Origin of the sequence: Alteromonas stellipolaris (genome assembly GCF_001562115.1) — a bacterium.
Lineage (GTDB): Bacteria > Pseudomonadota > Gammaproteobacteria > Enterobacterales > Alteromonadaceae > Alteromonas > Alteromonas stellipolaris.
Map to the genome: position 1 here is coordinate 3,690,978 of NZ_CP013926.1, position 115,343 is coordinate 3,806,320.

The 115,343-nt window shown below is 43.1% G+C and carries 89 protein-coding genes and 1 tRNA gene (2 of these 90 cut by a window edge); 44 read left to right on the forward strand and 46 right to left on the reverse strand.

Annotation, left to right across the window (positions count from 1 at the left end; all coding sequences use genetic code 11):
- Together AVL57_RS15750 and AVL57_RS15755 are read left to right on the forward strand one after the other, a co-directional pair.
- On the forward strand, positions 1 to 422 hold the end of the coding sequence (locus AVL57_RS15750; RefSeq protein WP_057789743.1) for an OapA family protein. Its footprint begins 904 nt before the window's first position; 422 of the gene's 1,326 nt are visible here — the last part of the coding sequence; its start codon lies beyond the left edge, outside the window; its stop codon occupies positions 420 to 422.
- 7 nt (positions 423 to 429) lie between these two features.
- Positions 430 to 1,584 (forward strand): anhydro-N-acetylmuramic acid kinase, encoded by a 1,155-nt coding sequence (locus AVL57_RS15755; protein WP_057789741.1) that lies wholly within the window; start codon positions 430 to 432, stop codon positions 1,582 to 1,584.
- Between the two features lie 15 nt (positions 1,585 to 1,599).
- Here the strand turns inward: AVL57_RS15755 and AVL57_RS15760 are convergent, their stop codons facing one another.
- Both AVL57_RS15760 and fucP read right to left on the reverse strand, forming a co-directional pair.
- Positions 1,600 to 3,675 carry an extracellular solute-binding protein gene (locus AVL57_RS15760; protein ID WP_057789739.1) on the reverse strand — a complete coding sequence of 692 codons (2,076 nt, stop codon included), beginning with the start codon at positions 3,673 to 3,675 and terminating at the stop codon, positions 1,600 to 1,602.
- Positions 3,676 to 3,960: 285 nt separating this feature from the next.
- Positions 3,961 to 5,292 carry an L-fucose:H+ symporter permease gene (gene fucP / locus AVL57_RS15765; RefSeq protein ID WP_057789737.1) on the reverse strand — a complete coding sequence of 444 codons (1,332 nt, stop codon included), beginning with the start codon at positions 5,290 to 5,292 and terminating at the stop codon, positions 3,961 to 3,963.
- 489 nt (positions 5,293 to 5,781) lie between these two features.
- Between fucP and AVL57_RS15770 the strand changes: the two genes are divergently transcribed.
- Together AVL57_RS15770 and AVL57_RS15775 are read left to right on the forward strand one after the other, a co-directional pair.
- A complete protein-coding gene (locus AVL57_RS15770; protein WP_082604826.1) occupies positions 5,782 to 7,101 on the forward strand; it encodes a carbohydrate porin in 1,320 nt (439 codons plus the stop codon).
- Between the two features lie 267 nt (positions 7,102 to 7,368).
- Positions 7,369 to 8,490, forward strand: coding sequence for an alkene reductase (locus AVL57_RS15775; RefSeq protein WP_057789736.1), 1,122 nt, complete (start codon positions 7,369 to 7,371; stop codon positions 8,488 to 8,490).
- Between the two features lie 150 nt (positions 8,491 to 8,640).
- Here AVL57_RS15775 and AVL57_RS15780 read toward each other — a convergent pair whose 3' ends face one another.
- Positions 8,641 to 9,087, reverse strand: coding sequence for an SRPBCC family protein (locus AVL57_RS15780; RefSeq protein ID WP_057789734.1), 447 nt, complete (start codon positions 9,085 to 9,087; stop codon positions 8,641 to 8,643).
- A gap of 239 nt (positions 9,088 to 9,326) precedes the next feature.
- Between AVL57_RS15780 and AVL57_RS15785 the strand changes: the two genes are divergently transcribed.
- The gene (locus tag AVL57_RS15785; RefSeq protein WP_057789732.1) at positions 9,327 to 10,289 is read left to right on the forward strand and encodes a D-2-hydroxyacid dehydrogenase; all 963 of its coding nucleotides are present in this window, start codon (positions 9,327 to 9,329) and stop codon (positions 10,287 to 10,289) included.
- Here AVL57_RS15785 and AVL57_RS15790 read toward each other — a convergent pair.
- Both AVL57_RS15790 and erpA read right to left on the reverse strand, forming a co-directional pair.
- Positions 10,283 to 10,855 (reverse strand): glutathione S-transferase family protein, encoded by a 573-nt coding sequence (locus tag AVL57_RS15790; RefSeq protein WP_057789730.1) that lies wholly within the window; start codon positions 10,853 to 10,855, stop codon positions 10,283 to 10,285. The two genes, AVL57_RS15785 and AVL57_RS15790, sit on opposite strands and share 7 nt — an antisense overlap.
- 124 nt (positions 10,856 to 10,979) lie before the next feature.
- Positions 10,980 to 11,324, reverse strand: a complete 345-nt coding sequence (erpA, locus tag AVL57_RS15795) for an iron-sulfur cluster insertion protein ErpA (protein ID WP_013782811.1) — start codon at positions 11,322 to 11,324, stop codon at positions 10,980 to 10,982.
- 210 nt (positions 11,325 to 11,534) lie between these two features.
- Here erpA and AVL57_RS15800 point away from each other — a divergent pair, with 210 nt between their 5' ends.
- Positions 11,535 to 12,368, forward strand: a complete 834-nt coding sequence (locus tag AVL57_RS15800) for a polyphosphate kinase 2 family protein (protein ID WP_057789729.1) — start codon at positions 11,535 to 11,537, stop codon at positions 12,366 to 12,368.
- Between the two features lie 88 nt (positions 12,369 to 12,456).
- Here AVL57_RS15800 and minE read toward each other — a convergent pair whose 3' ends face one another.
- The 4 genes from minE to AVL57_RS15820 form a co-directional block, all read right to left on the reverse strand.
- On the reverse strand, positions 12,457 to 12,714 hold the full coding sequence (gene minE / locus AVL57_RS15805; protein ID WP_057789728.1) for a cell division topological specificity factor MinE: 258 nt from the start codon (positions 12,712 to 12,714) through the stop codon (positions 12,457 to 12,459).
- Positions 12,714 to 13,523 carry a septum site-determining protein MinD gene (gene minD, locus AVL57_RS15810; protein ID WP_013782808.1) on the reverse strand — a complete coding sequence of 270 codons (810 nt, stop codon included), beginning with the start codon at positions 13,521 to 13,523 and terminating at the stop codon, positions 12,714 to 12,716. Before minD ends, minE begins: the two co-directional genes overlap by 1 nt.
- A gap of 29 nt (positions 13,524 to 13,552) precedes the next feature.
- Complete coding sequence (minC, locus tag AVL57_RS15815; protein ID WP_057789727.1) at positions 13,553 to 14,308, reverse strand: septum site-determining protein MinC; 756 nt, start codon at positions 14,306 to 14,308, stop codon at positions 13,553 to 13,555.
- Between the two features lie 297 nt (positions 14,309 to 14,605).
- Positions 14,606 to 15,997, reverse strand: a complete 1,392-nt coding sequence (locus AVL57_RS15820; RefSeq protein WP_057789725.1) for a class II fumarate hydratase — start codon at positions 15,995 to 15,997, stop codon at positions 14,606 to 14,608.
- A gap of 441 nt (positions 15,998 to 16,438) precedes the next feature.
- On the opposite strand from AVL57_RS15820, the gene AVL57_RS15825 reads away from it, so the two are divergent.
- Positions 16,439 to 17,599, forward strand: coding sequence for a putative manganese transporter (locus AVL57_RS15825; RefSeq protein WP_063456791.1), 1,161 nt, complete (start codon positions 16,439 to 16,441; stop codon positions 17,597 to 17,599).
- Between the two features lie 64 nt (positions 17,600 to 17,663).
- On the opposite strand, the gene AVL57_RS15830 is transcribed toward AVL57_RS15825, so the two are convergent.
- Positions 17,664 to 18,389 (reverse strand): DUF6776 family protein, encoded by a 726-nt coding sequence (locus AVL57_RS15830; protein ID WP_057789720.1) that lies wholly within the window; start codon positions 18,387 to 18,389, stop codon positions 17,664 to 17,666.
- A 116-nt stretch (positions 18,390 to 18,505) separates the two neighbouring features.
- On the opposite strand from AVL57_RS15830, the gene AVL57_RS15835 reads away from it, so the two are divergent.
- The 3 genes from AVL57_RS15835 to AVL57_RS15845 all read left to right on the forward strand — a co-directional run bounded on the left by AVL57_RS15835 (position 18,506) and on the right by AVL57_RS15845 (position 20,879).
- Positions 18,506 to 20,182: a chloride channel protein gene (locus AVL57_RS15835; RefSeq protein WP_057789718.1), complete on the forward strand. Its 1,677-nt coding sequence runs from the start codon at positions 18,506 to 18,508 to the stop codon at positions 20,180 to 20,182.
- A 2-nt stretch (positions 20,183 to 20,184) separates the two neighbouring features.
- Positions 20,185 to 20,613, forward strand: coding sequence for a protoporphyrinogen oxidase HemJ (gene hemJ, locus AVL57_RS15840; RefSeq protein ID WP_057789716.1), 429 nt, complete (start codon positions 20,185 to 20,187; stop codon positions 20,611 to 20,613).
- A 68-nt stretch (positions 20,614 to 20,681) separates the two neighbouring features.
- The gene (locus tag AVL57_RS15845; RefSeq protein ID WP_057789713.1) at positions 20,682 to 20,879 is read left to right on the forward strand and encodes a hypothetical protein; all 198 of its coding nucleotides are present in this window, start codon (positions 20,682 to 20,684) and stop codon (positions 20,877 to 20,879) included.
- Here the strand turns inward: AVL57_RS15845 and AVL57_RS15850 are convergent.
- Positions 20,876 to 21,553, reverse strand: coding sequence for a UPF0149 family protein (locus tag AVL57_RS15850; RefSeq protein ID WP_057789711.1), 678 nt, complete (start codon positions 21,551 to 21,553; stop codon positions 20,876 to 20,878). The genes AVL57_RS15845 and AVL57_RS15850 overlap by 4 nt on opposite strands.
- Before the next feature lie 218 nt (positions 21,554 to 21,771).
- Here AVL57_RS15850 and AVL57_RS15855 point away from each other — a divergent pair, with 218 nt between their 5' ends.
- On the forward strand, positions 21,772 to 23,028 hold the full coding sequence (locus AVL57_RS15855; RefSeq protein ID WP_057789709.1) for an Nramp family divalent metal transporter: 1,257 nt from the start codon (positions 21,772 to 21,774) through the stop codon (positions 23,026 to 23,028).
- Between the two features lie 127 nt (positions 23,029 to 23,155).
- Here the strand turns inward: AVL57_RS15855 and AVL57_RS15860 are convergent, their stop codons facing one another.
- From AVL57_RS15860 to typA, 3 genes are all read right to left on the reverse strand, one after another.
- Positions 23,156 to 24,301: a MalY/PatB family protein gene (locus tag AVL57_RS15860; RefSeq protein ID WP_057789707.1), complete on the reverse strand. Its 1,146-nt coding sequence runs from the start codon at positions 24,299 to 24,301 to the stop codon at positions 23,156 to 23,158.
- Positions 24,302 to 24,442: 141 nt separating this feature from the next.
- Positions 24,443 to 24,835: a response regulator gene (locus tag AVL57_RS15865; RefSeq protein ID WP_057789705.1), complete on the reverse strand. Its 393-nt coding sequence runs from the start codon at positions 24,833 to 24,835 to the stop codon at positions 24,443 to 24,445.
- Positions 24,836 to 25,044: 209 nt separating this feature from the next.
- Positions 25,045 to 26,874 (reverse strand): translational GTPase TypA, encoded by a 1,830-nt coding sequence (typA, locus tag AVL57_RS15875; protein ID WP_057789703.1) that lies wholly within the window; start codon positions 26,872 to 26,874, stop codon positions 25,045 to 25,047.
- A gap of 430 nt (positions 26,875 to 27,304) precedes the next feature.
- Here typA and glnA point away from each other — a divergent pair, with 430 nt between their 5' ends.
- The 4 genes from glnA to glnG all read left to right on the forward strand — a co-directional run bounded on the left by glnA (position 27,305) and on the right by glnG (position 32,000).
- A complete protein-coding gene (gene glnA / locus AVL57_RS15880) occupies positions 27,305 to 28,714 on the forward strand; it encodes a glutamate--ammonia ligase (RefSeq protein WP_057789700.1) in 1,410 nt (469 codons plus the stop codon).
- A gap of 105 nt (positions 28,715 to 28,819) precedes the next feature.
- A complete protein-coding gene (locus AVL57_RS15885; protein ID WP_057789698.1) occupies positions 28,820 to 29,389 on the forward strand; it encodes a hypothetical protein in 570 nt (189 codons plus the stop codon).
- Positions 29,390 to 29,515: 126 nt separating this feature from the next.
- Positions 29,516 to 30,601: a nitrogen regulation protein NR(II) gene (gene glnL, locus AVL57_RS15890; RefSeq protein WP_057789696.1), complete on the forward strand. Its 1,086-nt coding sequence runs from the start codon at positions 29,516 to 29,518 to the stop codon at positions 30,599 to 30,601.
- Entirely contained in the window at positions 30,591 to 32,000 is a 1,410-nt protein-coding gene (glnG, locus tag AVL57_RS15895; protein ID WP_057789694.1) for a nitrogen regulation protein NR(I), read from the forward strand. Before glnL ends, glnG begins: the two co-directional genes overlap by 11 nt.
- Before the next feature lie 115 nt (positions 32,001 to 32,115).
- On the opposite strand, the gene AVL57_RS15900 is transcribed toward glnG, so the two are convergent.
- Positions 32,116 to 33,255: an HD domain-containing phosphohydrolase gene (locus tag AVL57_RS15900; protein ID WP_057789692.1), complete on the reverse strand. Its 1,140-nt coding sequence runs from the start codon at positions 33,253 to 33,255 to the stop codon at positions 32,116 to 32,118.
- A gap of 226 nt (positions 33,256 to 33,481) precedes the next feature.
- On the opposite strand from AVL57_RS15900, the gene AVL57_RS15905 reads away from it, so the two are divergent.
- The 6 genes from AVL57_RS15905 (at position 33,482) to AVL57_RS15930 (ending at position 41,306) form a co-directional block, all read left to right on the forward strand.
- Positions 33,482 to 34,207 carry a 1-acylglycerol-3-phosphate O-acyltransferase gene (locus AVL57_RS15905; RefSeq protein WP_057789690.1) on the forward strand — a complete coding sequence of 242 codons (726 nt, stop codon included), beginning with the start codon at positions 33,482 to 33,484 and terminating at the stop codon, positions 34,205 to 34,207.
- Positions 34,208 to 34,237: 30 nt separating this feature from the next.
- Positions 34,238 to 34,636, forward strand: coding sequence for a ribonuclease E inhibitor RraB (rraB, locus tag AVL57_RS15910; RefSeq protein ID WP_057789688.1), 399 nt, complete (start codon positions 34,238 to 34,240; stop codon positions 34,634 to 34,636).
- A gap of 113 nt (positions 34,637 to 34,749) precedes the next feature.
- Positions 34,750 to 35,589 (forward strand): choice-of-anchor H family protein, encoded by an 840-nt coding sequence (locus tag AVL57_RS15915; RefSeq protein WP_057789686.1) that lies wholly within the window; start codon positions 34,750 to 34,752, stop codon positions 35,587 to 35,589.
- 183 nt (positions 35,590 to 35,772) lie between these two features.
- Positions 35,773 to 37,179, forward strand: a complete 1,407-nt coding sequence (locus AVL57_RS15920) for a sensor domain-containing diguanylate cyclase (RefSeq protein WP_057789684.1) — start codon at positions 35,773 to 35,775, stop codon at positions 37,177 to 37,179.
- Between the two features lie 142 nt (positions 37,180 to 37,321).
- Positions 37,322 to 38,608: an ABC transporter substrate-binding protein gene (locus tag AVL57_RS15925; RefSeq protein ID WP_057789682.1), complete on the forward strand. Its 1,287-nt coding sequence runs from the start codon at positions 37,322 to 37,324 to the stop codon at positions 38,606 to 38,608.
- Between the two features lie 34 nt (positions 38,609 to 38,642).
- Positions 38,643 to 41,306: an ATP-binding protein gene (locus AVL57_RS15930; RefSeq protein ID WP_057789680.1), complete on the forward strand. Its 2,664-nt coding sequence runs from the start codon at positions 38,643 to 38,645 to the stop codon at positions 41,304 to 41,306.
- A gap of 159 nt (positions 41,307 to 41,465) precedes the next feature.
- Here the strand turns inward: AVL57_RS15930 and AVL57_RS15935 are convergent, their stop codons facing one another.
- The 3 genes from AVL57_RS15935 to pepA are packed head-to-tail and all read right to left on the reverse strand — an operon-like array spanning position 41,466 to position 46,217.
- A complete protein-coding gene (locus AVL57_RS15935) occupies positions 41,466 to 44,240 on the reverse strand; it encodes a valine--tRNA ligase (protein ID WP_057789678.1) in 2,775 nt (924 codons plus the stop codon).
- A 39-nt stretch (positions 44,241 to 44,279) separates the two neighbouring features.
- The gene (locus AVL57_RS15940; RefSeq protein ID WP_013782780.1) at positions 44,280 to 44,705 is read right to left on the reverse strand and encodes a DNA polymerase III subunit chi; all 426 of its coding nucleotides are present in this window, start codon (positions 44,703 to 44,705) and stop codon (positions 44,280 to 44,282) included.
- A 6-nt stretch (positions 44,706 to 44,711) separates the two neighbouring features.
- Entirely contained in the window at positions 44,712 to 46,217 is a 1,506-nt protein-coding gene (gene pepA, locus AVL57_RS15945) for a leucyl aminopeptidase (protein ID WP_057795927.1), read from the reverse strand.
- 262 nt (positions 46,218 to 46,479) lie between these two features.
- On the opposite strand from pepA, the gene lptF reads away from it, so the two are divergent.
- Together lptF and lptG are read left to right on the forward strand one after the other, a co-directional pair.
- Positions 46,480 to 47,580 carry an LPS export ABC transporter permease LptF gene (lptF, locus tag AVL57_RS15950; RefSeq protein ID WP_057789675.1) on the forward strand — a complete coding sequence of 367 codons (1,101 nt, stop codon included), beginning with the start codon at positions 46,480 to 46,482 and terminating at the stop codon, positions 47,578 to 47,580.
- Entirely contained in the window at positions 47,581 to 48,642 is a 1,062-nt protein-coding gene (lptG, locus tag AVL57_RS15955; RefSeq protein ID WP_057789673.1) for an LPS export ABC transporter permease LptG, read from the forward strand. It begins immediately after the preceding gene.
- A gap of 151 nt (positions 48,643 to 48,793) precedes the next feature.
- Here lptG and AVL57_RS15960 read toward each other — a convergent pair whose 3' ends face one another.
- A complete protein-coding gene (locus AVL57_RS15960) occupies positions 48,794 to 49,237 on the reverse strand; it encodes an RDD family protein (RefSeq protein WP_057795925.1) in 444 nt (147 codons plus the stop codon).
- Between the two features lie 463 nt (positions 49,238 to 49,700).
- Between AVL57_RS15960 and AVL57_RS15965 the strand changes: the two genes are divergently transcribed.
- From AVL57_RS15965 to AVL57_RS16030, 14 genes are all read left to right on the forward strand, one after another.
- Positions 49,701 to 50,234 carry a sigma-70 family RNA polymerase sigma factor gene (locus AVL57_RS15965; protein ID WP_057789671.1) on the forward strand — a complete coding sequence of 178 codons (534 nt, stop codon included), beginning with the start codon at positions 49,701 to 49,703 and terminating at the stop codon, positions 50,232 to 50,234.
- The gene (locus tag AVL57_RS15970) at positions 50,231 to 50,932 is read left to right on the forward strand and encodes an anti-sigma factor (RefSeq protein WP_057789669.1); all 702 of its coding nucleotides are present in this window, start codon (positions 50,231 to 50,233) and stop codon (positions 50,930 to 50,932) included. The genes AVL57_RS15965 and AVL57_RS15970 overlap by 4 nt, the downstream gene beginning before the upstream one ends.
- Before the next feature lie 156 nt (positions 50,933 to 51,088).
- On the forward strand, positions 51,089 to 52,669 hold the full coding sequence (locus tag AVL57_RS15975; protein ID WP_057789667.1) for a DUF4331 domain-containing protein: 1,581 nt from the start codon (positions 51,089 to 51,091) through the stop codon (positions 52,667 to 52,669).
- Between the two features lie 12 nt (positions 52,670 to 52,681).
- Positions 52,682 to 53,182 (forward strand): Ig-like domain-containing protein, encoded by a 501-nt coding sequence (locus AVL57_RS15980; RefSeq protein WP_057789665.1) that lies wholly within the window; start codon positions 52,682 to 52,684, stop codon positions 53,180 to 53,182.
- 75 nt (positions 53,183 to 53,257) lie between these two features.
- Positions 53,258 to 54,397, forward strand: a complete 1,140-nt coding sequence (locus AVL57_RS15985; protein WP_057789663.1) for a hypothetical protein — start codon at positions 53,258 to 53,260, stop codon at positions 54,395 to 54,397.
- Positions 54,398 to 54,406: 9 nt separating this feature from the next.
- Positions 54,407 to 55,549, forward strand: coding sequence for a HupE/UreJ family protein (locus AVL57_RS15990; RefSeq protein WP_057789661.1), 1,143 nt, complete (start codon positions 54,407 to 54,409; stop codon positions 55,547 to 55,549).
- 204 nt (positions 55,550 to 55,753) lie between these two features.
- Complete coding sequence (locus AVL57_RS15995) at positions 55,754 to 57,127, forward strand: MATE family efflux transporter (RefSeq protein WP_057789659.1); 1,374 nt, start codon at positions 55,754 to 55,756, stop codon at positions 57,125 to 57,127.
- Between the two features lie 86 nt (positions 57,128 to 57,213).
- Entirely contained in the window at positions 57,214 to 59,079 is a 1,866-nt protein-coding gene (locus AVL57_RS16000; protein ID WP_057789657.1) for an IucA/IucC family protein, read from the forward strand.
- Positions 59,066 to 60,832 carry an IucA/IucC family protein gene (locus tag AVL57_RS16005; RefSeq protein WP_057789655.1) on the forward strand — a complete coding sequence of 589 codons (1,767 nt, stop codon included), beginning with the start codon at positions 59,066 to 59,068 and terminating at the stop codon, positions 60,830 to 60,832. Before AVL57_RS16000 ends, AVL57_RS16005 begins: the two co-directional genes overlap by 14 nt.
- A 16-nt stretch (positions 60,833 to 60,848) precedes the next feature.
- Complete coding sequence (locus tag AVL57_RS16010) at positions 60,849 to 62,156, forward strand: AMP-binding protein (protein ID WP_057789653.1); 1,308 nt, start codon at positions 60,849 to 60,851, stop codon at positions 62,154 to 62,156.
- Positions 62,157 to 62,158: 2 nt separating this feature from the next.
- Positions 62,159 to 63,490, forward strand: a complete 1,332-nt coding sequence (locus AVL57_RS16015) for a DUF6005 family protein (RefSeq protein WP_057789651.1) — start codon at positions 62,159 to 62,161, stop codon at positions 63,488 to 63,490.
- A complete protein-coding gene (locus tag AVL57_RS16020) occupies positions 63,487 to 64,329 on the forward strand; it encodes a sugar phosphate isomerase/epimerase family protein (RefSeq protein WP_057789649.1) in 843 nt (280 codons plus the stop codon). Before AVL57_RS16015 ends, AVL57_RS16020 begins: the two co-directional genes overlap by 4 nt.
- A 29-nt stretch (positions 64,330 to 64,358) precedes the next feature.
- Positions 64,359 to 65,453, forward strand: coding sequence for a heparan-alpha-glucosaminide N-acetyltransferase domain-containing protein (locus AVL57_RS16025; protein WP_057789646.1), 1,095 nt, complete (start codon positions 64,359 to 64,361; stop codon positions 65,451 to 65,453).
- A 165-nt stretch (positions 65,454 to 65,618) separates the two neighbouring features.
- Positions 65,619 to 65,705 (forward strand) — tRNA-Leu (locus AVL57_RS16030).
- A 308-nt stretch (positions 65,706 to 66,013) separates the two neighbouring features.
- Here the strand turns inward: AVL57_RS16030 and AVL57_RS16035 are convergent.
- Positions 66,014 to 67,111 carry a Gfo/Idh/MocA family protein gene (locus tag AVL57_RS16035; protein WP_057789644.1) on the reverse strand — a complete coding sequence of 366 codons (1,098 nt, stop codon included), beginning with the start codon at positions 67,109 to 67,111 and terminating at the stop codon, positions 66,014 to 66,016.
- 367 nt (positions 67,112 to 67,478) lie between these two features.
- Between AVL57_RS16035 and AVL57_RS16040 the strand changes: the two genes are divergently transcribed.
- The 3 genes from AVL57_RS16040 to AVL57_RS16050 all read left to right on the forward strand — a co-directional run bounded on the left by AVL57_RS16040 (position 67,479) and on the right by AVL57_RS16050 (position 74,377).
- Entirely contained in the window at positions 67,479 to 68,267 is a 789-nt protein-coding gene (locus tag AVL57_RS16040; protein WP_057789642.1) for a lipase family protein, read from the forward strand.
- A 405-nt stretch (positions 68,268 to 68,672) separates the two neighbouring features.
- Complete coding sequence (locus AVL57_RS16045; RefSeq protein WP_061093596.1) at positions 68,673 to 72,281, forward strand: FG-GAP-like repeat-containing protein; 3,609 nt, start codon at positions 68,673 to 68,675, stop codon at positions 72,279 to 72,281.
- On the forward strand, positions 72,278 to 74,377 hold the full coding sequence (locus AVL57_RS16050; RefSeq protein WP_082604822.1) for a multiheme c-type cytochrome: 2,100 nt from the start codon (positions 72,278 to 72,280) through the stop codon (positions 74,375 to 74,377). Before AVL57_RS16045 ends, AVL57_RS16050 begins: the two co-directional genes overlap by 4 nt.
- A 35-nt stretch (positions 74,378 to 74,412) precedes the next feature.
- On the opposite strand, the gene AVL57_RS16055 is transcribed toward AVL57_RS16050, so the two are convergent.
- From AVL57_RS16055 to AVL57_RS16090, 8 genes are all read right to left on the reverse strand, one after another.
- Positions 74,413 to 75,276: a thioredoxin domain-containing protein gene (locus AVL57_RS16055; protein ID WP_057789636.1), complete on the reverse strand. Its 864-nt coding sequence runs from the start codon at positions 75,274 to 75,276 to the stop codon at positions 74,413 to 74,415.
- Between the two features lies 1 nt (position 75,277).
- The gene (locus tag AVL57_RS16060) at positions 75,278 to 75,751 is read right to left on the reverse strand and encodes a hypothetical protein (protein WP_057789634.1); all 474 of its coding nucleotides are present in this window, start codon (positions 75,749 to 75,751) and stop codon (positions 75,278 to 75,280) included.
- 20 nt (positions 75,752 to 75,771) lie between these two features.
- Positions 75,772 to 77,052 carry an Ig-like domain-containing domain gene (locus AVL57_RS16065; protein WP_082746066.1) on the reverse strand — a complete coding sequence of 427 codons (1,281 nt, stop codon included), beginning with the start codon at positions 77,050 to 77,052 and terminating at the stop codon, positions 75,772 to 75,774.
- A gap of 10 nt (positions 77,053 to 77,062) precedes the next feature.
- Positions 77,063 to 80,878 carry an Ig-like domain-containing protein gene (locus tag AVL57_RS16070; RefSeq protein ID WP_061093598.1) on the reverse strand — a complete coding sequence of 1,272 codons (3,816 nt, stop codon included), beginning with the start codon at positions 80,876 to 80,878 and terminating at the stop codon, positions 77,063 to 77,065.
- A 154-nt stretch (positions 80,879 to 81,032) separates the two neighbouring features.
- Complete coding sequence (locus AVL57_RS16075) at positions 81,033 to 82,166, reverse strand: hypothetical protein (RefSeq protein WP_057789630.1); 1,134 nt, start codon at positions 82,164 to 82,166, stop codon at positions 81,033 to 81,035.
- 16 nt (positions 82,167 to 82,182) lie between these two features.
- On the reverse strand, positions 82,183 to 85,851 hold the full coding sequence (locus AVL57_RS16080; RefSeq protein WP_057789629.1) for a carboxypeptidase regulatory-like domain-containing protein: 3,669 nt from the start codon (positions 85,849 to 85,851) through the stop codon (positions 82,183 to 82,185).
- 101 nt (positions 85,852 to 85,952) lie between these two features.
- On the reverse strand, positions 85,953 to 86,555 hold the full coding sequence (locus tag AVL57_RS16085) for a PEP-CTERM sorting domain-containing protein (protein WP_057789626.1): 603 nt from the start codon (positions 86,553 to 86,555) through the stop codon (positions 85,953 to 85,955).
- Between the two features lie 687 nt (positions 86,556 to 87,242).
- Positions 87,243 to 90,386, reverse strand: coding sequence for a WD40/YVTN/BNR-like repeat-containing protein (locus tag AVL57_RS16090; RefSeq protein WP_057789624.1), 3,144 nt, complete (start codon positions 90,384 to 90,386; stop codon positions 87,243 to 87,245).
- A 272-nt stretch (positions 90,387 to 90,658) separates the two neighbouring features.
- On the opposite strand from AVL57_RS16090, the gene AVL57_RS16095 reads away from it, so the two are divergent.
- Positions 90,659 to 90,916, forward strand: a complete 258-nt coding sequence (locus AVL57_RS16095; protein ID WP_057789622.1) for a hypothetical protein — start codon at positions 90,659 to 90,661, stop codon at positions 90,914 to 90,916.
- Between the two features lie 11 nt (positions 90,917 to 90,927).
- On the opposite strand, the gene AVL57_RS16100 is transcribed toward AVL57_RS16095, so the two are convergent.
- The 3 genes from AVL57_RS16100 to AVL57_RS16110 form a co-directional block, all read right to left on the reverse strand.
- Positions 90,928 to 92,193 (reverse strand): GGDEF domain-containing protein, encoded by a 1,266-nt coding sequence (locus tag AVL57_RS16100; protein WP_057789620.1) that lies wholly within the window; start codon positions 92,191 to 92,193, stop codon positions 90,928 to 90,930.
- Positions 92,194 to 92,524: 331 nt separating this feature from the next.
- Positions 92,525 to 93,643, reverse strand: coding sequence for an adenosylhomocysteinase (locus AVL57_RS16105; RefSeq protein WP_057789618.1), 1,119 nt, complete (start codon positions 93,641 to 93,643; stop codon positions 92,525 to 92,527).
- A 237-nt stretch (positions 93,644 to 93,880) separates the two neighbouring features.
- Positions 93,881 to 94,924, reverse strand: a complete 1,044-nt coding sequence (locus AVL57_RS16110) for a CDP-glycerol glycerophosphotransferase family protein (RefSeq protein WP_057789617.1) — start codon at positions 94,922 to 94,924, stop codon at positions 93,881 to 93,883.
- Between the two features lie 224 nt (positions 94,925 to 95,148).
- On the opposite strand from AVL57_RS16110, the gene AVL57_RS16115 reads away from it, so the two are divergent.
- The gene (locus tag AVL57_RS16115; protein WP_061093599.1) at positions 95,149 to 96,231 is read left to right on the forward strand and encodes an ADP-ribosylglycohydrolase family protein; all 1,083 of its coding nucleotides are present in this window, start codon (positions 95,149 to 95,151) and stop codon (positions 96,229 to 96,231) included.
- Positions 96,232 to 96,272: 41 nt separating this feature from the next.
- Positions 96,273 to 96,629, forward strand: a complete 357-nt coding sequence (locus AVL57_RS16120) for a RidA family protein (RefSeq protein WP_057789615.1) — start codon at positions 96,273 to 96,275, stop codon at positions 96,627 to 96,629.
- A gap of 133 nt (positions 96,630 to 96,762) precedes the next feature.
- Here the strand turns inward: AVL57_RS16120 and AVL57_RS16125 are convergent, their stop codons facing one another.
- From AVL57_RS16125 to AVL57_RS16165, 9 genes are all read right to left on the reverse strand, one after another.
- Positions 96,763 to 97,914 carry a hypothetical protein gene (locus AVL57_RS16125; protein WP_057789613.1) on the reverse strand — a complete coding sequence of 384 codons (1,152 nt, stop codon included), beginning with the start codon at positions 97,912 to 97,914 and terminating at the stop codon, positions 96,763 to 96,765.
- 8 nt (positions 97,915 to 97,922) lie between these two features.
- On the reverse strand, positions 97,923 to 98,639 hold the full coding sequence (locus AVL57_RS16130; protein WP_057789611.1) for a hypothetical protein: 717 nt from the start codon (positions 98,637 to 98,639) through the stop codon (positions 97,923 to 97,925).
- Positions 98,636 to 100,813 carry a hypothetical protein gene (locus AVL57_RS16135; protein ID WP_057789609.1) on the reverse strand — a complete coding sequence of 726 codons (2,178 nt, stop codon included), beginning with the start codon at positions 100,811 to 100,813 and terminating at the stop codon, positions 98,636 to 98,638. Before AVL57_RS16135 ends, AVL57_RS16130 begins: the two co-directional genes overlap by 4 nt.
- A 205-nt stretch (positions 100,814 to 101,018) precedes the next feature.
- Positions 101,019 to 101,690 (reverse strand): hypothetical protein, encoded by a 672-nt coding sequence (locus AVL57_RS16140; protein WP_057789607.1) that lies wholly within the window; start codon positions 101,688 to 101,690, stop codon positions 101,019 to 101,021.
- Between the two features lie 23 nt (positions 101,691 to 101,713).
- Positions 101,714 to 102,340: a hypothetical protein gene (locus AVL57_RS16145; RefSeq protein ID WP_057789605.1), complete on the reverse strand. Its 627-nt coding sequence runs from the start codon at positions 102,338 to 102,340 to the stop codon at positions 101,714 to 101,716.
- 113 nt (positions 102,341 to 102,453) lie between these two features.
- Entirely contained in the window at positions 102,454 to 103,038 is a 585-nt protein-coding gene (locus tag AVL57_RS16150) for an RNA polymerase sigma factor (protein WP_057789603.1), read from the reverse strand.
- Positions 103,035 to 106,214, reverse strand: a complete 3,180-nt coding sequence (locus AVL57_RS16155; RefSeq protein WP_158443224.1) for a CHAT domain-containing protein — start codon at positions 106,212 to 106,214, stop codon at positions 103,035 to 103,037. Before AVL57_RS16155 ends, AVL57_RS16150 begins: the two co-directional genes overlap by 4 nt.
- A gap of 233 nt (positions 106,215 to 106,447) precedes the next feature.
- Entirely contained in the window at positions 106,448 to 107,656 is a 1,209-nt protein-coding gene (locus AVL57_RS16160; protein WP_057789598.1) for a M24 family metallopeptidase, read from the reverse strand.
- Between the two features lie 85 nt (positions 107,657 to 107,741).
- Positions 107,742 to 109,541: a sensor histidine kinase gene (locus tag AVL57_RS16165; RefSeq protein WP_057789596.1), complete on the reverse strand. Its 1,800-nt coding sequence runs from the start codon at positions 109,539 to 109,541 to the stop codon at positions 107,742 to 107,744.
- Positions 109,542 to 109,625: 84 nt separating this feature from the next.
- On the opposite strand from AVL57_RS16165, the gene AVL57_RS16170 reads away from it, so the two are divergent.
- Entirely contained in the window at positions 109,626 to 110,045 is a 420-nt protein-coding gene (locus AVL57_RS16170) for a BLUF domain-containing protein (protein ID WP_057789594.1), read from the forward strand.
- A gap of 71 nt (positions 110,046 to 110,116) precedes the next feature.
- On the opposite strand, the gene AVL57_RS16175 is transcribed toward AVL57_RS16170, so the two are convergent.
- From AVL57_RS16175 to AVL57_RS16200, 6 genes are all read right to left on the reverse strand, one after another.
- Complete coding sequence (locus AVL57_RS16175) at positions 110,117 to 110,842, reverse strand: HAD family hydrolase (protein ID WP_057789593.1); 726 nt, start codon at positions 110,840 to 110,842, stop codon at positions 110,117 to 110,119.
- A gap of 80 nt (positions 110,843 to 110,922) precedes the next feature.
- On the reverse strand, positions 110,923 to 111,954 hold the full coding sequence (locus tag AVL57_RS16180) for an ABC transporter ATP-binding protein (RefSeq protein ID WP_057789591.1): 1,032 nt from the start codon (positions 111,952 to 111,954) through the stop codon (positions 110,923 to 110,925).
- Between the two features lie 10 nt (positions 111,955 to 111,964).
- Positions 111,965 to 112,789, reverse strand: coding sequence for a carbohydrate ABC transporter permease (locus tag AVL57_RS16185; protein WP_057789589.1), 825 nt, complete (start codon positions 112,787 to 112,789; stop codon positions 111,965 to 111,967).
- 3 nt (positions 112,790 to 112,792) lie between these two features.
- Positions 112,793 to 113,665, reverse strand: coding sequence for a carbohydrate ABC transporter permease (locus tag AVL57_RS16190; RefSeq protein ID WP_013782745.1), 873 nt, complete (start codon positions 113,663 to 113,665; stop codon positions 112,793 to 112,795).
- Between the two features lie 68 nt (positions 113,666 to 113,733).
- Entirely contained in the window at positions 113,734 to 115,041 is a 1,308-nt protein-coding gene (locus AVL57_RS16195; protein WP_057789587.1) for an ABC transporter substrate-binding protein, read from the reverse strand.
- A 160-nt stretch (positions 115,042 to 115,201) separates the two neighbouring features.
- On the reverse strand, positions 115,202 to 115,343 hold the 3' end of the coding sequence (locus tag AVL57_RS16200; protein WP_057789585.1) for a hypothetical protein. 1,274 nt of this gene lie beyond the right edge of the window; the window shows 142 of its 1,416 coding nt (coding positions 1,275-1,416); the start codon falls outside the window, past its right edge — the gene reads right to left on this strand; its stop codon occupies positions 115,202 to 115,204.

The following is a 115,343-nucleotide window of genomic DNA, read 5'->3' on the forward strand; positions in this document are numbered from 1 at the left end:
AACGCTGGAAAGCACACCGTGGTACCGATTATGTTGCTGCCGTTGGTACGCCAGTTATGGCGGCGGGCGATGGTAAAGTCATTAAGTCAGCGTACGACAAGTACAATGGTCACCATGTATTTGTGCAACACGGTGAAAAATATACCACTAAGTATCTGCACTTTAAAAAACGTGCAGTGAAAGTAGGCGACACGGTAAAACAGGGTCAAACTATTGGTTATTTAGGTAGCACAGGCTTGGCGTCTGGCCCGCATGTTCACTATGAATTCTTGGTAGACGGCGTACACCGTAACCCTCGTACTGTTTCGCTGCCAAAAGCATTACCTATTGCCGCTGAAGAGCGTGAAGCATTCATGGACATTGCCCATGTACGTCAACAGCAGCTTAATAACAACAAACGCATAATGCTTGCAATGAAATAGCCTTCTTATGGCAAAGTATATTGGCCTTATGTCAGGAACTAGCATGGACGGCGTTGACGCCGTCCTTTGCGATATCACTGCCAATAAGTGCCAAACCTTACATGCGGTATCTATTTCTTATCCAGCTAATCTACTTTCTTTACTTCATTCACTTTGCACACCTACTCCTAACGAGCTCAATGCTATGGCAACAGCCGATAGGTTGGTGGCAGAAAGCTTTGCACATGCCGTAAGCGTGTTGCTATTAGAAACTCAGCTTTCATCAAGCGATATCACCGCAGTTGGCTCTCATGGACAAACCATTAGGCACTTCCCGCAGGGAGTTGAGCTTCACAACGACGTTGAGCAAAAAGGTTTTACGTGTCAGATTGGCGACCCAAATACACTTGCCGTACTCACAAATATTGATGTTGTTGCTGACTTTAGGCGCAAAGATATTGCCCTAGGCGGCCAAGGTGCGCCCTTAGTTCCAGCCTACCATAATGCTATCTTCGCGCACGATACCCAGCCAAGAGTGTTGGTTAACATTGGCGGTATTGCGAACATTTCAGTTTTAGCAGCAAAACAAAATACTATTGCTCCTCTTGGCTATGATACTGGCCCAGGCAATACCCTAATGGATGCGTGGGTTAAGCTGCATTTGAATAAGCCCTATGATGACAAGGGGCTATGGGCTAATACCGGTGTAGTAAGTGATGACTTATTAACAACGTTACTTTCCGATAGCTATTTTCATCAAACCGCGCCGAAGAGCACTGGCAGAGAATATTTCAATATAGCATGGTTAACGTCTTATCTTGATACGCTCGCCAATTCACAAGCCTGCACACTTCCCCCTCAAGATGTGCAAGCGACGCTACTAGCGCTAACAGCAACAAGCATTGCCGATGAGATTAACAAGCAAAAAATGCCTATAGGTGCACAAGTCATCGTTTGTGGGGGCGGTGCCTTTAACCCTGTGCTGATGCAACGCATAGCCAACTTATTGCCAAGTTATCAAGTGAGCGACAGCCACAGTATCAATATTCACCCCCAACACGTTGAAGGGGCTGCATTCGCGTGGCTAGCTTTTGCACACAACAATAATATTCCAGGCAACGTACCTGCTGTTACCGGCGCTTCGCGAGAGGCTGTATTGGGTATTTTTTGCCCTGCAAACTAAATGTAAGTGGGAATTTCAGTTGTTATAATAACCAGCGCGCCTCATTACGGCTTCAGATTGGTGTTGCGCTGTTTTTAATGCCTCTTGAATAGTAACTTGCTGCTTCACTGCTAAATTTATCTGAACTCCCACAAGGTAACCGAGCGCCGTAAATTCTGGGATTGGAACAAACTGGCTTCCAGTCGTGGGGACATTAATATTATCAAGCTCAGTTGCTAGCAGTGCGTTGTATTCATAGCTAGCATAAGGAATAGCGTTTATATAGCTGTCACTGTAGGTTGAATGACGAGTGCCAGCTGGCGCTGCGTAATAACCATACTTACCTTTAACCGAAGTAATAAACGCTTTAGAAGTTAACCAATAAGCTAATTGCTGTGCTATTTCTTTATTGTGAGCTAAATGAGGTATCGCGAAATTCCACGACCAAAACCATTGTGCCCCTTTTGGTGTTGTTCCTATTGGCGCATAAGTCACCCCGACATTCTCCGAAACTTTCGAAGAAGAAGGATCTAAGATGTAGCCACCTAATGATGATGCATCAACAAAGAATGCTAATTTTCCGTCAGCAAAGAGTTGCTGGTTATCTTTCCACCCTAAATCGTATTCACCTGGGGGACCGTTGTTTACCGCGATTGAAACATAGTCCTTGATTGCTCGCTCCCACGACCTAGAAGTAAGCAGCGGCTTCATATCTTCATCAAACCAGCTTCCACCGTACGTATTTACCATGGTGCCAATTAATGCCATATTTTGCCCCCAACCTACTTTTGTGCGCAGCCCTACACCATACAGTTGCGATTTGGGATCTTGAATTTCCATAGCAATGGCGCTTAGGTTTCTATAAGTCATCTGCTTGGGCAAACTAATATCAGCGTTCTGCAACAGATCTTTTCGGTAGAAGGTTAGCGTTGTTTCTCCTACAAACGGTAAACCATAGACCTCACCTTCGTATGTATTTGAATGCTTTGCGATGGGTATAATATCTTTCATATCGTAGTTCGAGGGCGGCTCGGGAAAAGGTAACAACCAACCATTTCTGGCCCAAATAGGCACCTCGAAATTACCTAGCATTACTAAGTCAAACTGTGTTTCGTTAACTGCAAAATCTCCCTGTATGTGCTTTCTGAGTATACTCTCCTCCATGACACGCCACTGAATATCTTGCTCTGGGAAAGTCGTACCGCTGTCATTCAAGTATCTAATAGCGGTTTCAATACCATTAATATTAGGCGCACCAACTATTAATTTTCTCTCTGTAACGACATTTTCCGGCTCGATGAAAATACCGTATCGCTTTAATATTGTATCGATGCTTCCATCAGCTTCTAGAGAAGCCAATGCTTGATTGAAACGCGCAATAATTTGGGGGGCGTCGGGCAAGTTTTTCGATATCCCTAAGAAATGGGGATTGCTTTTTCTAAGCGATTTAATGAATTTAAATTTCTGTGATAAGTGGGGACGATGATTAGTTATTGTTTGTTTTGCGCTGTATTCATCTATATAAATAAAGTCAACTCGCCCCCTATCTAACATATCTAACAATGTCGGTAATGATTTGGCTAAGAGTACATCGATATTTTCAGCCTCACGAAGACTCAACGGCAACTGTGCACCGCGTAAAACCCCAAGACGGGAAAGGCCTAAGTTGTTGAATTGTGATATCGAATCGCCTAATTCGGTGTTTAATAAGCTATGAATGTTTCGACTGTTATGGACAAGATAGTTGATGCTCCCACCACGGATAGCATCGGAATATATCATCCCCTCAACACGTACTGTGCTATCGCGAAGTGGAAAAACACCTTCAACTTTTCCGCCGTCGGCGAGATATATCGCTCTAGCATGTGGAAAGAATTCAATTTTGGGGATGTAGCCCATTTTTTCAAATGTAAGGTGAATGACCTCGTTTACGTACCCTTGTTTAGGGTTGTGCGCGCTACTGAATGGACTCGCTTCTGAGGTGGCTAAAGTAATTGTGTTTCGTTGCTCGGCGTAAACGCCAAGTGAAAACGTATAGCTTCCAAGTAGAACCAAAAATACCGAAAAATGGCTGATGATATTTGAGTTAATAGAGCCAGACCAATTATTCATAATCCCAATAGTAGTTGAAAACCATTAAGTTAGTATTGGCATGAACGACAGAAATTACCAGTTAATCTAGTTTTCTGCGCTACTCGAATTTTATGTAATTGGCTTTTTGATATTGAGGCTGCAATCTTATCTACTAGTATTTTTAGTCCACCCAACGTTACCTGCAACTATTAGATCCTTGCTTCTTGTGCCAATCTACTTCGCCGTTCATCTCACATAAAAAAATGCCAGCAAAGGCTGGCATTTTTTTAAATCATGATGAGCATCACTACAGTAAAGTAAGTATTACTTCGCCATGCTTGTCTTCAAATTGTTGGTCTTCAAATCGTCAATGGATACTTTCTGAGGACTTTTAACTGCTTTAATGTCAAACAGTCCATAGCAAGCCACAAATATAAAGCATATAGCAGGAACAATATAAGAAACGACAATACCTGCTGAATCGATAATTGCAGCTTGGAAGAGTGGCATAATTGCACCACCTAAAATAGCCATTACTAAGCCCGCCGCGCCAAGTTTAGTATCTTTCCCTAGCCCTTCTAATGCGATGCCGTAGATAGTAGGAAACATTAGCGATAGACATGCAGATATTGAAATTAGTGCCACCACACCAACGATATTTGGCGATTGTGTCATAACAATACACAAACCTACTGCCACCAGTGACATCACCATAAGCAGTCGTGCTGGGTAGAGATACTGCATTACCCACGTCATCACAAATCGTGAAATAAGAAACACTATCATGCTGTATTGAAGTACATCGCCACCTTGCACCTCGTTACCCCCAATCGCTTTCATGACGTATTGGATAGTAAAAGTCCACACACAGGTTTGCGCGCCTACATTGAAAAACTGCGCCATTACACCAAAGCGATAATGCTTATTCGCCACTAGGCGCTTCAATGATGCTGCGATATCGATATCGTCAGCTTTAGACTCAGTGGCTTCATCCACAGGGGTTTTAATCAAAGCTACGGCAACCCAAACCACTAGAAGTACACACGCCATAGCGACATAGGGGATCATCACTGCATCCAGTTCAGCACCTATAACAGATTTTAGCTCAGTCATAGACATAGCACTTCGCTCTTCAGCTGACGCCTGATTCAGATTAGGTAGTATGAGCGTAGCGGCTAAGAATACGCCAAAGTTTGTCCCTACAGGGTTGAATGCCTGTGCTAGGTTCAATCTTCTGGTGGCGCTTTGCTCGTTGCCCATCGCCATGACATAAGGATTAGCGGACGTTTCCAAAATAGACAACCCACCGGCCATCACAAACAAGGCCATCAGGAAAAAGCCATATGTCATTGTCTGACTTGCTGGGTAAAATAGAAAGGCACCGGCTGCAGCACATCCTAGCCCTACTAGCACACCCGTTTTATAAGAGTATCGTTTATTAATAAAGGCTGCGGGTATCGCTAAACAGAAATAAGCACCGTAGTAAGCGAACTGAACTAAGGCCGATTGTAGTGACGACATAGTAAATATCTTACTAAAGACTTTCACTAGTGGATCTGTCATGTTGGCGGCAACACCCCATGCAGCAAAACACACCGTCAATAGAATAAACGGCAATAGCATATCTCTGGAAACTATAGGCGTTTTAGTTTGCATCACCCCAACCTCATCTTGTAAACAATTTGTTGAGCAATTTAAACAACAAAAAATGTCCATGTCAATAAATCAACAAGACTTATTTAATAACGAACCAGACTACAAAAGTCACAACAAATTCACATCAATGCGATCACTTCAATTATCCATATCATTCCAAATCTTATTAATTCTTTATAATAAACAAGGTTTAAACTGCATTAAAACCTGCAAAAGATACTACAAAAGTCTATAAAAATTGTATGTCCGCACTAACAAAACATCATACTGCCTCACTTCAACCATTAACACCTTTGTAAAATAAAAATAAATAAACATGATTGATTTATTCCTTTAACTGCATTAAATTGCGTTTCCCATACGAAACTGTTAACACGATGTAACTTGAGCTCACTTTGTTCTAGGCGTTGGAAACAAATAGAAACATCGTGATGAGCACAAAGATAAGTGCAAGTTATAAGCACGTTCAATCAACTCTAAGGGTAAGATATGAAGCATACTTTTCATTGGTTAAAGCAAAAAACTTTGGCTTTAAAGCCACTTACACTTACTTCCTGCTATTTATTAGTCAGTTTTTCTTATCCTGCATTTTCTGCTCAAGATACATCGGAATACATAGAATGGCTGGCTAGCTACACGGGAGAAGCCGCTGCTAATGTTGATGGGGGTAAGCGTGAAGGGAGTGCTTATGCTGGTCAATTATTTTTGGGCGCAGAAATAGACTTAGAAAAATTTGCAGGTTGGGAAAATACTAAAGTCCATGTGGCATTTACTAATCGTCACGGACAAAACCTAGCGGCTACACATATTGGAAGCAGTACGTCTGTTCAAGAAATCTATGGCGGCCAAAACTCCCGTTTAGCCAGGCTTACCGTAGAGAAAAGCTTTTTTGACGACCAGCTACAAGTAGAGGTTGGCAGAACCGTGGCAAACATCAGCTTTCTTGGTTCAGAGCTATGTCAGTACTTTCAAACGAATTCTGCCTGCGGTAACCCCACCTTTGTATTTAAAACCAGTAACTTTACATGGTGGCCTGTTTCAAGTTGGGGAGGTCACGCGAAGTACTGGCTTTCGCCTGAAATCTACTTTCATACTGGAGTGTATGAAGAGAACACTCCTCACCAAGATTTGAGTGATCATGGCTTTGATTGGTCAACGGATGAATCTACTGGCGTAGTCGTACCTGTGACATTGGGCTATCAAACTACATGGGAAAATGACGCCTACCCAAAACGCTATGAAATTGGCGGTTGGTATGATGGCGCGGACTATACCGATCCAGCTAAAGATGAGAATGGTAATTTTGCTGCTGTCACCGGTAATGACTATGCAACACAAAATGGGCGCTCTGGTATTTTCGCCCGATTCGAGCAAACCATTTTACGTCCAAATTTAAATTCTAAACGCAGTGTTACTATTTTTGGTGCCGTGTTAGCGGGCACATCTGGTGAGCTCATAGAAGATGAATATATTAAAGCAGGCTTTGTTAAACGCGGTACCTTCACAGGAAGAGATGAAGACACTATAGGCTTTGTCGTCACTCAACAGTTTTACAATAAAGATGCCATTGAAGACCAACGTATATTGCGCGAAGCAAAAGGTGGTTTAGGTCGCCCTGAAAGCAGTCAAACAATGATGGAGTTAAGTTATGGCATTCATATTAATGACAACATACGGGTTCAACCTAACGTGCATTATATAATCAATCCTGACCAGTTTAGCGAGCGTGACCGCCTTCAATCGTTAGATGATGTATGGGTGGTGGGCGTACGATTTGACGTGAACCTTGCAGGGTTACTACTGCGCTAGTTAAAGCCCCCCCTCTCATTTCCACCGCATGGGTCGTCATTTTGATGGCCTTTTTTCTTTTTAGTTTTAGCACTTTTTCATTAGTTAACGCCTCTTTCGGATTACGCTATTAACATCTGCATTACTAACTTCGCAGGGTACCCCTCGCCTTCCTCGCACTCATTTTGCTATTTGTTAGTGCCAATCGGCATATCCTTTCATCTTGAATCAATCCAAGTCGCGTCCATTTCTGTAATCACTAACACACAGTTTTAAAAGGAACGACAAATGTCAGAGTTATCTCTGTTTAAGCCTCTAGAGTGGGCAGACAATACGCTTCAAAACCGCATGGTATTAGCACCAATGACACGTGGCCGTGCAGGTAGTGACCGCATACCTAACAAAATCATGGGCGACCAATACGTACAGCGCGCCGATGCGGGCCTTATTATTACCGAAGCGACAGCTATATCAGAAGAAGGTATTGGCTGGGTAGACACCCCCGGCATCTATACGGATGAAATGGTAGAAGGATGGCGCTCTATTAACGAAAGAGTGCATGAAGCTGGCGGCAAGATTATCCTTCAATTATGGCATACAGGCCGTGCCTCTCACAGTGACTTTCATGACGGCGACCTCCCTTTCTCTGCTTCCGCTATTGCCATTGAGGGTGATGAAATTCACACACCAAAAGGTAAGAAACCTTACGAAGTGCCACGAGCAATGACACAAGATGACATTCGTAGGACGGTTGCTGATTTCAAACATGCAGCGGTTAATGCTAAAGCTGCAGGCTTTGATGGTATAGAAGTTCATGCAGCTAATGGTTACCTGCTGAATCAGTTTTTAGACAGTCGCAGCAATCAACGTAGTGATGAATATGGCGGCAGCGTAGATAATCGATATCGCTTCCTTAGTGAAGTGATGGACGCTGTACTAGAGATTTGGCCTGCAGAGCAAGTCGGTGTGCGTTTATCGCCTAACGGCGTATTTAATGACATGGGTGCAGATGATTTTCGCGATACATTCACTTATGTCGCCCAAGCACTTAATAAGCTTAACCTTGGCTATTTACATGTGATGGATGGCCTAGCGTTTGGTTTCCATGAACGCGGTGAGCCGATGACACTTGCTGAGTTTCGTGCATTGTTCGACGGCATGTTAATAGGTAACTGTGGTTACACCCAAGAAGAGGCAGAGAAACGTATTAGCGACGGTGATGCCGACATGATTGCTTTCGGGCGACCTTGGATCACTAACCCAGATTTACCGACACGGTTTAAAAACAACTACCCGCTGGCGGCGTTTGATGACCCATCTACATGGTACGGTGGCGGTGAAGAAGGTTATACTGACTACAATACTTACCGCGAAGAAAGCGGCAAAGCAGCCATGGAGTCTTTAACCTAAATAATAGAGTTAACCTAAATAAGGGTAACCTAATTTATAAGGTTAACCTCACTACTGGTGCAAATATCTTGTAATCAGTTAATAAAAAGCAGTCATTTCATGACTGCTTTTTTTATATCTTTAGTAATACTGTTCGCTAGTAATAGCGCACTAGTTAAACGCCACTTGTTTATCGGCTAATACTGCAAGCTTTTCTAGGCAAGACATCCATGCATATTGATGCTGGTCGCATTCTTCTTGGTTATTGAAACCACTATGAATTAACGTTAACGCCACTTCTCCTTCGCGCGTTTCTTCAAATAAAATTTCCACTGAGCTCATGACGGTTTCTTCTACGCCATCTTCCCACGCCCAAGAAAACACAAGCTTCTCGTTAGCTAAAATAGTCACGTATTCGCCAGTTAGTGCGATTTCTACCCCGTTGGGTTCAAGCAATTTTATGCGATACCTTCCGCCTTCTTTAAAGCTACTCATTATTTGCGATACCTTACAATTACCCGGCGCAAACCATTCAGATAAGTATTCAGGTTCGTGGAATGCTGCAAACAAAAAAGAGATGGGCGCATGAAGGGATACATTCAGGGTAAATTGAAACATGTTACGTCGCCTGTAAAAAAACCTAGAGCCTTGGTAAGTTTAGGCCCTAGAAGAAAAGGATTCTAGGTTGTTATCGGCTATGTTCGACATTTTCTTTAGTTCGAGCGGTAGCGTTGCCTTATGTGAATGATTATCTTAGGGTATCCTCACTAGCAGTATCTATTCTGCGTTAACTATTTAAGCTATGTATTCGTGTGCTAATTGTAAAAGCCACCAATAAAGATTCTTAAGGCTCACTTATGTCAACTCAATCGCCTACACTCAACGTCTCTATTCTCAGTGAAGATGCCAATGCACTAGCAGAGGAAATAGCAAATGCATGGCCCACGCCTAATACTTTGCATATCTGCCAAGCCGTTACGACTTCTGAACAAATTAACCCTGACGAGGTTGAGGTATTACTTGCCGCTCCTAATTTGGCGGCTAAAGTTATCGACCAATGCTCGGGCTTGAAATGGTGTCAATCCACGTGGGCTGGCAATGCACCGCTGCTTAATTTGGACAAAAGCGATTATATACTCACTGGCGTAAAAGGTGTGTTTGGAAAACTAATGCGCGAATATGTGTTTGCCTACCTTTTGCAATACGCTCGCAATATTCCAGCGTTCGCGCATAACCAAAATCACCAACCCCCAATTTGGGAAGAAAGTCCTCGCGCGCCTCTTACGGGTAAAACCCTTGGCATTTTAGGTGCAGGTTCAATAGCCCAAGCACTTATTCCCGTGGCCAAAAGCTTTGAAATGAAAGTAATTGGCTTAACGAGAAGCGGTCAAGCGATAGAGGGATTCGATAACGTCTATGCAGCAACTGACTTGCTCAAGTTTACTCAGAAAGTCGATCATGTAGTAAACCTGATGCCAGATACCCCCGCGACTACAGGGGTATTAGACCAAGCTTTCTTTGAAGCACTAAAGCCACACAGTGTGTTTATCAACGCAGGGCGTGGAAGTGCGATTGTCGATGATGCGCTTCTAAACGCATTAGATAGCGGGCAACTGCGAGCCGCCGTTCTTGATGTATTCACCCAAGAGCCCCTGCCAGAGCAGCACCCGTTCTGGAGCCACCCCAAGGTGGTGATTACTGCACATACTGCGGCAGTATCATCACCTGAGGATGTAGCTGGCGTGTTTGTTACAAACGCAACACGCTATATGGCCAACGAACCGCTTCTATATCAATTTGATTTTAACAAAGGCTACTGACGGGGATCGGTAGCGGTTAACTCTATACGGTCGCGGTGTTTTTCATGGAATTCCAGTAACAAAGGATAGTCTTTAAAACTGTGCAATTCTCTGAATAGCACCCAATCTACCATTGAGTACAAACATATTTCAGGATACGTCCAGCCACTAAAACCACCCGCTTCGAGCTGCTTAGACAGTGATGAAAAAACCGATTCGATACGTTCTTTTTGCAAACGAATGATGAGCTTATCTTGATTGATATCGATATCAGAGCGCTTAAGTAGCATCAATTGCACGAATGAATCGTTAGCTGCGTCTATCAGAGTAAGCAGGTTTTCTTCCTCCCATGACAGAGAGTCATGGTCGAGTTTGCTCGCCAAATAGCTATAAATAACTCTAGAATCAAAAATGAGTTGCCCATCGTCTTCTAGGCAAGGCACTTTCAAGGTGGGGTTTCGTGATGCGAGTAGCGCTCTGTCTTCCCCAGAGAATATTTGTAAATCGAGGAATTCATGGGGCGTGTTGGAAAGTACTACGCGAATTCGACGTACAAATGGAGATGTTACCGAACCATACAGTTTCATAGCTTCAACCTGAGTGAATTTATTTACACACTTAGTTTAGCCATAAAATTAACGAGGAGAAAAGCACTATACTGTAAAGGCGAGACAAGCATACACCAAGATGCGGTGTACGCCCGATAATCATTTACACGCTGAAACTAGCGCCGCATCCACAGGTAGTGGTTGCATTTGGATTTTGTACTAAAAAGCGTGACCCTTCTAAACCTTCAACATAATCAACAACGCCGCCCACTAAATATTGCAAGCTCATAGGGTCTACCACTAAGGTAACGTCATCTTTATCAATTGTCATATCGCCGTCGTTCACCTTCTCATCAAAAGTGAAACCATACTGAAAGCCTGAGCAACCGCCTCCAGTAACATAAACCCGCAGTTTTAACGCAGGATTTTCTTCTTCCGTGATGAGCGCTTTTACTTTTGTCGCCGCTGCATCAGAGAACTCAATTGGCAACGCCATTTCTACAGACATACTCACCTCTTCATTAACCATGTGCACCTGCACGCATTAGCGTACACGCATCGATAACCCAATTATCTAATACTTGAGTAACGCTATCAACTATTGGGGTGAAACTAACTGAAACAATAGCTAGTGCCTTTCATTTAGCATGAAAATAAGTGGCGACATGGACACTCATGGCCTTAAGGCATACTCTAAAAAGAAACCGACGGGACTAACATGACTTATTCAGTATCTTCTATTTCCCCTCAAAATCGTAAGCTTAGGCTGCCAGAAGGAGCACAAGCACCCGCTATTGATGAACATGAACACTACAAACAGGCATTGAAGAGCTGGCAAAAAAAGTTACTCCATGCTCAACAGGCTTACTACCACCAAGGCCGACGCGCAATTATTGTATTTGAAGGATGGGATGCCTCAGGAAAAGGCGGCGCGATTAGAAGGGTGACCGAAAAACTCGATCCTCGCGGTTTTCGAGTTCACCCCTTTGCCAAACCTACACCAGAAGAGCAAGGTCGCCATTACCTTTACCGGTTTCAAACTCGGCTCCCCACACCTGGCAGGCTTGCCATTTTCGATCGCTCTTACTACGGTCGAGTCATGGTCGAACGCATTGAAGGCTTCACACCACAACCTGCATGGGAAAGAGCCTTTCAGGAGATTAACGAGTTCGAGCGACTATTAATTGACGACGGCGTGACAATTATAAAACTCTTTATGCATATTTCAGCAGCCGAGCAATTAGAGCGCTTTGAAGAACGCTTAAGTAACCCTTACAAACGCTGGAAGCTTACCGAAGAAGATATACGAAATCGTGGCCGACGGGATGACTACATTACTGCCATAGAAGAGATGTTTGATAAAACCGATACTCAAATGGCGCCGTGGCATGTGATACAGGCTGAGCATAAATGGTTTGCTCGTATTAGCGTGTTAAAAACCATTGTTGAGGCGCTGAGTGAAGGCGTGACAGTAGAACCACCGCCAATCGACCCTACCGTGGTGCATTTAGCGAAGCAGCAACTTGGTATAACGTTAGACCAAAGCAAATAAACGACAGCAGTTTACCCATGTCTTGTTACCAAAACATGGGTAGCATTATTTATGGCAAGTCGTTGGCTCTGGGAAGCTTAGATGAGCTCTAGTTTTCAGGCAAGGTAACGTTTAGTTCTAGCACGCTACAATCGTCACTGCTTTCCAACTGTACCGATACTTGGTCATCTGCAATGCTCACATACTTGCGTATCACCTGAATGATTTCTTGCTGCATCATTGGCAGATAATCAGGCTCAGTACGTTTGCGTCTTTCATGCGCAACAATAATTTGTAACCGCTCTTTGGCCACGGCCGCAGTGCGCGGCTTTTCCTTTTTCTTGAGTAGGTAATCGAAAATACTCATTACTTGCCTCCTAGCAGGCGTTTAAAGAACCCTTTCTTCTCTGCTTCTAGAAATCTATGTTCAATGGTTTCACCTAACAAACGGCGAACGGCGTCTGAATATGCCTGACCTGCGTTAGCTTCTAAATCTAGAATAACTGGCTGACCTTGGTTAGACGCCTTAAGTACCGCTTCTGATTCAGGAATAACACCCAATAATGGTATGGCTAAGATTTCTTCAACGTCAGCAACGCTCAGCATTTCTGCACTTTCTACTCGCTGAGGGTTGTAGCGGGTAAGCAATAAATGCTCTTTTACCGGCTTTCCTTGTTCAGCGCGCAAAGACTTACTTTGCAAAATACCTAAAATACGATCTGAATCACGTACCGAAGATACTTCTGGGTTAGTAACCACGATAGCTTCATCGGCAAAATACAATGCCATTTGGGCGCCTTGTTCTATACCCGCTGGCGAATCACAAATAATAAAGTCGAAATCTTCTTTCAACTCGTTAAGTACGGCTTGAACACCATCGATGGTAAGCGCGTCTTTATCACGGGTTTGCGATGCTGGCAGAATAAACAAGTTGTCGGTACGCTTATCTTTAATAAGCGCTTGTTTCAGTGTAGCTTCTTTATTTATCACGTTAACGAAGTCGTAAACCACTCGGCGTTCACAGCCCATGATCAAATCAAGGTTACGCAAACCCACATCAAAGTCGATCACGACGGTTTTATGACCCGCTAAGGCTAAACCTGTACTGATAGCCGCACTTGAGGTGGTTTTACCAACCCCACCTTTACCCGATGTTACTACGATAATCTTTGCCATTTTTAATTCCTTGTAGAATACGTTAACACTTAGGCGATAGGCTCAATGCGTAACGTGTCCTCTTCTAAATAGATTTGTGCGGGCTGTTTCCAGCATGATGCTTTTACGGTTTCATGCATAATGAATTGCCCAGCGATTGAAATAAGTTCTGCATCTAACGACTGACAAAAAACGCGGGCATGCACGTTGCCTTTTACGCCCGCCAGAGCTCGGCCTCTAAGTGTGCCGTAAACGTGAATATTTCCATCTGCAAGTACTTCTGCCCCTTCACTTACTGCCGCGGTAATGACCAAATCACCACCTTCAGCATATACTTGCTGCCCTGAGCGTACCGGGCGGCTAATAACCTTTACTGGTTTAGTGGCAGGTGCTGGTGTTGGCACTGGTGAAGAAACTGGAGTGGATGCTGCAGGCTCATTCGCGGCCTGCTCTTTTAACGTGGTGCTTTCAGGTTTTGTGGTTTTCAACGAGCTTTCTGTAAATTTACTTTGGCTAACATCCGCTAAGCCCAAGTCGTTGATGATACTTCTCAGAGGCCCTACTTCACCGCGTACAGCCATAGGTTGAAGTTTAAAGCGTCGACACAATGCAACGAGCAACTCGAACTCGGTTGCATTCAGTGATTTGACTAAATGCAAAATTAGCGATGAACGAGTGAAAAACTGGGGTGCACTATTTACCTTTTCAGCAAGCTGAGATTCAAAGGTATCTGGATCAAAATCGATCACTTCTAACACGATGCTGGTTAGTGTGGTGCCCTTCATGCGAAAGCATGTATCTGTCATTAATTATTCCTGAGTAATTTTTATTGCTCAACTGCCCAACCATGAGGGCTTAAAGCGAGTATGCACTCTATCAAATTCCGCTTCATCGGCAATAGGCAAGCGCTTAACAAGCGCACAACTGCTCACAAAACAATCACAATCTAGCATTCCTTTGCACTAGGCATCTAGTATCGACCAAAAATAACATTCGAAACCCATAAAAAAAGCGTGGAGCGCCACGCTTTGTAAATCAACATTTTGTCCATAGAGCGTTTCAACCGGCGTATCAAAGCCAGTTTCAACACCCTATTAACAGCCTTAACGCTGAATTTCAGTCAGTTTTTTAGGATCTAACAACGATTCCAATTCAGACCTTGGCAAGTCAGTCATCGCTTCAGCAACATCGATAACAGGCATTTTATCTTTGTAAGCTTTTTTCGCTATTTCTGCGGCTTTCGCATATCCAATGATAGGGTTAAGCGCAGTCACTAAAATAGGATTTTTCGCCAATGCTTTCTCAAGGTTTTCTTGGTTGACTGTAAATCCTTCAATGGCCTGTTCGCCCAACAGCACACAGCTATTCGACATTAGCTTAATACTCGACAGCAAATTATCGGCAATCATAGGTAGCATAACGTTAAGCTCGAAATTACCCGACTGCCCCCCTATTGTTATGGCTGCATCGTTCCCTATCACCTGCGCCGAAGCCATTGCCACCGCTTCGGGTATTACTGGGTTCACTTTGCCCGGCATAATAGATGACCCTGGTTGTAATGCGGGTAGCGATACTTCACCTAAACCGGCAAGTGGCCCTGAATTCATCCAGCGTAAGTCATTTGAAACTTTCATTAAGGTAACCGCGAGAGATTTTATTGCGCCAGATAAGGTTACCGCAGTGTCTTGCGAACTAATTAATGCAAAGCAATTCTCAGCAGGGGTAAATGCGATGCCAGTAAGCTCAGATAGCTTACTAGCAAAGGTTTCAGCAAAGTCAGGATGTGCATTTACACCTGTGCCCACTGCTGTTCCACCTTGCGCTAACGTTTGAATGGCGGGTTGAAGCATTTTTACTGTTTCTAACTGCTGGCTAAGCTGCGCAGACCATGCCCGTAAACTTTGATCCATCCTAACCGGCATAGCATCCATTAAATGTGTACGGCCCGTTTTGCAATAGTCAGACACTGAATTCGCTTTGGTATCTATAATATCAATTAGCCTAGTAATAGCAGGGATAAGCGACTCTGACACTTCAATGGCGGCACTTGCATGAATAGTTGTGGGAATAACATCGTTTGAGCTTTGCCCGTTGTTCACATGATCGTTAGGGTGAACCACTCCCCCTTCACGTTTACCCTGTCGTTGATTCGCCAAGTTAGCGATAACCTCATTGGCATTCATATTTGTGCTAGTCCCCGAGCCTGTTTGAAATATATCTACAGGGAAATGCTGCTGTAACTCAGGGTCACTCAGTAATGTGTCACAGGCTTGTTCGATAGCGTCGGCAATGTCAGCATCAAGTGTATCGAGTTTTCTATTCGCAATTGCAGCGGCTTTTTTAATTGTCACTAGGGTGCGAATGAAAGTAAGCGGCATTCGCTCACCACTTACTGGAAAGTTATTGATTGCGCGTTGTGTTTGGGCGCCATATAACGCATCGCTAGGGACTTCTAACTCCCCCATGCTGTCACTTTCTGTTCGGGTATTTGTCATAACTATCCCCTTAATCTGAAGAAATCAATCTTACTACTACTCTTGCCTACTTCGCCCTGCACGGTTTGGATCCTTATTTTACCTTTCAACAACAGTGCTTCTATCAATGTAATCATCAAAGTCCACATGGATGCATTTATAGAAGCGCTGCCCAATACATGTAATTTATAAGCGCTGAAGATGAAGATTGACAGATTACTATTGAATGATAATAATTACCATTATCATTATTGGCGTTTGCAGCATGATCTGATCACGCGAGAATTCGTAGGAATTAGTACAGGTCGCTAACGAAAAACGTTGTAAGTGTCCTCGGTAAAACTTGTATTTTTTACCATATCGGGTGGGTTAACCACATATTGCTATCATTTGGAATCGAGAGTGTCTTCCCTAACCTCAACTGAAAAAGTCAGTAAATTCAGCATTAGGCAAAAAACACTAATGTTAAACAAGCGCCTCTTCTTACCGGCGTTTGTTGTTGTGCTCCTTGTTTACTCATTCACTCAGGAAGCGACCATCGCGGTTCTGTCTGATGCCTATTTCCAAGTAGCGGCATTTGTTTACGCATCACTCTCTATTTACTACATTGCCACGTTAAAAGTATCCGCTGAAGCCATCGGCGACTTTATGCGCAAGCATCCATTTTATGAAGTAGGCTTAGCCTCTTTCCTTGGTGCCCTTCCCGGCTGCGGGGGCGCGATCATAGTCGTCACGCAATACACGCGAGGTGTCACAAGCTTCGGTGCGGTAGTTGCTGTACTAACAAGTACCATGGGTGACGCCGCGTTCTTATTATTGGCACAAGCGCCGCTTGACGGTTTAACGGTCATGGGTGTTGGAATGGTGGTGGGTACCCTAACCGGCGTTATTGTGAACCGTTTCCACAATTACCAACCACCGTCCTCGACCAATGCTCTTGCTAGTACAGGTGGCAACGAAGGACATAATACCGACGACAGTGAGCAAGCACAAAGTACGGCTTCTTCTTCTATTGATAAACTTTCAACATACTTTTGGCTGATTGTAGCGTTACCGTCACTTGCCATCGCACTGGCCTTGTCGTTTCAATCGCCAGTTCATGAATATTTAGGTATTACGGAACCAACGTTGCAACTTATGGGTGCTGTATTGTGCTTATCGGCAATTACACTGTGGTCGTTAAATGGTGGCAGTGACGGTTACGCCTCGCTTACCAAAGAAGATGCTATTACGCCTCCACCACGCTGGCAGAGTAAAGCCGCGTTAGACACCCAATTTGTATTAGCTTGGGTTGTCGTCGCTTTTTTATTGTTTGAATTATCGATACTGTGGTTTGGACTAGATATAGGTGCCACGCTGACATCGATGGGCGCAAGCGTTGTAGGCTTAGCAATTTTAGTTGGCTTTTTACCTGGGTGTGGCCCACAAATTTTAATTACCAGTCTGTATTTGAATGGTGCAGTGCCATTTTCAGCTCAGCTTGGTAATGCTATTAGTAACGACGGTGATGCATTGTTTCCAGCCATTGCCCTATCGCCAAAAGCGGCCATTCTAGCCACTGTTTATTCCGCTTTTCCTGCTATAGCAGTAGGTTACGGGTATTATTTTCTATTTGAGAGATAGCGATGCAAGTAACGCTAACCACTGCATAACACTGTCGGTTTACATTTAACGTATCGACGAGGTGCTACTGAGTATCTTCTAACATACTGCCACTATTCAATGCGTCTTCCCACTTAACCGTTTTAGCTAAGTCTCCGCGCTTTGCATTATATTGGTATACAGTAGTTTCTAGGGTAATTGATGTAGGCTGAAATCCATCGGGTAGCGTAAAGCTTGTATTAATGGCTTGAAAATATTTAAACCTGTACTCAATTTCTTGCTGAATAAACTCTGGCTCACCAATAGTAACCGTGTACTCCTTCCCTTCCCGCTCACCTACTAAGGTGACAGCAAGTTTGCCCTTAACTAACGCTTTGTTTTGTCGCTGCTGAAGCACGACAAAACGCATTTGAAATTGATTAGGCTCTGGCAGTGAGACAACCTCTACACCTTCAATGACAAAACCATCTTGGGTGGTTTCAGGTGCCATAATTCGCTGATAAAAAGCTAATTGCTGTTGAAGCTCAGCCTGCTCGACTTGAACGTTATTGAGTTGCTCAGTAATCGATTTTTTTTCAAGTTCTGTTAACTGTAATGCGACTTCCAGTTGATTAACCTGAGTCACATATTGATTATTTTCACTGACTAATATCGCAATGGTTTTATCTTGAGCGGCTACCTTCACGCTATCGCCCTCATCCACTATTCGCGCTAACTTGTAGCCAAACGCTATCATCACCAGTAACAAAGCAGCGACAAGCAATGACCACTTATAATCGCCTAGGAGTTGTTTCAATTTATCAGTTGTCATGAATAGTTTTGGTTCTTAATTTACTTGAGCCAGACACATTAAAATTCTTAACATTATGAATTTCAAGTGTTTGTGGTAAGCTGCTTATATCTACGATTTCTCTACTGTATCACAACATGCGTTTGCAGGCTTTACGACAAGAAGTGGCTCACCCGAGGACGTCTATACAACTTTGCCTCTTGGGTATTGTGGGCGGCGTAAGTGCTGCATCGCTGATCATCATGTTTCGTCTTTGCGTTGAATGGCTTCAAGCGTCAGGTTTTGGCGCACTGCGGGAGTGGTTCAATGATGAATGGCCGGTTTGGTTTCTCATGCCCTTACTTAGCGTGCTGTGTATTTTGCTTATTGCCTATATCACTGGTTTTAAGCACTATCGAATGGGTATTCCCTTTGTTATCCATCGAGTAAAATATTACTACGGCCATATTCCCTTTCGCACCACTATTAATCAGTTTTTCGGCGGTATGCTGGCCTTAGCCGGCGGCTTCGTGGTAGGTCGAGAAGGCCCTTGCGTTCATTTAGGTGCATCGGCCAGCAGCTTCTTAGGTCAATGGCTACGACTTCCCTATAACAGCATTCGTATTTTAGCGGGATGTGGTATTGCTGCGGGTATATCCGCCTCATTTAACACCCCGTTTGCGGCAGTTATCTTCGTTATGGAAGTGGTGCTGAGAGAATATAAAATTCATATATTTGTGCCCGTAATGCTTGCCGCCGCCTGTGGCTCGGTGCTAACCCGTATCGTATTTGGGCAAGTAAATGAACTGTCGTTTTTGTCTTTTACTGCGTTCAGTCAATGGATGTACCTATACCTCGTTTTATTAGGCGTATTACTCGGTATGCTCGCTACATTATTTAATAATCAACTTATGCGGGTAATGACCTGGTTTAGACCTGTCCCTATGGTGTGGCGTCTCATGCTGGCGGCGCTAATAACGGGAACCGTGGGTATGTTGTTGCCCGAGGCACTAGGGGCCAACTTTGTTGATGTTGAAACGCTGTTTGCCAGTAACCCAGAAACCCTTTTACTGTGTGCTATTTTAGTGAGCAAGGTCGTGCTGGCTGTATTTGCTATTGGGCTGGGTATTCCCGGCGGCATTATTGGGCCTGTCATGGTTATCGGCATGCTTGCTGGCGCTGTACTATTGGTGCCCTTGTCATATTTTATTGACGTGCCTGAATTTACTAACAGCTTTGCCTTATTAGGCATTGCTGGCATGCTTACCGCCGTGCTTCATGCGCCGTTAGCGGCCTTATCTGCGGTAATGGAGTTATCTTACAGCCCTGAAATTATCCTGCCCGCTATGCTAGTCATCGTGCCTGCTTATGTGACATCAACACAGTTTTTCGGCAACCGGTCTATTTTTATTCGCCAATTAGACTATCAAAACTTACCCTATGCTATCTCTTCCATTCGCGAAGCCCTTGAAAAAACCGGTGTACTAGCTGCATTAAGCAAAGACTATAAGCTTTTTCATGATGCGCCAGATAAAGCGCTAGAAGACTATTTATCGAAAAATCCGACAAAAATTGTAATTCAGCAGTCAAAATTTGAAATAGATGTACAGTATCGTCTGGTCCAATATAATGTGAGCTTAGAACATGATGCTAATGCACTCAGTTATCACGAGATGGAAGGCTTAAATGCCCAAAGCACTCTGCATGAAGTGTATGAACATCTTAAAAATACGCGTTCTGGCGCAGTCTATATTTACGATCAGGAACACAACGACATCATTGGCGTTATTACCTGGAATATTTTGCAAAGCTTTTTACAAAAGGCACAGTATTAACAATGTACATTTTATGGTTTAAAGCACTTCACATTTTCTTCATGCTTGCGTGGATGGCAGGTATTTTCTATCTTCCTCGGCTTTTTGTTTACCACGCTGAAGCCACATCGCAAGACGTGAAAGATCAGTTTAAAGTGATGGAGAGAAGGCTATGGTTTTTTGTCACCCCTTTCGCTTTTTTAACCTTAGCGTTTGGCGTCGCACTTATTGTAAGTTACGGCAGTACGTGGTTTAAAATGTCAGGTTGGCTGCACATTAAATTCATGCTTTTGCTTGCGCTTTATAGCTATCACTTCTATTTGTTTAAGCTAGTAAAACAATTCTCCCGTGATGAAAACCGTCACAGTGCCAAATTTTACCGCATTATTAATGAAGCTCCGGTACTGCTTATATTGGCTATTGTTTGTTTAGCAGTAGTAAAACCGCTATAAATTGAACAGGCCGTATTACCACGGACTGATGTTATGGAATAACCGTTAAATAATCTAAAGGAAACTACATGGATGATAGTAACCAGCATTTAAAAGACTTGTTGTCGCAAACTGATTTGGCGTTTAAAGCGCTGATGCGCCAACCTGGCTCTAGTGAGCTGAGTAACGCTTACGACAGCGCTAAGGCTGAGTTAGACGCCTATATGAAGTCGTTGCGAAATACCCTTTCTCAGCGCAAACACCTGCAACGCCAGAAAGCCCGTTAAGAGGTTTTCGTAAAGGTTTCAAATTGGTTAGGTAATGCTGCGCTCAGCTCTCCAGCCAGAGCAATATAATCTTGGATCATCGCAGGAAGCTGCTTCCACAATAAGGGTAAGTTTTCTTTTAGCTGTTGAGCTTGGCCGGGGTTACGATACTGCAACGCCAGTTCAACATTCGCTAGGGTAGTAAATAACTTCAAGCAACGAGACAGCCTTTTCTCTGGGGTATCTGAGGCATTGATATCTTCACGCAAGGCCTCTTTTGCACTTAGCTTTTCCCACGCCTGTTGCCAGACGTCTTCAAGTTGCTGGTGCACATAAAGTAACCCTTCAAGCCATTGGGCTACTTCAGCTGGTATTTCAGGCGCAGTATCAACCTCACCATCTGAATACTCACAGCGCGTGGGCATTAAGGGGCTGTCGTCTGTCATACACTGCAGGTGAGCCCTTAAGTTATTCATTAGTACATCCGCTAAAGCATCTACATCTTTGTCTACTAGGGCACTTGAAGAGCTTTGAATCAACCATGGCATCCACTGCTCTGGCATAGGAATTTCTGGTGATGCCGCAACGGCGAATATCATACCGTCGGCTTTGTAAGCGCTAGGTAGTACATGCGTTAATTTGCCCTTTTCAAACACAGGCAAAAGAATATCGATGGGACGCGCCGTTTCTGACATTAAAATTTCCTACTAGCCGTTGAAATGACCTATTTATAACCTGTACCCTTCGCGCCCGTTTACAATGTTGGATTAAAAACGTTGGCTAAAAACGTATTTTTTCAATTGTATCGAAAGCACAAGAACACTGTGAGCGAATAGCAATAGCGTTTGTTTGCGTAGTTGCGCAATAGCTAACCTATTGTCATGATAGCAAAACTAAACTAAGAGTGACTGCAATGGCAAAAGATAAATCAGGATATATTATCGCGGCAGCCTTCATTGGCCCAGGTACAGTAACAACGGCAAGTCTAGCAGGCGCTAACTTCGGTTTTCATTTGGTGTGGGCATTATTGTTTTCAATTTTTGCCACCATCGTATTACAAGATATGGCTGCTCGCTTAGGGGTGGCAACGGGCAAAGGCTTGGCATCAGCGATGAAAGACATGGTGTCTACACCATGGCTGAAAATGCTTTTTATTGCGTTAATTGTTAGCGCAATTGGTATTGGGAACGCCGCCTATGAATCAGGCAACCTTACCGGCGCCGCCATTGGTCTGGATGCGTTTTGGGAAATTGGCACAGGCACTTGGGCATTTATTCTTGGTGCGCTAGCTATCGCACTGCTTTGGACGGGTAGCTATTCGTGGATAGAAAGCGTACTGGTGTACCTCGTGTTTATTATGGCTGGGGTGTTTTTCGTTACCCTTGTTGTGGCTAAGCCTGATATATCATTAATGTTTAGCCAGTTACTGCAACCCCGTTTAGCCGCCGATTCTATTACTACCATACTTGCGTTAATAGGCACCACCATTGTGCCTTACAACTTATTTCTTCATGCAAGCCTTGTGGCGAAGTCTTCCCCAAACACGGACAAAACGACTTCGGAAAACCCAAATACGGAAAATCAAAGCACGATTAAAAAGAATTCTGATAAAAGCGATGCGATTAAAGCGTGCAGAAAACAATCGGCAACGGCTATTAGCATGGGCGGCTTAATTACCCTTGTGGTGATGGCGACGGCCATGATGGCCTTTTTCAATCAAGCCGCCACTATGGACGCCGGAAACATGGGCGAACAGTTAAAGCCAGTGTTAGGCGACAAAGCCCAGTGGTTCTTTGCACTAGGTTTATTTGCGGCAGGGCTAACCAGTGCCATCACCGCCCCGCTTGCCGCTGCATATGCGGTTTGTGGAGCACTGGGGCTTTCTGACGACATGAAAAGTAAAGGATTTCGCACGGTATGGCTGGCAATAATTGTGTGCGGAGTTGCCGTTGCTGCATTAGGGTTTAAACCTTTGCCGGCTATCTTATTTGCTCAGGCTACCAACGGCTTATTGCTGCCTATTATTGCTATCTTTTTGTTGGTAGTCATGAATAAAAGCAAAGCCCTCGGTGATTTCAAAAATACCCTATGGAGTAACATCGCAGGCGTTTTAGTGGTATCGGTTGTGGTGGGGTTAGGTCTTTATAAACTGACTAGCCTATTCATCTAATCCGCTAATTTTAGCCACTAAAAAGCCCGTTATGCGTTAAGCAAACGGGCTTTTTAATATGCTAGTGTTTAATTAATAGTTAGCGCGTAAATAGGGGCTAGCGTGTAATTAGTTGCTAACTGGCCGGCTACTTAGCTAAACGTTGTAGCACATCATTAAGCATCGACTGACTGCAGCCGAAGTTTATTCGGAAGTGATCAGCTTTATGAAAGTCTGCGCCAGGAGAAGGCCCTACGCCTTTCTCTTCTGCCCATGTTTGCACGTTTTCTACGCCTAAACCACTTGCGTCCACCCAGGCTAAAAAGGTAGCGTCAGGTTTCAACATTGATAACCCGTCGATACCGTTTATCGTTTCATACACGGCATCACGGTTCGCACGTAAATAGTCAATTTGAGCACTGTGCCAATCATCACACAACGTAAATGCGGCTTCGGTAGCGGCTAATCCCAGCACGGTAACCCAAGGCATAATGCCCGCGGCTGCGCTGGTAAATTGCTGCCTAAGTTTAGGATCTGGAATAATCGCAAAAGACGTGCCTAAACCAGCTACGTTAAAGGTTTTGCTAGCTGCCATTAAGGTAACGCTGTTGTCGGCTAAGTTAGCCTCACGTCCTGCCGGAATATGCTTAACGCCTGGCTCTAAAATTAAGTCACAGTGGATTTCATCTGAACATAAACGCACGTCATTCGCGTTACAGATATCAGCAACCCGATCAAGCTCTGCTTTAGTTAACACCGAACCAACTGGGTTCATCGGATTACAAAGAATGAATAGCTTACATTTGGGGTCGGCAGCATTGGCTTCTAATGCTTCAAAATCCAACGTATAACGCTTTCCTTCTGATACTGGGTCAATCACAGTGCCAATATCGATGCGCTCTAGTTCATTTAATTTTGGCGCCGCTAGCAATGGGGGGTAGTTAGGCGTTTGAATAAGCACCTTATCGCCAGGTTCACAATACGCTTTACAGGCAACGTTAAACGCTGGTACTACACCTGGTGTCCACACAATCCATTCTGATTTTACATCCCAATCATGTTTTTGTTTCAACCAGCGCTGAATTGCGCTTATAGCGCCTTGATGCTGACCAGGTAATACATAACCTAAGTTGCCGTGCTCTACTTGTGCTGAAATTGCATCCAAAATAGGCTGTGCGCAACGAAATTCAGTGTCTGCAACCCAAGCAGGAATAATGTCCTTACCTTTGTATTTCTGCCACTTAAACGAATAGGTATCTTTACGAGGTGGGGTTTGGTCAAAATTAAACGTCACACTTTCATCCTGTTGCCATTACATTATGAGCACCAGTGTAATAATTCGTAAGCATATAAACTAGCGCTGCTTAGATCATTTAGGACTTTTTTATTTGTTTGCTAACACCATTGCATACTTTTGCTGACGAGTAGCTCGTTACTAACTAACGCGACTTTTTGTTTTTGCTAGCACTACGGATTTCGCCTTTGCGGCCAAGGCGTCCATTTCTAGGGGTTTCGCTAAAAATCCAGATACACCTAATTTGCGTGCTTCCATAACGAGTTCTTTATTAGGATCGCCAGTGATAAGTAAAAAAGGAACGGATAAATTCGCCGACCGGCATGCTTTTAATAAGCTTATGCCATCATACTCTTTCATGACTTGGTCGCTAATAATAAGTTGTAGTGTGTCTGGCGTTTGTTGAAGTAAAAATTCACGAGCAATTTTACTTCGGCTAAATGGGTAAACCGTAGCCGACAAGCGGGTTTCTAATGCATCGGTAATAAGATCGAGCGTGATAACATCGTCTTCAATAACTGCTACAGAGAACACGGGCTTAGCCTTTTTAGTTTCATTAACTTGATGATAGAGGCCAAACTCGATGTTGCCAACTCATCTTTCGTCGAAATTTCAGCAAAATGCTTTAGCAAAAAGCGCCAGCAAAAATACGTTGGCAAAAAAAACGCCGGCTTTAGGGCCGGCGTTTCTTGAATCATCTTTACTGCTTTTAATTACCTACAAGGCTATCAAAGCAAAAGTGATTACTTTTTCTCGCGTGAAGAACGCTTACGTTCGTTTTCAGTAAGAAGTTTCTTACGAATACGAATAGACACAGGCGTTACTTCTACTAGTTCGTCTTCATCGATGAACTCAAGCGCTTGCTCAAGAGACATCTTGATAGGCGGAACCAAAGTTTGCGCTTCATCAGTACCAGATGCACGAACGTTCGTTAACTGCTTACCTTTAAGGGCGTTAACGGTAAGGTCATTGTCGCGGCTGTGAATACCGATAACCATACCTTCGTAAACTTCTACACCGTGACCGATAAACAAACGACCACGCTCTTGAAGGTTAAACAAGGCGTTAGTTAGGGCTTTACCGTTAGCGTTGGCAATAAGAACACCGTTTTTACGCTTACCTATAACACCGCCTTTGTACGGACCATAATGATCGAATGTATGGTAAAGCAAACCAGAACCAGACGTCATCGTCATGAATTCAGTTTGGAAACCAATCAAACCACGGCTAGGAATAACGAAGTCGATACGTACACGGCCTTTACCATCTGGTGACATGTTGGTCATTTCAGCTTTACGCAGACCAAGTTGTTCCATGATAGAGCCCTGATGCGCTTCTTCACAGTCTACCGTAAGTGTTTCAAACGGTTCTTGTGTTTCGCCATTCTCTTCTTTAAGAATAACTTCTGGACGTGATACTGCTAGCTCGTAGCCTTCACGACGCATGTTTTCAATCAAGATACCCAAGTGAAGCTCACCACGACCTGATACGCGGAATTTATCCGGATCTGGCGTTTCTTCAACACGTAGTGCAACGTTATGTACTAGTTCGTCGTTCAAACGTTCTAGAATGTTACGTGAAGTAACGTATTTACCTTCTTTACCAGAAAACGGTGAAGTGTTTACTTGGAAAGTCATGGTTACTGTTGGTTCATCAACAGATAACGGAGTCATTGCTTCTACTTGGTTAACATCACAAATAGTGTCAGAAATTTTAAGCGAACCTAAACCTGTGATTGCGATGATATCGCCTGCGCTTGCACCTTCAACTTCGTGACGTGCTAGACCAAGATAACCATATACTAGACCAACTTTACCGTTACGCTTTTCGCCTTCAGCAGTAACAACAGTTACTTGTTGGTTTGGCTTAACAGTACCGCGCTTAATACGACCAACACCAATTACACCTACATATGAGTTGTAATCAAGTTGAGAAATCTGCATTTGGAATGCACCAGAAGCATCAGCGTCTGGAGGAGATACTTGGTCAACAATAGTTTGGAACAAAGCATTCATGTCATCTTCAGGTTTGTCGGCATCTAATGAAGCCCAACCGTTCAATGCTGAAGCATAAACTACTTGGAAATCTAACTGGTCGTCAGTTGCACCAAGGTTGTCGAACAAATCGAATACTTGATCCATAACCCAATCAGGACGTGCACCTGGCTTGTCAATTTTGTTGATAACAACAATTGGCTTCAAGCCTTGAGCAAATGCTTTTTGTGTTACGAAACGCGTTTGAGGCATAGGGCCTTCTTGCGCATCAACTAGAAGCAACACTGAATCAGCCATTGACATTACACGCTCTACTTCACCACCGAAATCGGCGTGTCCTGGAGTATCTACGATGTTGATACGGTAGTCGTTCCAGTTAATAGCAGTGTTTTTCGCTAAGATTGTGATGCCGCGTTCTTTCTCGATGTCATTCGAGTCCATCACGCGCTCTTCTTGCTCTCCGCGAGTTTCAAGAGTGCCTGACTGTTGTAACAGTTTATCAACCAAAGTTGTTTTACCGTGGTCAACGTGAGCAATAATAGCAATGTTACGTAATTTATTAATATCAGTGGTAGTCATCTAGGGAGCCTGTGTAAATCATTACATGTTTTTAAGCATGCATAAGATTTGTTGCAAAAAATGCAGATAGAAAAATTTGCGCGGATTGTACAGAAAAACCACGGTGTTTGCGCACTTTTTTTTATACGGACGCATGTTTTTCATTATTATAGTCTCTGATTAACGAATTTATTACTTTTGCGCCCTGTTTTCGGTGGTAAGTGAAGACGAGTTACTCTAGGCTAGCTAAAGCTACCCAAACTTAATTTGCACCAAAATAGAGCGACCAAGCACCATTTGCGTGCAGCACCATTGATCATTCAGTTATCCTCTTGCTGCTAAGCCAGCAAAATTGGAACCACGATAGATGGCATGAAAATCGCTTTTAGTTTTTCCACTGTTGGGATGAAGCTGATCATTCCGCATTTTTACATTAAACCTGGAGGACACGATGTCAGTAGAAAAGGCATTAGAGCTGATTAAAGAAAGTGAAGCGAAATTTGTTGATTTGCGTTTTACTGATACTAAAGGCAAGGAACAACACGTATCGATTCCTGCTGCTACGGTAGACGAAGAGACATTTGAAGAAGGTAAAATGTTCGATGGCTCTTCAATTGCTGGCTGGAAAGGCATTAACGAATCAGACATGGTTCTTATGCCAGACCCTACGAGTGCGGTAATCGACCCATTCGCAGAAGAAACACAAGTTAACATTCGTTGTGACATCTTAGAGCCTTCAACAATGGAAGGTTACGAGCGCGATCCACGCTCTGTTGCGCGTCGTGCAGAAGAATACCTAAAATCTACCGGCATTGGCGACACTGTTTTCTTCGGTCCAGAGCCAGAATTTTTCTTATTCGACGATGTGAAATTCCACACCGATATGGCCGGTTCTTTCTATAAGATTGATGCTGCTGAAGCGAAATGGAACTCAGGCGCTGATTTTGAAGGCGGAAACATGGGTCACCGTCCTGGTGTTAAAGGCGGTTACTTCCCAGTTCCTCCAGTAGATTCAGCACACGACATTCGTGCTGCAATGTGTTTAGTTATGGAAGAAATGGGCTTAGTTATTGAAGCGCATCACCATGAAGTTGCTACAGCTGGTCAAAACGAAATCGCGTGCGAATTCAACACACTAGTAACGAAAGCAGATGAAATCCAAGTATACAAGTATGTAGTTCACAACGTAGCACACGCTTACGGTCAAACGGCTACGTTCATGCCTAAGCCTCTTGTAGGTGATAACGGTTCTGGTATGCACTGCCACCAATCAATCGCAAAAGATGGCGTAAACATCTTTGCAGGTGATAAGTATGCGGGTCTGTCTGAAGAAGCACTTTTCTACATTGGCGGTATTATTAAACACGCTCGTGCAATTAACGCTTTTGCAAACGCATCAACAAACTCTTACAAGCGTTTGGTTCCAGGGTTTGAAGCACCAGTAATGCTTGCATACTCTGCACGTAACCGTTCTGCATCTATCCGTATTCCATACGTAACTAGCGATAAAGCGCGTCGTATCGAAGTACGTTTCCCTGACCCAACAGCTAACCCATACCTTGCTTTCTCAGCAATGCTTATGGCTGGCCTTGACGGTATTAAGAACAAGATCCATCCTGGCGACTCTATGGATAAAGACTTGTACGACCTACCACCAGAAGAAGCAGCAGAAATTCCAACAGTTGCTAGCTCGCTAGAAATGGCACTAGAAGCATTGGATAACGACCGTGAATTCCTTAAAGCGGGTGGCGTTATGACTGACGACATGATTGATGCATACATCGATCTTAAGTCTGAAGAAGTGACTACGCTTGCTATGACAACTCACCCAGTTGAGTTCGATATGTACTACAGCGTTTAATTAACGTTTAAGTGCGTAAATATACAAAAGCCCGCTTATGCGGGCTTTTTTTTATGCTAAAGCTTTTCTACTATATAAGTAAGAAAAGATGAGCAGGTCTATCTATTGAAAATTTATCCTTATATTGCGTTACTTACCGCGATTGCGTTAACCCCTTATGAAAGCCATGGGCAAAGCACATCAAAGGATTCTAATCCATCTAACAGCACAAGCGCTCCTGTATACAAAGTAAAGCAGGCCGATGGTACTGTGCTTTATACCGACACCCCTTCACCAGAAAGTGATACCGTTGAGTTTGATACGAAAACACAGAATGTAGTGTCCAGCCCCTCAACGCCAAAATCCACACTGGCTCAAACGGCTACTTCGAAGACAAAAACCTATAAAGTTGTTATTGCCTCTCCAGCCCCTAACGCCACCCTTCGAAACAATGCCGGAAACTTCACCATACGTGCGAACCAACCGACTTCAGTAAAGGCGCCGCGCTATCAATTAATCTTCGATGGCGCCCTATTGCAGAGCAATACAACAGGCGTATTTACCTTAAATGACATAAATCGGGGCGAACATCAGTATAAGGTTGAGCTGACAGACAATAAGGGCAAGACTCTTGCATCTTCTGCACTACAAACGCTGTTTCTGCATCAAGCATCAGCGTTAATAAATAGCAACTAACGTTCGAAAGTAGCGCAAAGCCCGCACCATAGCGGGGAACAGAAAAAAAGTAACACCAAATCTGTGCCTACGATTTTTGCCGATACGTTACAATGCACCCATATAGTGCAAAGGAGATAAGCTCGGATGCAATCAACCGAGTTAGACACGCAACAATTTTTGAATAGCCTGAATACTGCGCTTGTGATGGTGGACGATAGATTAAATATCGTTTACGCCAACCACGCGGGAGAAGCGCTATTCGAAACAGGCAGAAAGCAATTATGCGGCCATCGTTTAGATGACTTTTTCCTGCCTGGAAATATCGACACTACGCGCTTGCGCGCAGCGCTAAGACATGGGGAGGATTTTACTGAAAACGAAATTCGCCTGTGTTTCAGAGACAACCGCAATGTCATGGTTGATTTAACCGTAACGAACTTGCAGTTAGAAGAAGGGGCTCGGCTACTATTTGAAGTAAAAAAAATAGATCAGCAAAAAAGAATATCCCGAGAAAATTTACAGAACGCACAACATTATGCAGCGCGAGAACTGGTTCGTGGTTTAGCCCATGAAATCAAGAACCCGCTGGGTGGCATTCGCGGAGCTGCACAACTACTCGAAAAAGAGTTAAGCGAAGAGCATAAAGAATTTACTCAGATGATTATTGAGCAGTCTGATCGACTGAGAAATTTAGTCGACCGCTTACTTGGGCCAAATTCTCTTCCTAGGCTCAATTGGAACAATGTGCATCAAGCATTGGAGCAAGTGAGAAATTTGATGCGGGTTGACTCAGAAACCCCCATAACCATCATTCGTGATTACGACCCCAGTATTCCGCCACTGATGATTGACGCCGATATGATTCAACAAGCCGTGTTAAATATAGTCAGAAATAGCATTCAGGCGCTAACTGAAAGTGAAACGCCTAATCCTCAAATTCGTTTGGTGACACGCATTGAACGTCAAATGACAATTCAGGGAAATCGCCATGCGTTAATCGCCAAAATTAAAGTGATAGATAATGGCCCGGGTATCCCTTCAGACATAAAAGACACGCTTTTTTACCCTATGGTGAGTAGTAAGCAAAATGGCTCCGGCTTAGGGTTATCGATATCGCAAACATTGATAAACCATCATGGCGGAAAAATAGATGTAGAAAGCCACCCTGGGCACACCGAATTTGTAATTTATATTCCGATAGACCGCAAGGAGACAGGCAATGACGAATGAGTCAGTATGGATTGTCGATGACGATAGTTCTATTCGTTGGGTGCTTCAAAAGGCCTTACAAACAGCAAGCATTGGATGCTTGTGTTTTGAAAACCCGCAAGATTTACTCCTTCAATTACAAAGCGGTCAAGCGCCAGAAGTGATTATCTCTGATATTAAAATGCCGCAGATGGACGGTATGACACTGCTTAATGAAGTGCATGCAACCCACCCCATGATGCCTGTAATCATAATGACTGCGCATTCTGATTTAGACAGTGCGGTAAACGCCTATCAAAAAGGGGCATTTGAATATTTACCCAAACCCTTCGATATAGATGAAGCGGTCACGCTTACTCAACGTGCGCTGGCTCATGCAAGGGAACAGTCAAAAACTCAGCAAGCACCGCAAGATGATCCGGAAACCGAAATTATTGGTGAAGCCCCTGCCATGCAGGAAGTGTTTCGAGCCATAGGAAGATTATCTCGTTCATCAATTAGTGTATTGATTAATGGCCAGTCTGGTACTGGTAAAGAGCTTGTTGCCCACGCTTTGCATCGCCATAGCCCTCGCTCTAGTAAGCCTTTCATCGCACTTAATATGGCTGCTATTCCAGCCGACTTGGTGGAGTCTGAGCTATTTGGCCATGAAAAAGGCGCGTTTACCGGTGCACAAAATGCGCGTCAGGGCCGCTTTGAGCAAGCTGATGGCGGCACCCTTTTTCTTGATGAAATAGGCGATATGCCGTTAGACGTTCAAACCCGCTTATTACGGGTATTGGCCGACGGACAGTTTTACCGAGTGGGTGGCCACCAATCGGTGGCTGTAGATGTACGTATTATTGCCGCAACCCACCAAAACTTAGAAAAGCGGGTGGCCGATGGCAAGTTCCGCGAAGATTTATTTCACCGTTTAAATGTTATCCGTGTACATCTGCCTTCCCTATCTGAACGCCGTGAAGATATTCATTTATTAGCGCGCCATTTCTTACGCCGAGCAGCGAAAGAGTTAGATGTAGAAGCAAAAAGTTTAAGTAAAGATGCTGAAAAGTTGATGGCTCAGCTTCCTTGGCCAGGTAACGTGAGGCAACTCGAAAACGTATGTCGATGGCTAACCGTAATGGCCAGTGGACAAGAAGTGTTACCCAGTGACTTACCACCAGAAATCCACTCTGACAGCAGCATAGAAAAGCCCGCCGCAGAAGCTGGAGATTGGCCAGATTTACTAGCCCGTTGGACCGACAAACAACTTCGTGATGGCAGATATAATATTCTGAATGACGCCATGCTTACGTTTGAAAAAATTATGTTGGAACGTGCCCTCCAGCATACTCACGGCCATAAGCAAGATGCCGCTAAGCGTTTAGGTTGGGGGCGTAATACCCTTACACGCAAATTAAAAGAGCTAGGTATTACATAGTTTTTACTCGGTTCTAAGACCTACAAATACACAAAAGCCCGCATTATTTTTTCTGAAATAGCGGGCTTTTTAATGCGCATTACAAACAAGAAGCATGCTTGTTACAAGTCGGAGACTAACCGCCTTTTTTCAACAAACTTGTCATCGCTTGGTTGAACAACCTCACCCACTGCATGCTAAATTGGCCTTTAGCACTGCGGTTGATTTCAATAACTGCTTCTTTCTTGGATAGTTGCTTTTCATCATTATGAGCCCGAGGGTGTGTCATCGCATCATAAGTATCGACAATGGCGAGTAACTTAGCCCCATCACAAATATCTTCTTCTTTAAGGCCTAATGGATAACCGGTACCATCAGTACGTTCATGGTGCTGCATCACTATTTTACGAGCCAAATCCCATTGGTCTAAGTGTTCGAGCAAACGAGAGCTTTTATAAACATGGGAACGCATTAAGTTAAATTCTATATCAGTCAACGCTTCACTCTTATGCAAAAGCTTTAATGGCATAAATGCCATACCGAAATCATGTACATAACTGGCTACGGCCAGCTGAGATTCATCAATTGGCTTACCCGCAGTACTATTAATATACAATGCTAACTTAGCAACTCTATCCCCTCTGCCTACCCAGAAATTCGAACGCTTCTCAATGGTTTGCATAAGATCACGAAAGAAAAGCACATCCAGCTTCTTTTCATTACTCATGTCTTTGGGTATACCAGAGGTTGCCAATGTAGGCGGTTTTATTTGGATATTTTCAGGGTTGCTGTCGTCGGTAATTACATCTAACGCGGGATTGAGTAACAAAACCGCCTCTGTAAGCCGCTTCTCATGTTCATCGCCATTATCCGGCGTAATTCGACTTATCGCCATGACCAGCTGTTGGTGCAAAGTATCGTCATATTCGGCTTTTCCTTCAGCCATAACAGCTTCTACAAATGCCTTAACCCTATCCATGGTAAGCAACACCAAGTCACTCATGGTGCTGGTATATGACACCTGCCCTTTACGCAAGTAATCGAGTAAATCTTCTACATGCTGAAGTAAGGGTATCATGGGTGAGAAATTCACTAACCCAAGGTCGCCTTTAATAGTATGGATTGATCGGAACAACGCGCGTTGCAGTTCATTGTCTTCTGGACGAAGCTCTAATTCGATTAATGTCTGCTCACTCGATTCGTAAAGCTCATTAATTTCTTCCATTAAGTCACAAAGAATATCTTCTTCGAGGTCGTCAGGTACAAATGTCTGCATTATAGATACCGGGTTGATGAGGTTACGCTTTCTCTTATTGTAAGATGCTATCGACCAAGTTACCTCATACTAAAGTTAAGTATTTTAGATTAACTTGCCTAATTTGAACGTATTTCTAGCTATACCATGGCAACAGAACCGCTAAAGCATCTATAATAACTCATCGGACAAGTGTACGCTGAAACTTACTCTATACTTCGCGCGTCATTTATATTCAGGAGCCACTTTGATTGCTTTACTACGCGTTCCCGCGCTTTTACTCACCTTTCTGCTAGTTAATATAGCCCTATTTGCAGTATGCATTTTTCGTCCTTTTCATAAAGATAACGTACATACGGCAGGCAAACTTTATTCATTAATGTCTTATGTGATGGGTTTAAAGGTGATTGTTCGAAAAGATTCAGCTGTAGATATAAAAGAGCCCTACGTATTTATTGCGAATCATCAAAATAATTACGACCTGATGACTATTTGTAAAGCCGCGTTACCGGGCGTTGTTACTATTGGAAAGAAAAGCCTTAAGTGGATCCCCATTTTCGGTCAAATTTATTGGCTATCAGGCAATATTCTCATCGATCGTAAAAATTCAGGCAAAGCTAGAAATACCTTAGATATAGCAGCCAACCGCATTGCCAAAAAGCGTACCTCAGTATGGTTCTTCCCTGAAGGAACAAGAAGCTATGGACGGGGCTTACTGCCTTTCAAACAAGGCGCATTTAGGCTGGCGAAAACCACTAATGAACCCATTGTTATGGTGACTGCCAGTAATCTACACAATAAAGTAAAGTGGAACCGATGGGACAATGGTGTAGTACTTATCGATATTAGTGCACCTGAAGCCCTTACCGACGACAAGCCACTTAAAGCCTGGATGCAGTATTTCAACGACCAGATGAAAAACAAGATAACTGAGTTGAATGCTGAAGTCGCTGAAATGGAAAAAAGCAGGTAAACTTGCGAAAAATGATTGAGGTTTTGCTTTATGAGTCAGTTTGATGAAAGAGAAGAATGGTATTCCTTCAACGAGGAAACCATAGAAGCGCTATTAGAAGACGGTAGTCAGGCCGATGCGGAATACACCATTGAGCATCACTTTGCGAGTAACGACTTCGACAAGCTAGAAAAAGCCGCTGTTGATACATTCAAAGCCGGTTTTGAAGTGACGGACGCAGAAGAGTTAATGCTTGATGATGGCGGCACAATTTTTTGTTTCGATGCTATCGTTGAGCGAGAGTTAAACCTTGAAAAACTCAATGCTGATTCCGATGCTTTACTTAAAATTGCTGACAAACAAGACGTTCAGTACGACGGCTGGGGAACGTATTTCATGCCCCGCGGCGATGACGAAGATGAGTACGAAGACGATTACCTAGAAGACTAAACCTCGCAGTCTACTCCCTTTACTCAACACTACATTAAGGGTGGCTTCAGTTTTTGTTCATCTTATTTAATCAACAATGGCACCTGTCATTTTGATTAGAAAGGATGTTAACAATGAAATCACCCATTCAACCCCTAGCGAAGCTCTGCCTACTAGCCCTATTACCTTGCTCGTTGATTAACACTTCATACGCGGAACAAACGCTATCAAGTGACCCGGTGTCTGTTGAATCAACAGAATATCGCTACGGCGCTATTTACTCCCCTACTGAAGCATCTACTCAGGCCGCAATTGATGCAACAGCCAAGACTGCCACTACCAGCGCTATTAATGATACTAAAAACAATAACGTTACAAAAGCTGACACGTTGGGGGTTGCTTCGCTGGCTGAGAAAAAAGCGAAACGTGAAAGTCTTTTTAGCAGCACCAGTAAATCCTATGCCGAAGCACAATCAACCGTACTATTGTCCGATTACTGGATTTATGACAGTTGGGTGTCTTTAGATACTGATATTGACTATGACGGATATTATTCTGAATTTACCGTTGAGTTCGATGCGGATACCGCTTACGACAGTGCTCTTGTATATGGGGTTATTTACTTAGGTAGAAACGACCGGTACGAAGCCATCCATGTCACCTCTGAATTTGTGCTGTATGGCGAAGATTCCTCAGATGCATTTGTGGTAGAAAGCCGGCTGCTTTCAGGTTTCCCCGCGGCAGATTATGATGTGCTCATCGAACTATATGATGCCTATTCGGAGCAACTGGTCGCTTTTTCTGACGGCTATGATGATGCCGACCTTGCTTACTTAAGTTTAGAAAGCGACAACCACGAGTATATCTACGAAGATACTGTCATAGTGGTAGAAGAGCACGGCGGTAGCACGACTATCTTCAGTTTACTATTCATCGCCTTTACCCTAGTGGTGCGTAGAGTAATTCGACACTAACACCTTACGTTTTACTAAAAAGACTTCCATTGAAACGCTGCGTTTTATCCGTTTATTACTATACTAAAGTCGTAGAACGAAAAATAAGCATTATGCAATAAGGTCTGCCCGCATAATGACTTACGAAAGTGGCTACTGTTTGGTAGCCACATCGATATGTTAAGTCTAGATGGTATACGTGCGATGAAAATTGAAAATGTAAACCTGATCAACCTTTTGGAACATGCGCACATTGGCGTAGTAATACATTCTTGGGATTCGCAGATTGTCTACGTGAACCCCGCAGCTATGAAACTTTTTAAAACGTCACTTGAACGTTTACAAAGCCGACATCTGCTAGAAGATGGATGGGAGCTGGTAGACAGGCAAAATCGCCGCCTTCACCCCGACGAATATCCGGTAAACAAAGTGACATCGCTAAATGTCTCAATTACTGATGAAGTAATAGGGTTAGTTGACGAAACAAGCGCAGAGGTGTGCTGGTTGAGTGTTAGTGCTTACCCTGAAAATAGCAATGGCGCTGGTTTTGTGGTGGTTTACTTTACCGAAATCACCGAAAAAATTGCAGCATTCTCATTCCTTGATATTGTGCAAAGTGCACAAGATATGATTATTGTCACCGAAGCCAAAGCCATTGATGGTCCTTTGTCTCCTAAAATCATTTACGTCAACGATGCGATTTGTAAATTGACAGGTTATTCCCGAGAAGAACTCATTGGAGAAACGCCTCGCATTTTTCAAGGCACGCTGACAGACAAGGAGGCGACAACCCGTATTCACTGTGCTCTTGCAGAGAATAAATCCATAACCGAAACACTTCTTAATTATACTAAAAGCGGTACGCCTTATTGGGTTGAAATGAGTATATTCCCACTGAAAAACCAGCTGGGAGAAGTTACGCACTTTGCTTCGGTCGAGCGAGATGTAAGTGCCGTCAAGTTTCACGCCGAGCAATTGAATAGCCGTAATTTTGAGCTAAAAAGCATCCGGGAAAATTTAGAAGACTTGGTAAGTCAACGCACTAGAGAGCTTCGTAACGTTAACGTAAAGCTTGAAAAACTAGCTTATTTCGATCCGCTTACAGACATTCCGAATAGGCGCGCCTTCGAAGAAACATTAGATAAGTCTACGCATTATGCTCACCGTCACGGCCATTCTCTATTAATCGGCATTGCTGATGTTGACCATTTCAAAAAGCTTAATGATACCTTCGGGCATGCGTTTGGTGATGATGTACTAGTCGCTGTTGCGAAGTCGATGAAACAATTTTTTCGCCAAGAAGATGGCATAGGTCGTGTTGGCGGAGAAGAGTTTGCTTTTTGTATGGTATTGCCCGGCTCCCACGACCCCAAAGATATTCTTGAGCGACTCAGAAAGCGGGTTGAGCTAATTTCAAGCTCGCTTCCTGCATTAAGGGGTTATGAAGTAACTATTAGCATTGGCGCTTATTATGTAAGCGAGGTAAAACCCAACGAAACAAAAGAAATGGTAAGCATGGCTGATGAAGCACTGTACCGCGCTAAACGAGAAGGGAGAAATCGGGTTAGCTTGGTGCGACAAGATAAAACGGAATTCAATTCAGTCAGTTAGTAGCATAACCTGAACGATCAGAATCCGTTAATTTTTATCGTTCTTTTGTCTAAAGCTTCGCTCGTATTGGCAAATAATTTGGTAAATATCGAAATTCGATGCCAGAATAAAAATACTATAAAGAACAACTGGAATCGTTCTAATGCCACCCAGCCAACGTTTAACTTCTCGCCCTCGGCGTAGTTTTATTAAAGGAGCCGCTGCGCTGGGAGTAACCGCTGGCGTCACTGCCGGAGTAGCGCCTTTTGCAATAGGTAAGCCAACGCCAACGTTAAAAGTCATGGGCACTCATGTCACGCTGCAAGAAGAAATCCGTCAACACGCAATGGCCGACCTGGGTATTAATATAGCGTTTCAGCCAGGTGGAAGCGCGACTGTACTGCAAAAAGCATCAATGAATCCTGGCGCTTTCGATTTATATGAACAATGGTCAAACAGCATTAATGTTTTATGGCGTTCAAAAGCTATTCAGCCTATCGAAAAGAAAAAGCTTACTTATTGGGATGAAATAAACGATTTAACCAAAACAGGTAAAGTCACGGATGCAGCTCGATTAGGCGCTGGTGATGCCCCCCATAAGATTATTAATGTCCAAGCTGATGGCAGTTTAGGGATAGAACATACAGACACCATTAGCTTTCTTCCCTATGTGCACAACGTAGACTCATTTGGCTACAATACGTCTCAATTTCCTGAACAACTCAAAAACCAAGAAGAAAGCTGGGGATGGCTACTCGATAGTCGGTTGTCTGGCAAAGTGGGGATTGTAAATGATCCCACCATTGGACTTTTCGATTTAGCCCTAGCGGCACAAGCAAAGGGCTACATTACATTTGAAGATATAGGGGCAATGACCACACAAGAGCTGGATAACTTATTCAGTATTCTTATTGAGTTATCCCAGTTAAATCACTTCAGTGGCTTTTGGACATCAGTGCCTGAATCTGTGCAATTTATGAAAAGCCAACGCGTCTCTATAGAGAGCATGTTCTCTCCTGCGGTATCGGCGTTAAACAGCCAAAACATTCCCGTTAAATTTGCTGCGCCGAAGGAAGGTTACCGAGGTTGGCATGGTGTAATGTGTTTATCGTCAGCTTCACAAGGAAGAAGTAAAGATGTGGCTTATGAATATATGAATTGGTGGCTGTCAGGCTGGCCCGGGGCATTTATTGCTCGTCAGGGTTATTACATATCTAATCCAGAGCGTTCTGCAAAATATTTATCGCAAGCCGAATGGGATTATTGGTACAAAGGGTTACCTGCAAGCGAAAATCTAAAAGGCCCGGCAGGTAAGGTTAGTGTTCAAAAAGGTGAACAGCGCTCAGGTGGAAGCTATGAAGATAGGTTTAGTAACATCGCAGTATGGAATACTGTCATGCCAACCTACGAATATAGCCTCCAAAAATGGTATGAATTTATTACGTCTTAACCCAATTGGTTAAGTCAAAGGCACAATAATAGCTATGCTGTCATCGATTCGAACGCAACTTATTCTCGTATTAATTGCTTTAGTCGCCCTGCTCTTAGTACAAGGGTATATTGCTAGAGAAAACCAATCTGTATTAAGCAGCGGCATGGCGGCATCGAGTCGTGCTGTGGTTGATGTGGGAATAGTAAAAGAACTCGAAAGAGATGTTATCGACCTACAGCGGAATGTGCTCATCTACAAAGAAAATGCGAGCCAATCTGCGGTAACACGTTTTGAAAGGTTGATGCTCTCTATCAATAAAAGGCTAGATGAGCTTGCCGATCCTGTTACCCAAAGTGGTGAGATTGACGATACCTATGTGCTGTCTCGTATGCATAAGCACCTTAGTGCCTACCAAGAAAATTTTCGCCAAGTTATTGATGCACGCTCTAGAAAAGACGACTTAATCATTGATGGATCATTGTCAGATTTACTGGCGATTAAGCGGCTATTTGATACTGCCAATGAAGACTTCGCGCTTCCTCAAAGTACCATTGATAAACTTAACTTCCACATTGCTAAAGCGGAAAATGCAATCCTGCGTTATTTGATGAAGCCTGATATGGCCTTAATCACGCAATTTAATGAAGCCATTAGTGCAGTCAAAGAAATTACGATAGACAACCAAGCACTTCATAGCCAAGTGAATGAGTTACTTGAAAAGGCCGAAGCTGACCTATTTAAGCTAACACAAATTACCCAAGGGAATTTGTTTTTGGTTAATGTGGTTATGGCCGGTTCAGCGAATGAGTTTTTATATTTAAGCGGCGAACTTGCTAATCAAGTAACATCGAAAACCGAATCTATTACTCACAACACCTATTTGGTAGCGCAAGAAACACAACGTAATGGTGAGATATTTTCACTGGTCGCCATTCTACTTGCGGTCATCGCCGCCATATTTACCGCCTATCGTATTTTAGGCCCTATTCGTACCATAACCCACGTATTCAATCGATTATCTGAAGGCCAAAACATTTCGAGTATTCCAGGCAACAGCCGCAACGATGAAATCGGAAACCTTGCTCGAGCCGCCCATGTATTTAGTGATAAAAACAAGCAAACAGAAAGCTTATTATTAGAAGCCCGTGGTCTGAATGGCAGATTGGAATCTTTAAACTCAGAACTGACTGAAAGTAAAATAAAAGCCGAGCGAGCGACAGCTTCGAAGAGTATTTTCTTAGCCAATATGAGCCATGAAATTCGTACGCCCATGAATGGAATTATTGGCTTGATAGAACTCGCTCAGCAACACCCAGTGCCTGATATTGTCAGCGGTTATCTTGATAAAGCGGCCTATTCAAGCCAGATTTTAATGAGTGTTATCAATGATATTTTAGATTTCTCAAAAATTGAAGCCGGCAAACTTAAAATTGAAGAAGTCAGTTTTTCCCTTCATTCTTTGTTCGACAATCTCATTGCTGTTATTGCGCTTAAAGCCAAAGAGAAAAACTTAGTTGTTCGCTTTATCGTGTCACCATCCATACCGCCTCAAGTTATTGGCGATCCGCTACGTATTGCGCAAATCATCATGAATATTGGAAGCAATGCGGTGAAGTTTACCGAACAAGGGCAAATTTGCATTCGGTTTGATGGCAGTATTAACGATAAAGGTAATTTGCTCTCCCTAACAATGAATATTGAAGATTCGGGTATTGGAATGAGTGAGCGGCAACTTGCTCGTATTTTTAACCCCTTTACTCAAGCGGATGACGCGACCAACCGCAAGTACGGTGGAACCGGCTTGGGTTTAACCATTGTAAAACAACTCACCGACTTGATGGGTGGCTCACTATCAGCTACTTCAGTAGAAGGAAAAGGCAGTACCTTTACAATATCCTTGCCCCTTCGTGTATTTAAGAATCAGCCTGGTATTTTTGACCTTACGCCTCAGTTGCCCACATCCAGTGTGTACTTAACCTCTTCGCCTCTTCTGCCAGATGCCTATCAGTCGGTAATACAGATTAGCCAAACCAGTATTATGGACATTAACGCCGCCCAAACCCTCGACTCTCTGCCTAAACACCTTATTGTTGATATTCCCAGCTTTAGTGTATTTAAAGACAATATTCGCTGGTTACACGAACTGGCAGAGCAAGGAACACATGTTGGTTTGATCATGGATACCGTAGGGAGTGCGCTGCAAGATAAGTACAACAGCCTGTGGAAAGGCCCTCTTATTATGCACCCCTTTACGCCTGCACAATTTGAACATTTCATGTCTATGTTAGTCAGTAATGAAACACGAAAAACCATGACTAAAAAGGCGGATATCATTGAAGATATTAGCTTAGAAGGGCATGTATTATTGGTTGAAGATAACAACATAAATCAGATTGTTACCGGTGAAATGCTTAAAACCCTAGGGATTACGTTTGATATCGCGGAAGATGGTAATCAGGCGGTGCGCAAAATAGAAAATGCCCCTCACTATGATTTAGTATTAATGGATGTACAAATGCCCGTAATGGATGGTTATGAGGCAACAAAAGCCTTAAGAAAAGCGGGCTTTACTACCCTTCCCATTATCGGGCTCTCGGCTAATGCTATGAAAGAAGACAAACAGAGCGCTATCGATGTAGGCATGAACGACTATCTCACTAAGCCAATTAAACGCAGAGCCTTGGTGGATATGTTAAAGCGTTACATGAACCATTAAAAAGCGCAGCGCTTTATTCCTGTGCCACCAATGCACGATTTTTAGCAAAAAAAAGAGTTGTCTTTCGACAACCCTTTTTCAATTCGCTTGTTAGCTCTGACTTATAAAGTAGCTCTTTCAAGGCGGCTACAAACCAGTCAAAACCCTGCTACAACAAACTTATAACGCCGCAATAGTTTCGTATTGAGCTTTTAACTTCTCAAGCTGCTTTTCACCTTCTTCCAGCTTAGCGCGTTCTTTCTCAATCACGGCGTCTGGGGCGTTGCTTACAAACTTATCGTTACCTAGCTTTCCGCGTGTACGTGAAACGTCTTTATCCACTTTATCCATAGCCTTAGTGATACGAGCAAGCTCGGCATCTTTGTCGATAAGACCAGCCATTGGAATAAGAATTTCCATTTCACCTACTAGCGCTGTAGCACTCGCAGGCGCTTCTTCACCGTCTTTAAGAATGGTTACTGTTTCCAGCTTAGATAACTTATCTAAGAAGGCCTTCGCAGCCTCTAAACGGCGGCTATCTTCCGCACTTACATTTTTAAGTAAGGCATTGAGCGGTTTGTTTGGAGATATATCCATTTCGCCGCGAATATTACGAATACCCACGATGAATTTCTTCACCCACTCAATATCGGCAAGCACTTGCTCATCTTGCTTAGCAGCATCTTGTACAGGGAATGCTTGCACCATAATACTGGCATTTTCTTCAACCTGTAGAGCGCTCAATGGCACAACGCGCTGCCAAATAGTATCGGTAATAAACGGCATTAATGGGTGCAACAAACGTAGTAAGTTTTCTAGTACGTTAATTAACGTATGACGTGTACCACGCTTCTCAGCTTCACTGCTGGCTTCATTGCTAAGCACAGGTTTAGTCAGTTCTAAGTACCAATCGCAGAACTGGTTCCAGGTAAACTCGTAAACAATATGCGCAGCAATGTCGAAACGGTAGTCTTCTAACGCTTTTTCAAACTCAACAAGGGTTTGTTGGAACTTAGCCCAAATCCAGCGATCGGCAATACTTAATACCATTTCGCCGCCTTCACGGCCTGTATCGTGCTCTTCAGCATTCATCAGTACAAAACGTGATGCATTCCAAATCTTGTTACAGAAGTTACGGTAGCCTTCAACTCGCGCCATATCAAAGTTGATATCACGGCTGGTTGACGCCATGGCAGCAAAAGTAAAACGAAGTGCATCTGTACCGTAAGCATGAATACCATCCGGGAATTGCTTACGAGTACGTTTCTCAATCTTTTCAGCTAGCTTTGGCTGCATCATCCCTGAGGTGCGTTTTTTCACTAGCGTTTCAAGGTCAATACCGTCAATAAGGTCGATTGGGTCAAGTACGTTCCCTTTCGACTTAGACATTTTATCGCCGTTCTCATCTCGGATAAGACCAGTAATATAAATATCTTTAAACGGAATTTGGCCTGTGAACTTCTTCGTCATCATGATCATTCTGGCAACCCAGAAGAAAATGATATCGAAGCCAGTTACCAATACCGATGAAGGCAAGAAGGTTTCAAGCTCAGGCGTTTTTTCTGGCCAGCCCATGGTCGCGAACGGCCATAATGCAGATGAGAACCACGTATCAAGTACATCGTCATCTTGGCGAAGCGCAATGTTGTCGCCCAAGCTGTTTTTAGCGCGGACTTCTGCTTCAGTACGACCCACGTAAATATTTCCGCTGTCGTCATACCATGCAGGAATGCGGTGTCCCCACCACAACTGACGCGAAATACACCAATCTTGGATGTTGTGCATCCACTGGTAATAGGTTTTGTTCCAGTTTTCTGGCACAAAACGAATCTCGCCGCTTTCAACCGCTTCAATAGCAGGCTTAGCCAGTGACTCAACCGCAACATACCATTGGTCAGTAAGGTAAGGTTCAATGACCGCGCCGGTTCTGTCGCCGCGAGGTACTTTAAGCTTATGTGGTTCAATTTTAACCAATGCGCCTTGGGCGTCTAAGTCGGCCACAATTTGCTTACGAGCGTCGAAACGGTCTAAGCCGCGATAAGCTTCTGGCGACTCATCGTTAATTTTCGCATCGTCAGTTAAGATATTGATCATGGGTAGGCTGTGGCGCTTACCCATATCGTAATCGTTAAAGTCGTGAGCTGGCGTAATCTTAACGCAGCCTGTACCGAACTCTTGATCTACATAGTCATCGGCAATAACAGGAATTAAACGGCCAGTAATAGGCAGTTTAATGTCTTTACCAATGTAAGCTTGATAACGTTCGTCATCAGGGTGTACCGCAACGGCGGTATCACCTAGCATAGTTTCTGGACGTGTAGTAGCTACGACTAACTCACCGCTGCCATCAGCAAGTGGGTAGCGCATGTGCCACATGTGGCCATCTTCTTCTTCGTTCAGTACTTCTAAATCTGATACTGCGGTGTGCAGTACTGGATCCCAGTTAACCAAACGCTTACCGCGATAAATTAGGCCTTCTTCGTGAAGCTTCACGAAAGTCTCGGTTACCGCATCAGACAACTTGTCGTCCATGGTAAACACTTCACGAGACCAATCAGGTGATGTTCCTAAGCGGCGCATTTGCCCGGTAATGGTTCCGCCACTGTGCTCTTTCCATTCCCAGACTTTTTTGATGAAGTCTTCACGACCTAAGTCATGACGGGTTTTACCTTCTGCATTTAATTGACGTTCTACTACCATTTGGGTAGCAATACCCGCGTGGTCGGTACCCACTTGCCATAGGGTGTTGTCACCCTTCATACGACGATAGCGGGTTAAGGCATCCATAATGGTTTGTTGAAAACCGTGCCCCATGTGAAGGCTACCGGTAACATTTGGCGGTGGAAGCAAAATACAATACGGATCGCCGCTGCCCGATGCTTTAAAAAGGCCCGAATTTTCCCATTTTTCATAGCATTGCTGCTCAATGGACTGTGGTTCGAAGGTTTTATCCATTACTTACTCTCGTTGTGAAGCCCGATTCTGATGTGATCACTACGCAGTTTTCTTAAACTGCATATTACATCCGGCTTGCTGGTAGTTCTTATATCGCACCCGTGCAGCCTGTTTGGCTTCGTCATCTACGGGAACAAAATCGATAATTTGGCGATGTTGATTTGGCGAAGGCACCATGCCCGAACCAACGTTAACCACCATTTGACGGCGGGCAACCTGCTCGGGTTGCCAACAAATTTCCACCGGCGTGCCGCTTTGTGGCCCTTCACCATATAGGTTGTGGGGAACAAAGCGATTGGCTGGCAGTTGCCATAAAAATTCATCAACTTCTTCGGCTTGCTTTTGCGTATCGCATAACACGCTTATCTTTTGCTTATTCGCAAAAGCATCTGCAATAAGTTCGCTCGCACGAGACGCCACACTAGTGTCGCCTGCGCTCAGTTGATAAAACACGACTTGAGGCATCGTGCGTTAGTCCTCTAGCTTGGTGCCAGCGCGGTTCATTAAGAACTGCGATAACATAGGAACAGGTCGCCCTGTTGCACCTTTGTTCTTGCCACTGCGCCATGCAGTACCAGCAATATCTAAGTGTGCCCAGTTGTATTTCTTAGTGAAACGAGACAAGAAACACGCCGCAGTAATACTGCCTGCCGGACGACCACCTAAGTTAGTCATATCAGCAAACGGGCTTTCAAGCTGTTCTTGGTAATCATCCCACACGGGTAAACGCCATGCTCTGTCTGAACTTTGCTCAGAGGCATTTAGCAATTCGTGAGCTAGCGGGTTATGTGTACTCATTAGGCCAGTAGCATGATGACCGAGCGCAATAATGACAGCACCGGTTAGGGTAGCCACATCAATCACTAACTCTGGCTCGTAACGTTCAACGTAAGTTAGCGCATCACACAGTACCAAGCGCCCTTCTGCATCGGTATTTAATACTTCAACAGTTTGCCCTGACATGGTGGTTAAAATATCGCCGGGGCGATAAGCGGTACCATCAGGCATGTTTTCACAGCCTGCTAGCACACCAATAATGTTAATAGGCAAGTTTAGCGCGGCAATAGTATGCATAGTACCAAGTACACCAGCTGCACCGCCCATGTCGTATTTCATTTCATCCATGGCTTCGCCAGGTTTAATCGAAATACCACCTGAGTCGAAGGTAAGGCCTTTACCCACCAATACAATTGGCGCTTGATCGGCTGGACCGCCGCGGTGATGCATAATACTCATCATGCTTTCGTTTGCAGAACCACGACCCACAGCTAAATAAGCTTGCATGCCTAATTCAGCCATTTGGGTTTCATCCACAACTTCAGCACTTATGCTTTCGTACTGGCTGGCCAATGACTGAGCTTGCTCCCAAAGATAAGCAGGGTTACAGATATTCGGCGGCATGTTGGCCACATCTTTCGTTACCTTGGCACCGCGAGAAATAGCAAGTCCATGCTCTACTGCACGCTCGCCTACGGTTAATTCGCGGCGTGTAGGTACGTTAAATACAATTTTACGTAACGGACGACGTGGCTCACCTTTCTTGGTCTTAAGTTGCAAGAAGGTATATAAAGAGTCTTCGGTCGCTTCTACGGCCTGACGCACTTTCCAATAAGTGTCGCGACCTTTAACGTGTAATTCCGTTAAGAAACACACCGCTTCCATCGAGCCCGTTTCGTTTAGGGTAGTAATGGTTTTGGCAATAATTTGCTTGTATTGGCGCTCATCAAGTTCGCGCTCTTTTCCGCAGCCCACTAATAATACGCGCTCACTCAGTACATTCGGTACATGGTGCAGCAATAGCATTTGCCCAGCTTTACCTTCTAGGTCGCCGCGTCGTAATAAGTTGCTAATATAGCCTTCACTGATTTCGTCTAGTTGTTCAGCCACCGCGGTAAGGCGGCGCGGCTCGAAGACCCCGACAACAATACAGGCACTGCGTTGTTTTTCCGGACTGCCACTTTTTACACTAAACTCCACGATATCACCTCGTTTTTCGTCGTTTAAGATTTGCATGCTGACTAAATTCACATAACGTTTCGCGCTGCTTTATGTTTTAATACGCAGCCATACTTGCATGCTAGCTGCGAATGACGCAATGTTGACCGTAAATTATGTCAATTTTGCTTCGCCATACCATGCAATAAATTTTATGATTGCAGGCAAAACTTGTAAAAACGGTAAGTTTACTCAAAATTGTGGTTTCTTTCACTAAAATTCCAAAGTTTCCGGTAGGACTGAGATGTTGATATTCCGCTATTTGCTTAAGGAAACCCTTAAGTCTCAGTTAGCCATATTTTTCATTCTAATGGCGATATTTGTCACCCTTAGATTTGTACGTGTGCTTGGCGATGCCTCAGACGGCGATATACCAGCAGGACTAGTACTTGGCTTTCTTGGGCTCTACGCTCCTATTCTCGCATCACTCGTGCTGCCTATCAGTGCTTATTTAGGCATTATGCTTGCCCATGGGCGGCTGTATGTAGACAGTGAAATGACCGTCATGCGCGCATGCGGTATCAGTGAGTGGTACATCACCCGGGTGATGTTATTCTTATCTGTACTCATTATGATAGTAACGGGGGCTATTACCCTCTACTTTGCCCCTATGGCGGCTGAAAACGAATACCAACTTAGGGAAAAAGCCCGTAATGAGGCGGGTCTTTCTGCCATTATCCCTGGTCGTTTCCAACAAACCGGCAATGCAAAAGCCGTTATTTTTGTTCACGACATTGATACTGACGACCAATTACGCCGCGTGTTTTTATCGCAAAATAAAACTGAGAATGGTGAAAATCAGGTTCAAGTGGTCTATGCGCAGACAGGCCAAGTGGCCAGCAACCCAGACGGCACACGTAACTTAGTGCTAAAACAAGGGGTGCAGTACGAAGGTCAACAGTCGCAAAAAAGCTACCGAAAGGTAGAGTTCGATGAATACCAAATTCAAATAGCTGATAAACCGGCAGAGGAAGCAAGGCGCAAGGTAAGCGTATTGCCTACTACCGAATTATGGGGTGATGAATCGATAGAAGCCCGTGCAGAGTTGCAATGGCGTATCGCGATTCCACTTTCACTTCCCTTCTTAATTCTAATTGCGGTGCCTTTGAGCGCCGTAGACCCTCGCCAAGGCCGATTTGGAAAAATGTTCCCGGCTATACTGCTCTATCTTGGCTACTTCTTGTTGTTACTCGCCAGTAGACGGGTACTAGAGGACGGCAAAATACCACCTCAACTTGGGCTGTGGTGGGTGCATACCATCATGCTGTTTATTGGGGTTGCGCTCATTGTGCGAGACAGAAAAACAGGCACCCAATTTAGGGCCTGGATATTGGGGAAAAAGTAGATGTTTAAAATCCTCGATTTATATATTGCTCGCACGCTGTTAGGTACAGTAACGGTTACTTTATCGGTTCTTATTGGCTTAAGCGCACTGATTAAATTTGTAGAGCAACTGCGTAAAGTGGGCGAAGGCGACTACGACATGATGGTGGCATTCCTTTATGTGGTGCTTAGCTTACCAAGAGATTTAGAACAGTTTTTCCCCATGGCAACCCTGCTGGGTGGATTAATTGGTATGGGTGTACTTGCCAGCAACAGCGAGCTTGTTGTTATGCAAGCAGCGGGCATGAGTAGATGGAACATTATTGTCTCTACCATGAAGTCTGCCACTATTATGATTTTACTCGTGATGGCGGTGGGCGAATGGGTAACACCGTTCAGTGAATCTAAGGCCAAAGAAATTCGTACCGAGGCCATTTCAGGCGGAAGCTTGTTCTCTTCTGAGCAATTGGTGTGGGCAAAAGACGGCGAGCACTTCGTGAGTATTGGCGAAGTTTTAAGCCGTGATTCTTTAAAAGATATCAACATTTTTGATTTTAACGATGACCTTTCACTTGAAAGTATTACCTATGCTAAATCGGGTAATTTCGATGGCAGTGAGTGGCGCTTGAACGATGTAGACGTTACCCGTTTTAGTGAAACTGCGGTAACGTTAGATAATGAAAAAAGCATGCAATGGAACTCGACGTTAACGCCAGATAAGTTGGGTATTGTTGCGGTAAAACCTGAAGCTCTATCTATTTCTGGTTTGCTAGATTACGTGGGCTATTTAGCCAATAACGGACAAGATCCATCTCGTTATGAGTTGGCACTGTGGCGTAAAATATTACAGCCTGTGTCGGTTGGGGTAATGCTGTTAATGGCCTTGTCGTTTATCTTTGGTCCATTACGCAGCGTTACCATGGGTGCCCGGGTGATCATGGGTGTACTAACGGGCTTTGGCTTCTTTATCTTAAATGAAGTGTTTGGCCCGCTTAGTTTGGTATATCAAATTCCGCCATTTTTAGGCGCTTTGCTTCCCAGCTTATTATTTGCGGCCATCGCCGCCATCATGCTGCGAAAGTAGTCTAATTTCAGTAGCCCTATTTAAGCTGTTTAGTTTAAGTCGCTATATTAAGCGTTTGGTTGAATCACGAGGCACACTAGGTTCTACCGTTCAATATTGGATACAAAAAAGGGAAGCTCTGCTTCCCTTTTTTGTATCCAGTGTTTTTTGCTTACCAGCTTTTGTGATCGTTACTTTCTTTCGTCAATTTAAGCACTTGAGTTTGCGCCATTCTATCTTGCAAAGACTGCTTGTGCTTAAAATCAAACAGTACCAATAAAGTGCCTAAGCCCCCTAATGATGCCACTAGGCGAATGAGTAATCGTGGCCACGTCATAGGCGCATCTACGGTGCTGAAAATACGCAGTCGCCACGCACGCATGCCCAAGGTTTGCCCACCTCGCTTCCAAAACCATAAAAAGAAACCAACTACCCACAATCCAACCCATACTTGAATAAGTAACTTATACCCCGTAGATGCCTGAATTAATTCAGCCGGTTGCTCATAGCCTTGCAAATCCAATACACCATTTGAAAGCAACACAATAAGCGTCACTATTACTACCATGGCTGCACACATCCCCACCGCTACGGCAACCAATGTATCGTAAATCATGGCAGCTAAACGGCGAATAAATCCTGCACGTTCAGAGGCAGAGGTTAACTCGGCAGCTTCATTTTTGATGAGTTTTTCACGCTTATTCGCTTTTTTCGCGTTGCGTGCAGCTCGTGACGCTTTGTTGTTACTTTTGTTCAAAATACTTCCGATACAGTTCAATACCGCGCTAGTGTGCCACAACACCGACAAGGCATAAATAACCGATAGTGAAACAGGGCTAGTTTTAATACTTAGTAACGTGTGTTGCTAAACCCTAATCGATTAGAAACAGCTGTAGGGTGAAGCGGACAAATAATATTTGTACTTTTTGCATCTAATCACAGGTGGTAAACGTTTAATAACATGTAAACACAAATAATCGATCGAAAAATTCTTGTGTCTATACCCTGATCAGAGTTCCGATGCTTAAGGCCATTTAATTTCTAAATGCCATGTATGGCTCGGTAAAGAAGGATACTTTATGGAACATGAAACCTTGTTTCCCCTACTGTGTGAAACAGCGAATGGCAATAAAGCCGCGTTTGCTGAGCTATATAAATTAACCAGCCCTCAACTATATGCTGTTGTGTTAAAGCTTTTAAAGCGGCCGGAACTAGCCGATGAAGCCACCCAAGATGCTTTTATCAAGATATGGCATAACGCAGGCAGTTACCAACGAGGTAAAGGTACTGTGCTGACTTGGATGGTAAGTATTGCGCGCTACCGCGCATTAGATTTAATGCGTTATCACAATGTGCGAAACGAAGTTGAATTGGATAGCGAAGCGCCTCAATTAGATGAGTCTTCTGACACCGTTCGGATGAATACCGAGCAAGATAAATTAGCGGAATGCTTGGATGAATTGGACCACCCCCAACGCCAAGCAATACAGCTAGCTTATGTAAACGGACTTTCCCATCAAGAAGTTGTGAACCATTTGTCGTCGCCTCTGGGCACTATTAAAAGCTGGATTAGACGTGGACTTCAAAGCTTACAAAGGTGTTTGTCATTATGAATTATTTGAAAGAAGAACGGTTAAACGCACTCGCGGCCGAATATGTGGTGGGTACCTTGCGTGGCAAAGCACGTCTGCGCTATCAAAAGTTATTGATGCAGTACCAAATTGTAGGTGAAACCACAGCGAAGTGGGAAGAGTACTTAGTGGGCTTCTCAGACGGCATTACTCCTGTAGAGCCTCCCCATGCTGTGTGGGAACAAATTCAGCGCCGTCTTGATCACGGCAATTCAACCAAACCAGCATCTAACGTACTTGAATTTGAACAAGCAAAGCAGGCTAGATGGCGTTATCTCTCTTTACTGTCTACCGCGGCTGCCATGATATTTGCGGTACTTCTCGTAGTAATGATGCCTGTTCCAGAGGAAGAAGTTTCACATGTTGCTGTTGTAAATAATGCAGATAACGCACCTTTGTGGGTGATAGAAATCTCCGAATCTACCATGGATGTTAAAGTAACCAACGCTTTAGCCCCCATTACCGATAAAGATTACGAATTATGGATGGTACCTGAAAATGGTGAAGCGCCTATTTCTTTGGGCCTACTACCCGAGTCGGGCTTCGAGCACTTTGCTACCAATGCCATATTGCTAAATGGAAGCATTGCTGCCCTTGCCGTAAGTTTAGAAGCTCCTGGAGGCTCTAAAACTGGCGCACCTACTGAAGTACTATATATAGCGCCGTTGGTTTCCGTTTAATAGCGAAGACGTTCTAAAAAACACTTACAAAAGCCGACGTTCAAGTCGGCTTTTTTATGATTGATAAAAAGGTTTTAAATAAAAGTAAATTATATTGCATCCAACTTCCCATCCGAATCGTTTGGCTTTATGAACTCACTCACTAAGAGACATAATATGATTTCGATTAAACGTTCAGTAGTTGCTGTATCTTGCGCACTTATTGCCGCAAGCGCAGTTGCTTCAAGTCACCGAGAAGCACCAAACATTACTCGTCACCCTGCTTTAGACAGTACCGATTTTTACGCATTTAACAGCTACGAAGAAGGACGTGAGGGCTACGTTACTTTCATCGCAAATTACATTCCACTGCAAGATGCCTACGGCGGTCCTAACTATTTCGCCATGGATCCCAGCGCGCAATATACTATTCATATCGACAGCGATGGCGATGCAGTTGAAGACATTAGTTTCGTTTTTGAGTTTCAATCTATGCTTGCCGCTGAAAATGAAGGCATTGCATTGCCTATTGGCGCAGCTGGCGAAGAAAAAATGGTCAAAGTGCCATTAAAGAACATCGGCCCTGTTAGCGCAGACGATCAAAGTGCCGCTAACTTCTCAGAAATGTATAGCTTAACTATGGTATCGGGCGACATGCAAAGCGGTGAGCGTACTACGCTAACGCCAAGTGCAGGTGATATGTTTACCAAACCGCTTGATTACATTGGTAATAAAACCTTCACCAGCGAAGCAGAATACGCCCGCTATGCCGAAAGTTTTATTTATTCATTCTCGATACCTGGCTGTGATGACATGGCAAAGGTATTTGTAGGCCAACGTAAAGACCCGTTTGTGGTAAACCTAGGTAAAACCTTCGACTTGGTGAATTATGTACCCGTTGAAGGCGACAGTGCCCCTGGCGCTGGTGATGGCGGCGGCTTCCCAGGGGGCATTACGCAAAGTGATGACAATGATGACTTGGCAGATAAAAATGTGACTTCGATTTCTGTAGAAGTGCCATCAACGTGTGTTACGGGCGACGGTAACGGCGTAGTAGGAAGCTGGACAACAGCAAGCCTTCCGCAAGCCCGTATTTTGAACCCAGATGCAACCTTTGCATCGCCAGAAGTTAATGGCGGCGCGATGACCCAAGTATCTCGCTTAGGCAGCCCTTTAGTTAACGAGCTTGTTATCGGGATTGGTGATAAAGATACCTTCTCTAGTGCCCACCCAAGTGATGACGGCCAGTTCGCTGATTATGTTACTCACCCTGCACTACCAGAATTACTAAACATCTTGTTTAAGGATGCAGTAAACACAACGTTAGGTACATCAATTGAAACCCTTGCACCTACTAACTTCCCTAGAAACGATTTAGTTGCTGCGTTCTTAACCGGTTTCCCTGGCGTTAACCAGCAAGCCACGGTAACGGCGTCTGAAATGCTTCGCTTAAATACAGGCATTCCAGCAACACCTGCAGCTGATCAATCTGCATTCGGTGTAGCAGGCGACGATTTAGCTGGTTTTCCGAATGGAAGAAGACCAGGCGATGATGTAGTAGATATTGCCCTTCGCGTTGTAATGGGTCGCTTGTGTTATCCCATTCCAGTGAACGGTGAAGAAACTAACCTTGGCTTATGCGCAGAAGAAGATGCGAGCGTAGGTAATGTTCCATTCACTGATGGTGCGCCAGTTGATGCCAGTATGACCGATGCGTCATTCCCTTACCTTAAAACACCTATTGCAGGTTCTGAATAAGGAGTGATGATTATGAACAACGCTCTTTTAAGAGGCATAGTGTTAGTGGGCGCAGTAAGCGCGCTCACTGGATGCTTTGATAATGACGATGATAAGCCAGAAGTAAACGTGGCACCAGTAGCTGAAGATGCCATGTTCACTACCCAGGCAGATATTGCGTTTACCGAAATGCTCAGTGCAAGTGATGCTAATGGCGACCCGTTAACCTATACGCTGGCCACAGACAGCGAAAACGGAACCACAACGGTAACAGCAGACGGTGATTTTACCTATACGCCTAATGCGCAGTTTACCGGAACTGATTCTTTTGTTTTCAGTGTATCTGACGGCGTAGCTGATGCTGACACAGGTGAAGTCACTATTACTATAGATGCGCAACAAGTCTCGTTTTCAAGCTATACACGAGAAGCATTTAATCAAGAAGAGACTGATGAGCCCCTTCCTATTAATGGAAGAGCATTCACTCAGGATGCTGAAGAAAGCAGTTTTGATGACTTACTACCTCAGCAGTAAATAGCCGTAGCGCTAGGGAAGGCGCTTTTTCTTACGTTTGCTTATTAGCGAAAAATAACCACAGTAGGTTAAGTTATGAAGAAATTAGTCAGTCGTTTTTTGGCATTAAGCACGTTAACTCTGCTAAACATTTCAGCATTTTCCGCAAGCAGCACTGAATATTCAAGCGATACGGTAATTGCGACTTGGAGTGCAAAATCCGAAACAGAGATGACCTTATCCCAAGCTAAAAAATTGCTTAATGAAAGCCGCTATCCCGATGCTACGGGCAATGAAAGACAACAAGTTACCCACTTTATTCATTATCAAAAGCAAAAAAAAGATACCCTATCGGCAACAGCGCTAACAGAATTAATGGTGCTAGAAGCCAAAGTGCTACAAGGCACTCACCAATTTAGCCAAGCTGCGGCTATTTTAAATACTATAGATACAACCAATAATGCAGCGGCTTTATTGCTACTCGCTGACATTAATATTCAACAAGGCAACCCTGCAGCAGCCAAAACACATTGCCAGCAACTAGTAGGCAAAACTAGCTACTTATTAGCCTTTACGTGTATGTTGAACGCCGAATTCACACTCAATACCAGTACTGCCACTTATGAGAAATTACTAAGCCTTGAAGGATTTGCTGACAAAGCGCATGCAGAGGAAGTAAGCGATAGCGAAAGGTTGTGGTACTACGAAACCTTGGCAGCCATGGCTTATAGCCTAGACAAGCCAGAGGCGACTATTTCACATCTAGACAAGCTAAGCGCTCAAAAGCTACCAGTAAGTGCATTATTGTTGTGGTCTGATGCGCAGCTAAAACTCGCACAACCTCAACGTATCATCGATAGATTCAAGGCAATGCAATCAGCTTCAAACTCTACCTCTAAACGTACTTTTAGCCTTACTTCTAACGATAGCGGTAATAATGCTGGCAATAGCATTGATGATGGCTTACTGCTTCGCTGGGCAAAAGCAGAAAGACAAATAAGTCTTCATGGTACTGAAATTCAAAAGCAATTAGCTGATAGAATGGCCTTACGTACTTGGCGAGAAGATGTGTCTCATGCAGCGCAAGTGGCTAGTTACTTTTTGGATATTGACTATAAACCTGCTATAGCCCTGAAGTTCGCTAGGCTAAATTGGCAAGCGGCACAAACACGAAGTGACGCTAGGCTACTTGCACGAGCCGAAAGCGCTGTTGCCACATCATCTACATTGAATTAAAGAATATATATGAAAGCACTTGTAGTTACCCTTTTTTTGTCACTTTTAGTTATGAACGCAAGCGTAGTAAACGCCCACGAACTTAGTAGCGGATATTTAACGTTAAGCGCGGGTGAAGAAAATACCTATAGCGGCGAATTGTTATTAAAGCCCGATGATATTGGGCAAGTAGCAGGGCTAGATACTAACGGCAATGGCGCACTAACCTGGGGTGAAATTCACCAAAACCAGCCCCTATTACAAAGCTATATCGCTAAAGTGCTAAGTATTAAAGTAGATGACACACCCTGCAAAATTAGCCTTAGCATGCCAAATATTAGAAGTGTTTCCGGCGATTCCTACTTAGTTTCACCTATTCAAGTTATGTGTGAATCAGCCGGCACGTTGGGCATTCACTACGACGGCATTTTTGAACATAGCCCCACCCATAAGCTTCTTGTGAACGTAAACCTTGCTGGCCAATCAGGAGTTAGTTCACAAAGCAGCACAGAGAAGACATCAGTTACCAGCGTACTTGATTTTGATAATCGCAGCGTGACATATGATGCTGTCACTACGTCGCTAACCGCACTGTTCATTTCGCTAGTGTACGAAGGCGTGTGGCACATCTTTATTGGGATCGACCACATCCTATTCTTAGTGGCTACCTTGCTGACAGTTAACTTAGCAAGAGAGAAAAAACAGTGGCAAAAAGAGCCTTCAGCCTCACGAGTAGTAAAGCACACTGTAATATTAGTCAGTGCGTTCACTCTGGCGCACTCTATTACCTTAACCGCTACCGCGCTTAATTTTATTGCGTTAGATAGCCGTTTAGTTGAACTAGGTATCGCTATTTCAGTATTGCTGACGGCCCTTAATAACATTTACCCGCTCATTGTGCGATTAGGCATTATTACGTTTGCTTTTGGCTTATTGCATGGAATGGGGTTCGCCAGCGTATTTGCCGATTTAAATGCGCAGTCAAATAACCTTGTGCTAAGTGTGGCTGCATTTAACATTGGTGTTGAAGTAGGTCAGTTAGCTATTGTAGCAGTGTTATTGCCTTTGTTGTTGTGGCTTAGACATTATACGTTTTATGCCAAAACCTTAATGCCACTGCTATCATCAGTCATTGCCATCATTGCGATTAACTGGACTATTCAGCGCTGGTAAGAGTCTTAAAAGTAGGCCTTTTTTATCATGCCGCTTAGCACTTGTGTTAGGCGGTTCTTTTTGAATGCCATATCAACGCACATCAAATGTCACAAATGTAACCTTGATTGCACCTAACGCTTCTCGCGCATAACCTTTGCCTCTTCGCGCTGGCCACCGATGAGGTTTCTAGCACAGGGATAAATATTTACAAACGAGCAGGCAATGAGTAGTCGCGAGCAAAACCGGGTTCTGGCAGGCCCCCCCATCATCACATTTTTCTATTACGTTATTCCTTCAATGATAGGCTTACTATCACTCACCACAGCAAGCCTTGTAGATGGTATTTTTGTAGGGAATATCGTTGGCTCAGATGCTCTAGCCGCCGTTAGTCTGCTGCTGCCGTATTTAACCTTCCTTATAGCTATATCACTCATGCTCGCCATTGGCGGTGCGGTAACTGCTGGTAAGTATTTAGGAGAAGGTAACACCACAGCCGCCTCTGACATTATGAGTAAGACACTGATAACCGCAGTGCTAGTTAATCTTTTTTTCGCACTGCTAAGCTTGGCTCTTGAGCCTACGTTGTACGCAATTTTAAACGTACCTGCACATATTCAACCGCTGGTAACCGAGTATTTTGCCATTATTCGTTGGGTGTTCATTCTGCAACTAAGCACCATGGTGCTTTATTATTTTGTGCGCACCGATGGTCATCCTGTGCTGGGAACAAAAGCCTTAGTCATAGGGGCGCTTACTAATGTTGTTCTTGATTGGGTATTCATATTGCACCTTGATATGGGAATAGCGGGCGCCGCCTATGCCACTGCCATCGCGCAACTTATACAGTGCATGGTGCTTGTGACCTACTTCTTCAGCCCCAAACGTACCTTGCGTTTTTCTTTTAAACAGCAAAATTGGCGCGCCATCGTTTCCACTGCCTATAACGGCGTTTCAGAATTCGTAAATGAAGTATCAGTTGGTGCGCTTTTCTTACTACTAAATTGGCTGCTGATTGCGCAGTTAGGTGCAAATGGTGTTGCTGCGTTTAGCGTGGTGAATTATTTTATTTTTCTTAGCGTGATGGTGTCTTATGGGGTCGCTGATGCTCTTCATTTACTGGTTAGCCAGAATTACGGCGCCAAGAACACCCCTCGAGTTTACGCATTTTTAAAGATTTCACTTTCAAGTGTATTACTAACCGGCTTGCTGTTGGCGGGAGCACTGATTTTTGCACAAACATCTCTCACCACCTTATTTTTAAATGAACGGGACAGCGAGGTAACTGAACTTGTTGGTGACGTTATTGGCCTAATGTGGCCGGTATTCATTGTAAATGGTATTAATATTCTTTTAGGATGCTACCTAACGGCCATTCATAAACCCGCACCATCGGCTCTGATAGCGCTATGCCGTAGCATTTTGTTCCCTGCCACTATGCTGGTATTTCTCTACCTGGTTTTTTATCACACCACACTATTGTCGCTGTCACCTTCCCCGCTATTATTTCTGATCGCACTGCCTATTGCCGAATGGCTGACCTTTGTTTTTGCACTCATATATAGCTATCGTTTTCGCCCTTCTACGCTTTTGGAATAAGTAACAAATGTAAACCAACTTGAGTATGATAATCATTCTCATTACGATGACTGCGAATTTTAATGTCTGAGTAAGGGGAGAAAAGCATGGCCACAATCGCCAAGCAAATCGCAGATAATGCATCCTACCAAGCCTTTGTTAACGGCTATTTAAAAGAAATAGATGAAGGGGTTTGGCACTCGATAGCACAATGGAATTTAGCAAGCGGCTTCGATACAGGGAACCACGATAAATTCATGCTGGAATTACAACTTCAGCACAGTGAAATAAAGCTGGTATTCGGTGTGGCGTTTCGGTCAATCGTGGGAAGACACAAACTCACTGGAATCTACCATCAACGACTTAACAGCATGGAGTGGCGCCAGCTAGATTCCATTTCAGCCATCATGCTCTTAATTAAAGAAATCTACGCTCGGTCGAACAGCCACCATGTTTGCGATCAAGAATTAGAGCTCACATCTCGCACTATTGAAAGCCATCAGATTATGGCTGATTATATTCAAGAAAGAAAAGATGATCCCGCACTACAAAGCCCTCGCTTCATTGACTCTGAACAGTCGGTGTTGTTTGGCCACTGGCTGCACCCTACTCCCAAGTCTCGCCAAGGTATGCACCGATGGCAACACGCGCATTATGCCCCTGAACTTAAAGGCTGTTTCAAACTGCATTTTTTTGCCGTGGAGCGCCAATGGTTAAACCAAAGTTCTGCAATTGCACTTTGTGCAGAACAGATTGTACTTCGTATTGCAGAGCAAGGTGCCTGTGATACAGAACTCGCTTTAGTTAAGCAGTTTAGTGAGTCGGGAAAAGCATTAGTGGCCGTTCACCCACTTCAAGCAGAATGGTTACTGAAGCAAGATTACATTCAACAATTAATTTCCACCGGGCAACTGCATCCCATAGGTCCGCTGGGCGCAACGTTCACACCAACATCGTCGGTTCGAACTCTGTATTGTGAACAGCTTAACTTCATGGTGAAAGTTTCTATTCCGGTTAAAATCACCAACTCCATGCGTATTAATATGGGTCATGAGCTTGATGCTGGCGTGACCTTAGCGAAGCTACTTAATACCACACGTTTTTCGTCACTTCATCCACAGTTTCAAGTTATTGGCGACCCCGCTTATCTATCACTTTCTCTACCTGATAGGGATGAAAGTGGCTTTGAAATGATATTGCGCGACAACCCCTTTAAACAAACCAAGAATGAATTAGGTATTGGAGGCATACAGTCGATAGCGGCACTGGTGCAGGACGCTATTCTTCCTAATGAGCGCTCGAAGCTTTCTACCATTGTTCATACACTTTCTGAGCAACAGGGCCGTTCACTGCATCAAACAAGCATTGCATGGTTCGACCGCTACTGGCAATGCGCTATAGAGCCTGCCATTCGCTTATTCGATCAATTTGGTATTGCACTTGAAGCCCACCAGCAAAATTCCCTGCTAGACCTTACTGAAGGCTATCCTAAAACGTATTTTTATCGAGACAATCAAGGGTTCTATCTTTCAAGTTCGGTTAAAAGCACGCTGATGCAGCTTGAGCCCGATCTCATTAAATGCCCAGAGTTATTTTACGATAACAATATGATTTTTGACCGGTTTGGCTATTACTTGGTCATTAACCAACTCTTCTCGGTAATCAACCGCTTAGGCTTAGACGGGTTAGTGAGTGAAGAAACCCTGCTTAACCTAGCCCGCATTAAATTAGATAAACTTCTAACCCAAGTATCTCCTCTTGGACAGGGCTTGATACGCTCCATTACAGAGCGTAAGTCCATTCCTTGTAAAGGCAATTTACTGACACGAGTCGACGACGTTGATGAATTGCAGGCTGAGATGGAACAAGCCGTTTATACCCAAATTAAAAATCCTTTCTATCGCAAAGCCCCTCAAGTTTCTGTATCCAGTACCGCAACAACCACCCTCGAGGCCTGCCTTGAATCAGCTTAATGTAGAAACCAGTACTAAATTAGCCCATCGTCAGCATGGGCTAAATTCAGCTGCAAAATCACGGGTTATCAAGCAGCTTGTTGAGGCATTACTGTTTGAGCAGCTTGTTCCTTATCACTACACCAACGGTAATTTTTGGTTTTCCGTTGGCGACACTCGCTATATTGCCCGCGGCCATATCTCAAGCTTCGGCCGCATTCGATTAGATGCAACCTATATAAAGCAAATCGCGCCTTTTAAGACTGCCACTATCGATTTACCTACGCTGATAAATGCTTTACCCGCAAGTGATGCCACGAAAGACCAATTACTGAAGGAGTTGTCTCAAACCATTGGGTTTTCTGAGTGGAACGATGCCCATTTAACGCCGATTAAAAGCCGTCGCGACCTTAATTACTCGGCGCTAGAGTCAGCTATTTTAGAAGGTCACCCTTACCACCCTTGCTTTAAAGCTCGAACAGGTTTTAGCCTTAGCGATCATGCTAGTTATAGCCCTGAAGCAGGCAGTGAATTCAAGCTTCATTGGCTAGCCATCAAACGCCAATTCTTAGCGGCAAATCTACCTACTGAGGAAGATTGTTTTTGGCAGCAAGAACTTGGGGAAAGCACCCTAACTACATTACGACAACGTCTGCAGGTATTGACGCCTGATAGCCAAGAGTATGGTTTACTGCCAATACACCCATGGCAACGGAACAAACTTAGCACTGCACTTTCGCAGCCAATCAATAACAAAGAGATTATCGACCTAGGCGAGTGTGGTGATAGCTATCAAGCCACCATTTCAGTAAGGACTTTACTGAATATCACTTCCCCCCAAAAAGCACATGTAAAGTTACCTATGAACATGGTAAATACGTCTTCTTTGCGAACCATTGAGCCTCACTCAGTGACAACAGCCCCGGTCATTTCAAACTGGTTAGATACGCTTATTAAGCAAGACAGCTGGTATCAAAAAAGGCAAAACTTTGCTATCCAACATGAATATGCAGGCATCGTAGTTCGACATCCTAATGTTGCTGCGGGTAGCGAACATTGGGCGAATAAGTTATCCCCAAGCCTTAGTGTAATCTTTCGCAACAGCCAACCTCTACAGGGGGGCCATACAGACGCCCTTCCCTTTGCTGCATTATCACTTGTTGAACAAGACGGCTTGCCCTTTATCGATCCATGGATAAATAAATACGGCTGTGAAGCGTGGCTAACTCAATTAATTGAAGCAACCATTATTCCGGTTTGGCACTTGCTAGTTAAGCACGGAATAGCCGTGGAAGCACATGCACAAAATATGATATTACGGCATCAGCATGGGTGGCCAACGTCGGTAGTACTTCGAGATTTTCACGAAAGTGTGGAGTACGTAGAAGATTACCTCGCTCAACCTAAACTGAAACCCCATTTCGCTGAATTACATCACGACTATGTTCATGCGCCAGACAATCAGTATTACTGGATGTCACAAGTTGATGCTCTTCGGGAACTCTTAGTTGATACCCTGTTTGTTTACAACCTTACCGACGTAGCCACACTAATGCAGCGCTTCTATCACTATGAAGAAACGCAGTTTTGGCAACAGGTTACCAATACATTATCCGCCTACGAAAAAAATTCCCCTTCGTGGCGTAGTCGTATACACAAAATCGATTTGCTTGCGCCCAAAATTCAAACCGAATCACTACTCGCTAAAAAGCTGAGCGGACAAGGTGCGCAAGAATTCCATCACACCATTCCTAACCCTTTACATCCACTTTAATGTGCAGGAGATTTTCATGTTAAGTGTTGATACCACTTTTTATTCCACCTACGATTTTGAACGTTTCTATCAGCAATTCTCAACCATTTCCGTATTGCATGATAAGCACGTCAATATAGCAGTGTGTCTTCGTGACACCGCGACTTGGTTGGCGCTATGTCTTTATGCTAAAAACCATGACATTTCTGTACTGCCCATTCACCCAGATACACCACTAGAGCTGGCTAAACGCAACGCATGCCGAGCAAAATGTGGGGTGTTGTTTTTCGGCGATATGCACAACCAAATAACTGTTGATTATCGCGGCGAAACAGACGGTATTGCAGGGCTTATTCAAATGAGTTCAGGCACTACAGGCGAACCTAAGTGCATAAAACGAAGTTGGGTTGCAATCGATATAGAAATTGCCAGTTACATTTCTCATTTTCAAGACGCCGATGACATGACCCCATATGTAGCGTGCCCCGTTACCCATTCCTATGGACTTATATGCGGCGTTTTGGTTGCCTTAGGCAGAGGAAAAAGCCCAACAATCATTACTAACATCAATCCTAAATTCATCATGAAGATGGTGATGGCAGCGAAAAAGCCACTGCTTTATTCATCGCCCGCGATGCTAAATATGATTAGCTTGCTTTGGCCCAAAACCAACTCACTTTATGCCGCAATGACCTCAGGCACCTTAATGTCAAAACCAACACTTGAAAAGGTAGGCAAGCGGGTAACACACCTTTATCAACAGTATGGCTGCTCTGAGTCTGGGTGCGTAAGCTTAAGCCGTATCGAATCTTCGAATACCAGCATTGGAGAAGTTCTCCCCCATGTTCAAATATCTAGTGGGCAAGATGCCAATCATCCAGAAGAAATTGTAATAACCGTACCTGCAATTAATACATGCCATCAGCCACAAATCATTTATACCCAAGACTTAGGCTATTTTGAGCACGTAGAAAACGCTTCTCCTGTATTGCACTTCGTTGCCCGCCAAGACGACACCATTATTGTGTCGGGTTTAAATGTATACCCGCAAGAGATTGAAGATATTGTTCTTGAGCATCCAAGCGTGATAGATGCCGTACTATTTAAAGTAAACGACACCACGGCGGGTCAGCGAGCCTGTTTATATTTCACCACCGACCAACTCGATGCCGATGCGCTGCGTATGTGGTGCCGTGACAAACTTGCCGCATACCAAATTCCGCAGTATTTGCATGCAGTGGAGCACATTGAACGCCTAGCAAACGGCAAAGTGAATCGGAAAAAACTGGCAGAAAATTATGCAAACCAAAAGCCTCAAAGCGCGCTTGAGCAGGTAGCGGGTTAACCATGAATAAAACCACCATTATTGATGCTATTAAATTGATACTTGAAAAAGAACTCAACAATCAGAAGCTGCATCACTTCACGCCTTCGGCTCGGCTAAATGAAGATTTGTATTTAGATTCAGTACAAATTATGCAGCTACTCGTACATATTGAATTAACCCTTGGTATCGACATACCCGATGCTGCACTAAACAACGACGACGTTGCTACTGTGTCTTCGCTAGCAGACTTTCTATTAACACAATCGAATACCGATACGAGTAAAAGTAGCGACGCAACTGATGACTTATCGCAAGCTCAGGAAGAATTTGAAGATATTAAGGTGCACTGCTTCGTAAGCTGCTTATGTGAAAGCATTAAAGTTAACCCAAATGTAGATCATAGGCCTTTCTATTTTGGCGTGTGGGACGCTGAAGTACTCGTCAACCAAGATCACCATTTAGCCTATCACTCAGATGACATCAACCACGATGACTTTAGGGAATGGTATAAAAAATTATATGGCGTGACTGTTACGTCTTGGTACTGCGAGACGCTCAGTAAACAAGAGAACCTTCATACCTTACAAACATTATTGGCACAGAAATCTGAAAGCGAAAATATCATGGTTATGCTTGATATGTATTTGCTGCCGGAACGTGAGAACAAATTCAATCAAAACCCCTTCCCCCACTATGTGATGTTAGAAGAAACAAACGACCCAGAAACATGGTTCATGCACGATCCTGATTTTCGTTGGGAAGGCACACAAAGTAAAACACAAGTCATCGCCGCTATTGAATCAAAAGCCGTTGCAGGCGGGTATATCTTTGATAGCAGAGACATAACGCCCACAAGCAACAGCGTTATCGCCGAATATTTTCTTGCGAGCTTCAATGACAAAAACAACCCTATGACCGACAAGGTGCGCGAGATTGTTGATGCACATATAGACACGAACAATAGCTCGACTGATATCACTCAACTAGGTGAAGCCCTTAAGCAGCTTCCCGTATTAGCCATTCGTAAATATGCCTATGAACATGGATTCGCGTTTTTCTGGCGCGATATTGGCTTTCCTGAAGCTGAATTTGAACACTGGTGTGATGTGATTGAAGCGCTGGTTAGCAACTATAAAAACATTCAGTTTCGCGCGATGAAACTTGCTACAGAACAACTTAGTTTGGCCAATAAGAATGTGTTAATCACTGAAATCTATTCGTTAATAGATCAGCAAGATGAACGAGAATTTAGGATTAAGCAGCATTTATTCAACGTATTTTCACAGTGGTCGGCATTGCACAAACTAGACCTTCACGGCTCGCAGACAATCACTGAGGAAGCTACTGCATGAACCTTTCAATTTGTACCATCTCTTTTCGACACCAACTGATTTCGATAGAAGAAATAGCACAATGGGCCCAGGCCAACCACTTTCAAGGGATTGAGCTTTGGGGCGCACATGCAAATAACCTTGCTGACCAACCGCATTACGATAAGCATTGGCTGGCAACATATGGCCTAAAAACCACTATGCTTAGTGATTACCTGCCGCTACTGGTTTCTGAGAACGTGCTTTACCACAAAGTACAGCACCTTTGCAGGCTAGCCAAACATTGGGGCGCGAGCAAAATTCGCACTTTCGCTGGCGGCAAAGGCAGCCTTGATTACACTGACTCCCAAAAAGTAGAGCTGTTCAATCGCCTACAAAAAATATGCGACTGGCTAGCCCCCCACGGCTTGAATTTGGTGATAGAGACTCACCCAAAAACCTACGCGGACTCAGTAACAGCAACACAAGAAATGTTCGCTTGTGTGGATAGAAATAATCTTCAGTTAAATTTCGACGTACTGCACGTGTGGGAGTCAGGCGCTGAAATTACCCATGCGCTTGATGAACTGTTGCCACATATTAATCACTTTCACTTTAAGAATATTAGCAGCGAAAGTCATCTGTCTGTCTTTGCCCCTGAAAACGTCTATGCCGCTGCAGGAACGCGAGAAGGCATGGTACCTATTTTTGAAGGCGCGGTAGATTATCAGGATTTCATTGAATATCTGCACCTGCATCATAGTGCAGGTATAGCCAATGCAGATACCTCATTAGAGTGGTTTGGAAACCATTGTAAACAAGTACTCAGTCGCGATAGGTATTTAATCCAGCGATTACAGCAAACATGCTTAAGCGCATAGATGGCAACTCGTGAAGTAAGGAAGTAAAAATGACCATTTCAGCCTCCCCGTCACCGCAGCAAGGTGCCTCTCTAAATCACCGGCTTCATACCTTCGATTTTGCTAGAGGCATACTGATTGTATTGATGGTGTTAGTGCATGTTCTAGATTTCTATGGCTCTACTGAAACGCACGAAAGTTTCATAGGTTCATCAATTAACCTTCTCGCTAGCTGGCAAGTGGCCGCGTGGTTTGTATTTATCATGGGAATGTTTATTACCTATACCCCTCACCAACCGTTGGCAGCAGGCTTAAAGCGAGCGTTTGGTTTATTTGCCCTAGGTTATTTACTTAACCTTACGAGAGGCACCATTCCCATGTGGCTTTCGCTGAAAAATGGACTCGTTACACAGGCACAATTGGGTAGCTACACACCCACCACAGAATTTTTCATCGTGGATATTCTGCAATTTGCAGGCATAGCACTAGCGTGCTGTTTACTTGTTAAGCACTTTCTCCCTCACCCTAAATATTGGTTTTTAAGCGCCTTTCTAGTGACTTTCGCATCCCCTTTTATATGGGATGTATCAACAGGCTGGGGGTATATTGACGGGGTATTAAAACTGTTTAATGGAAATAAATATCAAGGGGCGATGTTCCCACTATTTCCTTGGCTGGCCTACCCCCTTGTGGGTATGATATTTGGCTACCGATTGAGGAAGTCGAGCAATATTTATGATTTTTTTCAAAAATCATTTTGGATAGGCATCGCCATCATCGCAGTGGGTTTACCAATAACCATCACCGACACAGATTATCATATGGCCAGTAACATGCGGCCGGGACCAGGAATGATAATTAGCCTAACGGGTGGTGCGCTTGTTTTTCTATGGCTTTGTCAACGCTTAACACAAGGTCAGAATGCTAATCGCTTTGTTTCACTTTTGTGCTTTTGGGGGAGAAACGTTACAACCTACTATGTTATTCAATGGTTGTTAGTTGGCTGGGGGCTCATGCTAGTAGGTGCTCAGCAGTTACCTCCGTTTGCGGCAATGTCGGCAATGATAGCAGTGATGGCGTTATCGCATATTGGCGTTGTTATATGGTTAAAGGTACATAATATTCGCGCTATGAAATTGGCTTAACTACCATCAACGTTCTTGGCTGCGCTGGTATTTAAAGCCTTCTAGAGCCAAGAATGTTTATCTTTTATTCAGTCAGACACATAACGGCAATAAAACCCTAAAAAAAACTTGTACACCTGAGCTACATCGCTATAATGCAGCCTCATTGATAGCAAGCCTATCTAAGCCAGTGTGATGGAATTGGTAGACATGACGGATTCAAAATCCGTTGCCAGCAATGGCGTGGCGGTTCAAGTCCGCCCACTGGTACCAAACATTTAAGCCAACTTTTTAGTTGGTTTTTTTGTGCCTGAAATTCATGAAATCGCCACGCAAGCGTGTCGGCCGAGTGTCGGCCCAGCCAAAGTCCGCCCACTGGTACCAAACATTTAAGCCAACTTTTTAGTTGGTTTTTTGTGCCTGAAATTCATGAAATCGCCACGCAGGCGTGTCGGCCGAGTGTCGGCCCCTCGCGTGGCGACCAACCTAAAGTCCGCCCACTGGTACCATCTCTTTTTAGTCTATGAAAAGAGATAACAACAAACCGACTTTATGTCGGTTTTTTTGTGTCTGGTGGTTAGTCAGACCGCCACCGCTTTTCCTGTTTGTGCAGCGCGAAATATTGCATTAACAATACGAATATCGGCTAGCCCTTCACTTCCTGTTACTAGCGGTTGTCGGTCGGTGAGTATGGCTAAAGCATCATTGTCCATTTGAAGCGTTTGCTGCATGCCTTTAATAGGCTCAAATTTTTTCCCATCAGAGGTTGTGCCCGTTACGCCGTTGTAGCTTTGCATAGGCTTTAATTGATACCAACCTTGTTGGCATTCTGCTTTAAAGTGGTTGAATTCTTTTACTACGCTGGTACCACAATCAGCCATTAGGCCATCTCCAAAATCCATGGTAAACATGGTGGTTTCATCGACCTCGGTAAACTTATTAGGGAAACGCTGGGGCGGATGACTACCTGTAACAGATAATGGCTCTTTACCCGTTAAAAACCGAGCGCTATTAATAGCGTATACACCCATATCATAAAGCGCCCCACCTCCCATGTGTTGCTGCATTCGCCAATTGCTAGCATCTCTTCCTTGCCCCGCGTAACCAGCAAAGCTAGATACCTTCTTAAACTTCCCATAAGGCATGCTTTCCAGATAGTGATGAAAAGTGCGTGTGTTGGGCTCATGTTGCATGCGATAACCAATAGACAGCGTCACGCCATTCTTGTTACATGTGTCTATAATGGCTTGGCATTCGTCGCTATCCATGGCCATAGGCTTTTCACACCAAACGTGCTTTCCTGTGTTCGCGGCTTTTACTGCAAAATCTTTATGTGTACCGGTTGGCGTAACGACATAAATAACATCAATATCTTTGTTATTCGCAATCTCATCCATAGTATCGTAGGTATACACATTACTATCCTGAATACCGTATTCATGCTGCCACTGTGAGATTTTACTTTCTGTACCGGTAACTATGCCGCGTAGTTCACAATGTTCGGTATGCTGAAGTGCCGGTGCAAGTAAATTGGCGCTATAATTTCCTAAACCTAGCAAAGCAACACCTAACTTTTTCTGCGATTGAGTGCTTCCTAAAGCCAAGGAGAGCGGGCTATGAGCGACTAATAAGCCAGCTCCTGTCATACGAATAAAGTGGCGACGTGTTACGCTTGACATAAAAACTCCCTAATGAAGACCTGTATTTCCCTTCTAATTAATAGTGTGAATTATATACAGTTAGATCACTTTGCCGCGGCGCATTATTCGGTTCTATTCATAAACGATTTTAACTGCAAACAATGGCGTATCAGCATTCCAGAGAGCATCGCATACTGCGGTTTTGTAGCCTGGTTATGATGATTTACTTCTCCTCTTTTGCTCGCCCTGCTTATTCCGCCCTCTACGCGACTTCTTTTATTCGCCCTCATTATTCTGTGCGTAATATCGCTGAAACATAAACACTATAGCTTTATAGAATTCGAGTCATTGTGTCTGAATTAATCCTTCTCACAAAACAGAGTAAAGCGAGTTGATATAGTTTTCTATGAAAAAACTGAAACGCTATCAATACGAGCGATATGCCATTCTTTGCCAACTAGCCTACCCCGATGCCGAAGCGCATTATCGTCAAATACTCAAACCCTTTTACGAGCGCCACTTAGTCGATAAATATGGCAGGATGAGCGTGAGGATATTGTGGGTAGATAATAAAAAAGAAGCCATCGTGGTATTTAGAGGCTCACTAGGTTTTAAAGACTGGTTAGCAAACTTGATTTTTTTGCCTACAAAGATCCGACAAATAGATAAAAAATTCTATGTGCATTGGGGCTTCAGTCGATTACTAAATCAACCTATGTATTCAAGTACGAAGACAATTAACGAAGCACTGCCGTTACAGGAGTTACTTGTAAAAGTTCTAGAACCTCTGCAAAAACAGGGTAAGCGCTTTACGTTCATTGGGCATTCTTCTGGCGGTGCAGTAGCGGTGCTAATGGCCGATTATTTCGAACGAAAAAATGCGAAAGCCGTTAAACGAGTTGTGACCTTTGGGCAACCTGCAGTGGGCAGTCGCTCATGGTACAAAAATTATCTTTTACACCATAAAACATATCGTATTTGCTGCGACTTAGACGTAGTCACGTTTATGCCCCCCTTCCCTTTCTATTTTTGGCATGTGGGTAAAATGCTGTGGCTGCACGACGATCAAATTTATGAAAACACGCCCACGCACGAGCGATTTTTGAAATCGCTACGCAGTTGGCTACTTCGGCCTATTACCTACCACTACATGCGCAAGTACATCAGAAATAAGTCATTATTTGATGAGCATTAGGGCAGTTTTTCTCGTTGCGGCTTCAGTCTCCGAGGCTTATCTCTAGGCTAGGATTATTGCAGTTCAAGAGAGATATTCTAAGTCAAAAAAACCATCTGTATAGCCATTAATATTCAATGAACAGCCAAAAATGGCTCCCAACTAGTGTCTATGACAAAAATCTTCTTAACTTTTAAATCAAAAGAGAAATACGCGGCTAATTTATGTTTACTATTCACCATTCATACACTTACTATATTGGAAAAGGAGTTTTCATCAACTAGGAAGGTTTATGCTACAAAACACAACTTATAATTTATTCGCTTATAACTTTGGGGTCATATGCGGATCCCACTAAAAAAAAATAGTCGCGTATATTTTTTTTTACTGCTTTCATTATTGTTTTCGATTCTTGTTTTCGGGAAAATGTCGAGATCTTATTTTTCACTAGTCCCCCTAGAAATCACAGAGAAATCTAACCCTAAGTCTACTCCAACTATAGTTTTTAAAGATAAAACTTTAGAAACAGGGCTGTTAGCTTCTCATCAGCAAACCACCAAGGTTCTTACATCAATTCAACAGCTAATTGGTGGAGGTATATGCGTACTGGATGTCAACAATGATGGCTGGCAAGATTTATTTATTATAGGTGGAAGTGGGGAGCATCGCTTTTATGGGAGACAAACTTGGTGGAAAAACAAGGTCCCTCAAACTAATACTTTGTGGCTGAATAATGAAGGCCGAACCTTCGAAAATATTACAGTAACATCAAACCTATCCACGCATTTATATCCTATGGGATGTAGTGCAGGCGACCTTGATAATGACGGAGACGAAGATCTCCTTGTGACTAATATCGGGCAAAACCAAATATACGAAAACCTTGGAGGTGGTGTTTTTAAGGATCGGACAGAAAACTCTGGACTACAAGACCTGAAAAACTGGTCAACATCTGCAAGTATGGCAGATTTTGACAATGATGGCTTACTAGATATTTACGTCACTAACTTTATTGATTTCCAACAGGGTAAAAAAGTATTTGAACAAGCAAGTGGCTTTGTCGGCAGTGTTAACGACTCTCTCAATCCTATTTTATATGAAAGCGAAAGTAACTATTTGCTTAAAAATAAAGGCCATTTTCAATTCAATGAAGTAGCGGTATCCCAAGGAGTCCAGGACAACTCAGGGCGAGGTGTTGCAGCACGTTGGTTTGATATAAACCAAGATAATTACCCAGATTTACTTGTAGTGAATAGCGCTGGATCACCTCAACGACTGTTTATAAACCAACGCCCGGCAAATCAAGGCTTTGAAGAAAGCGCTAGGCACTACAATTTATCTCATTCCGATGGTAGTCATAGCATAGCTATCGGCGATACTAACCTTGATGGCTATCAAGACTTGTTACTTTCTTCTCCCGCAGGATTCCCCCCTAAGCTATATACTCATACTCGTCTAGAGCCTTTCAAATCCAACAGCTCTATTAGCCAACAACTCTATGAATCAAGTTGGGAATCTGGAATTGCAGACAATAGGCTGTTGTACATGTTTGGCTGGGGGGCTGTACTTTCAGATTTTAACAACGATATGTTTCCAGACTTGTTTATAGGTAATGGCGCAACAAGTATTGATAGTGATGCACCTTCATTATCCATTGGTCAACCGAACCAATTATGGGTCAACAAAAACGGTCTATTTAGGTCGGAGCTTCTTCTATCTGATAACACGGCGCCAACACGAGGGGTCATTAACTTAGATATAAATAACGACGGAAAAATGGATATTGTTACTACGCAAAATAATGATTATGTCAGCGTACTCATTAATGAAAGCGACCTTGATGCTCCTTGGATAGATGTTGAATTAAAGCATCCGAAAAAATTAAGTAATGGTGCAAAAGTCACCCTTACATTTGAGTCCCAACAATCAAAAACTAACCAGCAAATTATTACTTCGGCTTTCCAGCCCTCCAGTTTCCTATCACAAAGTACCTCTCGCTTACATTTTGCATTGCCACCTTCCGTAAATATGGTCGATATCGAAGTTCTATGGCCCGACAATACAATCACTCGCTACCCGTCTTTAGAAGTAAACAGAATCTGGCAACTAAAAAACGCTGAAGAAGCCTCTATTTTAACAAACCAGACTTCAGACCAGACAAGCGAAATAAGTACAAAGACAGTTAGTGATAAACCCTGGCTATCAATGCTGTCAGAAAAACAACAATCGCAATTAATACAGAGTATTGAAGGGGCTATCCTTTCTTCATCTAACATGCAGCCAGACGTTAATGCATTGATGTATAGAGAACTTGACTATCTCTTCACCCATGTCGACAGTAGTCTTCATACACGAAACACTATAGTTCAAGCTCTCACTTCCGCGTCATTTACACGTGACTCTTTGAGCTTAAAATTCATCGAAAGGGCGCTCGTTTCAAGTGACGATAAAATTCGTATAGCGGGAATCAAAGCCCTCATGCAACAAGAACATGAGATTAGCATTCGCAGGCTAATTCGTATGGATAAGGACGCTTCACCGAAGGTTCGTTGTAAGATTGCCAATACCTTTAAGCACTTTTTTCATGAAGAAGAAGCCGTAGTTAGAAGAAAAGGATTGGCCAACTCACACTTAATTTTTATGCTCTCGGCTAAAGAAGAAAGTGTAAAACTATGTACGATTGAAGCACTTGCTGAAGCAGAGAATTATCGGGCTGTTGTTCCATTAATAGCATTAGCAACTCAACCAAGTTCATCGGAAAAAGTTACAATAGCAGCAATACGCGCTCTTGGACTAATACGGGACATTAAAGCTGTACCAGAGCTATTTAGACTGCTCGAAACCGAATCCTCGGCAAGGGTAAAAGCAGCTACCTTGATAGCTTTAAAACGTCTTGGCTATGAAAACTTTCAATCATTGATAGCTCAATTGTTAGATTTCGAGCATAACGGTACTCAGTCAATAAATGTAGCCGTAGCATTACTGCATGATAATCAATTGGACAGTCTGGTATTAAAGCCCGATGTGATTTGGCAACCGTTAGAGTCAACTTTAAATAAATTAGAAAGATTGCAGCTCACTATTGAGGATCAGATACTTGCAGCCTTAGATTTACTAATTTTAAGTGATAGGAATAGAAAGAGGGAGATCCTTGAAAATTACCTTACTTCTGATAAATCTAGCATTGCCGATAAGGCAGCCACTCATTTAGCGTCCATAAGTCCCTCAGATGAAGATACTACAAAATGGCGCTTTGCTGACCGAACTATAAAGGCACAAAAACACATTATCAAAAAACTGATACAGCGACAGCATGTCTTCTCTAAAAAAGAACTATCCGATTTTCTAAGAAATGAAGAAACTACTCAGGCCTTGCTCTACAGCTTAAAAACTTATAAGTACCCTAAGCTCTTGTCGTTATTAAAAAGTATTCCAATAGAACTAATCAACTCAGAAAACAGTCGATGGCTTAAGTTATGTGACTACCAAACTAAACTAACAGGAACTATTAGTTTAAGTTGGTTGGAGAATAGGCCGACATCTTATCAAGCCTTAAACTGTTGGTTGAAAACAGATTCCAATGTTGCCTCATCCCCACCATTGAGCTTTTTAAAAAAGTTAATTCCCTCTGCACCACTGTCAACTGAAATGGTCTCTAGTAGGTTGACTACTGTCATTGAGGCTATCGCAAATCACCCAACTTATGAAGCAGATCGAGTTCTTATTGAGTTAATTAAACATCACCACATATTAAAAGTTAGGAAAACCGCATTAGCTATAGGGTTAGCGTTTAAAAAGCCCTATGCATTAGACCTAGCTATGCATTATGCAAAAGCAGCAACAAGAGATGTAATGACTGAATTCAGTCAAATTCAACTTACGTCTGCAGTACCAACTGATTTTCAAGCCCAGAAATTCTATGACTACCTAAAGATCATAGCCTTTTCCCCGGCAATTCCCTTCGACAAACGCTGGGCCGCAATGTTTAAGCTTATCCAGGATGGACAAGCCACTTTAGAGAGCTTTTTACTGTGAACAACACAACAAGTACATCTCAATTGTTAATGAGAGAAAAACGGCAGAACCGCTGGCTGTATAGCATGTTAGTCGTATTGCTACTATCTGGCCTATATAGCTACATATCTAGTAGCCATAGTGTTTTTAGTCAGTGGCTTGTATTAGCCCATGGCTTTATTGGTACTGCCAGCTTGCTCCTGTTGGTTCCCTTTATAATTAATCATTTTTATCGAACTTTAGGTCAACGGAGAGCTGGATTATTCACATCGGGTATTTTTCTGTTTGTGCTTTCTATTGTTATGGGTTTTACAGGGGTTTATATTATCGTAGCCGGACTAACTGAGCAGACAGCTTGGCTACTGAATATTCATATCGCATCTGGCTTTTCATTATTTGGAGTGCTCATTTTTCATGTCATTTCACATTATATTTGGTTGGCCCCCAAACGACGTGCTTCACTCGCTCGCTCTAAAGAGCAAAACTTCCGATACTTTCCTAGCCTCGAAGAGCAGGCCTTTCTTCGAATAGGTACTTTTGCACTAGGCTTTTTTACTATTACATTCAGTTTAAGCTTAATATATCTGGCATTCGAAATTGAGCCAAGTAACCAGCCCGCTGTCACTGATTACCAGTATAACTACGGTCCGCATCCATTTCGTCCAAGTCAAACTGACACGGCTAGCGGTACATTTATAGACAAAAACCAAATCGCGGGGTCTCAAAACTGCGCCAATTGTCACAAAGAAATTGCAGAGCAATGGTATAGCTCTATTCATAAACAGGCAGCATCAGACCCAACTTATGTCAAAAACATCACATTACTGTCAGAAAATAAAGGAATTGAAGCCACGCGCTATTGTGAGGGGTGTCATGCACCTGTTGCATTATTAACAGGTCAATTATCTGAAGGTGGCACACATGGAGGTATAAAAAACACGACCGCATTTCACGAAGGAATAAGCTGTTTAAGTTGTCATAATATTGAATCCGCAACGCATTTGAAGGGCGTAGCCAGCTATCGGTATGAGCCGCACAAACCTTATCTTTTTGATGGTTATGAATCGAATTTTTTTAGCGCGTTGCGTGAGTATTTGATTCGAATCAACCCTAGCCAACATAAGACTGACATGGCAAAAGAAATACTTATTGAACCCGAATTGTGCGCAACCTGTCATGTTCAGTTCATGGACAAGGAAATGAATAACTGGGGTTGGGTAAAAATGCAGGATGAATACACAGCTTGGCTGGAAAGCCCTTATTCGATGCAAAGTGAGCAAGTCTTCGCTCATTCTAAAAAAACTCGGTGTCAAGATTGTCATATGCCTTTGGTCAAAGGAAATGACCCGTCAGCTAATTCGGAAGGTGAGTTTCGTTCTCACCGATTTATTGGTGCCAATACAATGCTCCCTTCGCTCAACGGCGATAAAGAACAGCTAGCACAAACTCAAAAATTCCTTCAAAGTAATAAAGTACGCCTAACCATCAACCCACCAAACCGTAAAGACGCTACGCAATCAGATAAACAAATAACCGAGGATATTCGAGCGATAACGGAAACACCTGCCTACTTTTATTTGAACGAGACAGTCAAATTAAATGTAGTTGCAGCAAACATTGGAGTGGGCCATAACTTTCCCGCTGGAACTTTGGATATCAATGAGGCGTGGATCGCTTTTACTGCTTTAGATGCAACCGGAAAAGTCATATATCAAAGTGGATTCCTTGAGGATGATCTTTCAGTTGAAACCAACGCTTACTTTTATCGTTCGTTACCCATAGATCGCTTTGGGAAATTAGTTTGGAAACACGACCTTTTCAATCGCGTTGGAGAGACCTACAAAAACTTTATTCCTGCTGGGGGCTCTGACATTGTCGAGTACACGTTCGATGTGCCTAGTTGGGCCAAGGGCCCAATTACCCTCAATGCAGTGCTTAAATATAGAAAACTTAATCAGAGATATGCTAAGTGGGCACTAGGGGAAGATTATCAAGACCTGCCAATTACTGACATGGCAAGGGCGACTATTTTGGTTCCCTTACGTCAACAGCCCCCAGTAAGAATGGAGTCTGCCAGCTCGTCGTTTTTGAACAATACAGAAATAGAAGCAAACTAAGCTTGGCTTAGTTTGCAACTTAATAAACTATTTTTCTAATTAACCATACTTTTTGAAAATAGCTTAGTGGGGTCATTTAGTAATACCCCATTTAATACATACTGTACTTTATCGCTACTCTTTAGGTCATAAAGTAACTGAATTTCAGCGGAGCGCTTTCTATAGCCTTCTTTTGCCTCTAATTCACATCCCTCATTCAGTTGAGAACAAATTGCTTCAAAATTTGCCCCTGCGACATACCAATCGAACTTCGCGTCTAGGGGGATATTATTCTGCACTTCGTTAGCTGACCATTCCGTCGGTACAACTGCTATTAGTTTTGCAAGGTTATGATTATTTCGACGCCACCTCAGTTCAGCATATCTTGACCAGTCCAATTTAACTGTAGACTCTAATTGGTTTACACCATTGACCATTCTAGCTAGTTCACCAAGTCCGACACGGCGCCCACCAAAATAATAGGATGGAACCGCCATTGGGTCATAAGCATCTGCCATATGTTGTGCCAACTCTCTGTGATCAAGAGACTTGCTCGTGTCACATTCGGGGGCTATTCTTTGCACAACACTGTTAATTACTGATTCAGAGACAGGATTATTGCAGGCAAGTATTTCCTCTACCCGAGCGATGCTTCTATCACCTAAAATGCCAGCCCAAAATATAAATGTATTGTAGTATTGATAACGTTCTTTCGACTTTAGTGCCTTGATACAGTATGGGCAATATGGATCGATAAAGGCGACTAGAACTGGAGCTTCGGGCTTCCATGGGTCGAGCAAGAAGGCGCCGTGCTCGTTCTGGTTTGGAATAGGTAATACTTGCGCATTACTACTAAAAACTGCGGTAAAAGCGACGGAAGAGATAAACAGCACTCTCATTCCAATAATTCGCCATTTCATTCTAGTTTTCTCCTTCATTGTTATTTAACTGCCTTACCTTGGCGATAATATTTTGCTTATAATCTGCTGAAGTTTCTTTGAAACGTTTCTTTAACGCTTTTTGGTTGTCTCGATTAGCTAGATTAGCGTTGTAGTCTTTTATAAGCGTATCGAACTCTAATTCTCGCTGCATTATCAAGCTTTCATCTACCACTATCGTCACTTCATTTGGGTTGGATTTGACAGAATTAAGATGTGGAGGTAGTGGCGCTTGGACACTACTTTGAGTCTGAGAACCAGAAGTATCCGAGAGCATATTTTTGAACCAACTGAGCTTTTCGGACTTTTGTTCTTTATAACCTGAGGATGGCCTTTGTTGGCTTTCCTCATTATTAATTTCTAAGTCTGTGGATTCATTGTTGTTCAAAAAATAAAAGGCAGCAATGACACTACAAATAGCGATTGCAACAATATACAGCTTAATATGGTTATTCATAATATTGGCTAGTCCTATAGTTAAAATGATGTGGTAGTAATATAGCGAGTGGTTACACCACTCTCATTTCCTACTTGATCATCAACATCATTCACCCTTACATAAATCGCTGTATCAGCAGGTAAGGGGTTCAACGGATCAAACGTTGCTATATTTCGAACAACGGTCCAGTTACCTGAAATTGTGTCTGAACTGGAATAAACACGTATGTCGTTCGCCCTTATCTCAGTTAAAAATCTTTCAGCATCAATGGGTTCATCAAACTCAACACTAATATTTGTCGTTAACGAAACATCAGTGGTATAAGCCTCTGGCGTGAAGCTTACAATCCTTGGTGCGGATGTATCTACACTGTCACCTGTAGTGAAGGCCAGTTGAAAATCAGCCATCTTGTTTAGGCTTAAGTCACAAACATTTTTAAGCTGCAGTGCGTAATTTGATACAGCTTTTAAATTAGTAGTGGGTGTGACAAGTAAGGTTAATTGATCTGAACTCAGGCCTACATTTATAGGAACTAAGCCATCTAGATCACTTAGCAATACATTACTCGAGGTTACGCAGAGAGGGTTAGCCTTTTCTGACAGCGTAACTCTCAATTGGATGTTGGTTGCAACCTCATTTTGGCTTCCACTTAAATTATGATTCTTCACTTCTATAGCTACATCATCTTCCGCATCACCGCTGTAAAAATAAAAGGATGTATAAGGTAGCCGGTTTCCAGCTAAATCATAGAGGTTTTCCCCATACCCAAAATAAACGCGGTATCGGTTATTTGCTTCAAAATTATCGGATGGCGTTAACCTTGCCGTTTGGCCATCTTCACTTAGTAATAACGAAGCAAGTATTGGAAGACCATCTCCATCAACGTCAATCACATAGAATGAACCACTGGTGAGTAAAGTAGGGTCTAATTCATCACTCACTTTGAACTCGATAACCGCATTAAGTGGTACATCAGTCGCATTACTAGATGGAGAGTACGTCACTATATTACCTGCTATTGAGTCAACAAAACCACCTGTAGTGAACGAGACTGTAACTGGAGTCACAGTATTTCCTGACAAATCAGGAGATTGGCCAATATTCAAAGTATACGTAGTATTAATACCCATCAGCTGTTTAGGGATCAACGTCAACAGTGTTCTGTCACTGTTCCAGCTATAATTCACTGGCACAGATTCTCCTAGTGACGTCAGGAACACTAACTCAGATTCTAAGGAAGACATCGGCTCACTAAATCTCACGCGCAGTCTGGCATTCAGTGGAACTTCGGTTTGTCCTTCCGTTACTGATGTACTCAAAACGGTAGGCTTAACATAATCCGCTTCGGATCAGACTTATTCGTTGTCCATCATTGCTGAGACTAACCTCTGCACTGACACGTGCGCGGGTGCCGTCGTAATCAAGCAGATAAACTTCATTTCCTGTTACCGTTGTAGGATCAAGTCGCCCGCTAATAGAAAAATCAAGAATCGCATTGAGTGGAGTTTCACGATCGTTGCTTTTGGGAGAAGTCCCTGTGATTGACTCTGAAGCTGTATCTGTCTCAGAGGTAGTAGTAAAACCAATCGTCTTAGACTGTTGTAAGAAATTTCCGCTTAAATCTGTTACTAAATCGACAAATAATTCATAACTCGTATTGGGTTCCAGCATCAACCTAGGCGTTAAACTCACAACGGTATTATTGTCGCTAATTGCTGTATCAACAGCAACTTCATTACCATTGAGTAGTAACTTAGTGTTATCTAGCGTAAGGCTATTTACTGCTTCATCGAAGCGCACGCGAATGCGTGCATTTATCGGTACATCTGACTGCTCGTCCAAAACACTTGTCGCTATTATTTGGGGCCCAGTAGCGTCAGTATCAAAGCTTGTGGTGAAATAGTAATTGGTATTGTAGAGTGTGTTACCGAAGAGGTCTTTAATCTGACTCGTTAACACTATTTGATGTTGCCGCCCAACCAAAAAGGCAACGTTAGGCGCAAAGGTGAGCGATTGATTGTCATCTAAAAGCGTTGTCACGCCATCTATGCGAAGCCCTGTTGTTCTATCCACCACATAAAGTGCATTTTCATCAATTGTTAGTGGATCTATTCGCTCGCTTAAAACCACTGTTATAGACGCATTTACTGGCACACCAGTGCTATTTGCTGTGGGTGTTACTGAAATGACTGTGGGGCGATCAGTATCAACCGTATTCCCTGTTTCAAAGCTAAACTGATAATCTTCAACAATTGGATTGCCAGCAATATCTTTAACACCAGCAACTACAACAGTGTAATTCGTATAGTCTTTTAGCAGGTCACTCGCAGTAAATGACAGTGTTGTACCGCCATTCGTTAACCTCAATGAACCAGGCACTTCCAGCAAACCATCTTCTAATATACTTAACGCACCACTTTTCACAGATTTGGCAAGTAAAGGCTCATTGAATACAACTTCTACTGGCGTATTTTCTGCCTGATCCGTTACACCATTCTCGGGTGAAGTCGCGGTAACAAATGGTGCCTCTGTGTCTGGATTTCTGGGATCGGTACCATTAAGTAATTCTTCACCATCGTTTAATCCATCGCTATCAGAATCAACGTTATTTGGGTCAATACCCCTAGCAATTTCCTCTCCATCTAATACACCATCGTTATCGCTATCTGCATCATTAGGATCTGTATGCCAGACATCAACTTCTTCGTTGTCACCTAAACCATCGTTGTCGCCATCAGGCTGAACCTCTACGAGATGAGGAGAGCTTTCAGCTGAGTTACTTCCATAGTCAAACACTTTAGCAACTATAGTGAGCACACGTTCATCAGAGACAACCGTATAGGGAACTTGATAAGGATAAGTTGAGTCTTCCGCAACTTTATTACCGTTAACCCAAAATTCAACTGCTCGCACTGCAACATCATCATTCGCTGTCGCAGATAAATTAATTCTACTTCCTGCTACAACAACTGAGCGATCTGTCGGCCCTAACAAATTGACCTCTGGAGCAATGCCATTTGCATCGTTTAGCATACGGTATTGGGCAATAAATAACTTAGTTGTACCTGTTGCCTTATAGTCTGAACTTACGATGTAACGTTCTTCCGTTATGTAAGCATAGGCGCTGTCGACCGCTATTCCAGTACCGGCGTAATCACCTAATGAAGAAAGATTAATTGTGCTTTGAAAGAATGGATTTTCTGCGTCTCGAGTATTTACAAATGCAACAACATTAGGGAATAGTTGCTCAGCAAAAAAGGTAAAACCATCTGCAACAGCAACATCTCGGGGCACAAAGTCACGATTCCCTGCCACCTGCTGTAACGACACTTCCGCGTCTGGTTCACTTGCAGATGGCTGATTCAGTTTATATGATCTCCACCCTGTGCTATAAGCAGCTACGTATATATAGCCATTATCGAAATCTATACTTTTTAAGTTACCGATATTTGAAGAGGTAATTCTTAGCGGTGCTGTGCGATCTGTAATATCAAATACTGCAAGTGCGTTATCGTTAATTAGGGCTAGCAAGTCTCCATCAGTGGCGACACCTTTAGCTTTCGATAAAGCATCATTTTCCCCAACAGGGATTACATTATTAGGATCTGCGATACTAAAAATTTCTAGACCAATATCACTCGCAATATATATATAATCATCATGCAAGCTTAGATCTTTTGCGAACCCAGAAGTGCTTATTTCCTGAACTACAGTAGGGGCAAGTTCATCAGACACGTTTACTACAATTAAGCCACCGCTACCATCGGCAATATAAACATATTCCCCACGCACTTTAACATCAATTGCGGTTCCACTAGTGTCAATTGCCGAAATGATTGAGGGATTGGTTCTGTCAGCAACGTTGACGATTTGCAAGCCACTTCCTCCCGCTGCAACATAGGCAATATCACCTTGAACATCAACATTGTTTGCATAGCCTGGAATAGAGATTGCTGACACCGCAACTGGCTCAAACTCATCAACTTCTACTGCCACAGTAAATTCTGAGCCGTTGTTAGAGACAATAATTTCAGTTGTACCTTCTTGACCAGCAAAAACTTCGCCGTCTTCTAGGCCAAAGCTCGCTATAGTTAGGTCGGCACTAGTATAGGTAGTACCACTTCCCTGTTCGGTCAAATCAATTTCGCTACCGTCTAGCATGTGCCCTGTGACACGAAGTTGCCCACTCGCTTCACCATCAATAGCGTTATAAGTTAAGAAAATAGCAGCAGGAGAAACGGTTATAAAGTTGACCGCATTAGAGAGGTCACCACTGTTTTCGTCATTTGGATCAGAGCCAATAAATATTTCTAAACCATCTCGAATACCGTCACCGTCGCTATCGGCTAATAACGGGTTAGTAATGAAACCATCTTCACCGGCCTCTAGTTCTTCCTTGTCAGAAATGCCGTCATTGTCACTATCAGCATTGTTAATATCTGTTCCCGCAGAGTACTCTTCCAAGGCTGTTAGGCCATCACCGTCTTTATCTTCAAAAGCATCCACGGGATCAGCTGGGTTTAAACCGTTTTCAGTTTCGTAATCATCGGGGAGACCATCACCGTCAGCATCTCCACTCGTTGAAATATTCACTGCACGGCTTACCAACACACCATCTTTCCGAGCACTTATTAGTGCAATGCCATTCGCGTGCGCCGTCACTAGGCCATTAGCTGTTACGGAAGCGATAGCAGGGTTAGTTGAACCGTAATTAATGCCTGAAATTTCAGAAGTGACGTCCTGAACACTATCATCACTGTAAGATGCTGTGATTGTTAATTGGAAGGTCTGATCGATAGTATCTAGAGAAATTGGCGTTGATGCAGAAAAATTTAAATCTGAAGGGATAGGGGCAACGTTTTCGAACTGGATATCACCTACTTGAACTACGCTGTTTTGAACAACAGCAAAGTAATCACTCTGTCCTGATACAGTTCTGCCGTCATCTAATTGGCATGTAGCTCGGGCTCTTATCCTACCCATATTGGAGGGCACATTAGGTAAAGCCCAATAGCCGTCTTGGTCAACTTGAATAGTGCGATTTAAAATATTCACCACACACTTTTCATTTAGCTCTACTGCATAAGAGGGTAGACTCGAAGCAACTGTCGCTATACACAAAACTACCAGATTCAACTTGTTCATTTTATTTCCCTAAACCAATATCCTATCCCGCACTTTTTCAAAAAATATCGTCTAAAAAACTTCAATGACGATTTAACACTACTTAATTGCCCTTAAAAATTTTGACGAAGTTTTAGTCTTCAAATCAACCTTTCCAAAAATTTAAATATAACTTTTATTTCTGATTCGAACTTAATATTGGAGCCAATACTGAGTCAGCAATAAAATTACCTTTTCTTAAAACCATATCAAACTGATTGACATACCTAACATTAACAAATTCGAAGCCATTCTTGCCTTTATATAAATACGCATAACTAAAATTAACCCTAGATAGAATATCGCTGTCATTGCCTTTTTCTGCAGCTTCAGCCAACAATCGACTATCGTTAGTTCCAAAAACCAAATAAAACGGGTCTGCATCCAAAACAAAAACCAAATCAATAGGCAAAAGTAAATTTTTTAAGTATTCTGATACTTCTTTGCTTTCTGATGGGGATGGATACCCTCCTATCCTTTTCTGGCTTTTGGGTGACAAATTATCAATGAAAGAATTCAATGAATTGGTTTTTATATAGCTCAACATGTTTTGATAGAATGGAAAAATTAGTAAGCTATCGTTATTTTCTTTAAAATATTCTTCATCGTTTCTGCTCATAGTAAGAAGATTTCCTGAAAACTGCATATAGGCTCCAGAAGGGCTTTCATCATTTAATAATTCAACTTCATACTGGCTTTTGTAATTCGATAAAGATGGGTATTTTTTGGGCATATAGTATGAATTTACAGCCGCTTGTTTAACTACTAATTCAAGTGGTGATGCCGATTCAAGCTGCTTGTATTTTAACGTTCCATTTATCTTCTCAAATATGTGAGACGTAGCTATTGTTCTCCCCCGAACATTCACGCTCCAGACATATAAAACCCTTTGGTAGAGCGTTATTTTTGCAATTATCTGTAAGTCTGAAAAACCCGAATACAAGTTGTTAAATTTTAATATGTAAGACTTAATCTCTTCTTTATTTGACAAACCGCTTTCTAGTTTTATTAGAGAAAACAGAGATTTAGCATCGTTCCCCCTAAGTGCATCCATCGTTTTCAAGAAAATCAAGTCTTCTTGACTTAGATCTCCCTGCCTAAATTGATCATATGACTTATCTACCAACTCATAAGGAAAATTAATATAAAGGGAAGATGGATTCGGCAAGCTATCTTTAAAAATAGAAACTGGAAAGCTAATCCTTTGATCTCCCAAAGCACTTCCTACTAAAAGCATATTTAATAATAAAAAAGAAACTAATTTATACATTTTCAAAGCCTAAAACCTATATATCGAAACCATTTAATAAAATAACCTTACCCATACTGACGCCAAAATCATCGCTACCTAATATTATTTTTATCTCTCCAGTAACCGCAACATCATCAATTTTTCCACCACCAGATGATCCAATCGTACAACTGCCAACATTCATCGATTTAGAGTAACTGACGCCTGACGTTAAACTTATAATACCGTCAACCCCTGCGCACCCATCAATTGACACACCAAAAACATCATAAGCTAAACATACAATAGCTTCGGCAAATGGCGATAGTGCCGGAGAAAAGTTTACTGACAACTGGCCAAAAGCACAGTCCTCTCCATCGTTGACACAAGATTCATATCGTTGTCCAAATTCACCATTAAATTTTAAAGCAATAGAAGCTTTGACACCTATACCAAAATCTACACTTCCAGTAAAACCGCCTACATCGAAGCCAACTTCACTAAAGCCTCTAGATAACCCCGGGATTCTTCCCTCTGCTTTAACGTCGAGGCTTAAGTTTCCTTTTGCCTCTGTGACGGCTTCTTCAACAAGTATCCCATCTGAAGGGTTACAGCAAGGCCCTGCTTTATAAGACACTGAAGCCCCCAAACTAGCACTCGCGTTAATCCCCATCTTTTTTAAACCCGCTTCAATTGCACTTGTAAGAGGTTTTGCTCTGTCTAAATCTAAAGACAAATTCGGACCGTCGGAAATAGGTTTAAAATTTTCAGGATCGACCTTATTTATTAGTTTACCCCCTTTACAAACCTTGCATAAATTAGAAGCTTCAGGAGCAACTCCATCTTCTACATTCGCCACCTTACCAGATGAACATTCTTTACAAACTTCGCCCTCAATTTCAGTTCCATTTGGCTTGTTCTTTACTGCTCCCCCTTGGCACTCTTGGCAAATTTCTCCTGATACTGCAGTGCCATCAAGTTTACTTGTGAGCTCTAACCCACTGCATTCCTTACACTCTTTATCCTCTTCTTTAATGTCATTTGGGTCTGCAATTTCTGTTGCAGACCCAGCTTCACAACCAGGTTTTTTACAGTCACCTACCACATCATTTGTCGGTATATCGCTATTGTCCTCTTTCGATGGACCACAATATTCTTTCTGGCAGTTTCCTGGCGTTTGTACCTCAGCTATACGATCCGGCACAAACTCACAAGTTCCAGGGCAGCTACCAACTTTATTAGAGCAATAATCACACGTCTTTTTCTTATTTTCACAGCATCCAGAACCGCCTGGTTGAGAACCACAATGCCAACCTGCTTTTACAACACCAACTCCTGGATTAGACTCCACTAAAGACCCATCTTCCGTTACTGTGCCCAAGCCTATCGCAACGAACTCTTCCAAATCATGGTCGAATGAATACATCTCCACCTGAGCACCGGGGCTATGTCCATCAACGTTTGGCAATGTTAGTTTAGCTGGAGGATAAAATTGTGTACCTGTAGGCTGTATGGTCACAATAAATTGTGGTTGCATTCCATTTGGTGGCGCCATAGGTACTGCTGCGGCATTTACTGGCGTAACGGAAACGAAGCCTTCACGTGAGCCATCTGGAAAGGTTACAGAATCTTTGGCAATGTCGAGTTTAAAACCTGGGAATTTTTCTAAAGTAAGCGAAACGTCTTCTTTACCCGCATAAACTGCATTATCTAAATTAAGTTTGACCATATAAATTGGCGAAGATAAAGGGTTTTCGACCCCGGCGATCGTCACTATCCGGTAACTTAAAGCCGGATATTCTCCGGTTCCTTTCACCGTCGAGCCATCTGCAATCAAATGAACCGGACCGACAGGTACCGAATCAATTTCGAATCGACCTTGACCATCTGTTTTCGATTCACGTGTCGTGCCATCTACTCTGACAGTAACACCTTCTAAGGGCTCATCTTGATTGCTAAGCACTACCCCAGAAATCGTCGTATCTGCGGGATCCGCTGCTTCAAAACCACTTGCTAAAAATCCAGCCGTTAATGTTTCGCCTTCGGGCGCATCAATCAGCGTTACGTTAACTCGTTGCGCATCCAAACCGTGCAACTGACCTAATGTAAGAATTGCACTTGCTCGACCGTCACTATCTGTTGTGGTTTCGTAAGTACCTTTTCCATTTTGTAAAACGCCACCACCTACAAGGACTTCAAACTTTACTCTCGCCCCCGACACTACATTTGAACCAATATCAGTAACCGCCACTACAAATGGAGATGGTAAAGGCTGCCCAATTATACCGCGTTGATTGTTGCCTGAATTCACGCTTATTTTGTCACCGATTTTAGCCAAGCCTGACGCAACAAAAGATACAGCTCCATCAAAGCCAACAACTTTTGCCGACACTTTATGATTCGCTTTTCCAACTCGAGCACCAATACCAAACTTCGTTGACGCGATACCTTCTGCGTCAGTATCAACCACAACAGCTCTACCTTCATTCGAATCACCATAGGCCACTAAACCAGCACCTTGGGTTACCCTGAAAATAACTGCTTCATTCGCTAGTGGATTGCCGCTATCATCTGATACTTTAACTGAAAGAGGCTCGGATAAAAGATCGCCAATCGGTGCTGACTGATCTTGCCCACTATTTAATTCAATTTTTTTGCCTATCGGTAACTTGTATTCAATATTAAAGCTAATCTTGTCTGTATTACCTACTTGGTCGGAGGCTGAGACTTCGATGACGTTATCGCCCACCTCCAACGGAACATCTTTCACGACATAACTACGATTCGATACTTCGCCAACTTGGCCGTTAGCTTTTACATTAGCTTGAGTAGATTCAACAGTGCCTCTTACAATGTCGTTAACAAGACCCGTTACCGTTATTTTGTCTGTATATACCACGTCGCCATCTTCGTGTGACTCAAGGGTGACGTAGGGCGGTGTTAGGTCTAACGATACTGTAATCGATGCTGTCTCTACGTTATTATTGGTGTCGACAGTTCTTGCAACAATTACATTGTGGCCTTCAGTTAACGCAACTTGAGCTTCAAACTGGCCTGAGGCAGGTGTAAGAGCTATACCGTTTAACGTGAGTGTTGTAACATCTTCTGACACAGTACCGGTTACTAAAACTGGAGAATGTCCAAAAGTGCTTAATGTGACCGGAGAATCAATGGTTACAGTTGGCTCGGTGTTCAATGGCATACAACCATTCGCAGCAACTAAGGTTCCCGACGGCGTATTTGGGCATTCATCTTCATGGTCGTAAACGCCATCGTTATCGCTATCAATCAAGACTATCGTTTTTTCATTGTAAGCATTAGAGGAATATGAAATACGGTCGCGACCACTAAATATGACTGAAAATTCAATTGTCAAACCATCTTCTAAGGTGTCGGTATCACTTACGAAAACAGCATTCCCTGCGCTGGTAGTGTCGGATGGATTTACAACCGTAACCCTTGTGCTACTAATATCTGCAATCTCGAGGTAAAATGGCCCTTTCAATTCCTCACCACTCACATTGGTATAAGTCGCAACGTATTGCATTTGGCCAGTTCTGCGATCGTATCGCCCTCCGTTATATTGAACTACGACCTGCTCCGGGCTAAGTAACGATAAATCATCAATTAACACCTCTGCATTCGCTCCAAAAGAGCAAAATAGTGACATCAGAAGTACGAATAAAAGAGAATGGAGTATTTCTGTAATTTTTAGCCCGGGCATAATGGTTCCGTCCGCTTATGTGTTCAGCCAGTTAGGGTCGTTTTATTTTCAGTTAAGGCACTATATGAGTTTAAGTTGTGCCATATCAGTCAGAATCTATTTTATTTCATGGGCACTTTGCGTTTACGTGTTACGAAAAAACACATGAGCGCTGCAAGTGAAGCCATCAATGTACTTGGTTCTGGAACCTGAGAGTCTGGTGGGGGGGAGGTAACGGTAATAAGTGATAAGTTAGAAATGTTAGCTGTTGAATTTAATAGGCTGTCCAAAGAATTTAATCCGAAATAAAGCCCTAACGTTCTTCCGACTAAGCTAGATAAATCAAGGCTAACCGAATCAGTTTTGGAATTAGTAAATGCAGCAAAAGCGAGGTCTTCCAATGTGCTGGAATCGAACAATGCATAAACAAATTCATCATTTTCATTTAATGCCTCGTTAAACGAAAAATCAAAGTTCAAAAATACATTTAAGCCAGGGATGATAATATCAGGGTCACCTAAAAATGGGTCTAAGGAGATTGTCGACACTGCAAAATCAATGTCCTCACGGATTATCGCTTCAGACCCATCTGCGGCTACTGAAACACTTGGATCGGCGAAGAAATCATTAAAACTCAGTAGCCCTGCGTGAGCACCTGAACATATATTTAGAGAGGCTATGACTAAAAGTACCGAGAAAACCGGTTTCTTTACCAGCTTGACCATGATAATTATTCCTTGTCTTAAAAACAAAACAGCTATCAAGTAATAGCTGTATAAATATTCTTATTATCCGTCCTAGAAAATGCATCGTCTAACAAAGCTAAGTTTTAGGTTGGTATTACACCTTTATCATTTATAGATTAGCTTTAAATTTTACTAGGCATTTACAATATTTGCGATAACTATACAAATAAACACGATGAGTTAGCAACTCATATTTGATCATAATTTCAACTTTTACCATTTATTCTGTTTTCAGCTCTACAGGGGGTGATATCCAGTACTATATTTGTTATCTCTTTTATTACTGCAGACAGAGTTTCAAACTCAGACAAAAGAAACTTTACAATATGATATTCGATACATATATCTCTCCCCAATACACCTTATTGAGCATGTTACTGTCAGTTAAAAACGCGACAAAGAAAATGAAAGCCGACGCTAGGTCGGCTTTTTTTGTAATCGTATGATGAGTAGAGATAATCTACCGTGTTAAGTAAAACGTTTACGGTGTCTAAACGCTTTAGGTAGAGCCCTCAGTGCACGTGCTGTAATTAAGGCGCTCGATAATGCTATCGAACACCTTCCTTGTATAAAGCACATATTTAACGCGCCTCAATTAACGCGCCTTGTTTTACACACTCTATTTTGCGGGCCATACTTTATGGACTTAGCCGGCTTACAAGCAGCCTACAAACTGTCTAAGTCGTAAACACCTTTTTCAGCAAGCGCTTTATTTACTGGCTTAACGTTTTCTTTAAATAAAACTTCTAACTGCAGTTTGTACTTTTGCCATCTTGCTTCTAAATCTTCTAAACGCTGCACTGCTCCAGCTTGCGCGGGCGCGCCAGTTCTATCGAAGTTATCCATTAAAAAGCGCACTTGCCTATCTAGCATGTTAGGCCAGTTAATATCATCTTCGAATGTTTGATGCTTAGGTTGAATAACCAATGCTTCCCAATCATCAATAGCACTGACAATACGGTCGATAGATGCCGATACTTCACTGGCTAGTACCACATTCGACTCAGTGACCCCATTTAGTGTTGCACGCACGTTACGGGCTTTTTGCAGATGTTCAAATAGCTCGTTCAATAAAGCTTCACTGGCCTGAATACTTTGCTCTACAACCTGTAATTGGGCAGCGTTAGCTTCTTCCCTTGGATCAGGTAACACCTTAAAGGCTCTGGTTTGAGAGTGCTCGCCCACCGTAATAGTCGCTTTATAGTCGCCAGGCATTACCCTAGCGCCTTTCCACCCACCGAACAGTTTTACATTATCGATACAATGCAAAGGTGAACGACGTAAATCCCACACAAACTGGTTATAGCCTTCTTTTGTAGAGGGGTGTTTAAACTTCAACGGGCTTCGTGCATCTTCGTTACCCTTAGCACACTTTTCAAACGCATCTGCGGTTGACGATAACGTGCGCACAAGTTGATTTTTAGAATCAAAAATATCGATGCGAAGGCTGTCGCTCTCTTCAAGCTCATCTTTTAAGTAGTAACGAAAGGTGGCACCACGAGCGGGGTTTTTCGCTTCTGGTTGGCCACTCATATTGCCGCCTGACAACAAACGCACACCATCAACAGGGCTAAATTGAAACAGCGCTTCATTATGTAATGAACCACTGACTTCACGCAGCGGGTTTATGTCATCCAAAATCCAGAAGCCACGCCCTTGGGTCGCCACAACTAAGTCATCACCTTTCACTTGCATATCGGTTATTGCGACAGGCGGTAAATTAAGCGCCATCTCCTGCCAGTTATCACCATCATCGAAACTAACGAACATGCCGCTTTCTGTACCCGCAAACAGCATACCTTCATGTTGCTTATCTTCGCGTACCACGCGTACAAACGCATCTTCAGGCAGGCCTTTATCTATACGAGTCCAGCGCTTTCCATAGTTTTCCGTTTTATAAATATAGGGCTTATAGTCATTCAATTTATAGCCGGTTACGGCTACATAGGCTTTACCTTCAGTATGAACGCTTAGCTCAATAGCATTAACCTGAGCTTCTTTTTTATGAGGCGTTATGTCTTTCCAGTTTTTGCCTTCATCTGTGGTTAAATGTAATTTGCCGTCATCTGCACCTACCCATAGTTCACCCGCCTTTGTTGGCGATTCAGCAATATAGAAAACCGTATTGTAGTATTCCGCACCTGCTTGTTCATTGGTGATAGGTCCGCCGTTCAAGCCCTGCTTTTCGGCATCGTTGCGCGTTAAGTCTGGGCTGATTTCTTGCCAATTGACGCCTCGATCGGTGGTTTTCAAGATCATTTGTGTGCCGTAGTACACGGTTTTCGGGTCGTGTTGCGACACCAATACCGGCGCATTCCAGTTGGTACGGTATTTCTGATCTCGTGCGTTTCGCCCAAACACATATTCAGGGTAAGGCATGATAGGACGAGTAAGCCCGGTGTCTTTGTTGAACTCGGTTAATGTGCCATTGATAGTGGTGGCGTATATAAGCGTGGGGTTGTCTGCATCAAACGCGATATGTGCGCTTTCTCCTCCACCTACAGCGAACTGCTCGGCTATACCAATACCGCTATCCCATGTAGAGGAAGGGGTAGCCATAGTCGTGTTATCTTGCTGACCACCATAAACATGATAGGGCTCAAGGTTATCAGTCACTACACGGTAAAACTGCGCAGTTGGCTGATTATAAATACTAGACCATGATTTTCCACCATCAAAGGTCACGGTTGCCCCACCGTCGTTGGCATTAATCATATTTAGGCTGTTTTCAGGGTTTATCCACATATCGTGGGTATCACCGTGTGGCAGTGATTTTATTTCGAAGGTTTTGCCGCCATCAATAGATTTATGCAACTGTACGTTCATCACATACAGGGTGTTTTCGTCGTTAGGATCGACCTTAATATGATTGTAATACCAGGCTCTGGCTTTAAGAATATTGTCGCCATTCATTAACTGCCAAGAAGCGCCAGCGTCGTCGCTGCGGTACAAGCCACCTTTGTCAGCTTCAATAATGGCGTAAACGCGCTTAGGGTTAGAGGCCGAAATATCTATTCCCACCTTTCCGATAAGCTTGGGTAAATCCTTTTCTAGTTTATCCCAAGTTTCGCCACCGTCAGTGGATTTATAAATGCCACCACCATCGCCACCTGATTTTACAAACCATGGCGTTCTTCCGTGGTGCCACATGCTGGCGTACAACACTCGTGGGTTAGACGGGTCGAGTGCTAAATCTGCAGCGCCCGTGTCGGCATTAACTTTAAGCACATGCTTCCAGCTTTTACCGCCATCGGTAGTTTTAAATACACCGCGCGCTTCATTTGGCGCCCAAATATTACCTTGAACAGCCGCCCACGCTATATCTGGATTGGTGGGGTGAATGCGAATTTTGGGAATTTGACCACGGTTTTCTAAACCGACTAGCTCCCAGGTTTCACCTGCATCGGTAGACTTATATACACCTTTACCATGGCTGGTAGTTACACCTCGAATAGGCCCTTCCCCTGTGCCAACATAAATAACATTGTGATCGGAAGGCGCAACAGCAATAGCACCAATACTACCTACTTCAAAGTGCTTGTCAGACAAGGGTTTCCAAGACAAACCGGCGTTATCTGTTTTCCACACACCGCCACCTGCGGCCCCCATGTAATAAAGGTTAGTGTTACCTTCAACACCAGAAACGGCAACAGAGCGACCGCCACGAAAAGGGCCAATATTACGATATTCCATTTTATCGAAAAGCTTCGGGTTAACGGTATCTTCTAACGCAATTGCAGGAAAAGAGAGACTAACCAGCGTGCTAATAGATACTACTAAAGCGGCTAGTGTTCGCCGTAATGTCATCATTGAAGGCCTTTTTATATTTAGTGGTTTATTAAGGATAGGTTCTTATGATTTATATAGTGCAACGTATTTAGCCATACGGTAAAGGCTTAAATATTTAATTTATTAGTCTTTCGCATTGCCTTAATGAGTTCATGCACTTGTGTTTTTTTTAAACATTACCATTAAAGCACAGAGAAGGGATTTTAATTGGTACGACAAATACTGCGTCTTGTCGCATCTATCCATATAAGTGGAATTGGAAGTGAAAGTGGAAATGGAAAAAGCAGTGCAATATGGATTTTTTTAGCGATACCTTGTTTGCACTTAGCGTATTTGTAGGTTTCACTTTTGTTGTAGGCTTCTTTGTCCTTATGTATTTATGGGCCAGAAAACAAAAAGGTGCAGCAATAGTATTTGGTATGTTGATGCAGATGATTTTACCCGACCCCAAAGTGCAGCACACTATCGAAATGGTTACCGAGGCCAAGCAAGAAAAAAGCGGACAAGAAGACATAAACCAAGATGATAACGAAACGGGGGATGTCGACTAGTTTCTGTAGGGTCAGGATAAATCACTGAGAGTAGCAATACCCACAGCATTTTTTCCTTTATGCTTGGCGCTATACAAGGCTTCATCTGCGCTTGATAACATTTGGTTCGGCAAATCGGCCATCGTTAGCTGGTCTGGGGTAACACTGACTATGCCAAACGAACAAGACGCACTAAATGAACAATCTCCCTTCCCGAAACTTGTTTCAGCAATACGTTTTCGTATACGTTCGACAGTCGTAGGCGCAGAATTCTCATCTTGTTTGCTAGCAAATAAAATGACGAACTCATCCCCGCCTAACCGAGCGATGCAATCAGACTGACGAATATTGTCTTTGATAATATTCGTAATTTGGGTGAGCAACGCATCACCGTTTGCGTGCCCGTATTGATCGTTAATGTTTTTAAAATCATCTACATCGAATACGCATACTGATAACCAATTCAACTCTTTACGTAGCATTAAGTTGACGGCTTCTGATAAACGTATCTCTAAATAACTACGTGAGAATGCTTGGGTTAAATGGTCATACATAAGACGATTGCTAAGCAAGCGTCTTTCTTCATAAAGTTCATCTATATGCAAAACCAAAACCCACGCAATACAGGAAGTAACTAAAAATGAGCCTATCCAACTCAATGGGGGTACATCTACAACTTGAATGCCCGTAAACGTATCGCAAAGGCCTGTGATCACCCACACGATGTTAGCCACCAGCAGTAATAACACTGTATTCGTATTACTGTTTTCTTGCCTAACACGCTGGCGATTAAACACTCTCACGAGTATGAAAATACAATAGGCGGCGAGAACTAATATCCATGCCCCCCACAACTGGAATAACACACCGTACTTTAAGCCTGTGTAGTACTGAGATGTTGAGTAGAAAGCATTACTCAGAAAGTACTGGTTAGGCACCATAGTTAACAAGGAAAAGGCACCACAAATGACGTAACACCATTTCAGAAAGGTGGGCACTTTGTATTGAAAAAAAGCAACGTAGAAATGCAAGCTCAGCACTATGGTAAACATTGCCGCAATAACGGTTATACGGTTAGAAATACTAAGATAAATAAGGTTATTGCTTGAGTTAACGAGCACCGCAAAGGCACCAAAAAAAATGCCACTGGTTAACGCTGAAAGCGCAAAAATCAGGTAATACTTCACGAACTCTTCATGCCGAGAGGTCAAACGATAATATAAAAGCAAAAAGAAAAAGCTTAAAAGTAAGCAGATACTGGCAGTAATAAACAAAGGGATAGAAGATGCTTGAACCATACTATTTTCCCATACCCCCAACTCCCTGTCGTTATGTAATTTATGTAAGCGCCCTAGCGTAAGCAATACCTTATGGCAAAAGGGCAACACAAATTTAGTGTCTACGCTAACATGTTACGAGTATGTTAGCGTAAAAGCACTCAGTCCGCTTACTCTTTGTATAGGAAACTTTGTTTATTAAGTAATTGGTGGGGATCGAGGATTTATCTCACGCTTCCTCAATGAGTTGAGGTCCTTCTTTTTTAGATACCCTTTTTTATCAACGCCTCTTTTGCCTCTTGTCTCCCTTGCCCTCCTTGTCCCTCTTATCAACAATGATAAGGGGGGCGCCTTAAAGCGCCGCCTTCCATGCTTTTTCAGGTAGTAAATATAACCCATTTTGGTGGGTACTACCTTCCCCTACAATATGCCCAATGCCTGCAGCCATTACGGCCAAGGTTACGTCAAAGGCATTCAAGCTATCACCATAGCCTGCTGTCAGATTGAACATAGAACCATCTGCAAGTAAGAATAGGGTTTTGCCATTCAAAGTATAAGCATTCACGTAAGGCATTGGCTCGCTGTGGACGGCATGCTCTTTAAGATAAGGCACATCAATTTCTTGCGCCACATGTCCAACATTTAATATGAAGGTGCCTTCCTTCATCGCATCCAGATGTTTCGCACTTACCACGCCGTAACCACCTGTGGCAGTAGCAATAACATCGGCATCTTTTACCGCAATGCCCAAATCAACCACCGGCCAGCCATCATATTTAGCTTGTAGCGCACGAGCAGGGTCTAGCTCTGCCACTTGCACTTGTGCACCAAAAGCTTTTGCAGATGCCGCAACGCCCTGCCCTACTAAACCATAACCTATGACTACTACTACTTTTTCATGCAGGGTAAGATGTGTGGTTTGGAAAAACGTTTGCCATGCACTTAAGCCCACCATATGGCGATTATGTAAGCCTTCTTTAACGGGTAAATCGTCCCAGTTAAAAATAGGATACTCGGGCTGCATACCGTTTAATCGCGTAATACCTGAACCTGTCGCCTCTAAGCCCGCAACAATGCTTGGAACAGCTTCATTCGTTTGCACTTTTTCATGCAGACGCGTGGTTAAATCGGCCCCCATTTCACACAAGTGGGTTGGCTGCCAAGCTAATGCTTTATCAAAAGAATCTGACCAATCGGCGTTGCTCATATCTCGCCATGCGTGAGCCGTAGCCCCTTTATCTACCAAATACTTCACTACGTCATCTTGAACTGTAGTGGGATTACAGGTTGTCAGAAACACCTCACATCCACGAGATAATAGCCCTTCAACCAAAGGGGCCATTTTTAAATCAAGGTGCATATTACAGGCTAGCCTAATGCCGTCTAAGCTGGGAAGAGAGGAAATAGCTTCACGGGTGCGCGGCATGTGTAAACTGGCCCAGGAAAGCTCAGCTTGAAAATCTTGATACATAGAGAAGTCTTAATGTCGAAAAGGAGAAAACGCTATAGTACGCCACAATATCTTTGCTCTACAACTATCAATGTTGAACTAACCTATGGAAACAAGACCTTGAATTACATGAAATTAGTTTTCACAATCATCCATTTTTATGTCTAATGCTGTAACTAGTTATTCTGGGTGAAAGGTTCAAGTTAGCGCTTGCCGATCAGGCGCTCTGTCAAAAGCGCGCTAAATCGAACGCCCTGATCACAACTTCCAATATTTTAGTTTCTTCCTGATTTTAAAGTTTCTTAATAGATTTCTAGGCTTCTTATCAACCCAATGGCTACCCACCATTTCTTCAACCGCTTTCACCACGCGTTGAGACGACTTTCCATCTAGGTAGGGTGTTATTGATGGCCCGTATTTTTTAATACTATCGATAAGTTCAGGCGATGGTGACAAAGCTTGTTTTACTGCGCCCTCAAGCGCGTTGCTTTCTGTGATGTTAATAAAGCAATCGAGTGGGTCGCGGTTGTTTACCGTAACAACAGGCTTATTTAATAATAAGAACTCTTGGAAAATAGAGGAGTTATCGCAAATCATCACATCCGCTCTGTGCAACGCTTCGATGACTTGATTATTTTCAAAAAACATTAGGTTTTCACTTTCTAACGCTTTGTATTTTTCAACCGTTGACACTGCCATTTTGGGGTGCAATGTGACTAACCACTGCCAACTCCCGTTTTGACTTAATCGCTTTACCTCTTCATAGACGAGTTCAGCGCAAGACAAGGAAGCAGAGAAAGTGGAACCAAATAGCACCTGCGGTTTATCGAAATGCTCTGTCGATTGATATTGGAATAATGAGTCTAGTTTAACCCACCCAGTTTCAACCACATTGTAATGGCCTTTATTACTGCGTGTTAACGTACCCGTGCGTTCAGGCCCTTCAGTACAATATAAGTCGAACAACCCTCGTTCAGGGTAAACATTGCCTCGTTTGCTTTCATTAAGACCATGAAAGACCTGCACCTTAATGCCGGGGATGAAATTGGGCACTCTATCTCCGGGGACGAACACCGCATCAGGTTTAAAGCTTATAGCTTGTTCAATAGAAGCTAATGCCTGCTCATTTTCATGTAAAAAGTGTTTAGACGCATCATTTCCCACCACCAACCACTTAACCTGATGACCGTGCTTTTTCGCTTCATTTTGTATGGGTCGAAGAATATCGAAGGAGTAATTTTGCTCTACATACAACAGGAAGTTTAAAGGTTTCCCCGCGGTACTTGATGGCGATGCATGCATATCTTTACCCTTTATTTTCAAACTAAAACCCACACTAAAATTCAAACCAAAAAAAGAATAGTAATGAGACTGTCACTTTTTAGCAAATGGCTTTTAGAAACGCCCACTCTGCGATCAATATTCAATCAAACCACGTATTAAACCCTCTAATCATTCGATGTTATTTTACTTGTTGCGTATTAGACAAAACCAATGAGTGCATTAGTCTTTAAGGGGAAAACTAAGTGTCATCTGAATTATATAAATCACGGGTAATCGCGGCGCTAAAAAATGCATTTATTGCTGACGCTTTGGCAATGCCAGTACATTGGTATTATAACCCTGCGGACATTTTAAAAGATTTCCCCGGCGGTATTCAGCAGTTCGAAGACGCGCCATCATTTCATCCATCTTCCATCATGTCTTTGCATTCCACCAGCGAAGGTGGGCGGTCCAAAGTATCTAAGCAGGAAAAGAAAGACATTGTGGGCGATGTTATCTTAAAGGGTAAACGACAATATTGGACTGGTGCTAACCAGCATTATCATCAGGGTATGAAGGCGGGTGAAAATACCCTGAATGCCCATTGTGCAAGGGTGGTGCTTAGCGTTGCAGCGCTGCAATATCAACAAGCTGCTTTTTTAGATGGGTACATTAAGCTGTTGTGCGCAGACAAGCCCGCCCACCCAGATACCTACGCGGAATCGTATCATAGGGGCTTTTTTGCGAATCTAGTAGACGGTAAACCTGCCGATAAATGCGCCGCAGTTACCCACGATACGGCTTCTATAGGTGGCCTTGTTACCATTGGGCCTTTAGCGCTTACCTGCGCTTTAAAAGGTGATGACCTGAATGATATTAAAAACCTATGCAGAAGCCATTTGTATTTAACTCACCCCAGTGACGCGCTTGGTGTAGTGTGTGACTATTATGTCGAGCTGCTTTATCGATTGCTCTACCGCACGAATGAATCTCCTCAAGACATAATTGAAGATATTGCCTTACGGGGGAATCATCTGTCTTTGGCAAAGCTAGTTGCCAAGAATAAAAGTGATATCGAAATAGTGGGCCGTCAATTCTCTCCCGCATGCTACATTTCTGATGCATGGCCTAGTGTGCTGTATTTTGCCTACCGCTACATTGCCGATGGGAAAAAAGCACTCACAGCCAACGCCAATGTAGGAGGGGATAACGTGCACCGTGGTTTTGTATTAGGTACACTCATGGGTTTGATTGAAGGCGCGCCAATTCGCGACATGTTTGAACAACTTGCTGATGCAGAAGAGTTAGGGCATGAAATTCAGCAAGCTTGTAGAAATGAAAAATAAACCATTTAAACTTTTAGATTAAAAGCACGGACACCTTAGCAATGACCATAGAGCGAATAGAAACAAAACAGCGTATGAGCCGTATAGTAAAACATAACGGCACTATCTATTTATGCGGCCAAGTGTGCGCAGATGCTACCCAAGGTATTACCGAACAAACCCAAACTATGCTAGATAAAGTGGATACCTTGCTAGCACAAGCGGGTAGCGATAAAGAACATATTTTATCTGCCACTATTTACATCAAAAGCATGAAATACTTTGCCGAGATGAACGCCGTTTGGGATAACTGGGTACCAGAAGGGCATGCCCCAGCTCGCGCTTGCGTTACCGCTAACATGGCTCGTGAAGCTTTGTTGGTTGAAATAACGGTAGTCGCGGCTGAGAAGTGTGAATAGGCCATAGCGCTTGTTCTAGGCTTTGTTGCACCTTTGAATTAATTACCACTCGCCATCAAGACACATTAGAGGCGAACTTCAAAGGTGCGCAACCTTCATGTTTAAATGAAGCAGCCTACGCAGTAAACTCACTTTAGTTACTGGAAAAAAAACTGTTCGCCAATTTCTTCAGTGATTCTGGTCTTATATTTACCGCTGCAAGATTTGCATTATATTGAGGGGCCAATCTCAAACGTAATGTATGCACTAATTCTTCAGGCATGTATACGCGCTCTGGCTTTCCTTGTGCAATGACGTCCAAGTCAATTTGATTGCTTAAGGGATCCCAACTTATATTTGTTGGAATGAATTTTCCGGTTACACCGGAAGGTACATTTATTGCGGAGTCTTTGATTGCAGATTCATTGAGTGAAGCGTCGCCGACTGAGGCGTCCCCCCATTGATTCTCTGGCACCTCACTATCATTAAGGCCCACCGATTTATCTACAGAAACTTGCTCTTTAAGGTCTTTCAGCGTCATCAGCCTGCTTAATTGTTGACGCCAAAATGGCGCACCTAACCCTGCGAGCAATCCCGTGAGCACGCAGCCGAAAATCCATTCAATAGACATTCGATTTATACCTGGCGCTATGGGACCAACTGAAAATGTTTTACTCTCTAAATCAGAGCGTTGATTTAACCTACTTCTTAACTCAATCATTATCGCCCCTGCGTTAGTCGGGTCGTCCTCTGCCTCAAGCCTAGTGTTTAAACTCTCAATTTGACTTTGAAGACGGATCAAATCATCGGCATCAGTATTTTCAAGCTCATTTATCAATGACAAGCTGCTGATATTTAATGCCAAGGCAATAATGGTGGCAACACATGCCACTTTAACGCCAGTCCTCAAACGAAATCGACTTGTGGCACTATGATCGCATTTTGCTATTCTATCGGGTAATACTTGCGCTAATTTATCCGCCATTTTTGGTGCTGACACTTTACTGGCTGTCGATAAAATATTATTCAACAATACTGACCTATTTAAATATGGCTTTGCTTTTTCACGCTCATATGCCATTAAGATATTAAGCTTTTCTAGCACATGTGCGCTTTGCGCTGCAGTAAAATCGACATCATGTATTAAAGACAACCGGACTTCTTCAACTACACATTCACACCAATAGTCGTAGCCACGGGTTCGAGAGCCAATCATAGACATGAGTTTATCTGTAGTCAGTGCTGAAAACTCAGCAACGGTAATGATCACTAAGGTCAGCACTATAGCGGTATCAAGATAATCCATAACTCACCTCACAAATCTAAAGATAAAGTATCGTTTTTAAATTCAGGAATAAACCGGTTGGCATTTTGAATAAAATCGACAGCAGGAAGCATATAGCCCTTGCTCCCATTCCCAGCGATATGCATGCCCAACAGTGTATCTCCATCATCACTAAGAACAGGTGAACCACTATCACCAGCCATGGTCTCTCCATCGTAGCTTACAATAAGGCGATGAACTGCCTGAAGACGGTTAAGCTCGGGCCCATAGGAAACAATTTGTTGATTGCCCCTTTTAGCGCATACATTAGATAGGGTGATTTTACTTTCAGTGTCATTAGAGTCAGTGGCTTTGACCCGCGGACTGTGCATGATGGCAGTCTTTGGCAACTCATCCATGTAATACAGTATTTTTGTTGGTACTGGTCCGGGAATCGCATTGCGCGCGAGCGCTAGGTTCTTTGGCTCCACTTTTGCAAATGCGACATCGAAGCTCCAAGTATCAGTGCCCAGCGGCGCAATACTCCCGCAAATACCTTTATAATTGGCAATCACTTTTCCGTCATGCTCAATGACGGCCTGCTGACAAGGCTGCTTTATGTTTCTCGCTAATAATCCAAATAGGTGGAAACAACTCACTAGATAGTGCTCAACGGATAGGTTTTTTCGGGTACGGCGTATTAATGCAACAGCACTGCCTTGATCGTATTTTGACTTTTTAGTATCAATGACTTTTATATAACTCATTGCACTTTCCCCTCTTGTAAACCGTCAATTTTGGCTTTTATTTCCTCATGATTACTGAACTTCAAATCGCTGTATTTTAATGTATTCCCCCCTGTAAACCGCTTAAGTGATTTGTTAATCGTCACTTTTGCTTGAGCGGCTAAATCCTCTACTTTATCTACATAAAGTGTTGGGCAAATTGAATCTAGGTCACGCAGTGTTACGGTCAGTATGCCCTGACTAAAATTCGAGTAGGCTAACGTAAAATCGTCACCGCAATCTCCAGCTTCCATTGGCGTGCGTAATGCACATTGTAGCCTTCCTACATCGTCATCGGCTTTGCAAACATCAGGGGTTGAGCTCAAGGCATTTGCTAAGCTTGCATGAGGCGTTAGTTTGTCGTTACTGGTAATGTTTTTACAATGTAGACTTTTTAGTAGAGGGTCGGTGGCGAGCTTCGCGAGCAATGCGCTTTTAACCGCCTCTATATTCTTCGCCTCAGGGGGGAGAGAAAACTGACCAGTAAGCGCTATTTCTCCTGATATAGTGCTTCCTAATAAAGCGGGGTTTTCCAAAACAATACCATTCGCATGTGTTCCCATTACCGGGTAGCCAATAACACCGAAGGTTTCATTCCATGTAGTGGTTTTGCTATTTTCGCAGTTTTTCAACGCTGCTTGTGGTGCCTCTGTAACGTTCTCTTTCGCAGCATCACTTTCAGTTTTTTTAACTGGCTCTTTAATCGATACGTTAATAATGGCGTGCTGAGTGCTACTATCTTTCACTTTAATCGTAAAGACTTCACCCGCCTTTGCCTCGCTAGTAAGCGTAACGATAATTCCAGAGCCTCCTGCCACCGTCGCAACATTTACCGATGAGTTAGGCATTTTAGTTAGCTGTGCAGAATAAGGCTTTGTTCCACCGGATACTTCAACAGTGGCCGTTTGAATAGTGCCCTGTGTGAATTCTAATGAGGAATGATCGAGTTTTAGCTGAGTAGTAATATTATCAGTAAGGGCGCCACAAGATTTAAACGTAGTTTCATTTAAATTGAGGGGCATCGCCAACAAACCATTCAATTCGCTGGCTCTTGCCAACATAATTTGACGCTTCGCTTGCATCTTCCCCATGGCAACACTGATGTTAGAAATGACTTTTTCGTAAACGCCTATAATCGCATTTTTAACGTTCTCAGCATTCTCGGCGTTCTCTTTGGTTTTTTTATCGAAGTCCCCCATCGCCTGCGCTAACATTTTATTGATAACAGTATCCGTATTGGAACCTTCCGAACTAGCGAGTGTTGTTTGTAGTATTTGAGCGAAGTCTAGCCCGGGCGTAAAATATTGTGCGTAATCACTCAATGCAGCTATTTGCGAACCGATACTATCTGTACTCGCCAATGTTGACGTTAAGGCTTCATCAACGGCTACACGAATGTTATCCACTTGCGCAAATACCCTAGGCCCAATCGTGGAGGACTTTGCAAGCAAGGTGTTGGTGCTTTGAAGTAGCTTTGCGGCCCGTTCTCTGTCGCTGTCTATCACCTTTAATTGCGCCTGCGCTGCCGCTTTTAAGCTTTTGGTGGCGTCATTATAGAGAACGAGTTGGTTCATGTTATTGGTCAAGTCTCCCGCCGCTATGGCGTACTCGTCCATTGCGCTACGAAGCCGTTCGGCATTTTTTTGAATATGCTGATAATTGCTAGTAATTCCCACCATAGGGCTAACAATATCTTTTATGCACACCATTGCTCGCATACCAGCAATATACTGTGCACGCCTGCCAACATTTTCATTTGCCGTTCCTAAATGATAGGCGCCCCCTCCGAGCAACCCCGCCGCTTTGAACGTATCAATATTGGCCTCGAATGCTGCTAAACCCAATGTTACTGTGCCAAGAGCAATCAGGCCTTGGCTTAATTCTTGGCTTTGCTTTGCATCTTCTAAAAGCTTTCTGCGATAGCCGTCGTAAGTGTAATCGACGTAAGCCATTGCCCGCTGAAGCTCTACTTCGCGTGACTCACACATTGTGCACGCTCTTGTGTATTCGGGGCGAGGGTCTTCAACATAAGGAAAAGTAGTACAGCCAAACAGAGAGCTTGCTAAAATACACATTGCCGATATTCGACTAGCTTTTTTGTTTCGGTTAAACGACTTGCCAAATTTGGCATAGGAATCGGAATTAATCACGTTCATGTTGCCCTCACAATCCATTTTTATTGGTATATAGGAGCAGTGCATGCACATTGATTATTCTCTCACCTAAATAAAACTTTTTATTTAGGTGAGAGAATACAAATGACGGGATAATAAAAAGGGGGTTTAGCTGAGCCAGGCTTAACTTCTAGCCCAGCGCAACTACAATGTAAGAATACTGCTAGCTAGTTCGCGGTTGCGGTACCTATGTACCTATACCACCACCATGGGTAGTATTGTGCTTCAGAACTTGATTTTTTTCTTTATCATGCGAGTGTGAACCATCGCCATCGTGATTATGAGCTCCGTCATTACTAAATTGCTTATCTCTGTGAAAGACACGGTAAGTCATCGAATTTTTATCACCGTGATAAACGTATATCTGCATAGAATGGGGATGGTCTGTCACGAGTTTAGCAACTTCGGTTCCATGTTTCGGGTTATCTAATGTCGGTATATAAAGAACCGTGAAGTTAACCGTTTCATAAACCTGATAGCAATTTCCGTTATAGCTGATGTCATCAATGCTATCTTGGTGAATTCCATTAACGTCTGTAAATCCAATACTAATGTCAGGTCTTGGCGTGTTGGGGGTTTCTGAATTTAACTCACAAGTATCTTTAAGCGCTAAAGCACCGCCACTTTTATCTACAATTAGAGCTCCCAATGCGTTTGCTCGTTGTGATTGGGAGGCGTTATCCGCCTTAAGGGTAGTTTTATCATTACCTAAAAATTCGACCTTATAACTCGCTGTAACTTTCGATAGCATGCATTCTACGTCATCTTCGCACTTTTTATTGTCATGCGAACAACCAAGTAATGTTAAAAGTAATAATGTCAGTCCTACACTTGATACCATTTTATTGAATAAAGTCATTAGGGTCCGCTCCTAGTCATTGACTAATTAAATTGTATTAATCCACTATGCAGTGGTGTTTTTGTCATATCGTTGTAGCCCAACACTTCAAAATCGTATACTCCTGATTCGACGTGCTGTAATCCCATGTTTATGAAAATTTCGCTTGTAGAGGTTAAATGTAAAGCGCTTGTCGTGAACACTTGCTCTCCTTTTTGATTAGTTAACGTGAACCCATAGCTGGGGTAATCAAATTCAGGTATTTCAGTATCAACGTAGATTGCAAACACGAGCTGGCTGTCCGATTGAGTCACCTTAACCGCATCAAATTCTGAAGCTCGAACGTTAGCCATTTCTAAGCGATAAACATTTAAATCGGAATTCGGAGCTAAGCGCTGAGAGGTATTGAACGGCGTAGGCATTAACAAAACGAGAATCATTGCAGCTGCCGCGGCCCAAAGTGGAATAGGCTGTTTCCACATTCGAGGTTTGCTTTGCATAGGCGTTATATTATCAACACTGTTTGCTTGCATTCCTTTGTACAAACGCTCTGTAAGCTCTAGTTGATCTAAACACGCTTGGTTAGACAAAAAATAAGCTTCAAACTCCGCTTCTTCACTCGGTGTCATTCTACCTAGCACATACCGCTCTATTCTTTCATCTTGCTTCACTGCGCAAACTCCTAACCATGAGTACTCTGGGTCTATTGTTTGTGAAATGCCTATGCTCTTGTGTACTAACGTCTTGTGCACTAACTAGGCCAAACCTCTCAGTGAAATTCATATCAGTTATCTTCCATTACCGCTAACCACAGCGTTTTAAACCGCTGTTTACAGCGATAAAGCACATTGTCGAAGTTTTTAGCGTTAACATTTAGTTCATTACAAATCAGGCTTTTATCTTGTTCATGTATATAGTAACGATGGAGTAATTCTCTATCTCTCGGTGTATTCAACTCTTTAATAACCGTTTGAACAAGCAAGCCTAAATTATGTCGTTCTAGCGCATCCTCGGGCGATTGTGTTGACGGGCCGGAATACTCAGACTCCAACGCTTCCCCCATACCCGTTTGTTGGCGCTTAATGTCATTTTTTCTAAAATGCATCAGTAGCTGATTTTTGGCCGTCTGAAGAATAAACGCTGACAACTTTGCTGGTTCACGTAGCTCATTATTTCGAATACGTTCAATAACAATACGCCACGTTTCTTGACTAATATCTGCGGTCAAATCAAGGTCGTGACACTTTCGCCGAAGCACATAACGTAACCCCCTTTTATATCGCTCTATCATTTGTAATTCTGCGGCAGCATCACCCGCTAAAATCCCTTTTACTAAAGCGGTAGCAATAACGCTCTCAGACTCAGTCATGCCGCGTTACCATGTAAAACAAATCCCGCCCAGTAATAGGGCGATCGCCACGGGTGAGTTCCATTTTTTCTTTTGTGATTTTTCACCGCCACTTTCGCTTTTTCTAATGCTTCAGAGATGGGTAATTCATGTTGTAGTAAATAACGATAAAACTCCTTCATCAGCATCGCGGTTGCATCGTCTTGTACTTGCCACAAACTGCCTATAACACTATGTGCTCCAGCTTCGATGAAGGCGCGGGTTAAACCAAGCATGCCTTCGCCCTCTATCAAGTGTCCTTGGGTAGTTTCGCAACCACTTAACACAACAAGTTGAGCTTTTAGCCTAAGCCGCCTGATTTCCGAGGCAAACAGCAAATTGTCTGCACTTGAATCGTTTGATAAAACGAGTCCACCCAATTCAGGCACTTGATTATTTGCTAACCCATGTGTCGCCATATGCACAATATTAAAGGTAGATAAATCTAATTCTGCTAACGCTTGTTTACTGGCTTTACCTTTATTTAGAAGGGTTATCGGTTGAGCAGAGAACTCGTTTATGTAACTTGCCTCTTTTGCTGTATAAGGCAATGAGGAAGACTGAAAACCATAGCCTAGCGGGCTGCTTTGGTCTTTTGGCATAGTCTTCATTAAAGGGTCTGCCACAACAAGAATACTGCCTTCATCCACAGCGGTAGCGTAATTATCTCTTCTCGAATCTACTATGTTTTTCAAAGAATGTTGATAGCTTACTGACCAGCCGCTCTGCGCGGGAGAAGATGCTGGCAGTAACGAAAATGGTAAACGGGTTAACGCGCCATCCGGTATTACAATTAAGTTCGTTTTGCCTTTGAATAGAGACTCTGCATTGCTAGGAAAAAGTGTATTGCGTAGCTCTGCCACCTCTTTACGCATTTTACGCAAAGGCAGTTTTTGCGATATCACATTCAGTACAGCGCCCACACGTTCACTAAAAAAACGCTCATGTTCACTCTTAAAGCTTACAATCTGCTGCTGATCAATAAACCACAACCTAGACTCTACTTCTGCGGTATCGATAAATAACACCATGTCATGCTCTGTTAAAGACTGCTGAAGTTGGGCCAATGATTTGGCCGAAAATTTAGCGGTAGACTGCGGAACAACATAATTGTCACTCTCAAGCTGATATAACGCTTCTGACAATGCCCGTATCTCTCTGATGGTCTGTTTTCTCTGCTGTGTTTCAATTTGTGTACTAAGCTCAATCAATTTCACCTGCTGTTTTTGATTGAGCTTTTTTTGTTCACGTTGAATGTCGTTATTAGTGCTATTGTCGCGGTAAAGACCGTACCCTATGGTTCGTGATCGCGCAGCCTCAGCAAGTAATAAGCTCTGCTCTGCAGAAAGTGAGTTATCAACACGAATCAGCAAACTGACCACCTTCTGATAGGTGGAGAAATACCCCCTACGTAAATCAGTTCGCTTTATTTCTGAAAAAATAGCATCGATCTGCTCGCTAATATCACGCCCTATTTGTAGTGCAAGTACTGGTTTAATTTGGGCTATTTCATTGGCATAGGCATATGTACTGTCTAATTGTGATAGCGTGGAGCGCGTTTGAATAAGTTTGCTCGTTCCTTTATTAAAATAGGTTTCAGCATTTTCGAAGTTACCCATGGATGCATGCAGCGTGGCCATTTGTATTTGTGCTAAGCCAATTGACCGAATATCTTGCGTTTGCATCAGAACATTTAACGCATTTTCCTGATATTTCATTGCCTCATCTTTGTTACCAAGTAACGTAAGGGCATGTGCTAGGTTTGAAGCAGCAATAGCATGCTCATAATCCGTGGCAATTCCGTCAGTGTTAAACAAGTAACTCTCTATCCGCTCTTTCGCCTGTTGATGCTCTCCAAGTTGCATGTTGAGTAAACCAACAAAAAAGTCGATTTCACTCGCCCCCTTTGAGGCATTCAATTCAAAAAATCTGCGCTTTGCTATATCAAACGTATCCTTCGAATAAATATACTGCCCCGTTGCCTGCAGAAGCTTCGCTTTTTCTACATTAGCCCACGCATCTAAATATGCATGCTTAAACCTACCGCTTAGCTTTAGCGCCTGAGTAACATGATGATTGGCTTGCTCGATATTGCCTAGTTGTCGATATACACCCGAGAGTTTGATATGCAAGTTCGTGATTGCGTAGTTATCTGAAATTTGGGTTGCTAATTTCTTGGCGAGAACGTATTGCTGCATGGCGTTGTTAAAATCGCCCGTGTGATAAAACAGCCAACCTAAAGAGGTCATGCTTTTAATAGCATTTGACACATCACCTTGTTCTAAGAAAATTTTGCTGGTTTCTTCAAAGGCCGCTACGGCATTCAAATAGCTTCCTATTTCAATTTCTATTGACGCTTCTAACTCTTTCGCCTCTGCATACAACAAGGGATAGTGCCCAGAATTTAGATGGTCGAACACAATGCTTAAATACGCCACTGCGGTATCAAATTCACCTTCCTCATAAATATAGTAACTCGCTAAATCCATGTTAACTTTGATAAGGTAGGATTGAGGGATAGATGTCTGCTGTAGAATACGTTTCAGCAAATCAGCTTGATTGTCGTATTCTCCAAGGTAGTGGCTCACTATGGATTGCATATAGGCACTGAAAACAATGAGAGAGTGATCTTCTAACGATGTTGCAATATTCTCTGCTTTTTCGTAGTGGGAACGCACATCGTGTAAGGCTTCTTTATACTCCATCTCTGCAAGCTGATTTTCTGCCGCAGACCATGTTAATGAAGCCAATTGGATGGCATTGTAGAAATTCTTGCGAGCGTCCAATCCGGTACCAATTGCGCTAAATAGGATATCGCTGCGACCTTGCGTTGGCGATGATGCCGAAGTATCTATTTCAACGTAACAAATGACACAGTCGTTCGCATCGAAGAGTAAATATTCAGGTTGTCTGTAGGCGGCTGGAATATCAAGGGTGAGTAAGGGCTCGCTAGTTTTATATTCATCGCCATAAAGCGCTAAGCGAACATTTGCTACTGATTGCGTTGCTTTAATAAGCACCGCCCCTCCCGTTGTAGGGATAACTCTAAACGTTGCTTTTTCATTAAGGCTTAATTGGAAATTCGCCGTGGTAGCGTCCGATACTGTCACGGTAGGAATCAATGTATTTTCTTCCGCCCATCCAGAAAAAGAAAACATATAAAGCATAGAAATAAAGAAAGGAAAACCACATAGCAAAGCTACTGATCTTTTGAGAAAAGAGACGCTTAGAGTTTCCATACATGCATTTACGCCACCAAAGTATTGTTCAAAAAGTACACTATTTTATTTGAACACTCAAGTCACCTCATATCAGCAGGATTTAATACTCAGCGTTGGCTTTTCCTTTTTCTAACAAAACTGGCAGAACGTAAAATTCGTCTACTCTGTCTTTAAAAAGGCTCATCTATAGCTTTGCTAGGCTCAGTGAACCACACTGCGCCAGTGTCAGATACATAGAAGTGATCTTCTAAACGAATACCAAACTCATTAGGGACCACTATCATGGGCTCATTGCTAAAGCACATACCTAGTGCCAGAGGGTATGGATTATTCTTCACCAAGTATGGCCACTCGTGAATGTCCATACCAATGCCATGACCTGTTCTATGGGGCAAACCAGGGAGATTATAATCTGGACCTAAGCCATCGGACGCTAGACTGTCTCGCGCGGCCTTATCAATATCTCCACAGGGTACGCCTGGCTTTACTGCATTAAATGCGGCGTACTGCGCGCGTTTTTCACTTTCCCACATCGCCTTTTGCTTCTCCGTTGGCTTACCAAAACAGTAGGTTCTCGTGATATCAGATAAATACCCATGCACCTTACAGCCCGTATCAATAAGCACCAAGTCGTTATCTTTCAACACTTGCGGGTCTTTCACTCCATGTGGAAATGACGTTGCTTTACCAAAAAGTACAATGCAAAAATAATTGCCATTAGCACCTACTTTTTTGTGGGCATCATTGATAAAGGCTTCCACTTCTGTGGTAGTAATTCCTGTATAGAGCATACTGGCTGTAGCTTTATGCACTGCAAGGGTCATATCCATAGCACGCTGTATAAGTGCAAGCTCATTTATTGATTTGTGCATTCGGCAGTGGGCAGTAATCTCTGCGCCATTAATAATGCTGGCGCCTTCTGGAATAGCTTTATTAAACCCGTCAACAACGAAGAATTGGGTCGATTCATCTACTGCGATTTTCTTGCCACCAGCAGTATCAATTTCATCCAGTAAATGAGCAAAGAGTGCATAAGGGCTTTCATGCTCTTGCCACCCAATAATGTCGCCGTTTATCACTTTACGCTCTTCAAGGGAGTCAATTTCAAAATAAGGTGCTACGTAGATAACATCACCAGAGGCAGGAAGAATAGCACCCACTAAACGTTCACTGGCATACCACTGCATACCCGTAAAGTAAGACAAGTTAGTGCCGGCATTAAGGTACAGCGCAGCAATACTATTTTGCTGCATATAGTGCTGAGCTTTATCTATTCGAGATAAGTATTCACTTTTTTGAATAGGCGTTAGATCGCTAGTCATATTTGAAAGACTGCCCAGCGCTTCTTCCTTTGTTTTCCCGCCAATAAGTGTTGTCATTACCTGCCCTTATAATTATATTCGTCGATGAAGCAGGTGCACTGTACAACACTGAAATGAAAAGTCGAGAATGCCAGTCAGAGGATCATTCCCCCCCTACCTGCTTGGGTAATTTAAGCGTAAATGTGGTGTCTAATTCACTCGATTCATCCACAGGGGCAAGTGCCAACGTTCCTTGCATTTTCTTCGCCAAATTAAAACAGACAGACAACCCCATGCCTGTTCCCTCACCAACGTCTTTTGTAGTGAAGAAAGGGTCAAAAACATGTTTACGACTTTTTTCTGCTATACCGCCCGCGTTATCTGAAACATTTATTAGTACAAACTCCGATTTTTCTTCAACACTGACTTTGATGACTCTATGCTGAGTTTGCTTCTCTGACGTGGCGTGGGCTTGAATCGCATTTTTAACCAAATTGGCGATTATCTGTTGGATGAACCCTTTATGTGACGTTATCCTAATATCACTATCAATAGCTAATTGTACTTCAACATCATCACTCAATTCATATTTGAGCATTCGAACGGTTTCTTTGGTTACTTCACTGAGGTTTAGCAGCTGATTCTCAAGTGATTCTTTACGAGAATAGCTCCCCAAGTCACTAATGATATCCCTTACTCTCAGTAGACCTTCTTTTGAATCATGAACAAGCGCTTTTATATCTTCGGTCACAAAATCAATATCACTGGTTTGTTTAAAGCTTTGTATTGATTGGGTGAGCTTCTGACTTACTGGCTGCTCAATTTCGTTAATAGATTGAATGAGCTGTTCGTGCAAATCCACCATGCTGATTAGCGTTTCTACGTAATGATCTAGGGGGTCGAAGTTGCTGATAACAAATGCCAACGGATTATTTATTTCATGGGCAATCCCAGCTGCCATATGACCAACAGAAGCCATTTTTTCTGCATGAATCAGATGATCTTGGGTTACTTTCAGTTCGGCCAAGGTTTCTTTTAAACGCTGATAATGCGTGGCCATTCGCGATTCGGCAAATCGACGTTCTAATATTATTTTAAGCTGCAAGGAAGCGTCACGCATAACGTTTAGCTGCGTGGTAGATACGCTATCTAGCGCCTCTTCACTTATGAAACAAATAATGGACGTCAAATTATTGTTGTACACAATCAACGGAAATACTAAGTAGCTCGCCACTGGGTTTGGCAATATATCGATTAATGCGCGCATAGGTGCAAGCTCAGGCGACAAGTTAACCACGGGGGCCTTACATTGCAGGGCTAGGTTGATGATATATCGCTTTGTATCATCATCTACAGCTTCAAGTTCGCTCGGGCTGATAGAGGGCTGGGAAGTGGGTACACAGGTAACTTTAGCGGGAGTAACCACTAAACCACTATGTCCACCACAAAATTGCAGCAACGCTTCTGCATAGGATGCGATTAACGCTTGAATGTTCTGACGTTGATGGGAAAATCGATTCACCGAGGTGAGCATATTCACTTGCGCATCTTTTTCCATTAGATGCTTTTTGCTAATGATAATGCGCTTAATAATGCGCGCTATTTTACGTTGTACAAACGTAGCGTCTTCCTTATTTAAGCGGATAACATCGTCCACATCCGCCTTATTCATTATTTCACTTGGTGTGGTAGAAACTGCATCACTCACGCAAATAACCAAGGTGCTACTATGCGATGCTAATGACGTTCGCACGTAGTGTACGATCTCAATACTATCCGATTCACTTTGTGCATCATTAATATGGAAAAACAATTTGTCTGGCGTATTGGAACGCAGTGCTTTTTTTAGCTTTTTGGCTGATGAATAACAGTGAGTGTTGAGGCCTTCGGGTAAAAACTCAGCCAACTCAGATGGCGCGTTAGTGTATATCATTGCCATTTGAGGCAGATTAGAATTCACCATTGATTTGAAGATTTCATCCTTTTGCTCTATTTATTCTTAATAAACTTATAGTTTGTTTTTGCAAAAAGGAGTATTAATAACTCTATGAAAAATATCGTGCGCTTAATTTATTTGAGTTCGGCAACCCGAGATATGTCGCTTTCAGACATGAAAGATATCTTAACTTATGCCCGTAAGAATAATCAGTCTTTAGGGATCTGCGGGATGCTCTGCTACGACAACCGCTATTTTGTACAAGCCCTGGAAGGTGAGCGCGAAGCGGTTAATGAATTATTTTTTCATATTTCAGATGATGCTCGACATTCGGATGTCATTATCACCAGTTACGAATATATCGATAAGCCCACTTTTACCGAGTGGAATATGGGTTACGCTGGCAGTACGCCAATTTTCACTGAATTACTTGCTCGATTATCACAAACCGAGTTTGAACCCACTAAACTTCCCCCAAAGCAAATTTATGCCTTGCTCAGGCACCTTTCAGCACATCAGCAAAAGGTGTAATGTTAATCACATTTCGCGATCGTTCGCGACTGTTTAATATCAGAGGTTTAGGCTTTAACTTAACGCTTTGCCTAGTCAGTTGTTTTTAAATTTGGGTACAGATTGAAAAACTCACACCAATGAGAAATCGACGATACCTTGTCGTTCTTATCTGCGCTAATTGGTTCATTCTTATCTGCGCTAGTTGGCAGTACACCTTTAAAATGACTCGCGCCGGTATATTTCACCACCTGCATATCAGCAGCTAGTGCACCTTGAATACCCGCTTCTGAGTCTTCGATAACTAAACAATGCTCAGGCTTAACACCTACTTTTGATGCCGCAAGTAAAAATATATCAGGGGCTGGCTTCCCATTTACAACTTCTGTACTTGTTGTAATGCGCCCTTCAAAAAAAGGAAGAAGACCTGTTTTTTCTAGTGCAAACGCAACCCGCTTTGGGCTACTACTGGTTGCAATGCAGTTTCTGACATTTAAGCCGGCGAGCACACTGTTAAGCTCGGGCGTAGTTTGTAACTCTTCAGCAAACACCTTTAATAGCGCGGTTAGGTAGTTATCTCTAAACTCAGCAGGAAGCGAAATGTTGAAGTCGGTTAAAATCTGTCTATGTGCAGATTCATAACTTTTTCCCAGAAAGTGTTCGTCAAAGTAAGCGCTTGAAACCACGACTTTTAAATCAGCCAACATGGCGATGATGACGCGTTTACACAGCACTTCACTATCGACTAATACGCCATCACAGTCGAAAATAACCAGCTGAATATCAATTCCTGGTTGGGACGTTTTACTGCTGCCCATTTGAGTTTCCTTGTATCTTATACCTTACACATTGGCGAGTTACTGTTGTTCACAGTAACTCGCCAGTAAACCGGTAATGATTATGCAACGATTGCGTCACCCCAAGAAAGTGAAGCAATCGTCACGCCTGCTTTATCAAAATGCATAATTTTGCTTTGCGCCGCAGTGAGATTAACCACATCGCCGTAGCTAACCGGGCAATCACCGTCCGCTTTAACCGTAAGTGTGCCAGCGCCTTCTACATGTACGTGCAAAAAGGTTTCAGAGCCTAAGTGCTCTACTACGCCTACTTTACCAGTCCATAACCCTCGCTCTTGGGTAATTTTAAGGTGCTCTGGACGCACCCCAATGGTGTGAGTGTCGTCACCTGCTTTAGGCATCACATCAATGAAATTCATTTTTGGCGACCCAATAAACCCTGCTACAAAGCGGTTAACTGGTTTTTGGTAAAGCTCCAGCGGCGTGCCTACTTGCTCGATAATACCGCCATTAAATACCGCAATACGATCGGCCATAGTCATGGCTTCCACCTGATCGTGCGTCACGTAGATCATGGTGGTATCTAAGCTTTTGTGAAGCTCTGAAATTTCCAAACGCATGTTAACCCGAAGCGAGGCATCAAGGTTAGATAAGGGTTCGTCGAACAAAAATGCCGAAGGTTGGCGCACAATAGCACGGCCAATCGCTACACGCTGACGCTGCCCACCAGATAACTGACCAGGCTTGCGGTCAAGATAATCGGTAAGGTTCAGCATTTTTGCGGCTTTTTCGATTTTTTCGTCAATCACAGCAGGCGCTACTTTTGCGCGCTTAAGCGGAAACGCAATATTACTGCGCACAGACATATGCGGGTACAACGCGTAAGACTGAAATACCATCGCCAAGCCACGTTTAGCTGGCGGCATATTCGTGGCATCTTCACCATCAATATCTATGTTGCCGCTAGTAGTATCTTCAAGCCCTGCAATCATACGAAGTAAGGTAGATTTACCGCAGCCCGATGGCCCAACAAATACAATGAACTCACCGTCGCGAATATGTAAATCTAGCGGCTTAATAACATTTACATCGCCAAAGCTTTTTGTCACTTGTTTTAAAGTAATGCTTCCCATTGGAATACTCCTACTTAACCGCGCCGAAACTTAATCCGCGCACTAATTGTTTTTGACTGAACCAACCAAGAATAAGGATTGGCACCACAGCCATCACAGAGGCGGCTGATAATTTCGCGTAAAATAAGCCTTCTGGGCTTGAATAACTGGCAATAAACGCAGTTAACGGTGCTGCATTGGCAGCGGTAAGAATGAGCGTCCAAAAGGCTTCATTCCACGCCAAAATAACGTTTAGCAGCAAGGTCGACGCAATACCGGGTAAGGCGATTGGCAGTAGCACATGAAAGATTTCTTCTTTAATGCCCGCGCCATCCATACGCGCCGCTTCAAGAATTTCATGAGGAATTTCTCTGAAATAGGTGTATAGCATCCACACCATGATAGGTAAGTTAATTAGTGTCATTACAATCACCAAACCTAAGCGGGTATCTAGCAAACCGAAATCGCGGAACAATAGATAAATAGGGATTAGCACCCCAACTGGTGGCAACATTTTGGTAGATAGCATCCACATCAATAGGTTCTTAGTCCGCTTAGTTTGCACAAATGCCATCGACCATGCAGCCGGAATAGCAATAAGCAGCCCAAGCAAACTTGCCCCTAATGAGATGATCACAGAGTTCATAAAGTGATCGAAATAAGGTGAGCGTGCTAACACATCTTTGTAGTTCTCTAGCGTCCACTCAAACATGAATAAACTTGGAGTGGCCGAGATAGCTTCCGATTCCGTTTTAAAGCTGGTGATCATGGTCCAAAGAATAGGGAAGAAGATCATCCCACTGATGGTCCATGCTAATAGGGTGTAAATGACTTTTGATTTATTGCTGCTGTTCATTGTTTAGCCCTCCAAATTCTTGCCAATAAGGCGCATTAAGAAGATGGCAACAATGTTGGCAATAATAACTGCCACTATTCCACCAGCTGAACCACCGCCCACATCAAACTGAAGTAGCGATTGGGTATAAATTAAGTACGTGATGTTAGTAGAGGAGTAACCTGGGCCACCACTCGTAGTAACTAGAATTTCAGCAAAAATAGACAGTAGGAAGATGGTTTCAATAAGTATTACTGCGGTAACTGCACGTGATAAATGCGGCAATACAATATAAATAAACTTACTGAACGGGCCCGCACCATCTAAGTCAGCAGCTTCTAATTGCTCTCTATCTAGCGATTGAATAGCGGTAAGTAGAATTAGCGCTGCAAAAGGTAGCCACTGCCAAGACACTATAATGATGATGGACAGCAACGGAATTTCTGCAAAGAAATCGATTGGGGTTGCACCAAAGAACTCAGCAAGGTGAGCAAATAGCCCATTTACTGGGTTCATGAACATATTTTTCCACACTAATGCGGAAACTGTCGGCATAACAAAAAATGGTGCCAATACCATGATGCGAACATAGTTTCTGCCCCATATGGCTTGGTCGAGCAATATGGCTAAACCAATACCGCCGCAGATTGTGATAAACAGCACACCGCCCACTAGCAATAAGGTATTAAAAAATGACTCTATAAACGCGGGATCGGTAAGAAAAAACTCGTAGTTCAAAAAGCCTATGTATTCATTATCGCCAGGCATGAGCAAGTTATAATCTAAAAACGAGAAATATAACGTCATGCAAAGCGGAACAATCATCCAAGCTAACAGCAAGGTGACCGAAGGAAACAGCATCATTTTGGCTAAGGTACGAGATTGGGTAGTCGCCATTGCTAAGCCCCTTACAAGTGAAAAAAGTGGGTAAGTGCACCTTGCACCTACCCGTGGTTAATATTTTATTATTTTGGGTAACGCGCTTTGCGCATGGCTCTTTCAACTAATCGCTGTGAGCTTTGCAGTGCTTGGTCTACCGTCATACGGCCCGTTAACGCTGCACTAAACTGCTGACCTACTGCGGTTCCTATCCCTTGGAACTCAGGAATCGCAACAAACTGGACACCCACGTAAGGCACAGGCTCTACCGTTGGATTTTTAGGATCTGCTGAGTTGATAGAATCAAGGGTAATTTGTGCAAATGGCGCGGCGTTCATGTACTCAGGGTTTTCGTAAAGCGAAGCTCGTGTACCTGGAGGTACATTTGCCCAACCTTTCTTTTCAGCCACTAATGCAGAGTATTCTTTTGAGGTAGCCCAGCTGATGAACTTCATCGCCGCATCACTCTTTTTGCTGCTTGAAGGAATAGCTAATGTCCATGCCCACAACCAGTTACCACGCTTACCTAGGCCGTTATCTGGCGCTAGTGCGAAGCCTACTTTGTCAGCAACTTCAGAATCTTTTTCGTTTGTTACAAAACCGCCTGCAACCGTTGCATCAATCCAAATACCGCATTTACCGGTTTGGAACAGCGCAAGGTTTTCATTAAAGCCGTTCGCTGATGAACCTGGAGGGCCATACTTGTCCATTACATCAACATAGTATTCTAGCGTGTCTTTCCATGCTTTTGAGTCGAACTGAGGTTTCCAGTTTTCATCAAACCAGCGCGCGCCAAACGAGTTAGACATAGAGGTCAACAAAGCAATGTTTTCACCCCACCCCGCTTTACCACGAAGACAAATACCGTAAACGCCTGCGTCTTTGTCTGTCATTGCTTTGGCAGCTTCGCGGATAAACTTCCACGTAGGTGCTTTAGGCATTTCAAGACCCGCTTTCGCCATTAAGTCTGTGCGATACATCACCATCGAGCTTTCACCGTAAAACGGAGCTGCATATAGCTTATTATCTACTGATAGACCGCTTCGAATTGCAGGTAATAAATCTTCTACATCGTAATCAGCGCCAAGCCCATCAAGCTCTTCTAGCCAACCTTGGTTACCCCAAATTGGCACTTCATAAGTACCAATCGTCATCACATCGTACTGACCACCGCCGGTGGCAACATCGGTAGTTACACGTTGGCGTAGAATGTTTTCTTCCAGCGTTACCCACTTAAGGTCGATACCTGGGTTCTTCGCTTCAAAGTCACTACTAAGTTCTTTCATGGCAATCATGTCGCCATTATTTACCGTTGCAATAGTAATGGTTTCTGCATTCACTGCTGCACTCATCGTCATTGCACCAGCAAGCATTAATGATAGTTTTTTCAACATCGGGTTGTTCCCCTTTAGGTTTTGAAGGGTATGACTTACCCCTCCCCTTCATTTTCGATGGGGATAAAAGTCACACTCGTTTCATTACTTAATGTTTTGGTTGGTTTGAAAGCGTCAGCGTTTCAGATTAAAACGCTGAGGCTGCAGAACGTTTATTGAATTAAAACTTCACTGATATTTCTGATGTTATACCGTCGAAGCCTGTACCAATCTGGCCACCAGAGTTGGCACCTTCTTCTTGGTTAACGTATTCCACTTTCCACAATGTTCTATCGTTAATCCAGTAACCTGCAGATACTTGT

Excerpts from the sequence above, each read along its gene's own strand:
- AVL57_RS16010 (WP_057789653.1), top strand. The coding sequence starts at position 60,849 with ATGTTAAGTGTTGATACCACTTTTTATTCCACCTACGATTTTGAACGT.
- AVL57_RS16170 (WP_057789594.1), top strand. The coding sequence starts at position 109,626 with ATGAAAAATATCGTGCGCTTAATTTATTTGAGTTCGGCAACCCGAGAT.
- AVL57_RS15850 (WP_057789711.1), bottom strand. The coding sequence starts at position 21,553 with ATGTCAGAAACGGCGCGTCCCATCGATATTCTTTTGCCTGTGTTTGAA.
- minE (WP_057789728.1), bottom strand. The coding sequence starts at position 12,714 with ATGAGTATTTTCGATTACCTACTCAAGAAAAAGGAAAAGCCGCGCACT.
- AVL57_RS15760 (WP_057789739.1), bottom strand. The coding sequence starts at position 3,675 with ATGAATAATTGGTCTGGCTCTATTAACTCAAATATCATCAGCCATTTT.
- AVL57_RS16175 (WP_057789593.1), bottom strand. The coding sequence starts at position 110,842 with ATGGGCAGCAGTAAAACGTCCCAACCAGGAATTGATATTCAGCTGGTT.
- AVL57_RS16140 (WP_057789607.1), bottom strand. The coding sequence starts at position 101,690 with ATGACTTTATTCAATAAAATGGTATCAAGTGTAGGACTGACATTATTA.
- erpA (WP_013782811.1), bottom strand. The coding sequence starts at position 11,324 with ATGTCTGTAGAAATGGCGTTGCCAATTGAGTTCTCTGATGCAGCGGCG.
- AVL57_RS16160 (WP_057789598.1), bottom strand. The coding sequence starts at position 107,656 with ATGACAACACTTATTGGCGGGAAAACAAAGGAAGAAGCGCTGGGCAGT.
- AVL57_RS16155 (WP_158443224.1), bottom strand. The coding sequence starts at position 106,214 with ATGTTTTCTTTTTCTGGATGGGCGGAAGAAAATACATTGATTCCTACC.
- AVL57_RS15800 (WP_057789729.1), top strand. The coding sequence starts at position 11,535 with ATGACTTATTCAGTATCTTCTATTTCCCCTCAAAATCGTAAGCTTAGG.
- AVL57_RS15775 (WP_057789736.1), top strand. The coding sequence starts at position 7,369 with ATGTCAGAGTTATCTCTGTTTAAGCCTCTAGAGTGGGCAGACAATACG.
- glnL (WP_057789696.1), top strand. The coding sequence starts at position 29,516 with ATGCAATCAACCGAGTTAGACACGCAACAATTTTTGAATAGCCTGAAT.
- AVL57_RS16025 (WP_057789646.1), top strand. The coding sequence starts at position 64,359 with ATGACCATTTCAGCCTCCCCGTCACCGCAGCAAGGTGCCTCTCTAAAT.
- AVL57_RS16180 (WP_057789591.1), bottom strand. The coding sequence starts at position 111,954 with ATGGGAAGCATTACTTTAAAACAAGTGACAAAAAGCTTTGGCGATGTA.
- AVL57_RS15920 (WP_057789684.1), top strand. The coding sequence starts at position 35,773 with ATGAAAATTGAAAATGTAAACCTGATCAACCTTTTGGAACATGCGCAC.
- fucP (WP_057789737.1), bottom strand. The coding sequence starts at position 5,292 with ATGCAAACTAAAACGCCTATAGTTTCCAGAGATATGCTATTGCCGTTT.
- AVL57_RS15755 (WP_057789741.1), top strand. The coding sequence starts at position 430 with ATGGCAAAGTATATTGGCCTTATGTCAGGAACTAGCATGGACGGCGTT.
- AVL57_RS15935 (WP_057789678.1), bottom strand. The coding sequence starts at position 44,240 with ATGGATAAAACCTTCGAACCACAGTCCATTGAGCAGCAATGCTATGAA.
- typA (WP_057789703.1), bottom strand. The coding sequence starts at position 26,874 with ATGACTACCACTGATATTAATAAATTACGTAACATTGCTATTATTGCT.
- AVL57_RS15975 (WP_057789667.1), top strand. The coding sequence starts at position 51,089 with ATGATTTCGATTAAACGTTCAGTAGTTGCTGTATCTTGCGCACTTATT.
- AVL57_RS15780 (WP_057789734.1), bottom strand. The coding sequence starts at position 9,087 with ATGTTTCAATTTACCCTGAATGTATCCCTTCATGCGCCCATCTCTTTT.
- AVL57_RS16040 (WP_057789642.1), top strand. The coding sequence starts at position 67,479 with ATGAAAAAACTGAAACGCTATCAATACGAGCGATATGCCATTCTTTGC.
- lptG (WP_057789673.1), top strand. The coding sequence starts at position 47,581 with ATGTTTAAAATCCTCGATTTATATATTGCTCGCACGCTGTTAGGTACA.
- AVL57_RS16000 (WP_057789657.1), top strand. The coding sequence starts at position 57,214 with ATGGCCACAATCGCCAAGCAAATCGCAGATAATGCATCCTACCAAGCC.
- AVL57_RS15825 (WP_063456791.1), top strand. The coding sequence starts at position 16,439 with ATGTTAAACAAGCGCCTCTTCTTACCGGCGTTTGTTGTTGTGCTCCTT.
- AVL57_RS16130 (WP_057789611.1), bottom strand. The coding sequence starts at position 98,639 with ATGAGTTATATAAAAGTCATTGATACTAAAAAGTCAAAATACGATCAA.
- AVL57_RS15770 (WP_082604826.1), top strand. The coding sequence starts at position 5,782 with ATGAAGCATACTTTTCATTGGTTAAAGCAAAAAACTTTGGCTTTAAAG.
- AVL57_RS16100 (WP_057789620.1), bottom strand. The coding sequence starts at position 92,193 with ATGGTTCAAGCATCTTCTATCCCTTTGTTTATTACTGCCAGTATCTGC.
- minD (WP_013782808.1), bottom strand. The coding sequence starts at position 13,523 with ATGGCAAAGATTATCGTAGTAACATCGGGTAAAGGTGGGGTTGGTAAA.
- AVL57_RS16095 (WP_057789622.1), top strand. The coding sequence starts at position 90,659 with ATGGATTTTTTTAGCGATACCTTGTTTGCACTTAGCGTATTTGTAGGT.
- AVL57_RS15965 (WP_057789671.1), top strand. The coding sequence starts at position 49,701 with ATGGAACATGAAACCTTGTTTCCCCTACTGTGTGAAACAGCGAATGGC.
- AVL57_RS16105 (WP_057789618.1), bottom strand. The coding sequence starts at position 93,643 with ATGTATCAAGATTTTCAAGCTGAGCTTTCCTGGGCCAGTTTACACATG.
- AVL57_RS16110 (WP_057789617.1), bottom strand. The coding sequence starts at position 94,924 with ATGCATGCATCGCCATCAAGTACCGCGGGGAAACCTTTAAACTTCCTG.
- AVL57_RS15900 (WP_057789692.1), bottom strand. The coding sequence starts at position 33,255 with ATGCAGACATTTGTACCTGACGACCTCGAAGAAGATATTCTTTGTGAC.
- AVL57_RS16135 (WP_057789609.1), bottom strand. The coding sequence starts at position 100,813 with ATGAACGTGATTAATTCCGATTCCTATGCCAAATTTGGCAAGTCGTTT.
- AVL57_RS16120 (WP_057789615.1), top strand. The coding sequence starts at position 96,273 with ATGACCATAGAGCGAATAGAAACAAAACAGCGTATGAGCCGTATAGTA.
- glnA (WP_057789700.1), top strand. The coding sequence starts at position 27,305 with ATGTCAGTAGAAAAGGCATTAGAGCTGATTAAAGAAAGTGAAGCGAAA.
- AVL57_RS15985 (WP_057789663.1), top strand. The coding sequence starts at position 53,258 with ATGAAGAAATTAGTCAGTCGTTTTTTGGCATTAAGCACGTTAACTCTG.
- rraB (WP_057789688.1), top strand. The coding sequence starts at position 34,238 with ATGAGTCAGTTTGATGAAAGAGAAGAATGGTATTCCTTCAACGAGGAA.
- AVL57_RS16080 (WP_057789629.1), bottom strand. The coding sequence starts at position 85,851 with ATGCCCGGGCTAAAAATTACAGAAATACTCCATTCTCTTTTATTCGTA.
- AVL57_RS16085 (WP_057789626.1), bottom strand. The coding sequence starts at position 86,555 with ATGGTCAAGCTGGTAAAGAAACCGGTTTTCTCGGTACTTTTAGTCATA.
- AVL57_RS16090 (WP_057789624.1), bottom strand. The coding sequence starts at position 90,386 with ATGATGACATTACGGCGAACACTAGCCGCTTTAGTAGTATCTATTAGC.
- AVL57_RS16165 (WP_057789596.1), bottom strand. The coding sequence starts at position 109,541 with ATGGTGAATTCTAATCTGCCTCAAATGGCAATGATATACACTAACGCG.
- glnG (WP_057789694.1), top strand. The coding sequence starts at position 30,591 with ATGACGAATGAGTCAGTATGGATTGTCGATGACGATAGTTCTATTCGT.
- AVL57_RS15835 (WP_057789718.1), top strand. The coding sequence starts at position 18,506 with ATGCGTTTGCAGGCTTTACGACAAGAAGTGGCTCACCCGAGGACGTCT.
- AVL57_RS15820 (WP_057789725.1), bottom strand. The coding sequence starts at position 15,997 with ATGACAAATACCCGAACAGAAAGTGACAGCATGGGGGAGTTAGAAGTC.
- AVL57_RS16060 (WP_057789634.1), bottom strand. The coding sequence starts at position 75,751 with ATGAATAACCATATTAAGCTGTATATTGTTGCAATCGCTATTTGTAGT.
- AVL57_RS15960 (WP_057795925.1), bottom strand. The coding sequence starts at position 49,237 with ATGATTTACGATACATTGGTTGCCGTAGCGGTGGGGATGTGTGCAGCC.
- hemJ (WP_057789716.1), top strand. The coding sequence starts at position 20,185 with ATGTACATTTTATGGTTTAAAGCACTTCACATTTTCTTCATGCTTGCG.
- AVL57_RS15930 (WP_057789680.1), top strand. The coding sequence starts at position 38,643 with ATGCTGTCATCGATTCGAACGCAACTTATTCTCGTATTAATTGCTTTA.
- AVL57_RS16055 (WP_057789636.1), bottom strand. The coding sequence starts at position 75,276 with ATGAAATGGCGAATTATTGGAATGAGAGTGCTGTTTATCTCTTCCGTC.
- AVL57_RS16075 (WP_057789630.1), bottom strand. The coding sequence starts at position 82,166 with ATGTATAAATTAGTTTCTTTTTTATTATTAAATATGCTTTTAGTAGGA.
- AVL57_RS15980 (WP_057789665.1), top strand. The coding sequence starts at position 52,682 with ATGAACAACGCTCTTTTAAGAGGCATAGTGTTAGTGGGCGCAGTAAGC.
- AVL57_RS16125 (WP_057789613.1), bottom strand. The coding sequence starts at position 97,914 with ATGGATTATCTTGATACCGCTATAGTGCTGACCTTAGTGATCATTACC.
- AVL57_RS15995 (WP_057789659.1), top strand. The coding sequence starts at position 55,754 with ATGAGTAGTCGCGAGCAAAACCGGGTTCTGGCAGGCCCCCCCATCATC.
- AVL57_RS16185 (WP_057789589.1), bottom strand. The coding sequence starts at position 112,789 with ATGAACAGCAGCAATAAATCAAAAGTCATTTACACCCTATTAGCATGG.
- AVL57_RS15970 (WP_057789669.1), top strand. The coding sequence starts at position 50,231 with ATGAATTATTTGAAAGAAGAACGGTTAAACGCACTCGCGGCCGAATAT.
- AVL57_RS16020 (WP_057789649.1), top strand. The coding sequence starts at position 63,487 with ATGAACCTTTCAATTTGTACCATCTCTTTTCGACACCAACTGATTTCG.
- minC (WP_057789727.1), bottom strand. The coding sequence starts at position 14,308 with ATGACAGATACATGCTTTCGCATGAAGGGCACCACACTAACCAGCATC.
- AVL57_RS16150 (WP_057789603.1), bottom strand. The coding sequence starts at position 103,038 with ATGACTGAGTCTGAGAGCGTTATTGCTACCGCTTTAGTAAAAGGGATT.
- AVL57_RS15940 (WP_013782780.1), bottom strand. The coding sequence starts at position 44,705 with ATGCCTCAAGTCGTGTTTTATCAACTGAGCGCAGGCGACACTAGTGTG.
- AVL57_RS16015 (WP_057789651.1), top strand. The coding sequence starts at position 62,159 with ATGAATAAAACCACCATTATTGATGCTATTAAATTGATACTTGAAAAA.
- AVL57_RS15785 (WP_057789732.1), top strand. The coding sequence starts at position 9,327 with ATGTCAACTCAATCGCCTACACTCAACGTCTCTATTCTCAGTGAAGAT.
- AVL57_RS16070 (WP_061093598.1), bottom strand. The coding sequence starts at position 80,878 with ATGAACAAGTTGAATCTGGTAGTTTTGTGTATAGCGACAGTTGCTTCG.
- AVL57_RS15830 (WP_057789720.1), bottom strand. The coding sequence starts at position 18,389 with ATGACAACTGATAAATTGAAACAACTCCTAGGCGATTATAAGTGGTCA.
- AVL57_RS15855 (WP_057789709.1), top strand. The coding sequence starts at position 21,772 with ATGGCAAAAGATAAATCAGGATATATTATCGCGGCAGCCTTCATTGGC.
- AVL57_RS15925 (WP_057789682.1), top strand. The coding sequence starts at position 37,322 with ATGCCACCCAGCCAACGTTTAACTTCTCGCCCTCGGCGTAGTTTTATT.
- AVL57_RS15845 (WP_057789713.1), top strand. The coding sequence starts at position 20,682 with ATGGATGATAGTAACCAGCATTTAAAAGACTTGTTGTCGCAAACTGAT.
- AVL57_RS15990 (WP_057789661.1), top strand. The coding sequence starts at position 54,407 with ATGAAAGCACTTGTAGTTACCCTTTTTTTGTCACTTTTAGTTATGAAC.
- AVL57_RS16190 (WP_013782745.1), bottom strand. The coding sequence starts at position 113,665 with ATGGCGACTACCCAATCTCGTACCTTAGCCAAAATGATGCTGTTTCCT.
- lptF (WP_057789675.1), top strand. The coding sequence starts at position 46,480 with ATGTTGATATTCCGCTATTTGCTTAAGGAAACCCTTAAGTCTCAGTTA.
- AVL57_RS15915 (WP_057789686.1), top strand. The coding sequence starts at position 34,750 with ATGAAATCACCCATTCAACCCCTAGCGAAGCTCTGCCTACTAGCCCTA.
- AVL57_RS16045 (WP_061093596.1), top strand. The coding sequence starts at position 68,673 with ATGTCGAGATCTTATTTTTCACTAGTCCCCCTAGAAATCACAGAGAAA.
- AVL57_RS15790 (WP_057789730.1), bottom strand. The coding sequence starts at position 10,855 with ATGAAACTGTATGGTTCGGTAACATCTCCATTTGTACGTCGAATTCGC.
- AVL57_RS16035 (WP_057789644.1), bottom strand. The coding sequence starts at position 67,111 with ATGTCAAGCGTAACACGTCGCCACTTTATTCGTATGACAGGAGCTGGC.
- AVL57_RS16195 (WP_057789587.1), bottom strand. The coding sequence starts at position 115,041 with ATGTTGAAAAAACTATCATTAATGCTTGCTGGTGCAATGACGATGAGT.